This window comes from Coprococcus sp. AM97-35 (assembly GCF_027697525.1).
In the GTDB taxonomy this organism is placed as follows: domain Bacteria; phylum Bacillota; class Clostridia; order Lachnospirales; family Lachnospiraceae; genus Allocoprococcus; species Allocoprococcus comes.
The window spans coordinates 57,672-147,118 of record NZ_JAQESL010000006.1 but is presented as its reverse complement, the minus strand read 5'-3'; the positions used below and the strand labels follow the sequence as shown (position 1 = coordinate 147,118).

Annotated in this window: 77 protein-coding genes and 2 riboswitches; of the genes, 10 read left to right on the top strand and 67 right to left on the bottom strand. The window is 40.1% G+C overall.

Annotated features, from left to right (window positions below; genetic code table 11):
* On the bottom strand, nt 1-1,486 hold a 1,486-nt coding region (locus PG840_RS07405), incomplete at its 3' end, for an InlB B-repeat-containing protein (RefSeq protein WP_270613467.1).
* Nucleotides 1,487-2,443: 957 nt separating this feature from the next.
* Between PG840_RS07405 and PG840_RS07400 the strand changes: the two genes are divergently transcribed.
* Together PG840_RS07400 and PG840_RS07395 are read left to right on the top strand one after the other, a co-directional pair.
* A complete protein-coding gene (locus tag PG840_RS07400) occupies nt 2,444-2,743 on the top strand; it encodes a helix-turn-helix domain-containing protein (RefSeq protein ID WP_270613466.1) in 300 nt (99 codons plus the stop codon).
* 118 nt (nt 2,744-2,861) lie between these two features.
* Nucleotides 2,862-3,224, top strand: a complete 363-nt coding sequence (locus tag PG840_RS07395) for a helix-turn-helix domain-containing protein (RefSeq protein WP_022220639.1) — start codon at nt 2,862-2,864, stop codon at nt 3,222-3,224.
* An 18-nt stretch (nt 3,225-3,242) separates the two neighbouring features.
* On the opposite strand, the gene PG840_RS07390 is transcribed toward PG840_RS07395, so the two are convergent.
* The gene (locus PG840_RS07390) at nt 3,243-5,063 is read right to left on the bottom strand and encodes a DUF6320 domain-containing protein (protein ID WP_270205333.1); all 1,821 of its coding nucleotides are present in this window, start codon (nt 5,061-5,063) and stop codon (nt 3,243-3,245) included.
* A gap of 3 nt (nt 5,064-5,066) precedes the next feature.
* The gene (locus PG840_RS07385) at nt 5,067-5,993 is read right to left on the bottom strand and encodes an alpha/beta hydrolase (RefSeq protein ID WP_008371960.1); all 927 of its coding nucleotides are present in this window, start codon (nt 5,991-5,993) and stop codon (nt 5,067-5,069) included.
* Between the two features lie 200 nt (nt 5,994-6,193).
* On the opposite strand from PG840_RS07385, the gene PG840_RS07380 reads away from it, so the two are divergent.
* On the top strand, nt 6,194-6,964 hold the full coding sequence (locus PG840_RS07380; RefSeq protein ID WP_117834450.1) for a hypothetical protein: 771 nt from the start codon (nt 6,194-6,196) through the stop codon (nt 6,962-6,964).
* 137 nt (nt 6,965-7,101) lie between these two features.
* Here the strand turns inward: PG840_RS07380 and PG840_RS07375 are convergent, their stop codons facing one another.
* The 3 genes from PG840_RS07375 to PG840_RS07365 form a co-directional block, all read right to left on the bottom strand.
* A complete protein-coding gene (locus PG840_RS07375) occupies nt 7,102-8,121 on the bottom strand; it encodes an Rpn family recombination-promoting nuclease/putative transposase (RefSeq protein ID WP_270205332.1) in 1,020 nt (339 codons plus the stop codon).
* A 390-nt stretch (nt 8,122-8,511) separates the two neighbouring features.
* On the bottom strand, nt 8,512-9,849 hold the full coding sequence (locus PG840_RS07370) for a CitMHS family transporter (protein WP_055157528.1): 1,338 nt from the start codon (nt 9,847-9,849) through the stop codon (nt 8,512-8,514).
* Between the two features lie 182 nt (nt 9,850-10,031).
* A complete protein-coding gene (locus tag PG840_RS07365) occupies nt 10,032-12,179 on the bottom strand; it encodes an ATP-binding protein (RefSeq protein WP_270205331.1) in 2,148 nt (715 codons plus the stop codon).
* 113 nt (nt 12,180-12,292) lie between these two features.
* On the opposite strand from PG840_RS07365, the gene PG840_RS07360 reads away from it, so the two are divergent.
* Complete coding sequence (locus tag PG840_RS07360; protein WP_008371972.1) at nt 12,293-12,979, top strand: response regulator transcription factor; 687 nt, start codon at nt 12,293-12,295, stop codon at nt 12,977-12,979.
* 167 nt (nt 12,980-13,146) lie between these two features.
* On the opposite strand, the gene citG is transcribed toward PG840_RS07360, so the two are convergent.
* The 9 genes from citG to PG840_RS07315 form a co-directional block, all read right to left on the bottom strand.
* The gene (citG, locus tag PG840_RS07355; protein ID WP_270205330.1) at nt 13,147-14,073 is read right to left on the bottom strand and encodes a triphosphoribosyl-dephospho-CoA synthase CitG; all 927 of its coding nucleotides are present in this window, start codon (nt 14,071-14,073) and stop codon (nt 13,147-13,149) included.
* Nucleotides 14,074-14,128: 55 nt separating this feature from the next.
* On the bottom strand, nt 14,129-15,688 hold the full coding sequence (gene citF / locus PG840_RS07350; RefSeq protein ID WP_008371975.1) for a citrate lyase subunit alpha: 1,560 nt from the start codon (nt 15,686-15,688) through the stop codon (nt 14,129-14,131).
* Nucleotide 15,689: 1 nt separating this feature from the next.
* Nucleotides 15,690-16,589 (bottom strand): aldolase/citrate lyase family protein, encoded by a 900-nt coding sequence (locus tag PG840_RS07345; protein ID WP_117822794.1) that lies wholly within the window; start codon nt 16,587-16,589, stop codon nt 15,690-15,692.
* Complete coding sequence (gene citD, locus PG840_RS07340) at nt 16,589-16,888, bottom strand: citrate lyase acyl carrier protein (RefSeq protein WP_044998939.1); 300 nt, start codon at nt 16,886-16,888, stop codon at nt 16,589-16,591. Before citD ends, PG840_RS07345 begins: the two co-directional genes overlap by 1 nt.
* A gap of 102 nt (nt 16,889-16,990) precedes the next feature.
* The gene (locus PG840_RS07335; protein ID WP_270205329.1) at nt 16,991-18,430 is read right to left on the bottom strand and encodes a serine hydrolase domain-containing protein; all 1,440 of its coding nucleotides are present in this window, start codon (nt 18,428-18,430) and stop codon (nt 16,991-16,993) included.
* 86 nt (nt 18,431-18,516) lie between these two features.
* Nucleotides 18,517-19,812: an SLC13 family permease gene (locus PG840_RS07330; RefSeq protein ID WP_118217565.1), complete on the bottom strand. Its 1,296-nt coding sequence runs from the start codon at nt 19,810-19,812 to the stop codon at nt 18,517-18,519.
* 170 nt (nt 19,813-19,982) lie between these two features.
* Nucleotides 19,983-20,912: a LysR family transcriptional regulator gene (locus PG840_RS07325; RefSeq protein WP_173686736.1), complete on the bottom strand. Its 930-nt coding sequence runs from the start codon at nt 20,910-20,912 to the stop codon at nt 19,983-19,985.
* Nucleotides 20,913-21,248: 336 nt separating this feature from the next.
* Nucleotides 21,249-21,788, bottom strand: coding sequence for a beta-class carbonic anhydrase (locus PG840_RS07320; RefSeq protein WP_270205328.1), 540 nt, complete (start codon nt 21,786-21,788; stop codon nt 21,249-21,251).
* Between the two features lie 93 nt (nt 21,789-21,881).
* Nucleotides 21,882-22,745 (bottom strand): LysR family transcriptional regulator, encoded by an 864-nt coding sequence (locus PG840_RS07315; RefSeq protein WP_270205327.1) that lies wholly within the window; start codon nt 22,743-22,745, stop codon nt 21,882-21,884.
* A 208-nt stretch (nt 22,746-22,953) separates the two neighbouring features.
* Here PG840_RS07315 and PG840_RS07310 point away from each other — a divergent pair, with 208 nt between their 5' ends.
* The gene (locus tag PG840_RS07310; RefSeq protein WP_270205326.1) at nt 22,954-23,643 is read left to right on the top strand and encodes a DUF6198 family protein; all 690 of its coding nucleotides are present in this window, start codon (nt 22,954-22,956) and stop codon (nt 23,641-23,643) included.
* A 283-nt stretch (nt 23,644-23,926) separates the two neighbouring features.
* Complete coding sequence (locus PG840_RS07305) at nt 23,927-25,186, top strand: dihydroorotase (RefSeq protein WP_270205325.1); 1,260 nt, start codon at nt 23,927-23,929, stop codon at nt 25,184-25,186.
* Nucleotides 25,187-25,237: 51 nt separating this feature from the next.
* Here PG840_RS07305 and PG840_RS07300 read toward each other — a convergent pair whose 3' ends face one another.
* From PG840_RS07300 to PG840_RS07290, 3 genes are all read right to left on the bottom strand, one after another.
* Nucleotides 25,238-26,926 (bottom strand): Na/Pi cotransporter family protein, encoded by a 1,689-nt coding sequence (locus PG840_RS07300; RefSeq protein WP_270205324.1) that lies wholly within the window; start codon nt 26,924-26,926, stop codon nt 25,238-25,240.
* 345 nt (nt 26,927-27,271) lie between these two features.
* Nucleotides 27,272-27,817, bottom strand: a complete 546-nt coding sequence (locus PG840_RS07295) for a chromate transporter (protein WP_195368209.1) — start codon at nt 27,815-27,817, stop codon at nt 27,272-27,274.
* Complete coding sequence (locus tag PG840_RS07290) at nt 27,814-28,413, bottom strand: chromate transporter (protein ID WP_270205323.1); 600 nt, start codon at nt 28,411-28,413, stop codon at nt 27,814-27,816. The genes PG840_RS07295 and PG840_RS07290 overlap by 4 nt, the downstream gene beginning before the upstream one ends.
* On the opposite strand from PG840_RS07290, the gene PG840_RS17020 reads away from it, so the two are divergent.
* Nucleotides 28,295-28,789: a LysR family transcriptional regulator substrate-binding protein gene (locus PG840_RS17020; RefSeq protein ID WP_442872504.1), complete on the top strand. Its 495-nt coding sequence runs from the start codon at nt 28,295-28,297 to the stop codon at nt 28,787-28,789. The two genes, PG840_RS07290 and PG840_RS17020, sit on opposite strands and share 119 nt — an antisense overlap.
* Nucleotides 28,790-28,829: 40 nt before the next feature.
* Here the strand turns inward: PG840_RS17020 and PG840_RS07285 are convergent, their stop codons facing one another.
* Together PG840_RS07285 and PG840_RS07280 are read right to left on the bottom strand one after the other, a co-directional pair.
* Entirely contained in the window at nt 28,830-31,148 is a 2,319-nt protein-coding gene (locus PG840_RS07285) for an ABC transporter permease (RefSeq protein WP_270205321.1), read from the bottom strand.
* 14 nt (nt 31,149-31,162) lie between these two features.
* Nucleotides 31,163-31,861 (bottom strand): ABC transporter ATP-binding protein, encoded by a 699-nt coding sequence (locus tag PG840_RS07280; protein WP_117822769.1) that lies wholly within the window; start codon nt 31,859-31,861, stop codon nt 31,163-31,165.
* Between the two features lie 329 nt (nt 31,862-32,190).
* Between PG840_RS07280 and PG840_RS07275 the strand changes: the two genes are divergently transcribed.
* The gene (locus tag PG840_RS07275) at nt 32,191-33,519 is read left to right on the top strand and encodes an MATE family efflux transporter (protein ID WP_270205320.1); all 1,329 of its coding nucleotides are present in this window, start codon (nt 32,191-32,193) and stop codon (nt 33,517-33,519) included.
* Nucleotides 33,520-33,675: 156 nt separating this feature from the next.
* On the opposite strand, the gene PG840_RS07270 is transcribed toward PG840_RS07275, so the two are convergent.
* From PG840_RS07270 to PG840_RS07110, 33 genes are all read right to left on the bottom strand, one after another.
* Nucleotides 33,676-35,049: an NAD(P)/FAD-dependent oxidoreductase gene (locus tag PG840_RS07270; RefSeq protein ID WP_270205319.1), complete on the bottom strand. Its 1,374-nt coding sequence runs from the start codon at nt 35,047-35,049 to the stop codon at nt 33,676-33,678.
* A gap of 372 nt (nt 35,050-35,421) precedes the next feature.
* A complete protein-coding gene (locus PG840_RS07265; protein ID WP_270205318.1) occupies nt 35,422-35,955 on the bottom strand; it encodes a prolyl-tRNA synthetase associated domain-containing protein in 534 nt (177 codons plus the stop codon).
* A gap of 159 nt (nt 35,956-36,114) precedes the next feature.
* Nucleotides 36,115-36,906 carry a hypothetical protein gene (locus PG840_RS07260; protein WP_270205317.1) on the bottom strand — a complete coding sequence of 264 codons (792 nt, stop codon included), beginning with the start codon at nt 36,904-36,906 and terminating at the stop codon, nt 36,115-36,117.
* A gap of 575 nt (nt 36,907-37,481) precedes the next feature.
* Nucleotides 37,482-40,118: a pyruvate, phosphate dikinase gene (gene ppdK, locus PG840_RS07255; protein WP_117822757.1), complete on the bottom strand. Its 2,637-nt coding sequence runs from the start codon at nt 40,116-40,118 to the stop codon at nt 37,482-37,484.
* 345 nt (nt 40,119-40,463) lie between these two features.
* Entirely contained in the window at nt 40,464-41,864 is a 1,401-nt protein-coding gene (locus tag PG840_RS07250; RefSeq protein ID WP_270613465.1) for an aminopeptidase, read from the bottom strand.
* A gap of 71 nt (nt 41,865-41,935) precedes the next feature.
* On the bottom strand, nt 41,936-42,757 hold the full coding sequence (folK, locus tag PG840_RS07245) for a 2-amino-4-hydroxy-6-hydroxymethyldihydropteridine diphosphokinase (RefSeq protein ID WP_008372039.1): 822 nt from the start codon (nt 42,755-42,757) through the stop codon (nt 41,936-41,938).
* Nucleotides 42,758-42,770: 13 nt separating this feature from the next.
* The gene (folP, locus tag PG840_RS07240) at nt 42,771-43,580 is read right to left on the bottom strand and encodes a dihydropteroate synthase (RefSeq protein WP_270613464.1); all 810 of its coding nucleotides are present in this window, start codon (nt 43,578-43,580) and stop codon (nt 42,771-42,773) included.
* A 16-nt stretch (nt 43,581-43,596) separates the two neighbouring features.
* A complete protein-coding gene (locus PG840_RS07235) occupies nt 43,597-44,133 on the bottom strand; it encodes an HD domain-containing protein (protein ID WP_270613463.1) in 537 nt (178 codons plus the stop codon).
* A gap of 4 nt (nt 44,134-44,137) precedes the next feature.
* Complete coding sequence (gene folE, locus PG840_RS07230) at nt 44,138-44,692, bottom strand: GTP cyclohydrolase I FolE (protein WP_008372045.1); 555 nt, start codon at nt 44,690-44,692, stop codon at nt 44,138-44,140.
* Complete coding sequence (locus PG840_RS07225) at nt 44,686-46,011, bottom strand: bifunctional folylpolyglutamate synthase/dihydrofolate synthase (RefSeq protein ID WP_173692492.1); 1,326 nt, start codon at nt 46,009-46,011, stop codon at nt 44,686-44,688. Before PG840_RS07225 ends, folE begins: the two co-directional genes overlap by 7 nt.
* Nucleotides 46,012-46,091: 80 nt before the next feature.
* On the bottom strand, nt 46,092-47,495 hold the full coding sequence (gene lpdA / locus PG840_RS07220; RefSeq protein WP_195251385.1) for a dihydrolipoyl dehydrogenase: 1,404 nt from the start codon (nt 47,493-47,495) through the stop codon (nt 46,092-46,094).
* Between the two features lie 14 nt (nt 47,496-47,509).
* Nucleotides 47,510-48,508 (bottom strand): lipoate--protein ligase, encoded by a 999-nt coding sequence (locus PG840_RS07215; RefSeq protein ID WP_118198825.1) that lies wholly within the window; start codon nt 48,506-48,508, stop codon nt 47,510-47,512.
* Nucleotides 48,509-48,538: 30 nt separating this feature from the next.
* Nucleotides 48,539-49,969 (bottom strand): aminomethyl-transferring glycine dehydrogenase subunit GcvPB, encoded by a 1,431-nt coding sequence (gene gcvPB, locus PG840_RS07210; RefSeq protein WP_270613462.1) that lies wholly within the window; start codon nt 49,967-49,969, stop codon nt 48,539-48,541.
* Nucleotides 49,969-51,282, bottom strand: a complete 1,314-nt coding sequence (gene gcvPA, locus PG840_RS07205) for an aminomethyl-transferring glycine dehydrogenase subunit GcvPA (RefSeq protein WP_270246017.1) — start codon at nt 51,280-51,282, stop codon at nt 49,969-49,971. The genes gcvPB and gcvPA overlap by 1 nt, the downstream gene beginning before the upstream one ends.
* Nucleotides 51,283-51,306: 24 nt before the next feature.
* Nucleotides 51,307-51,684, bottom strand: a complete 378-nt coding sequence (gene gcvH, locus PG840_RS07200; RefSeq protein ID WP_117555635.1) for a glycine cleavage system protein GcvH — start codon at nt 51,682-51,684, stop codon at nt 51,307-51,309.
* Between the two features lie 105 nt (nt 51,685-51,789).
* Nucleotides 51,790-52,878: a glycine cleavage system aminomethyltransferase GcvT gene (gene gcvT / locus PG840_RS07195; protein ID WP_117555633.1), complete on the bottom strand. Its 1,089-nt coding sequence runs from the start codon at nt 52,876-52,878 to the stop codon at nt 51,790-51,792.
* Between the two features lie 15 nt (nt 52,879-52,893).
* Nucleotides 52,894-54,141, bottom strand: a complete 1,248-nt coding sequence (gene glyA, locus PG840_RS07190) for a serine hydroxymethyltransferase (RefSeq protein ID WP_117555631.1) — start codon at nt 54,139-54,141, stop codon at nt 52,894-52,896.
* A 264-nt stretch (nt 54,142-54,405) separates the two neighbouring features.
* Nucleotides 54,406-54,518: riboswitch (glycine riboswitch) on the bottom strand.
* A 533-nt stretch (nt 54,519-55,051) separates the two neighbouring features.
* On the bottom strand, nt 55,052-56,443 hold the full coding sequence (locus PG840_RS07185) for a glycine--tRNA ligase (protein ID WP_117555629.1): 1,392 nt from the start codon (nt 56,441-56,443) through the stop codon (nt 55,052-55,054).
* Between the two features lie 178 nt (nt 56,444-56,621).
* Nucleotides 56,622-57,374 (bottom strand): DNA repair protein RecO, encoded by a 753-nt coding sequence (gene recO / locus PG840_RS07180; protein WP_270205312.1) that lies wholly within the window; start codon nt 57,372-57,374, stop codon nt 56,622-56,624.
* Nucleotides 57,319-57,489: a hypothetical protein gene (locus tag PG840_RS07175; protein ID WP_270613461.1), complete on the bottom strand. Its 171-nt coding sequence runs from the start codon at nt 57,487-57,489 to the stop codon at nt 57,319-57,321. The genes recO and PG840_RS07175 overlap by 56 nt, the downstream gene beginning before the upstream one ends.
* Nucleotides 57,490-57,605: 116 nt before the next feature.
* Nucleotides 57,606-58,502 (bottom strand): GTPase Era, encoded by an 897-nt coding sequence (gene era, locus PG840_RS07170; RefSeq protein ID WP_117555625.1) that lies wholly within the window; start codon nt 58,500-58,502, stop codon nt 57,606-57,608.
* Between the two features lie 11 nt (nt 58,503-58,513).
* Nucleotides 58,514-61,438: an insulinase family protein gene (locus PG840_RS07165; protein ID WP_270613460.1), complete on the bottom strand. Its 2,925-nt coding sequence runs from the start codon at nt 61,436-61,438 to the stop codon at nt 58,514-58,516.
* A gap of 274 nt (nt 61,439-61,712) precedes the next feature.
* A complete protein-coding gene (locus tag PG840_RS07160; RefSeq protein ID WP_442872450.1) occupies nt 61,713-63,311 on the bottom strand; it encodes a Na+/H+ antiporter NhaC family protein in 1,599 nt (532 codons plus the stop codon).
* 139 nt (nt 63,312-63,450) lie between these two features.
* Nucleotides 63,451-63,618: riboswitch (Lysine riboswitch) on the bottom strand.
* Between the two features lie 62 nt (nt 63,619-63,680).
* Nucleotides 63,681-63,995 carry a hypothetical protein gene (locus PG840_RS16835; RefSeq protein WP_117835537.1) on the bottom strand — a complete coding sequence of 105 codons (315 nt, stop codon included), beginning with the start codon at nt 63,993-63,995 and terminating at the stop codon, nt 63,681-63,683.
* Complete coding sequence (nifJ, locus tag PG840_RS07150) at nt 63,949-67,488, bottom strand: pyruvate:ferredoxin (flavodoxin) oxidoreductase (protein WP_117822717.1); 3,540 nt, start codon at nt 67,486-67,488, stop codon at nt 63,949-63,951. Before nifJ ends, PG840_RS16835 begins: the two co-directional genes overlap by 47 nt.
* 264 nt (nt 67,489-67,752) lie before the next feature.
* Complete coding sequence (gene ychF / locus PG840_RS07145; protein ID WP_022220674.1) at nt 67,753-68,853, bottom strand: redox-regulated ATPase YchF; 1,101 nt, start codon at nt 68,851-68,853, stop codon at nt 67,753-67,755.
* Between the two features lie 107 nt (nt 68,854-68,960).
* On the bottom strand, nt 68,961-70,091 hold the full coding sequence (locus PG840_RS07140; protein WP_055246393.1) for a tyrosine-type recombinase/integrase: 1,131 nt from the start codon (nt 70,089-70,091) through the stop codon (nt 68,961-68,963).
* Between the two features lie 93 nt (nt 70,092-70,184).
* Nucleotides 70,185-70,382 (bottom strand): excisionase, encoded by a 198-nt coding sequence (locus PG840_RS07135; RefSeq protein WP_156337618.1) that lies wholly within the window; start codon nt 70,380-70,382, stop codon nt 70,185-70,187.
* 15 nt (nt 70,383-70,397) lie between these two features.
* Nucleotides 70,398-71,411: a replication protein gene (locus PG840_RS07130; protein WP_156337617.1), complete on the bottom strand. Its 1,014-nt coding sequence runs from the start codon at nt 71,409-71,411 to the stop codon at nt 70,398-70,400.
* A 154-nt stretch (nt 71,412-71,565) separates the two neighbouring features.
* The gene (locus PG840_RS07125; RefSeq protein ID WP_055246389.1) at nt 71,566-72,291 is read right to left on the bottom strand and encodes a hypothetical protein; all 726 of its coding nucleotides are present in this window, start codon (nt 72,289-72,291) and stop codon (nt 71,566-71,568) included.
* Nucleotides 72,288-72,899: a hypothetical protein gene (locus PG840_RS07120; RefSeq protein ID WP_055246388.1), complete on the bottom strand. Its 612-nt coding sequence runs from the start codon at nt 72,897-72,899 to the stop codon at nt 72,288-72,290. The genes PG840_RS07125 and PG840_RS07120 overlap by 4 nt, the downstream gene beginning before the upstream one ends.
* Nucleotides 72,900-72,975: 76 nt before the next feature.
* The gene (locus PG840_RS07115; RefSeq protein ID WP_055246386.1) at nt 72,976-73,326 is read right to left on the bottom strand and encodes a hypothetical protein; all 351 of its coding nucleotides are present in this window, start codon (nt 73,324-73,326) and stop codon (nt 72,976-72,978) included.
* An 88-nt stretch (nt 73,327-73,414) separates the two neighbouring features.
* Nucleotides 73,415-73,936, bottom strand: a complete 522-nt coding sequence (locus PG840_RS07110) for a hypothetical protein (protein ID WP_270613459.1) — start codon at nt 73,934-73,936, stop codon at nt 73,415-73,417.
* Between the two features lie 98 nt (nt 73,937-74,034).
* On the opposite strand from PG840_RS07110, the gene PG840_RS07105 reads away from it, so the two are divergent.
* Nucleotides 74,035-74,985, top strand: a complete 951-nt coding sequence (locus PG840_RS07105; protein ID WP_055246382.1) for a helix-turn-helix transcriptional regulator — start codon at nt 74,035-74,037, stop codon at nt 74,983-74,985.
* A gap of 211 nt (nt 74,986-75,196) precedes the next feature.
* Here the strand turns inward: PG840_RS07105 and PG840_RS07100 are convergent, their stop codons facing one another.
* Together PG840_RS07100 and PG840_RS07095 are read right to left on the bottom strand one after the other, a co-directional pair.
* On the bottom strand, nt 75,197-76,864 hold the full coding sequence (locus tag PG840_RS07100) for a hypothetical protein (RefSeq protein ID WP_055246380.1): 1,668 nt from the start codon (nt 76,862-76,864) through the stop codon (nt 75,197-75,199).
* Nucleotides 76,865-76,910: 46 nt separating this feature from the next.
* Complete coding sequence (locus PG840_RS07095; RefSeq protein ID WP_270613458.1) at nt 76,911-78,044, bottom strand: hypothetical protein; 1,134 nt, start codon at nt 78,042-78,044, stop codon at nt 76,911-76,913.
* Between the two features lie 129 nt (nt 78,045-78,173).
* Between PG840_RS07095 and PG840_RS07090 the strand changes: the two genes are divergently transcribed.
* Nucleotides 78,174-78,437, top strand: a complete 264-nt coding sequence (locus PG840_RS07090; protein ID WP_055246376.1) for a helix-turn-helix domain-containing protein — start codon at nt 78,174-78,176, stop codon at nt 78,435-78,437.
* A 94-nt stretch (nt 78,438-78,531) separates the two neighbouring features.
* Here the strand turns inward: PG840_RS07090 and PG840_RS07085 are convergent, their stop codons facing one another.
* From PG840_RS07085 to PG840_RS07030, 12 genes are all read right to left on the bottom strand, one after another.
* Complete coding sequence (locus PG840_RS07085) at nt 78,532-79,356, bottom strand: hypothetical protein (RefSeq protein ID WP_055246374.1); 825 nt, start codon at nt 79,354-79,356, stop codon at nt 78,532-78,534.
* A 17-nt stretch (nt 79,357-79,373) separates the two neighbouring features.
* Nucleotides 79,374-79,874: a hypothetical protein gene (locus PG840_RS07080; protein ID WP_055246372.1), complete on the bottom strand. Its 501-nt coding sequence runs from the start codon at nt 79,872-79,874 to the stop codon at nt 79,374-79,376.
* Between the two features lie 416 nt (nt 79,875-80,290).
* A complete protein-coding gene (locus PG840_RS07075; protein ID WP_195196425.1) occupies nt 80,291-80,443 on the bottom strand; it encodes a hypothetical protein in 153 nt (50 codons plus the stop codon).
* 271 nt (nt 80,444-80,714) lie between these two features.
* Nucleotides 80,715-83,000, bottom strand: coding sequence for an FtsX-like permease family protein (locus PG840_RS07070; protein ID WP_270613457.1), 2,286 nt, complete (start codon nt 82,998-83,000; stop codon nt 80,715-80,717).
* Nucleotides 83,001-83,467: 467 nt separating this feature from the next.
* Entirely contained in the window at nt 83,468-84,151 is a 684-nt protein-coding gene (locus PG840_RS07065; protein ID WP_270205309.1) for an ABC transporter ATP-binding protein, read from the bottom strand.
* Between the two features lie 100 nt (nt 84,152-84,251).
* Nucleotides 84,252-85,172: a sensor histidine kinase gene (locus PG840_RS07060; protein WP_270205308.1), complete on the bottom strand. Its 921-nt coding sequence runs from the start codon at nt 85,170-85,172 to the stop codon at nt 84,252-84,254.
* A gap of 1 nt (nt 85,173) precedes the next feature.
* The gene (locus PG840_RS07055) at nt 85,174-85,827 is read right to left on the bottom strand and encodes a response regulator transcription factor (RefSeq protein WP_270203273.1); all 654 of its coding nucleotides are present in this window, start codon (nt 85,825-85,827) and stop codon (nt 85,174-85,176) included.
* Nucleotides 85,828-86,021: 194 nt separating this feature from the next.
* Nucleotides 86,022-86,210, bottom strand: coding sequence for a hypothetical protein (locus PG840_RS07050; RefSeq protein WP_270205307.1), 189 nt, complete (start codon nt 86,208-86,210; stop codon nt 86,022-86,024).
* A 190-nt stretch (nt 86,211-86,400) separates the two neighbouring features.
* Nucleotides 86,401-86,526, bottom strand: a complete 126-nt coding sequence (locus PG840_RS07045; RefSeq protein WP_270205306.1) for a hypothetical protein — start codon at nt 86,524-86,526, stop codon at nt 86,401-86,403.
* Nucleotides 86,527-86,623: 97 nt separating this feature from the next.
* Complete coding sequence (locus tag PG840_RS07040; RefSeq protein WP_270205305.1) at nt 86,624-87,238, bottom strand: TetR/AcrR family transcriptional regulator; 615 nt, start codon at nt 87,236-87,238, stop codon at nt 86,624-86,626.
* Nucleotides 87,239-87,378: 140 nt separating this feature from the next.
* Nucleotides 87,379-88,281, bottom strand: coding sequence for an ABC transporter permease (locus tag PG840_RS07035; protein ID WP_270205304.1), 903 nt, complete (start codon nt 88,279-88,281; stop codon nt 87,379-87,381).
* Nucleotides 88,281-89,192: an ABC transporter ATP-binding protein gene (locus PG840_RS07030; RefSeq protein ID WP_270205303.1), complete on the bottom strand. Its 912-nt coding sequence runs from the start codon at nt 89,190-89,192 to the stop codon at nt 88,281-88,283. The genes PG840_RS07035 and PG840_RS07030 overlap by 1 nt, the downstream gene beginning before the upstream one ends.
* Nucleotides 89,193-89,447 lie beyond the last annotated feature (255 nt).

The following is an 89,447-nucleotide window of genomic DNA, read 5'->3' as shown; positions in this document are numbered from 1 at the left end:
TTGCTACTACTGTCGGAAGGAATTCAAGGTTGTATTTGCTATCCTGAAGGTTTTCGTTATCAAGTTGTGTTGCTCCTTCATATCCTTCGAATGATCCTTCTGTTGAATCAATTACAACATATGCATTTGCTACTGCTACAGCCGGTGTTTCTTCAACTTTTTCAAATTCAGGTGTAATTGTTACATAACCAACATTAGATCCTTCTGGGAAATGTGCAAGTCCTGTCACACCAAATGTTTTAGCATCTGCATCCCAATTCTGTGTTTCAGCGCCTTCAACTTTCCATCCAGTAAACTTGTATCCATCATTTGCTTTTACTGCCGGAATTTCAAACTGCTGGTCTGTGTCTGCAGCAATACCTTTGAAAGAAACAACTGTTGATGGTGCATAATCCGGGAATGATCCTTTTTCTGAATCAATAATATTGAAATAAACTTCTACTGTTTTTTCTTCAGCTTTATTCTCTTCAAAAGTAGCTTCTACAGTATAATTTTGAGATTTTGTACAATCAAACATAAGTTCAAAAGTATCTGTTGTAATGTTAGAGTATACAACATTACCTCCTTCATCTTTTACTTTCCAACCTGTCCATGTATAACCATCTTTTGCTACTACTTTTGGAAGATAGCCCAGTTTGCAACCATCATCCTGAAGATTCTCATTTGTAGTCTCATAAGGTTCTTTGTCTCCGTACACTTCAAAGTAACCTTTGTTAGGATCAACTTTGACCGTTGCGTTAACAACTACTTTTTTAGATTCCTCTTTTTTAGATACAACAGGGACTACGGTTGCAAACCCTTCAACTTTTTCTCCATTATCAGAATATGCTGCATTAACATCACTTAATGTAAAAGTTGTCTTATCTTTTGACCAAGTAGTTGTCTCTGAACCTGTTACTGTCCATCCAGTTATTTCATATCCATCTTTTACATTATATTTAGGAATATCATATACTGCTGAATCCTTATTCCAAAATGTAAACTGATCTGCTGGATTTCCTGAAACAAGTGTTGCATTTCCATCAAAACTATTATTAAAGGTTACTAAAGTAGTAGTTTCCTTTTCTGCCGGAGCATCCTTTTTAAATGTAGCTACTACTTTAAATTCTCCGTCCTTTGGAGCAACCATGCATGACTTAGCGCCAACAAACTCAGTATTTAAGTGATTTACAACACCGTCTGGTTCTGTAATATCCCATCCTGTCCATGTATAGCCATCCTTTGGAATAACAGTCGGGAAATAACTAATTGCATAGTTACTATCTTCCAAATGTCCAGCATTATTGGTATTAGTGCCATCTTCAAAAGATCCTTTTTCGGAATCAACTGTAATAATAGCCCAAGCTTTTCCCTTCCATGTCTCATCTGCATTAGTATATGCAGCAGGAGCATTATCAGCTGCAACAACTGGTACAGCATTTACTCCAACGAGCATTACTGCGACAGAGAACGCACATGCCTGATGAAGTACTCTTCTCTTTTTCATCTCTAATTTCCTCTCTTTCTGATTTTAAAAAGTGATATGCTTTTTTGCATACGTATCCTATCTTGGTTATTATAAGTCTTAATTTTTAAGAAGTCAATATCATTCTTACCTTTTCTAAGACTTCTACATCTTTTTAACGTATTTTTTAAGATTTTGTTTTTCCTTTTCTTCCCCCTCCCGAAAAAATATCGTTTTATTAACAGTTCCGCTAATTTTGCGATTTTTAATGTTATAATCCATATTTTTCAGTCTTTTAATAATAGGTTTTAATATTTAATAATAGGTAATTCCTTGATACATAATTCGATAAAAAACCACAGTTTTCAAAATTGCGTCTTCTTATCTTTGTGCTTTATAATAAGAAAGGAGTAAATTTGAAAGGAAACCGTTTTCATGAAAGACATTGGCAAGATTCTGAAATATGCCCGTGAGAATAAAAAATATACCCAAAACAAGTAATGGAATTAACCGGCATCCACAGGAAATCGCTTTCTGGTTAAGAGAACAACGTTGCCGAGCCAAATCTATCAACCTTTGCGACTCTTGCCAATCTCTATGGTATTTCTGCCGATGAAGTATTAGATATTGGTGGAAAAGCTTCTTCCGACTCTCTGCCTCAATGTGAATTCCAGGTTCTTTCTTTGAACTTGACCCCAAACATCAGGAAGAACTCCTGATTCAAATCACCGCACTTGTCAGATTTTTGCATACAAAAAATATGGCGCCGCAAGTCTCACAATTCCTATTTCGTTAGAGATCATAGGCGGAAAAATTAAAGTTTAGAGATTAAAGTTTGAATATGATAGCACATGTGTATCTTTAATTTTAAGACTTTTTGATTTATTAGTACTTTTTCTAAGAATTCTACTCTTTTTAACGTCTATTTCTTATATAATAGCAATAGTACATACCACTTCACTTATATTATATATGAAATCTTCGAAAGGACGATCGCCCATGGAACATATAGGAGAAATTCTCCGGACAGCACGTGAAGATAATTTTTATACTCAGAAGAAAGTAATAGAACTGACCGGTATCAACCGCAAGACTCTGTCCGGCTATGAGAACAGTGTAGCAGAACCAGATCTTGACACATTTGCCAGATTACTCCGCTTATATCAACTTTCTGCGGATGAAGTATTAGGAATTAAGACTTCTACCCCCCCCCCTCGCATTTTTCCCTTTCGCGCTGCGAATGAAAAATGCTTACTCTTTTCCAAAAATTTGACACCAGCCACCAGGAAGAGCTTTTGATTCAGTTTCAATCTCTCGCAGACTATCTCGATAAAAAATCAAAATAAATTGTCATTGCTTTTTCCTGCTCTGACCATTTATAATGAACTTATACTATGTTTGAAGGGGGAACATTTTCATGAAAGATATTGGTAAAATTCTGAAAAACGCCCGTGAGAATAAAGAATATACCCAGAAACAAGTGATGGAATTGACCGGTATCCACAGAAAATCTCTGTCCGGTTATGAGAATAACGTTGCCGAGCCGGATCTCTCCACTTTCGCAACCCTTGCCAATCTGTATGGCATCTCTGCAGATGAAGCTTTGGAAATTGGTGAACCGGATCCTTCTGTTTCTTTGCTTCGTTTTGAATTCCAAGTTCTTTCTTTATTTAAAGAACTCGATGCAAAGCATCAGGAAGAACTTCTGATCCAGATCACCGCACTCGTCAGATATTTAAATGCAAAAAATATGGTGCCGCAAAATCATCAATCCAGATAATTTTGCGGCACCACCGATTTATACATGTAAATTCTTTTCCATTTCCTGACGCATTTCTTTTCCCTTGAAAAGCACCAGTCCGATCAGCATCAGCACGCCCATCCCAATTGAAATCACAGACGGAAATACAATTCGTACCTTACCAGTCAGCAAAAAGATAAATGGTAAGATCATTCCGTAAAGCGCCGCCATCACAAAGTACACCAGATAGTCCTTCGCCTGACGGTAATACACCCTCGATATGATCAGCATCGAAATCATAATCAAGCCACTGACTCCCGGAAGCACAAAGTCAATCGACCAGCCATGCCAGCCGGTCAGCCAGTCCCAGATAATACAGCCGACTGTCACAATGATCAGCTGCCACATGGCATTCTTCAGCAGATTGTACCGCTTGAAGAAACCGACTGCGAGCGCCAACCACATACTGAACGCACCGCCGCACACAAACAGTGACAGATGGAAATTCGTATCAATGCTATAATCCACTCCCAGTGCCGCCACAATCGCGATCATGCAAAGAAATGTAAATATTTTGAAAATCTGCATTCCTTTCGCTTCTGTCATCACACTTTCCGGATACTCCACTTCAAGGATCTCAGGCTTTACTTCCTGCTCTTTCAGAATCTGGAAAAAGTTGTCCTTGATCGCATCACAGTCATATCTGGACGTAAATCCCAGATAAATCTTATCCCGGAAGGAACACATACAAAGCTCTACTTTCGGCGTACTTGTATAAACACCAAAATACCTGATATACGTCTCATAGCTTTCCGGCATCCGGATGATTCCCATGTTGGAAAAAATAGCGGTCACATCACTTTCTGCCGTCCTCGCCCCGATATTGATACAGACATTTTTCAGTTCCAGCGGCGCAAATTTCAGGATTGGATGCACCTGCAAGGCGAAGTAATCGTTCATCCGCTTCTCCATCTTTTCCGTTGTCAGTTCTTCTTTAAAGCATGCATTTACTTTTTGCACAACATCTGTGAACTCTTCTTTTTCACCCTGAAAATGATATCCCGGTTCGATCCAGTTGAAGAAATTGAGCATTGTATTGGTCGGAAAGAAATTACGCAGATTTACCGGAACCATCAGTACAACCGGCTTGCTTTCCTGCCGTCTTGTCATTGTCCGGTGAATCGCACACAGATATACCGCAGTCAGAAATACCGTCATCGATACACCATAAGTCTTTGCCTGATGCCTCAGTTCTTCGACCGGAATTTCTGCCTCTGTCGTCTGCAGGCTTCCAAGCTCGCGCCGGTTTCCGCGAAGCTGATGCGCTGCCGGTTTTTTCTCCTTTTTGCGGTCTGCCTGGTGGGAATAATATCTTTCAAATCCATCTGCTTCCTGATCGAAAAGGCTCTCCGAATACTCTGACAGAACCACATCCTCCAGTCCATCCTCATGATGTGCCAGATACAGATAATTTTTCACCAGCTCCCGTACAAATTCACTGGCACCGGTTCCGTCCGTCAGCACATGAAAGACCTCAAAATTGATTCTCTTTTTGTAATAAGTCACTTCAAAAAGCAGATCTCTCTTATCACGGATATAAAGGCTGCTGCACGGCTCCTTATACTCTTCTCTTACAACCGGTCTTTTATTACTCTGTTCCAGATAATGCCAGAACAGTCCCTTTCGCAGCACGGACAGAAAGATCGGATATTTTTCCAGTGTCCTGTCTACCGCCTTCTGCAGGATCTCCTGCTGTATATCCTCTTTCAATTCACAGTAGAACCGGAATACACGGGTATCCCTTTTACTGCTCGCCGCCGGAAAAAGCTTCGCTGCATTGTCCAGCCTTCTCCAGTGCTTTACATTTGTCTGCGGCATTTTCTATTCCCCCTCCAGAAAATGATTGATATATTCAAAACTTTCCTGTACATGCAGACTCCGGATTCCCAGTGCAAAATATCCGTGAAGTGCATCCTTGATCCGGTGTACTTCCACCCGGTTACCTGCCTCTGCAAGACGTCTTCCATACGCTTCTCCCTCATCCCGGAGCGGATCAAATTCTGACGTCAGGATCAGTGTATCCGGCTGTCCTGACAGATCTTTCTCCAGAATCGGTGCAAAATATGGATTTAACTTGTCCTCTTCCGAACCTGCATAAAGATTAATATAATCTTTTAATTTGCCTGCCGTCAGAAGATAATCCTGCCCGTTCTCCCTTACAGAAGAGAACAGACTCTTCTCTGAATAATCATTATTGACTGCCGGATAGATCAGAATCTGTCTCTTTGGCATAAATTCGCCACGGTCCCGTGCCATAATGGACAATGCAGCTGCCAGATTGCCACCTGCACTGTCTCCAATCAGAGTAATATCCTCCGGCTTTGTATCCGGATGCGTATACAATGCTCTTGCCACGGCATAACAGTCCATAAGCCCGGTCGGGAACTTGTGCTCCGGCGCCAGGCGATATTCTACTGCTGCTACAGTCTGCCCCGTCGCCTGTGCCATCCGGGAACATACTCTCTCATAATTTTCCACATGCTCAGTCGCCCATCCTCCTCCGTGAAGGAAAAGCATGATCTTTCGTCCCTTGATCTGATCTTTTTCCAGACACGATGCTTCATCCGGGAAAAATACCCGGATCGGAACTTCATAATCGCCGTTATATACCTGCAGATCCATTTTTTTATAAAAAATTTTCATCGGATCCAGTCTTTTCAGATCCGCAAGCTGCCTTGATACTTCTACATCAATCCCTCCAAAAGACAGGATTTTCAGGATTGCTTTTGTTGCTATATTGATTGCCATATTTTTCTGTCCTCATTTATTTTTTCATACAGATTTATTCTACCATAGAATGATGTCCCCTACCACTCTTTCTCTTTCCATCTTTGCTACATTAACCCATTTTCAATTTTTCAGATTTCACAATCATCTCATTATTTATTTGACACAGACTGTCAAAACAGTTACCATACACTTATGCACAAGGAGGGTGTATTTGTTTTATGAATAATAAAAAAAATATAGACGACTATTTTGATGACAACTTTGAAGTAACTTATACAGGCGATCTCCCGTCGATCCCTGTGGGGCAGGATGATTATGACGACCGTTATGACGACACAGACTACCTTAACGATTATGAAACTGACGACTACTACGATGAAACAGACAGGCTTGCTCCTGATTATGACGATGATTATGAAGAAGAGGATTCTTATTATGACCGCCAAAGACCAGCCAGACGGACAGAACGGAGAAATTCCCGCAGACGTCCCGATTCCTCTTCCGAAGAACTGGCTGCTCCAATCCGGAATATTGCCCGCACCGGAAGTACTGCCGCTGAGAAACTGACCACTTTCATCCTTCGCCCGGCACCGGTTCTGATGTCCGCCATCATCCTGGCGATTACCTTTTTTTCATTCTGGAATCAGCTGTCTGATTATGGAGATATCAATACACTGACATCCAATCCAGATCTTACTCTGATTGCTTATCTGACTGTCGGAGCGGTTATGCTGATCTGGATGCTGTCTACGTTCTTTTTCACATTAAGTGGCATCCGACACGGAACCGGACGCGGACTTACTTATTTTGTCCTAGTATATGTTCTGTCCTACCTCTTCAGTCTAGCCGCAGCTGCAATTCCTGCTGATGTTCAGTTGCTGACCGGTATCAGAGGCGGTATCCTGGTATTTGGTTCCCTTTACCCGGCATATTTTCCATTCTGCGTGGTGGGAATTATTACTTGTATTTTGCGGAAAATTTTGAAGTAAAACATTCCTCGTACTAAGGCATATGCCTTAGGGCATCCTCATATGGTGTTTTTACTTTATAAGTGAACAACAACTAATTACATGCGAAAAAAGAGTAAGTCAAATCACTCATCTATCTGATTTGACTTACTCTTTTCTTACTTTTGTTTCATTCCCGATGTGTTTCCCAACTTTTGTACTATTTTTTCTATATCATATTCCGGTGCATAGGTATTGGCAATATCATAGATTCTCTGTATCGTCAAGACATCCTCTTCCAGAAAATCTGCAATTTCCTCTGCTGACATCCCTTTTTGCAATTTTTTTATAACAATTGAAACTAATGCTTCCCTGTACCCTTCTTTACGCCCTTCTTTACGCCCTTCTTTACGTCCTTCTTTACGTCCTTCCTCACGTCCTTCTTCACGACCTTCTCGCATCCCAATTATTTTTGCACTTTTCATAAACGAATTATGATCCCACAAAATTTTTTGTCTTTCTTCGTATTCTCTTCTTTTTCTTTCATCTGCACTCATCTTCTCCAGACATTCATAAGCTTCTTTAATATATTCATTTTGCTCTGCCATCTTTGCAAAATCCTTTCTGTTCTTTCCGCTCATAAATCGCATCCACTGGATGATCCCAGTTTCATTCTGACTTTCCGGTGGCAACTTTTTCAATTCCAGAATATGAATCTGCAGCAAGTCCGTCAGCACTTCTCCAGTCTCTTTATCACAGAACATTCCCGCATGATAACATCTGGTATCATTTTCAAAGAAATTAAAGTCCAAAATTCCAACATGAATGCACGGTTTAATTCTATCATAAGTATCCCCTGTTTTCATTTGATCCGTTACCATCTTTGACAGATAATAAAAGCTCCTCTGAAACCAGAATTCAAATGGCACCACCTGCATTTCCAAATCCATCTGCTCTCCATTTTTCAAGAGAACTCTTACATCCAGAATCCCGTATTTATCTTCCGGATATTCTTTCCTTAAAATTGTTGGCATCAACTTTGTTTTCTGAATTTCTTCTGGATCTTTCTTTAGAATTGCCGCAATCAATCCCTGTCTTACTTTTGCATTCTCCATTAATTCTTTGAAGCAGAAATCTACCGTTGGATGCATTATAAAGCTATCCTGATTTTCTGTTAATTGTTTCTTTTCTTCTGTCATATGATTCCCCTTTCTGCATTGTAAAAATATAGAAAGGAAAATCTGACTTTTCTACTATAAATATTTTAACATACTGTCATCCTTTGTAAAGGCAAACTCCCATACTTCTATATTTTCTTTTGCTTTGTTCATTGTCGGGAGTTTACTCGAAAATTGAGCACCGAAAATGAGATACCTTCTGATTATGGTTAATTAGATACTTTTTCGATTTTAGAACTAAATCGAAGTAAAATAACTCTATCACATTTTCCTGAAATCTTATACCCTGCATAACATTTTCGAGCACTTTCGTTGCATTTCAATCATCAGACCATTTTATATGCATATCCAAAAAAATCCCGTACTCCATGTACAAATCACATGAAATACAGGATCTTTTTATTTATCTAACTAGAATTTGATAACTCCAAGAATTATACCTGAGATCAGACAGATAATACTTACACCCCAGATCCAGAAGAAACTGTTCTTGATGTGATCTTTGATCTCCACACCGGCAAGTCCGGTTCCAAGGAAAGTAGCAGGAACAACCGGGCTGATGAAAGTTGCACAGTTACGGCAAACAACCATTGCAATGGCAATATGTGCCGGATTTACACCGAATTCGTTTCCGATTCCGATCAGTACCGGAAGCATTCCGAAGAAGAAGGAATCGGTATCAAACATCAGTGTAAGCGGTACAGATACCAGACCTACGATAAGCGGTAAAAATCTTCCCATAGACTGTGGAACTACGTTTGCAAGTACGTTAGCCATATGAGTCATGATCTCTGTTTGCTGCATCACTCCAAGGAATACACCTGCACAAAGAATCGTAGATGCCATGGTAAGTGCCGGACCTGCATGGGATTTAATGATCTTACCCTGCATTTTTGCACCCGGGTAGTTTACAAAAAGTGCTACTGCACATCCTACCATAAAGATATAGTAAGACGGTACCTTTGCAAGAACCAGGTTTACGATCACTACCAGTGTTACGATTACATTGAATACAAAGAGTTTCGGTCTTGCAAGCTCATTCTTTTCATCATCTGTTACGGCTTCATCTTCAATTCCGCCATACTCGATCTTTTCTGCTGAAGAAGTGCCTGCACCTCTCTTCTTTTCGATATTTCCCCAGATAAATGCTGTTCCAAGTGCAATAAAAATACCTACAACCTGCATTGGAATGATCTGTTTCCACAGTGCATTTGGTTCAATTCCAAGGACAGTAGCCGCACGCATTGTCGGTCCGCCCCATGGCAGAAGGTTCATAACACCCATTGCAGATACACAGATGAGCATCAGAGTTGTCGGTCTCATATTCAGACGTTTGTAAACCGGGAGCATTGCCGGAATTGTGATCAGGAATGTAGAGGCACCGCCTCCATCCAGATGTCCGATCATAGCAATGATACAGGTCATCATGGCAACACCGACTACATTACTTCCGACTTTCTTCATCAATGCATTGATGATCTTGTCGAACATTCCTACATCTGTCATAATTCCAAAGAAAAGTACAGAGAAGATAAACAGCGCTGCAGTACCATGTACTCCTGCTACACCGGCTGTTACAAATTCCCCCATTTCTTCAATCGTAAATGTTCCGGTTGCTACAAGGATCGCACCTGTTACAGTTGATACACTGACAAATGCAAGAGCCGGTACCGTTACATTTCTTAAGAGCAACGCAATCACAATAATGATGGTTGCAAATCCCAATAAGGCAAGCATTGCTTCACTCATGGCATTTTCTCCTTCCTTTTGTACGGGTACTTTTTCGTACCATTTATTTGATGATTCCATTATAAAAACCCAACCTTACACTCTTACAGATTCCTCCTTACATTTTGTTAAGGTAAATCTTTAAAAGTATTAAGGTTGGGTTTGTCTTATCTTACACCTTACAGATATCTGCGTCTTTTTTCTTATACCGGCTGGCTGGCACGATTCCGAATTGCCTCGAGAATTGCGGTATCCGATACCGGTTTTTCTACATATCCGTCAATGATTCCTTTCTGCCGGGCCTCTGCCACCTCACGGCTGACTCCATCAATAATAATAAGCTTCAGCATGTCCGGATATCTGCCTGCAAGCGACATACAGAAATCCACTCCACTGCAATCCTCCATCGTTTCGTCTACTACCAGCACATCTGCCTCCTGCTGTTCCAGACATTTTTGCAGTTCTTCTCTTTTCATACAGGTCTGAATCTGGATCCCGATCTTCTCAAAATTCTTTTTCAGCAGCTGCAATACCTTTGCATTGTCATCTGCCACCACGATCCGATAATCCTTTCTGGGAATATTCTGCACAATCTGTGGCATATGCTCTGTATCCAGTACCGGAAGGTAGATATGAAAGGTACTTCCTTCTCCTTTTTTGCTCTCTGCATAAATATATCCCTTATGTGAAGTAATAATCTGCTCCGCAAGTGCCAGTCCAAGTCCGGTACCCTCTCCCCCTTTTTTCGTTGTGAAAAATGGATCAAAAATCTGACGCAGCGTCTCTTTATCCATTCCACACCCATTATCTTTCACCTGGATATGGATATACTTTTTCCATACATCCGAAAGCTTTTCAATCACTCCCTGAGCCAGTTTTTCTTTTTCTTCTGAATGGCAGGATATTTTGATATTTCCTTGATTTTTTCCAATCGCATGCACCGCATTAACGCAGACATTTAAAAGCACCTGGTTCAGCTGTGTCGCATTTCCAAGGATCATTTCATCATCTACCCGAAACTCACTTTCCATATGGATTAGAGACGTACAGACAGATTCCATCATCCTTTCTGCACGCGTCATGAATTTCTTTATCGAAATATTTTTATAAACGGTCTCTACATTCTTTCGACTCAGGGACGAAATCTGGCGCACTACATCCTTTGCTTTTTCCGAAGCCTCATAAATTTCTTTTGCACTGTCCTGTTCTTCTGATCCTTCCGGAAGTTCCATCATCAGAAGCTCTGCATATCCCATGATCGGAGTCAGAAAATTATTGAATTCATGTGCGATACCACCTGTCATAGTTCCCATGATCTGAAGTCTTTGCTGATGCGCGATACTCTGCTCACTCCGATGCATTTTTTCCAACTGCTCATTCAATTCTTTCAGATCATTGATCTCCCGCACAGCTCTTCTCATATCACGCATCACTCTGCCAAATAAGACAACCGCAATACCGGCAGCCAACAAAATACCAACAAAAATACATACCATTTTCAAGAAACCTTCAGCTATCGGTTCGTACAGATCATCGTAGTCGATCACCGCACTGACTACCCAGAAGCTGTCTCCGATCTGAACCGGAGAATATGCACTGATTTTCTGTACTCTCGGACGTTCTTCATTTGTCCACCAATACGAATAATAATGAGAAATACCTTCTTTTCTCTTCTTCTGATCCTCAATCATCTTCTCCAGACTGGAGTAATCCAGATCCGGATACATTTTCTTCCTTCCTGCAATAACCGGAATTCCCCATTGTTCTTTCTTCGGATGCATGATGATCGTTCCTTCTGCATCTTTGACAACAATGTATCCATTCGTTCCGATGTGAATTCCCGAAATCAGTTTCTGATAATATTTTTCCGCATCGATCATCAGACAGATCTTTCTCCCATCCTTCAAAACACGCTTATATACATTATAGATTTTCCCACCTGTATCTTTTTCCATATAAATGCTATTCTTTGCCGAGCTTTGAGTGAGCAGCTGTGAACTTACAATCTGTACATCCTTGACACTCTCTGAAAGCTTTCCCTGTTCGTCTTCCAGGTACAGATTCGTGATAAAACTGGTCTGTGTGTCTATAAATTCCCGATATAGTTGTTTTGCCTCATCCTGCGGTCTGTTCTCTGCTGTTTTTGCAAGAAAGCTTAAACTTTCCTCATATTCCTCTGTGGACATCGCCATATTTTCACTCAGGATTCTGGTTGTCAGGAGCATCTGTTCCTCCTGGTTCTGCATCAAAGTATCTCTGTACTTTTTCCAGACACCAAATCCTGCAAATACAAGAATTACGATTAAAAAAAGTGGAATCGCAGCAATCAGTGTCTTTTTGTTTTTCTTCATATATTCTCGTCCCCGGTTTGTTATCAATTGACTTGTTCTCTTTCTAATATTATAATGTTTTTTATAAGTTGTATAGAATTTATTGAAATTTTTACTTTTGGGAGGTTGCCTCAATGGCTGACAAAATACTGATCGTAGATGATGATCCGGCAATCTGTAAGCTGCTGGAAAAAGTAATGCACAGCAATGAGCTGGAAACAACAACAGTAAACTGTGGCATGGATGCGCTGTCCATCCTGAAAAATCATACATTTGACCTGATCCTTATGGATATCATGCTGGGAGATATGGAAGGGTTTGAAGTTATCAAAAGGCTTCGCAATCAGGGGATCAGTACTCCGGTTATGATCGTCAGCGGACGTAATGAAGACTATGATTCTCTGTACGGGCTTTCACTTGGAGCGGATGATTATATCACCAAGCCGTTCCGACCGCTTGTACTTGGTGCTAAAGTAAAAGCACTGATCCGCCGCAACAAGAATCTGGTACTCGACAATTCCGATACTCTGGAATGCGGTCCATTCAGCTATGATACCACAACCATGCGTTTTTACAAAAATGGCGAAGAACTTATCCTTTCTTCCAAGGAGTCTGCACTTCTTCTGCTCTTTATGAAGCATCCGCAGCAGGTTTTCACCAAGGACATGATCTATGAGCATGTCTGGGGCAATACTGTTGCCGTTGATGACAATGCAATCATGGTCTACATCAACCGGCTTCGTGGTAAGATCGAGGACGACAGACAGAATCCGGCGTATATCCTGACGATCCGCGGACTGGGATACCGTTTTGTTCCGTAAACGACCTTTTCATCAAGAAGAGGCTCCATCCTGAATCTTCTCCTAATGAAAAAGATGACTTTTCACCCACTCATTTGTGAAAAGTCATCTTTTTTATTCCTCACCAGTCTGGTGCAGTCCATATTCATGGCAGAAAATTTGATTCCCGTTCTCAGTTATTATACGCTCTATTTTACAACTGGAAAGAGGTTCAGGATTGCCCCGTTCTCGTTTGGAATTTTATTGCACAGCATCGCAAGAAACAGTGAGGTGGCAAGTAGATCGGCACACCCACCCGCGCTGATACCACGCTTTATATAATCCGCATCCATGCGGATCAGTTTGTCTAACGCATCTTCTGAGTAGGCTCCGCCTTCCTCCAGAAACTGCATTGCTTCCATCTGTACCTGATAGAGTACTGACGGATTCTTTCTCGATAAAATGTTGGAATCCTGCACCCGGCTCATCAGTGCAAAAAGGATCTGTAATTTGATTCGGTTCCACTCCATTCCCCGCAAAAGTCCATCCTCCAGTACCGGAAGCGCAATATGAAAAACAGATGGGTATCCGGCAAGCGCTTCCCCGCGAATCCCTGTAGTCCCGTATTGTACGAGATTTTTCTCACCGTTACTTTTCGCAGGTTCCTTTCCCAACATCTCAATTTCGGCTCTTAAGATCCTGGCAGTCATCTTCTGCTCCATCCGAAGGATAGATTGTAAAGTAACCGTTTCGTCTTCCTGGATACATCTTCCCGCTGCCGCACTGAATATTCCAAGGGTAAAGATCATCCCTTTATGTGTATTCACATGTCCGGTTGCCCGATACATGGCTTCCTCCGCAAGCATTCCGGTCTTACGGATTTCACGGAAAAGATCTTCCGGCGTACAGGTCAGCTGATATCCCTGATATGCCATTCTAACAAACCACGGATACAACGCCTCTGCACTTCTTTCAAAGGTCTGCACATCCATATCAGTGTGGGCACCACAGGAATACGGATCTACAAGCCCCGGTTTGGGAACCGTATAGACTTCCTCAAGCAGCGCCTGATACGCCATCCGGCCAATCGATTCTGCAAAGTATTCTGCTTTCTCTACTGCCTGATTCTTTCCCATACGGTTCTCCTTTTATATCCAATTGCCAATAACCTGTAAGTTTTCCGATCAGAATTTAATCATCAAATTCAAACGGCTTGATCTGACGGACAACATCCATGATGGTACCGTCACGGCTTTCAATGACACCGACAACACGATCTCCAAACTGTACCTTCTGTGGTTCCCCCGCGATAGAGTAAGCGATATCACGTAATTCTTCGATGGTCTTAAACGGAAGGTCTACATCTTTCATTGCTTCGATCAGATCCTGTCTCTTCGGATTGATTGCAATACCATAATCTGTGATGACAACGTCTACACTTTCTCCCGGTGTTGTGACGGTTGTTACGTCTGTACAGATTGCCGGTGTTCTTCCCTGAAGAAGCGGTGCGATAACGATGGCACATTTTGCTCCGGCTGCTGTATCCGGATGTCCACCCTGCGCTCCTGTGATCATACCATTAGAATCTACAACAACGTTACAGTTGAAGTGTACGTCAACTTCCAGAGCTGCAAGAATTACGAAGTCCAATTTATTGACAACTGCCCCCTTGTTGAACGGGTTCGCATACTCACCTGCACTGATCCGGAAATGATGCAGATCTTTTACAGATTCTACGGCTGCAAGGTCAAAGTCCTGTGTATCCAGAAGTGCATCTACCTGACCGTTGATCAGAAGGTCACACATCGGCTTTGTAAGACCACCCACACCAAAACGCATGCGGATATTTCTTTCTTTCATTACCTTTGCAAGTGAAATAGTAGATGCGATAGAAGCTCCGCCGACACCTGTCTGATAAGAGAATCCATCTTTGAAATACGGTGTATTTACAACGAACTGTGTACAGTAATCAGCCATCATCAGCTTTCTCATATCTGTGGTCGGTTTTGCTGCACCTGTTGCGATCTTCTTCGGATCACCGATCTGGTCTACTTCTACAACATAGTCTACCTTTGTCATTGAAATATGTGCCGGAAAATTCGGAAACGGAACCATGCAGTCTGTGATTGCTACGACTTTGTTTGCATGGAAAGCGTCTGACATTGCGTAGGAAAGTACACCACAGTCAGATTTTCCACCGATACCACGGCAGTTACCGTACTCATCACAGGTCGGAGTTCCGATAAATGCGATATCGATCTGTGTCTCACCTGTTACCAGGGCACGTACACGTCCGCCGTGGGAACGCATGATCGCAAGACCTTTTAATTTACCATTGGAAATAGCTTCTCCGATCTTTCCACGCACACCGGATGACTGGATATTTGTAATGGTTCCGTCTTCAATATACTCTACCAGAGGATCATGTGCTTTTCCAAGGGAACTTGCGCAAATCGTAATGTCTTTGATCCCCATATCATGGATCTCTTTCATTACCATATTTACAACGTAATCCCCTTCACGGAAATGGTGATGGAAGCTGACTGTCATACCGTCTTTGATTCCACATTTTACAAGGACATCATGGATGCTGTCTACCATCTTGCTTCCGTTGGAATTGATCACACATTCGACTTCCGGTCCATGTTTTTTATAAACATGTCCGTCAAAATGATGAACACCCTGAAATACTTCTTTACCAGTTGCTTTTAAAATCTCTTCCGGGATATCTCTACCTACTGCGTTAATCATCTTATAAATCCCCCTTATACACACCTGAAGCTTTTGCAAGCTCGATTGTTCTCTTTGCTCCGTCATAGAAAGCGATATCGATCATCTTACCGTCTACTGTAAATACACCGATTCCCTGTGCTTTCTTTGTATCAATTTCACGGACAACTTTTTCTGCGAAAATGATGTCTTTCTGTTTTGGTGTAAAGATTTCATGAACAATGTTGATCTGTCTTGGGTTGATGATTGATTTTCCGTCGAATCCCATCAGGTGGATATTTTCAACATCCTGACGGAAGCCATCCATATCATCCAGATCTGTGTATACTGTATCAAAGCACTGTACACCAGCTGCTCTTGCTGCGATCACCATGTTCTGTCTTGCTCCCATGAGCTCGATTCCGGTTCCGGTGATGTGTGTCTGAAGGTCTTTGGTGTAATCTCCACCGGAAAGGGCGATACCAAAAAGTCTTTCTGAAGATTCGCAGATATCAAGCGCACGCATTACACCACGTGCAGACTCGATCGCTGCCATGATCAGGACACTTCCTTCTTCGCGTCCAAAATCTTTTTCAGCCTGGATAACTTCAGCTTCTACAATTTTTACATCCTGTGCGGATTCTGTCTTCGGAATACGGATTGCATCGCATCCACCTGCAACTGCACAGCGGATATCTTCTTTCCAGTAAGGTGTATCCAGTCCGTTGATTCTGACTACCCGTTCGCATCCTCTATAGTTAATGGTCTTAAGTGCATGATAAAGAGAAAATCTGGCTGCGTCTTTCTGGTTCTCTGCAACAGCATCTTCCAGGTCAAGCATGATGGAATCCGGTTTGTAAATATAAGGATCCTTGATCAGTCCCGGTTTCTGTGCATTTAAAAACATCATGGTTCTTCTAAGTCTTTTTTTATTCGGATTCATTATCTGATCGCACCTCCCCACGGTAAATCTTCGATCTGTCCTACCGAACGGTAAACAGCTGCTTCGATTCTTGCTTTGATCGTACAGTCAAGGGCTCCTTTATCTACGATTGTAAGCTTTACATTATCGATTCCCAGATTTTCCAGTGTTTCATAAGCTACTTTCTTAATCTGGTTTCCATACTGATTGATCACTGCGCTTTCCAGTGAAAAATCAACTTTTCCTTCCCCGGCTTCTACTGTTACCTGGCAGTCACTGGATTCTAATGTTCCTGCAATTGCAGGTTTCTTGATTTCCATTCGTGCTTCCTCCTTAACATCCTTTTGCATTTGTATTTGCTTCGTTGTGTTTATCATAGGGCTTTTACCTTACAGGAACACCTATGGTTTTCTTAATAATTATTAAGATTTGCATATTTTTGCTGTTACAACCGGTCTTTCCAGTGCCTGTGAATTCATATTTACCCAGCGTTTCATATATACCCTGTCTTCTTTCCATTCAAAAGACACATGATCAAAAAAAGCCATCTCCGGATAGCGCCATTCCATCATCAGCACATTTTCTGACTTCCAGTAAGCGCATGCGGCAATTTTCATTTTATCCATCTCATACTGATGGTGCAGATATCCTCCTGTCATAGATGTTTCCCCATGTATCCAACAGTCGAGTCCTGCTCTTACAAAATGTGTCCCTCTGTGATCTGTCATCCAGAATCTTACTTCATCTTCTGAAAATTCCAGACATATCATTTCAATCCTGTCCTCATTCTCAACCGTATCCATTTCCATTTTCCGGTTTTCTGAAATCAGTCTGTTACTGACGGATCTGTTTTTATTTTCCAGAGACATTCTAAGTCCTTTATTTTTTAATACATTCCACATCTTTTCAGAGAGATTTCTTTCTTCTTTCATCGGATTCAGAATTTCTTTTTGAATCAGTTCCGTCTCCAGGTAATTACTGTCTGCCGCAGTGATAGCGATTACCATATTTTGTTCCGGAACAATCGCACAGGTCTGTCCAAACATTCCATCTGCACACCAGATATCACCCGTATGTGTCCAGTGAAAATTATAGTCTTTTTCTCCTGCTTTCCTTGGTTGTGGATCCTTTTTACCGAGTGCAAGATCCACCCAATCAGCACTTAATAATTGTTTCTCTCCCCATTTCCCCTGATTCAGATAAAGTAACCCAAGTCTGGCCATTCCTTCCACTGTAATACTCACACCATTTCCACCTGAACAGATTCCTTCCGGACTTTCTCCCCAGCTAAACTTCTCCAGGCCAATGTACGGTGCCAGTTCTTCTTCGATCAACTGATGGCATGTTTTTCCTGTAATACGCTGTACAATCGCTGACGTAATATAGGAATTCCCACTTGAATACATAAATTCACTTCCCGGCTCCTTTACAAACGGTACTTTAAAATATGCATCCAGCCAGCTGGTCTTTAATGGTCTCCATTCATTTCCACCTATACTTCTTTCCTGACCACTGCGCATCGTAAGTAAATTCCGTATTGTAAGCTTCTGAAGATACTCATTTGCTCCCTCCCGGTATTCCGGAAAATAATCAAGCACCTTATCCTCCAGCTTTATAAGTCCTTTTGTATAAGCGATTCCTGCCGCTGTATTTGTAAAACATTTTGTAAAAGAATGTACAATATGCGGGATTTCTTTCCGGTACGGTTCGTTATATGCTTCAAATATAACTTTATTGTTTTTCAAGATCATGATCCCATGGATCTCTGCTTCTCTTTTTTCCATCTCATTCAGGAAATTAATAATATATTCTGATGATACGCCTTCATCTTCCGGAGTTGAATAAGTTAATTCTGTGTTCATGCTGCCACCTCATCTATCTTTATTTTAAACTGGAAACGGGGGACAAAATTTTGCCCCCTTTGTTATACATAACTCTTTTCTGTCTTTTAAAAGAACGGGAATACCAATGGAAGAATTCCTACACAGCATATAAAGCTGATAATAACCAATGGCCATCCAAATTTTGCAAAGTCAGTAAATTTTAAGTTTGTAAAGATCATTAATGTCTGATTTGTTCCTGATGCGATTGGTGTCAGGAAAGAGCATCCCGCTCCGATTGCAATTGCAAGAACAATTGCCTGTGGGTTTGCTCCCATTGATTCTGCAATGGAAATCCCAATCGGGGCAAGCACTCCTGCTGTTGCCATATTGTTCATAAACTGTGTTGCAATTGCCGATCCAAGGAACAGTACAGCTGTGATCAGATACAGATTATGTGTATCTCCAAGAATGCTCAACACGATGGATCCAAACACCTCTCCAAGTCCGCTGTTCTTCATAACTGCAATGATCAAATTGATACCTGCACAGAAAAGTACCATATCTACCCCGAATGAAGTAATGACTTCTTTTGGTTTTACAACGGTTGTAAGTACAGAAACTGCAATCAATGCATATCCGATAAAATTCGGGTTCACTGTAATATCTGTAAGTGAATCCAAAATCAGAGCAAGTACAAACAGAAGGAAACTGATTCCTACAACCATCTGTTTCTTTTTCATCTCAGGTGTAATTTCTGTAGCTGCCTCTATCTCTGAATTACTTGGCACTGTTTCCTCATAAGACGGACACCAGCGGTTCATCACAATCATATAAATTCCACCCAGAATAAAAATCGGGATGCCTACCCAGGCAAAATCAAACATACCAAAAAGAGAAAGTCCGGCTTCTTCAAGTGCTGTATTTGCATAAATATTTGTCGGTGTTCCAATCAGTGTACAAGCTCCACCTAAAGTACTTGCATAGATTACGAATAAAATCATTTTTGAATGACTGATCTTATTTTTCTTGGCAATACTGAAAATCACCGGTAAAAATGCCATTGCAACATAACTGTTCTGCAGAACAAATGATACCAGTCCTGATGCCAGATAAAGAATTGCAAAAATTAACATTTCTTTTTTCTTTCCACTTACATTACCGGTTAATTTATCTAAAGCATTTCCCATTACAATATCAAGTCCTGTTGCAGCAATCATTCCAGAAAACATACATATAATTGCCATCAGATGAAAACTTGAACTGCTTAACACGGCATATACACCATCTGCATCCATTGTTCCTGTAAATACAACGATCGGTGCCATGATCAAAAAACAAAACCAGTTTGGTAATTTTGGCGTTGCAAGAACTGCAACGAAAACTATTAATGTCAGGATCGCTCCTATTGTAGCCATACTCATCTTTCTTTTCCTCCGTATACAATAAGCTTTTCGGAATGCGCTTTTCCCAAAACTCTCATTCTTCTCTTGTATGATGTTTACCGGTTCATCACGTTAACCTTATTATAATCATCCGGTACTCTTTTCACCAATGCCAAAGAAAAATAGGGGCATAGCTTCATGCTATGCCCCTACATTTCTCCCTCTTTGATTTTTTCTTTCAAAACAGCTATACAATACTTTTCCTGTCTGGAAAGAATTTTATTTTTCAAATACATAATTCCTGTTTTTGTTTTTTTAATCTTGTTTTTCCCAATACAAAAAAGATCAATATTTTCTGTATTCGTTAAATACGGAAGAAACACTTCTGAAATAAAACAGCATCCCATTCCCCGCTCAAGTGTCTGCATCGCAAGCATCGAACTGTTTACGATCATTTTTGGTTTTAATTCTTTGCCCTGTTCTTCAAATATCTGATCAATCTCCTGTCTGACATGACAGGATTCATCCTGTATGATAAACTCGTCCGGCATTCTTGAAATATCCATCCATAGATATTTTTCGCCTTCTCTTTTTTCTGCTTTCTGAAGCATCTTATACTTTTTGGGAACTGCAAGCAACATATAATCTTCTACAATAAGATCAAATACGATTGACGAATCTTTTTCACTTATATCAGGTCCAAGTGCAAGATCGTATGTCCTGTTTTTTAAACCTGTTATAATTTCCTTTGCCATGACATTTGAAAATGTTGCCTTACAACCGGTATATTTTTTACTGATCTTATCCTGAACTTCCATTGCTAACAAAAGACTGGCACTTAGAGACATACATACATGTATTTCCTGTTCTTCGGATAGTTGAAGCTCCTTTAGTTTATGTTCCATTGTGCTGTTCAAACGTTTGATTTCTTTTCCATACTCAACATAGATTTCTCCAGCCTCAGTCAGACTGATTCCATTCGATTTCCGCTCGAAAAGTAAAATTCCCAGTTCCTGTTCCAGACTGGATATAAATCTGCTGAGTGATGGTTGTGAAATATATAAAAGTTCGGCAGCTTTTGAAATGCTTTTGCACTCTGCAACCGCTAAAACATAGGTAAATGATTTTAAATCATCCATTTTTATCCTTATCCTCCTGTGATCTCACTAAACAGATTATAGACTTTTTTATTTCAAAAGTGCAAGACTTTTTAATAGTTGTTAAGGTTGGGATTTATGAAAATCTGACGATAGACTTTGGATTGATGAAATTTTAAGATCTTACAAGTTTCAATAATCTGAATCTATCTCCTAAATGCGCTATATTAAATGAAAAGAAGGGAAACCGCAAGCGGCTCCCCTATATAGTAACAGCTATTTATATGACAGCCGTCAACTATTGCAGTAGTTGGCGGCTATTTCCGTTTACCCTTGAAAATCTCATATCAAAGACCTACAAGGACAACTTTGTTTTCCTTACACTTCCGTAAGCTCCCCGGTTTCCGAATCCATAATGAATCCCTTGATCTCAATATCCTTCGGCATCAACGGATGTGCCTTCAGTGTATGCACAGTCTCTTCTACCGACTTCTCTACAGATTCAAATCCACCCAGCCATTTTTCCAGATCAATTCCACTGTGTCTCACGATATCGATATGTTCTTTGTCGATTCCGCGTTCTACCAGTTCTTCTAACAGCTCATTTCCATCCATTCCCTGCACGCCGCAGTCAGTGTGTCCGATGACCATAACCTGCTCCACACCAAGCTCCAGAATCGCAACCAGAAGGCTTCTGACCACACTTCCGTATGGATGGGTAATAACTCCGCCTGCATTCTTGATAATCTTTGCATCTCCGTTTTTCAGCCCCAACGCTGCCGGAAGGAGCTCCGTCAGACGGGTATCCATACAGGTCAGCACGGCAAGCTTCTTGTTCGGGTACTTGCTGGTCAGGTACGGCTCATAGCCTTTATTTTCCACGAATTTCTTATTATACTCTACAATCTGTTCTATCATCCTGTGTAACCTCCCATTTGATTTTCGCAACAATATTTCTAAAACAGATTATAGACTTTTTTTCTCTGTAAGCGCAAGGATTCTTAATGAATTTTAATGATGTTCTTTCTTCCAATACCGGAAAAATGCATCCTCCTGCTCTGAACGGATTCCATACTTTCTTCTCGCAATGTAAAATTTAGAATTCCACCCTGAAGTCTTCACCGGAATCGTCACCACATTGTGCAACCGCACGATATCCATATACGGCAATACGGAAATCCCGAACCCATTCTCCACAAGTCCTGTGATAACTTCAATCTCTTCTGCAGCACACACCGGCTTTACCTTAATTCCTTCTTCTGCAAAAATCTGCTCCTGCAAAGTACGAAAACCGCTGGTCTTGGAAAACATGATCTGAGGGTATCCGGCTGTCTCTTTCAGACTGATCTGTTCTCTATTTTCAAGCGGATGCCCCTTCGGAACCACTACCGCGATATACGAATCCCGAATCGGATAATACTCGATTTCATCCGATTTCAGAAGATCCGAACAGAAGCCGATATCATATTTTCCATCCAAAAGTCCTTCTGCGATCTCCGGTGTCATCCGGTTGTAAATGATAAACGGAAATGTTGCCCCAAACTCTTTCAGCATATGTGGGATCGTCCCCGGTGCCAGAGGATACACACTGCCGATCCGCACCGTTTTCTCTTCCGTCCGAAGTCCTGCCGCCCGCTCTTCCAGACGAAGATATGCTCCCAGGATTTCATCCACATCCTTCATCAGTTCTTTGCCGTAGCGGCTGAGACTCACATTCCGCCCTTCCTTCTGAAAAAGCGGGACTCCATACTCTTCTTCTAACGATTTGATTGCATGGCTGAGCCCCGGCTGTGAAATATTCAGCGCCTTTGCCGCCTTTCCGTAATGCTGGATTTTTGCCAGCTCTGAAAAATATTTTAAATATTCGATATTCATATATTCCCTCTTTTATCTTCCGCAGTCACCTTATTTTTCAAAATCAACTCTTTACTCTCCATTACCTTAACATATTTCATTCTATTTTAGAATCAGTTTATTCAAAATAATCATTTGTTTTTATCGATTTTCTTCATTATAATGAGAAACAGCTTAAATATAAAATTTTTGTAAATTATTATTTATCAGGAAAGAAGGATTTGTACCTATGAATAAGAAAAAATTTCATCTGGCCGGAGAAGTCGCTCTGCTCATCGTCCTGCTGATCAATTCACTCGGCGTGGATCTGATGTCGAAAAGCGGATTCGGGATCTCAACGATCTCCTCAGTGCCCCTTGTATTTAGCATCGCCTTCCCACTATTTAGTTTCGGAACATGGAATTATATTTTCCAGACACTGCTTGTTATTACACTGATGATTCTTAAGCGTTCATTCTGTCCCGGCTACCTCTTTTCTTTCGTAGTCGGAATCGGATTTGGAAAAATGATCGACGTACATAACTCATGGATACAGGCTCTGCCGAACTCCCTGCCTCTTCACATCGTTTATTTCCTGGCAGGATTCTTACTGATGTGCTTCGGTATCTGCCTTGCCAACAACTGTATGCTACCGATCATTCCAACGGATATTTTTCCGCGTGATCTGTCCGAGATTGTAAAAAAGAACTATAAAATCGTTAAGACAACCTTTGATCTTACCTGTCTGACAACCACCGTGATCCTCTCCATTGCAATCCTCCATGGATTCTACGGAATCGGAATCGGCACTGTCTTCTGCGCATTTCTGACCGGAAAAACAGTATCTGTCATCCAGAGATTCATTGGAAACCACGTGGAATTTTACCGTGCAACCGGGAAAAAGAAAATTTCTCTTGAAAAGAATATGAGACATGCATAAAAGAAAATAGATTTCAATTTTGATACATACCAGATCGGATATATCAAAACTGAAATCTCTTCTTTATTCTACTTTCCCTTCTGATTTCCTTCTTCTTTTGTTTTCCCCAATTTAAATACGATGACTTATCTTTAACATACCTTATTTCCATCATTTCGGCAAACACTCTTTTGGATTCTGTAGCCAGTCTTATTTTCTCAACTTCTCCTGTCGCATTGACAAACCTTTTTCCCATCCCGTATACTAGAAGCAGACTAATATCCTGCAAGGAGGCTTAACTACTATGATTATCAAAAACGGACTTGTCATCGATCCTGCTTCCGGACTTTCCGAAAAAATGGATCTTCTGATTGAAAATGGCATCATCAAAGAAATGGCATCCCTGATTACAAAAGAAGGAGAGGAAGTCCTTGACGCAGCCGGGCTTGTGGTTGCACCGGGACTGATTGACACCCACGTTCATTTCCGTGATCCGGGATTTACTTATAAAGAAACCATCCACACCGGCGCACTTGCCTCTGCAAAAGGCGGTTTTACTTCCGTGATCTGCATGGCAAATACTTCCCCGACTGTGGACTCTGTTCCGGTTCTCAAAGACAACCTTTCGCGTGCTTCCAAAGAAAAGATCCGTATCTTCCAGGCTGCTTCGATTTCCTGCAACCTGAAAGGGCAGGAAGAAACCGATATGGACGCCTTAAAAGAAGCAGGCGCATGTGGATTTACCGATGACGGGATCCCGCTTCTAAACGCAGAATTCTGCTTCCACGCAATGGAAAAGGCGGCAAAGCTTAACGTACCGGTCAGCCTTCACGAAGAAGATCCTTCTTTCATCCGCAACAACGGAATCAGTCACGGAAAGGTATCCGATGCGCTTGGCATCTACGGTTCTCCTTCCATTGCAGAAGAATCTCTGGTTGCAAGAGACTGCATGCTGGCACTGAAATCCGGTGCCGATGTTGTGATCCAGCATATCAGCTCCGGTATCTCTGTCGATCTGGTTCGTACTTATAAGAAAATGGGTGCAAAACTTCACGCCGAAGCCACACCGCATCATTTTACACTGACGGAAGACGCAGTCCTTGAGCATGGAACACTTGCGAAAATGAATCCGCCGCTCCGTACCGAAAAGGACCGTCAGGCGATTATTCAGGGACTTGCAGATGGAACCATCGACTTGATTGCCACCGACCATGCACCGCACAGCAAAGAAGAAAAAGCAAAACCAATCACCGAAGCTCCAAGCGGAATCATCGGTCTGGAGACTTCCCTTGCCCTTGGCATCACAAGCCTTGTAAGACCGGGACATTTATCTCTTCTTCAGCTGCTTGAAAAAATGACGATTAATCCTGCAAAGCTTTACCACCTTCCATACGGACAGCTCGCCGAAGGAAAGGCAGCTGACCTTGTGATCTTCGATGAAAACGAATGTTGGACTCCGACCGAATATGCATCCCTTTCATCCAACTCACCATTTACCGGAACTCCTTTGTATGGCAAAGTGAAATATACAATCTGTGATGGAAAAATCGTTTATCATGATTAAAAAAATCCACGGACTTTGAATCTTCTAAAGTCCGTGGATTTTTCCATCTTCTTATTTTTCTTCCAGCATAAAGTATTTCATACTTGTTCCGCTTTCCGCCACATCCGCAAGGTTGATACAACTGTTTCCCATACGGTCGATCAGATGCAGGATATTGGTAAACGGAGCAGTAAGACTCGCCTTACATTTTCCTTTATTGACACGCTCAATATGCGCTTTCCGCATCTTGATATCCAGATCCAGAAGCTTATCCTTTCGCTTCATCATCTTGCCTGGTTCGATACCATCATCTCCCTGCAGTGCCTTCAGAGAATCACAGAACATCTTATTCAGTACTTTCAAACTCTTCTGCAGCTCATCCATCGCTTCCGGTGTATATTTATACTTCCGGTCTGATCTTTCCAACATACATTCTGCCATTTCCACACTTAAGGTTCCCATACGTTCCACATCGCTGAGTACACACATGAGGCTCGCCGTCTGCGCTGCCTGCTGCTCGGTCAATGAACCCGAAGAAAACAAAGCTGCAAGATATTCGGTAATACACTTTCCAAGGCGTTCAACCTGTTCTCCGTTTTCTTTCAGACCGTCAATAGATTTCACTTCTTCATTTTTCACAAGCTCAATCGTTTTCTTCAGAATATCTCTTACCTGGTCACTCATACGGAAAATCTCTTTTGCTACAAGCTGCAGCGCTGCTGCCGGCTGACTGATGATATTTTCATCCAGATAAATCGGGCTGCCTGGATCTTCGACACCTTTTTTGCCATCCGGGATCAGTGTCATGACAATCTTCACCATCAGTTTAATCAGGCATACCCAGATCAGTGTCATTGTAATGTTAAATACAGTATGTGCATTTGCAATCTGTCTGGAAATCACTTCAATCTCCGGACCTTTCGGTGAAATGCTCTGGATCAGTGCCGCAAATGGTTTTACGAACCAGATAAACAAAAAGCAGCCGGAAATATTAAAAATACAATGCGCCACAGCGGTTCTCTTCGCATCTTTTGACTGTCCGATACTGGCAAGGAGTGCTGTGATCGTTGTACCGATATTATCACCTAAAAGAATCGGGATTGCTCCTGCAAGCCCAAGTATACTCGTAACCCCGTCCGGTCCCGGCTGGGAAGCGAAGTTCTGCAAGACTGCGATCGTTGCACTACTGCTCTGTACGACCAGCGTCATAAGTGTACCAACTGCCACACCAAGTACCGGAATATGTGCAACCCGTCCGATCAGGTCTGTGAATACCGGACTGGATGCCAATGGCTTCATGACATCTCCCATTGTCTCAATTCCAAGGAACAGAAGACCAAAGGCAAAAATCGTCTGGCCGATACTTTTTACTTTTTCTGATTTTGTTACAAATGAAATCAGAAATCCTATAAAAATAATCACATAAATATAGTCACTGATCTTAAACGCAATAATCTGTGCTGTCATGGTTGTACCAATATTTGCACCAAAAATGATGGAAATTGCCTGTGGTAGGTTCATCAGTCCCGCACTTACAAAACCAATCGCCATAACTGTCGTCGCACTGCTGCTCTGGAGTACCGCGGTTGTGAGCGCACCGGCAAGCACTCCCAGAAGCGGATTCTTCGTCAGAAGTGCAAGAATGCTTTTCATCTTATCGCCCGCCGCCTTTTGCAGACATTCACTCATCATGTTCATTCCATAGATAAAAACTGCCAGACCGCCAAGCAGTCCGAAAATGATCTGAATTTTCTCGTTCATGTTAATTCCTCTCTCAATTTACCCTGTGTTTGTTAACATCTTTTAAACTTACTTCTTACAATGATGTCTTCCCTTTCAGCTCATTTTCCATTTTATCTGTGGTCTATGCAATTCCAATCAAATCTATGTTAAGTTTAGGTTAAATTTTCTTTCTTCTATCATTTTTTCTTTCCCATGATCATAGTTATGTAAAATCGCATTAAAAAAGATTGTGCCTCTCCGGCACGCAGTGCCTTTTGTTTCATAGGAAGTTTCTTCGGAATTTCCTATGAAACAAAAAGAGAGTTACCCTCTTACAAATCTTCAAATTTGCAAAAGAATAACTCTCCTGTTCTATCTATAAATCTATCCAATCCCAAGCACACCATATCCAACTATTCCAAACACCGCCGCAAGAATGATCACCTTCGGTACTGACCAGTTCTTCTTCAATATCAGATAGAACATCACCACTCCGATCCCGCACCCAAACCAGTCAATCCTCGCATCCGGAAAATAATTTTCCTGCATCAGATCCAGAATCACCGCAAGGATCATTGCGATGCAGATTGGCTTGATCACATTTAACATACAGCTCATAATATCATTGCCACGGAACTTTGCGAAGCACACCGCTACGCCAAGCGTCAGCGTATAAGCTGGCATCAGCACGCCCATAACCGCTGCAATCCCACCCAGAACACCTGCCGTCTGCATCCCGGCAAAAGTCGCACAGTTAATCCCAAGCGGTCCCGGTGTCATTTCTGCGATAGCGATCAAGTTAGTCAGATCCTCCGCCGTCATCCACTGATTGACCTTCATCTCCTGCATAATAACCGGGATCATCGACATTCCGCCAAAGCTGGTAAATCCGATTTTCATAAACGCTGTAAAAAGTCTGAGATAGATCATGCCGTCTGTCCTCCTCTTGTCTGTTTCACCGCTCTTATAGAAAGCGCCAGTATCACTCCCGCTACGATCATCACCACATTACTGATATCCGTAAATACACAGAGCGTCAGTGCTAACGCACAGATCGGGATTGCTGATTTTCTGCGGAACGCTTCTTTCCCCAGTGAAAGTGCCGCACTTCCCATAATCGGAACTACCGCACAGCGGATTCCGCGAAGTGCCGCATAGCACCAGACATTACTTTTCAGCACCTTATAAAATGCAGTAACAAACGACAGGATCAGAACCGCCGGACAGGTCATTCCGAGTACTGCACAGACACCTCCGAACCAGCCACCTACATAATAGCCAAACAGCATACTGATATTGGTGATCATAATTCCGGGAACTGACTTTCCAACCGCAACCATATCCAGCAGTTCCTCTTTTGTGATCAGCTTTCGTTTATCTACAAACTCCTGCTCCATCTGCGCCAGAATACTCCATCCGCCTCCAAATGTAAAACATCCTATCTTAAAGAAAAAGGAAAGTTTTGTCCTGGCAATCCCTGACTCTCTGTGTCCTTTTTCCGATCCATCACAAAAAGAGGAGGGCATCTCTGCCACTCCTCAAATTCATTTGCCTGCGTTATCTGCAGTTCCTTTTATTCTGCTTTCAGAAGATCACGATCTCGGAAAGATCAGCCGGAAGATCTGCGATACTGCTGCTTTCCATCCAAATATCCGCTGCATCTGCACCAGCAGTAATACTGCCTTTTCTCTTGCAAGACGAGGGATGGGGATTGCCTTTCTTCCTGAAATTTATGCACGGACTACTTCCTTTCCGGACATTCATTTCTTTACCCCGGATCACTTTCATGACACCAGGGACATTTGTGCTGTCTATCGGAAAAATATTTATCATCACGCACAGTTTCAGGCGCTTCTTGCTCTCCTCCGCGAGATTGTCCCGGCAATCTACAGGGCAGCTTAGTCTGCCCTGATCCGTACCTTAATTCTCTTCTTTTACTCCCTTACTCTACATTTTTCAGTGCCTCATCCATCGGCACATGTTTAATCCTTCGATATTCTAACATTGCCACAACTGCATAGGTTCCGATCCCGATCAGGAACATTTCTACATAGATCTTCGGATCGATCCAAAGCGCGATCCAGCCGGAAATACTAGTCAGCATCATTTCCCGGAACAGCACATTCATAACTGCTTTCTCAATCGGCAGGCTGAGAAGCAGACAGATGATCACCACGATCGTCGTTGACCAGATATAAAGCCTGCTGATCTCTCCATTGGTATATCCCAGGATCTTCGTCATGGAAATAGCCTGTGCATTTTTCTCAACAATGATCTTGGACAACAGATAGATCACAACCATATAAATACCGATTGCAAAAGCGTTGACCATCCCCATCATATTTCCCATAGATACATCCAGCTGTCTCGAAATCTTTGTCAGTGCTTCCAGATCAAGCACCGAACCGATGTATTTCCCGTCAATATCCTTGATCTTCGAATCGGAAAAATATCCACTGAAATAATCGTTTCCCAGATCAAAGGTATCATTTAACTGCTCCTGTGGCATAAAGACACAGATTCCGCCGTTGTATTTGTAGATTCCTTTAACCTTGAATGTATACTTTGTCTTTTCATATTTTTCTTTCAACGTGATCGAGTCGCCCGGCTTCAACAGAAACTTCTCTGCATAGGCACTGGAAATATAAACACCGTCACCGTCCTCCAGATCTGCATCGATATATTTACTGTCCGGTTTGATTCCGTACAGGATCACTTCATCTGTCTTATATTTGCTTGGCAATGTTTCCAATGAGTAAGCGCTGAACGCTTCCGCATCTTCATTTTCCGTCTTTGTTCCATAAGAGAACTGTAAAAGTTCCAGCATACTGTCCAGTTTATTTCCGCTCATCGCACTTACCGGAACCTCCAGCATATACTGGTATTTTGCAAGCATATTGCTCTGGATATCCTGCTGATAGTGCGAAAGTACTGACGGCAGCAAAAGTCCAAAGAACAAAAGCAGATTCGCAAATATGATTCCAATAAAAAGTACGATGTAATTGCTCATATTCTGGAAGATCACACGCAGTCGGAACCGATGGAAGATTCCAAGCTTCGGACTTAACCGAACTGCTCTTTTCCGCCTGCTTCCAGAAAGATCTCTTCTCAGGAATTTCAGCGGTGAAAGCCTCAGCTTGTAACGGAGGATTCCATAGTTGACTACCAGCATGATCAGCACCGGAACCACTGTTGTCATCCAAAAAGCATCTGCATTCCACACCGTCACATAGGTCGGCAGACTATAGCTTCCATAATACATCCCCGCACATACATTTTTCAGTGCTGTATAACCCAGAATATTTCCGACCACCGCACCGATCAGCGTAACGATCACCGGAAGTGCCATGTAATGTCCGATCAGTTCTTTTCTTGTATACCCGGAAGCCCGCAGAGTTCCGATCACACCTGCTTCTTTCCGGATCGTATTGCTAATCGTGATTCCAAATACAAACGCAATGATCACAATGATCATATAAAGGAGCATTGTGATCATTGCACGGTCACTCCCCATATCATCACCGGTAAATGTAATTGCCTGGTTCAGATACTGTGGCACAAAAGACTCCAGAGTGACTTCTTCCCCCAGTGCTTCCATCAGATCTTCCGACATCTTTTTTTCCTGTTTTTCATTTTTCGGTTCTTTGTCATACACCCAGGAATAACTGTACTGAATCTTATCCTGATTCAGAGATTCAAACTCTTCCGGTGTTACAACCGATACCCCGAATTTGATTGCATCAAACATGCTGTCATTATTGTTCTGGAACAGGCAGCTATAGTCAGACAGTGCCACAAATCCTGTGACTTTCCACTTTTGTGAACCACTTTTCAGTGTATCTCCGACAGAAATCTTATTATTGTCCGCATACATACGGTCAATTGCCATTTCTCCTGCTTTTTCAGGAAGCTTTCCTTCCATCAGGCACACCAGGTTGATCTCTTCCCTGTTTTTGAAAATACGCATGGTACTTCCATTATCCAGTGCCTCTTCCAGATAAAAGTTTTCATACAGTGTCACACCATTTTTCTCGATGTTTTCCTGTTGTGCTTTGGTAATTTTTTTCTTTACCCGGAAATTTCCATCTTCAATCTTGTATTTCTCAAAGCCTTCATTATATGCTTTTATCATGCTTCCGTCAGCAACCAGAAAGCCGGATACAAACCCAATCGTTGCAATCATAAGGATCAGAACCACCAGGTATTTTCCAATTTCTCCCTTCAGTTCTCTCGGAAGCCGTTTTCTCAACGGACTCTTCATAACACGCGTCCTCCTTACCATTCCAGCTCACTTGCAGAAAGTTTATGCTCATTACAGTAATTTTTGCGGATCATTCCATCACGAAGTTTTACCACCCGGTCTGCCATATCCTTGATTGCATCGTTATGGGTAACCATAATAATGGTATTCCCATATTTCTGATTGACTGTTTCGATCAGCTTCAGGATTTCCTTGGATGTCTTATAATCCAGCGCACCGGTTGGCTCATCACAGAGCAGGATGTCCGGATTTTTGACAATTGCACGTCCAATCGCGGTTCTCTGCTGCTGTCCTCCGGAAAGCTGGTTCGGCAGCTTGTTCTGATGTTCATAAATACCCAGCGTTTGCATCAGCTCATCCACATCCAGCGGACGATTACTTAAATAAGCACCAATTTCAATATTTTCTCTAAGTGTCAGGTTTGGAATCAAATTGTACATCTGGAATATATAACCCAGATGCTTTCTCCGATACAGGGACAGCTTCTTCTCTGTCATATCCTCCAGCTGTTCTCCATCAATCGTAATACTTCCTTCATCTGCCCCGTCAATACCGCCTATAATATTCAGAAGAGTCGATTTTCCGGAACCGGATGGTCCCAGAAGCACACAAAACTCTCCTCTTTCAATTTCCAGATCAAATCCTTTCAGAACATTTACCCGGCTGTCGCCTGTTCCAAACGATTTTTTGATCCCCTTAATCTCTAAAAACATTCCTCTACTCCTTCCTTTAGTTACTCATATCGTAGTAATGTTATATTTCATACACTTATGTTAGTTTAGGCTTACTTTTTTGTCAATATTTTAATTGTTATTTTTAAAAAAAGATATTGACAAATGGAAGGAAAATTTTTAAAATAACTATCTGTGTAATTTTATACCAAAATCTTTGTGGATTTTTCTGGATATCAAAATAGATATCTACTTTTCGCCACATAACTTGTTGCATACAGCGACAGTTATGTGGCTTTTTATATATCGGGCTTCTGCCCTTTTTTACAGATTTTGTACCTTATGCTTTACATTTATCAGGAGGAATGTTTATGAACCAGACTTACATGAAAGAAAAACCAATTCTGCCACTTCTGATTTCCATGGCTCTGCCAATGGTGATTTCAATGATGGTCAACTCTCTTTATAATATTGTTGACAGCTATTTCGTTGCACGAATCAGTGAAGAAGCAATGACTGCTCTGTCTTTAGTCTACCCGATCCAAAATTTTATCACCTCAGTCGGTGTCGGCTTTGGAATCGGAATCAATGCCGCCATCTCCTTTTTCCTTGGCGCCCAGGATCAGAAAAAAGCAGATGCAGCTGCCACACAGGGACTTTTTCTCTCTGTCATCCACGGTATTGTTCTTACCGTAGTCACAATTGCCGTAATGCCGCTATTTTTACAGATTTTTACAAAAGACATGACCGTTATTCAGATGGGAAATGCCTACTCCCGGATCGCATTTGGATTTTCCATTGTAATCTCTCTTGAAATTACCTGGGAAAAAATTTTCCAGGCAGTCGGACGGATGCGCGTGTCCATGATCTGCATGATGAGCGGATGTATTTTCAATATCGTACTGGATCCACTTCTGATCTTCGGAATCGGACCGTTCCCGAAAATGGGAATTGAAGGAGCCGCACTTGCAACCGGTCTTGGTCAGGTTGTCACACTGGTACTGTACCTTGCCTTTTATTTTACCAGACCGCTTCCGGTGAAGATTCATAAAAGCTGCCACGTAGACCGTGCCATGGCCGGACGGCTTTATGCGGTTGGAATCCCTGCCACTTTGAATATGGCACTTCCATCCCTGCTTATCACCGCACTAAATGGGATTCTCTCCGCCTACTCCCAGGTTTACGTGGTGGTGCTCGGAATCTATTACAAGCTTCAGACCTTCCTGTATCTTCCGGCAAATGGAATCATCCAGGGAATGCGTCCGCTGATCGGATACAACTACGGTGCCGGTGAGACAAAGCGTGTCCACAGACTGTTTGCCGATACCCTTTATCTGAGTCTTGGGATCATGCTCTTTGGTACCGTTTACTGCCAGCTCTTCCCGGATTCACTGATCGCACTGTTCAGTTCTAATCCGGAAACCATTCAGGCAGGAGGAATGGCACTTCGGATTATCAGCCTCGGATTTTTAGTTTCTTCCGTGTCCATCACCAGCTCTGGTGCACTCGAAGGACTTGGAAAGGGAACACCGTCCCTGCTCATCTCACTGTGCAGATATACGATCATCATTATTCCGGCCGCATTTATCTTAAGCCGGATCTTCGGGGCTTCCGGAATCTGGTACGCATTCGGAATTACCGAATTTGCAACTGCTGTGATCGCCTATATGACTTACCGGCAGGCAACCATAAAAAACTAGACATATCTGCATCAAAAAGTTCTACTACTTTTTCGATACAACAAAAAACCGTAAATCCGGATTTGCTCTTTACAATACTGCAAATCTCCGGATTTACGGTTTTTAATTTTCTCTTTATTTTACTTTTCCATCCCAGTCCGACTTTTTATTTGCAGACTATTCTTCTTCGCTGATAATATGTCTCGCAACATAAACACCACTTGCAGATGCATGGGACAGAGAATGTGTAACACCACTTCCGTCACCGATCACATACAGTCCCTTATGGCAGCTTTCCAGATTCTTATCGATCTCTACTTCCATATTGTAGAATTTTACTTCCACACCATAGAGAAGGGTATCGTCATTTGCTGTACCAGGTGCTACCTTATCCAGGGCATAGATCATCTCAATGATTCCATCCATGATTCGCTTTGGAAGAACCAGACTCAGATCACCAGGCGTTGCTGATAAGGTTGGTGTTACCAGACCTTCTTCAATACGCTTTTCTGTACTTCTTCTTCCACGTACCAGATCACCAAAACGCTGTACGATCACACCACCGCCTAGCATATTGGAAAGTCTTGCGATACTTTCACCATATCCGTTACTGTCCTTAAATGGCTCAGAGAAATGCTTTGCAACCAGAAGGGCAAAGTTGGTATTGTCCGTCTTTTTTTCATTTCCTTCATAGCTGTGTCCGTTTACTGTGATGATACCGTTTGTATTTTCATTTACCACAATACCGTTCGGATTCATACAGAAAGTACGCACATTGTCCTCGAATTTTTCTGTACGGTATACGATCTTGCTCTCGTAAAGTTCATCTGTCAGGTGTGCGAAGATCACTGCCGGAAGCTCTACACGGACACCAATATCCACACGGTTTGATTTGGTCGGGATTGCAAGATCCTTGCAGACCTTTTCCATCCATTTGCTTCCGCTTCGTCCGACAGAAACCACACATTTCTTACATTCATAAGCGCCATTTTCACATACAATGCGGTATCCGCCATCAGTAATCTCGATTGTCTCAACCGGTGCATCAAAGAAGAAGTCCATTTTATCCTTCATCTGATCATAAAGATTCTGAAGAACGACGTAATTGATATCTGTTCCCAGATGACGTACAGATGCATCCAGAAGATTCAGCTTGTTCTGAAGACAAAGCTTTTTAAATTTTGTTCCGGCTGTGGAGTACAGTTTTGTCCCTTCTCCACCATTTTCCATATTGATCTCATCGACGTACTTCATCAGCTCAACAGCCTGTTTTTTACCGATATACTCAAATAAAGTTCCGCCGAAATCATTGGTGATATTGTATTTTCCATCTGAAAATGCTCCGGCTCCGCCAAATCCGCACATGATCGAGCAGCGTTTGCAGTTGATACAGCTCTTTACTTTTTTGCCATCAATCGGACATTTTCTCTTTTCCAGCGGATAACCTTCTTCAAATACTGCGATCTTGCAGTCTGGTTTCTTTTTCATCAATTCATAAGCAGCAAAAATTCCCCCCGGTCCGGCACCGATAATAATTACATCATACTTCATCCGTATATCTCTCCTTTTATTTGCATGATAAAATATAATTTTCACTAAATTGCCTGTGTCATAAATATAGACTGTAATATATGTGCAATTCTATACTATGTCACATAATAAAACTGCCGCATATCTGTCTGTATCCAGATGATTCTGCACGGCAGTTGTTCTTCTTTTGCACAACCTTTCATATTTTAAGAGAAATCTTTCTTTTCGTCAAGGTGTTTCTTTCTTTTTTTATATGAATTTTGCATGAATTTATTTTGTTTTTTATATAGATTTTGTAATATTTTTCATTATCCAGTTTTTATATTTGCACTGTCAAAAATCTTTCTGTTTCTATATTGCTGTTTCTGCTACCCTTTTCGTTTTCTGGCGGATTTACAGCTTCACGATGGTCGGCTCATGTTCCATTGCCGGAATAATCTTCTCTACCAGATCTTTTGTCCTAAGTCTGAGACTCGATGTATTGATGCATGGATGACATCCGATATATTCTCCTGTAAGCACATCTTCATCGATCAGAAGCCGTACCATCCTGTCCTTATCATTCATCAGTCCAAGCACACTTAAAGATCCCGGCGTGATGTCCAGATATTGTTCCATATACTCCTCTTTTGCAAAAGAAAGTCTGGACGAACCAATCTGCGCTGACAGATTCTTTGTTTTAAACACCTTATCCCCCGGAAGCATCAGTAAATAAAACTGTGTCTCCTGTCGGTTGCATAAAAGCAGATTCTTGCAGATCGTCGCCTCCAGCGTCCGGTCGATTTCCTCGCATGCCTCCATTGTCATTGCGGCTTCATGGTCGATTCTCTGGTAGCTGACTCCTAGCGAATCCAGGAAATCATATACGCGGATTTCCTTATCCAATCTGCCTTGTGTGTCTGTTGGTCTTCCGTTTACTAATTCCATGTATTTCTCCTCCGTCCTAGACTTTATTCTTTTTAAACATTTCATTCTCTGCATACTTGTATAGCAAATGTTCATCGCGGTGTAAGATTTTTCCAAACAGCTCTATCTCTCCATCAGAGTATCCTTCTCCCCAACAAGCTAATTATATCATAAGTCCTTTTATATCAAATATTTTTCTATCAGATTCTCTATTATCTTTGAATTTAATATATTTTGTTCTGTTTCGAAAGTTATGATCAACCGCTCCCCAGGATATATATGATTTATTTGATAGGATTCAATTTTACGCACTGCTGCTCTTGCATAATCCTGTTTATCCATCATTCCTTCATGTTCCCAATATATTTCCCGGTAAGTCTTTCTTGACAAAAATGTAAAATCCGGATACACGGTACCATACCCTTTCAGATAAAGTGGCTTTTCATATTTGTAAAGAATATTCTTTCTATAAAAATAATCTGCTAATATCTTCTCTGACTTTGATCTGACACGTTCTCCCTTCTCAGTAAGAATTAATGGTGTTCCCTCCTTAAACTCTTTCCCATGATATTCTTCTTCATACCATTTTGTAAGCAGCTGATCCCATGTTGGTTCTATCGGTGTTACCAGTAATTGTCTTGCTTTATTCATAGACGTATAAATTTTTTCAATCTCATCATCCGAATAATTTTTTGTTATTCTCTTTATTTGTTTAAGCCTTGCTTCTCCCTTTTTTACCACTGCCTTATTATAACCTTTTTGCGCCAGGCGCTTTGGCAATTCTTTATTATCTCTTGGAATGTAGACTCCTTTGTTATCATCTATACATTGATAATAGCGCGGCTTATTTTTATCTATTGAAATTCTGAGGTGTCCTTCTGGTACTGTTGTATTCAAATCAGCTTTAGCTTGCGTAACAACTTTCTCCAAATGTTCCTGCATCTGAAGAAGCATGTTTTCTAATTCATACATATATATAAACATTTCTCCTTTGCTTTTCTATTTTTCAAATCCTAATCAATTCATTTCGAGAATTTTCTTGATTTATTTCGAATTTTGAAAATTATAATCAACTTATTCCTATAATCTTCTTGATTTATTTCGAGTTTTGTCAATTACAATCAACTCATTTCTGTAATCTTCTTGATTTTCTTTGAGTTTTTGAGAATACAATCAATTTATTTCCATCATCTTCTTGATTTATTTTCATTTTTCCGGTATGCAATCAATCCATTTCTGGAAACTTCTTGATTTATTTTCGTTTTTTGGAATTATAATCAACCTATTTAATTAGACTGTCTTGATTTGTTTTAGCTTGTAATAATTTGCAATCAATTTACTCTTTGCAAAAATGATTTGATAAAAGATTTTTTGATTTGGTGGATTCAGTGTATCATATATATTCTGAAAAGAACAGTAAAATTTTCATTTTAATCATAATTTAATATTTCTAATCTATAACTAGATAAAATAAGAGAGCGTGTGAAAAAACGAAAGTTTTTTTCACACGCCCTCTTATTATTTATTTCTTGCTATACGCAATATGCTTATTTTGCATTCTTCTGAGCGATTGCAGCCTGAGCAGCAGCCAGACGAGCGATCGGTACACGGAATGGTGAGCAAGATACATAATCAAGACCAATGCTGTTGCAGAATTCTACAGAGCTTGGATCTCCACCATGTTCTCCACAGATACCAACGTGAAGTTTCGGATTAACCGGTTTTCCGAGTTCGATAGCCATCTTCATAAGCTTACCAACACCTGTCTGGTCAAGTTTAGCAAATGGATCGTTCTCGAAGATCTTAGCGTCATAGTAAGCGTCAAGGAACTTACCAGCATCATCACGTGAGAATCCGTATGTCATCTGTGTAAGGTCGTTTGTACCGAAGCAGAAGAAGTCAGCTTCTTTTGCGATGTCATCAGCTGTAAGAGCAGCTCTAGGAATTTCGATCATTGTACCAACTTCGTACTCAAGGTCGCTTCCTGCAGCAGCGATTTCAGCGTCAGCTGTTTCTACTACAAACTTCTTAACATATTTAAGCTCTTTGATATCGCCAACCAGCGGGATCATGATTTCCGGTTTAACATTCCAATCCGGATGAGCTTTCTTAACATTGATAGCAGCACGGATAACTGCGCTTGTCTGCATCTTAGCGATTTCCGGATAAGTTACAGCAAGACGGCATCCACGATGTCCCATCATTGGGTTGAATTCGTGCAGAGAGCTGATGATTGCTTTGATCTGGTCAACAGATTTGCCCTGTGCATCAGCAAGTTTCTTGATATCTTCTTCTTCTGTTGGAACGAATTCATGAAGCGGTGGATCAAGGAAACGGATAGTAACCGGATTTCCTTCCAGTGCTTCATAAAGTTTTTCGAAGTCTCCCTGCTGTTCCGGAAGGATCTTAGCAAGTGCAGCTTCTCTTTCTTCTACTGTTTCAGAGCAGATCATTTCACGGAATGCATCAATTCTGTTGCCTTCGAAGAACATATGCTCTGTACGGCAAAGTCCGATACCTTCAGCACCAAGTTCGCGGGCTTTCTTAGCATCAGCTGGTGTATCAGCATTTGTACGAACTTTCATAGTTCTGTACTTGTCAGCCCATCCCATGATTCTTCCGAATTCACCTGCGATAGTAGCGTCTACAGTCGGGATGATTCCGTCATAAATGTTACCTGTAGATCCATCAAGAGAGATTGCATCTCCTTCATGGTATTCTTTTCCACCAAGTGTGAATTTCTTGTTTTCTTCATCCATGTTGATGTCACCACAACCAGATACACAGCATGTTCCCATACCACGTGCAACAACGGCTGCGTGTGATGTCATACCACCACGAACTGTCAGGATACCCTGAGCAGACTTCATACCTGTGATATCTTCCGGTGATGTTTCAAGACGTACAAGAACAACTTTTTCTCCTCTTGCAGCCCATTCTACAGCATCATCAGCTGTGAAGACGATCTTACCACAAGCAGCTCCTGGAGATGCTCCAAGTGCTTTAGCCATCGGTACAGCAGCTTTCAGTGCAGCTGCATCGAACTGTGGATGAAGCAGTGTATCAAGGTTACGAGGATCGATCATAGCAACTGCTTCTTCTTCGGTTCTCATTCCTTCATCAACGAGATCGCAAGCAATCTTAAGAGCAGCCTGAGCTGTTCTCTTACCATTACGTGTCTGAAGCATGTACAGTTTACCATGTTCTACAGTAAACTCCATATCCTGCATATCTCTGTAATGTGTTTCCAGAGTCTTGCATACTTCTTTGAACTGTTTGAATGCTTCCGGGAATTTCTGTTCCATTTCTGAAATGTGCATTGGTGTACGAACACCTGCAACTACGTCTTCTCCCTGAGCATTTGTAAGGAATTCTCCGAACAGTCCGTTATTTCCTGTAGCTGGGTCACGTGTAAATGCAACACCTGTACCACAGTCATCACCCATGTTACCAAATGCCATCATCTGTACGTTAACAGCAGTTCCCCATGAATACGGGATATCGTTGTCACGACGGTATACATTTGCTCTCGGGTTGTCCCATGAACGGAATACGGCTTTGATAGCTCCCATTAACTGTTCCTTTGGATCTGTCGGGAATTCAGCACCGATTTTTTCTTTATATTCTGCCTTGAACTGGTTAGCTAATTCGTGAAGATCTTCTGCTGTAAGTTCAACGTCCTGTTTAACGCCTCTTTCAGTTTTCATCTTGTCGATCAGTTCTTCGAAGTATTTTTTACCTACTTCCATAACTACGTCAGAGTACATCTGAATAAATCTTCTGTAGCAGTCCCAAGCCCAACGTGGGTTGCCTGATTTTTCAGCAAGTACATTGACAACGTCTTCGTTAAGACCAAGGTTCAGGATTGTATCCATCATACCAGGCATAGATGCTCTTGCACCAGAACGAACGGAAACAAGAAGTGGATTCTCTTTATCACCGAATTTCTTTCCTGTGATTCCTTCCATCTTTGTAATAGCTTCCATGATCTGAGCCATGATTTCTTCATTGATCTGTCTTCCGTCCTCATAATACTGAGTACAAGCTTCTGTTGTGATTGTGAAGCCCTGTGGCACTGGAAGACCTAAGTTTGTCATTTCAGCAAGGTTAGCGCCTTTTCCACCAAGCAGGTTTCTCATATCGGCATTACCTTCTGTAAACATGTAAACCCATTTTGTTGCCATTTTACAATTCCTCCTCGTTATTGGTAATTGATATATATAAAACTTGAAAATCACAGTCAGACTGGTAACTGTCTGCTCTTTTCATATCTTATATCGCCCTTAAAAAACGGATTTTACCGCACTAATATTGTAAATGTTTTAACTGTGATAGTCAACCCTTATGCACTTTTTTTCGTACAAAAAAAGTGAATTTATCGAAGAGTTCAATTTCTTCAAGTGATTTCTTCTATAAAAAAAATCTCCGTAATTAAATTTCTTTTATATACTATAAATTTTGTTATTATCAGAAAAAACTCAGGCAAAACCGGACTGTATCCATTGTTTTGCCTGAGTTCTTTTCATCTCTTACATATTCAGAAGGAATGCTCTGTATCCCTTTACTGCTTCATACACATCAGCTTTGCTGCTGACTTCATAAGGTGCATGCATGGAAAGTACAGCAACACCGCTGTCGATCACTTCCATACCATAATTTGCCATAATATATGCGATGGTTCCGCCGCCGCCTACATCGACTTTACCAAGTTCTGCGAACTGGTAAGTAACGCCTGCATCGTCCATCACCTTGCGCAGTCTTGCAAGATATTCTGCATTTGCATCATTGGATCCGCTCTTTCCGCGGCTTCCTGTAAACTTGTTGAATGCAAGTCCCTTTGTAAAGAAAGCGGCACTTCTCTTTTCAAATGCTTCTGCAAACATCGGATCATAAGCAGCACTTACGTCAGAAGAAAGCATTCTTGAATTAGCAAGTGCACGGCGTACCTTCAGTTCAGATTCACCTTCTGTAAGTGCAACAAGCTCTGCAACTGTATTTTCAAAGAAACGAGAATGCATTCCAGTTGCTCCGACGCTTCCGATCTCTTCTTTATCTACTAACAGACAGCATCCTGTACGCTTTGCATTTTCCACATCCAGCATAGCGAACAGAGAAGTAAATGCGCAGACTCTGTCATCCTGTCCATAAGAAAGGATCATGCTGCGGTCAAATCCACAGTCTCTTGCCTTTCCGGCCGGAACAATTTCCAGCTCAGCCGATGCAAAATCCACTTCTTCGATTCCATAGTTCTCTTTTAAAATATGAAGTACGTTAGCCTTGATCGTTTCTTTTTCTTCTTCATCAAGTCCCTCCGCTTTATCAAGCGGACTGTTTCCAATCAGAAGATCCAGCTTTTCTCCTTCGATCACTTCACTTGCTTTCTTTGACATCTGGTTTGCTGCAAGATGAACAAGAAGGTCTGTAATAACAAATACCGGATCAGACTCTTTTTCCCCAATGCTGATCTCTTCTACGCTTCCATCTTTTTTCGCAACAACACCATGAAGTGCCATCGGTCCTGTTACCCACTGGTATTTTTTGATTCCACCATAGTAATGTGTATCCAGATAAGCCATTCCTTCACTTTCATATAATGGATTCTGTTTCACATCAATACGTGGTGAATCGATATGAGCTCCAAGGATATTCATACCGTTTGAAAGCGGTTCTTCGCCCATACGGAACATGGCAAGCATTTTTTCCATGCATACCGCATATACTTTATCTCCTGCTTTCAGGCTCTTTCCTTCTTTCAGAACATCTTTGATATCCTGATATCCTGCTTCTTTCGCCATCTCAACCGCAAGCTTTACGCATTCACGCTCTGTCTTTCCGGCATCCAGGCAGGCTTTGTACTTTTCATTGATTTCATGAAGTTCTTTTTTGGCAGCTTCATCATAAGAGCTCCAGAGATTCTTTTTTTCTTCCATTTCTATACCTCTCTTCAATTCAGTTGGGATTCCCCACAATGCTTTCAGTATAATCCTCTCCCGATAAGAAGTCAATTATTACCCTTTAACTTTACAAGCATTTCCGTCATCGTTTCCTTCAAAACCGGATGCCGTTTATGCGGTGCGATCTCACACATTGGTCCAAGCACAAATTCCCTGTTCTGCATATCGATATGTGGTATACATAAATCATCCTCTTCAATGATCTGATCCCCATAGAAAATGATGTCCAGATCCAGTGTTCTCGGTCCCCATCTGCGGATCCGCTTTCTTCCGGCTTCCTGCTCAATTCGGTGTAACAGCTCCAGAAGCTCATGCGGGGTAAGCAGTGTTTCCATTTTCAGTGCCCCGTTCAGGAATTCATCCTGATCCGTCACGCCATATGGCTCGGTTCCGATCAGTTTCGATACCTTCAGGACTCTGCAAAGTTTTTCATTTTTCAGCTCTTCTACCGCATTCTCAATGTATTTTTTCTTATCACCCATATTCGATCCGAGTGCGATAAACGCTTCATTCCAGCAACGTTCAATCTTCACGGAAACCGTCTCAAGCGGCAGCCCTACCGGTGCCCATGGTTTCTTTACTTCCACCATGACTTTCCGGATCTTCTCATCAAATAATAAGATCTCTTCTGCAAGCTGCTCTGCTACTGCTTCGATCAGCCTGTAATTCTTCTCTTCCATCTTTTCTTTTATCAGATGGGAAATGGTTCCGTAATTCACAGACGCTTCCAAGTCATCCGTTTTTCCCGCCTTGCGTGTATCCACATATAAAATGCAGGAAACCAGAAACTTCTGTCCCAGTCTGTTTTCTTCCGGATACACCCCATGATTTGCAAATATTTCCAGGTTTTCAATTTTTATCTGATCCATCTTTTTCTCCTGCTTACTCTCTTGCCAGAATCACTTCTGTCATCTTGATCGCTCTGCGGTTTTTCTCAGCATCATGAACGCGCACAAATCCATAATGACTCTGTACTGCCATCACGGTTGTGACAAGAGTTCCTTCTTCTCTTTCTGTTACCGGCAGATCCAGTGTCAGACCGATCATGGATTTTCTGGAAGTTCCAAGAAGCATCGGATATCCAAGTCCGTTAAAAAGATCCAGATGCTTCATCACATCCAGGTTCATCTCGTAGGTCTTTCCAAATCCAACCCCCGGATCCAGCATGATCCGGTCATCTTCAATCTCAGCCGCTTTCGCTGTATCTACACACTTCTGCAATTCTGCATACATATCCTTCAGGAAATTCTTGTACACCGCCTCATTTTTATTATGCATCAGACAGCATGCCGCATCATATTTTTTCACAAGACCTGCCATCTTTTCATCGTACTGGAATCCCCAGATATCATTTACCAGATCTGCCCCTGCCTGAAGTGCTGCCTCTGCCACATCACTCTTATAAGTATCAATCGAAACCGGCACATCAAAATTCTTTTTGACAGCCTCGATAACCGGCGCAGTTCTTGTAATTTCTTCTTCTGACGTAATCTGCTGGTGTCCTGGTCTTGTGGACTCTCCTCCGATATCCAGGATATCGGTTCCGCCTTCTAAAAGCTCTTCTGCATGACGCATTGCCGCATCATAACCGTTCCACTTTCCCCCGTCCGAAAAAGAATCCGGTGTTACATTCAGGATTCCCATAATATAAGTATGTTTTGCTGTGTCAAATTCTTTATTCCCAATTTTCATTTTGTTTCCTCGTTTTCTACCAGATGATTTTCTGATTCTTCTTTTCTCCACTCCAGTTACAGTCCTTCTCAGCCGGACACGTATAACACGCACGGGAAATCTTATCTGCATCATAAAGGATTTCTGCAAGCTGCCACTTATCCTGCTCTGCATTTTCTGTCTCTTCTGCATTGCCCCGGTGACTTAAAATTGCAAAAAGAATCCTGTCCGACTCCTCCTTTGTAAATCCAGTCTCTTCCAGAATCCTTTTTGCAATTTCAGCACTCGCTATCTCATGGGGAACTCCCGCCTTATACTGCTGCCATTTCCCAATATCATGAAGTAATGCCGTCGCATAAATCTCTTCTTTTCCAAAGGCATATCCACGCTCCATCGAAAAAATATACATCAGACGTGCCACGTCCAGAAAATGGTTCATATCATGATGGCAGAATATTCTTTCCTTTTCTGCATCTTTATTCTTTACCAGTCCTTCTATAAAAAGAGGATGCTCATATATTTTCCAGATTCTCTGCATCCTCCTCTGCTCTTCCAGTTTTCGTTTTATTTTCATCGCACTAACCTATCATACGGAAAAACATGTTCTGCAGCTTTTCATTTTCTTCAAATGCACCTCTTGTAACAACACTGACCGTCTTGCTTCCCGGCTTCTTGATTCCACGCATGGTCATACACATATGCTCTGCCTCAGCAAGTACCATTACTCCCTTTGGATGAAGATTTTCCATCAGGGCATCCGCGATCTGTGCTGTCATCTGCTCCTGCAGCTGAAGTCTTCTGGCAAATACTTCCACAGTCCGTGCAAGCTTGCTAAGTCCCACTACCTTTCCATCCGGAATATAGGCAATATGAACCTTTCCGTAAAATGGCAGCATATGATGTTCACACATGGAATAAAACGTAATATCTTTTTCCACAACCATCTCATTGTTTTCTGCTGTAAATGTCTTTTTCAGGTGTTCCGCTGCATCCTCATTCATTCCGCCACAGATTTCTTCATACATTCTTGCAATCCGGTCCGGTGTCTCAGCCAGTCCTTCCCTATCCGGATCTTCACCGATTCCTTCCAGTAAAAGACGGATTGCCTGTTCTACTTTTTTATGATCTACCATAATGTTCTCTCTTCCTTTTTTCTTTCAAACACGTTTGTTTCCCGTTCAAGTCTTATCACTTCTCCCAGATAAGATAAGGAACCAAACACCAGAACAACATCTTCTTTCCCACATTCTGCTTTTGCTTTTTCAAGCGCATCTGCAATGTTCTCTGCCGGTTCTGACTGTACGTTCTTGGCCTTTAATACTTCACATAATCTCTCTTTTCCCAGATTTCTCTCCCCATTTGGAAGATCGATCGTATACACCTTTGAAAGATACGGAGCCATGATCTCTGCGATTTGTTCATATTCTTTATCTTTAAAAACCCCCATCACACCGACAATCTTTCTGTCCGTCAGATAGGTTCTCACATTTTCCGCAAGTCTTCTTGCGGCATCCCTGTTATGCGCTCCGTCGGCGATCACGGTCGGTTCTTTTTCAAGTACCTGAAACCGTCCAGGCCATGTCACTTTCACAAATCCCTTTCTTACAGCGTCTTCCGGAATCGGGACACCGCTCCTTCTTAACGCATCCACAGCTTCCAATACTGTCGCCGCATTGTCAATCTGATATCTGCCAGCCAGGCGAAGACGGATATCTTTATATTCTCCATAAGAAAAAATCTGTCCATCCATCGTTTCTTCAGAAATCACAGCCTTTTCCGGATGCGAAACCACAAACCGGCATCCGCACTCTCCGGCCTTTTTCTGGAGGATATCGGTCACAGACATCTGCTGTGGAGACGTGACAACTGCCAGACATGATGGTTTTATAATTCCGGCTTTATTTTCTGCTATCTCTTCTAATGTGTTTCCCAGTACTCCGATATGATCCATACTGATCGATGCAAAAATACTCAAAACAGTTGTATCTATTACATTTGTCGCATCAAGAAGCCCACCCATTCCGGCTTCCAGAACGACATAATCACACTGTTTTTCTCTGAAATAGAGAAATGCGATCGCTGTTTCTATCTCGAAAACAGTTACGGTAAGATCCGTTTTTTCTTCTACTTTTTCTGCTGCCTCTTTCACCTGAGATACAAAAGGGGCGAGCTCGTCCTCCGCCATCCATTGGCCATCAACCTGAAATCGTTCCATATATCCCATCACGGTCGGAGAACAGTATCTTCCGGTCCGGTATCCAGCCTGCTGCAGGATACCGGAGAGTCCGGCGAGAATCGATCCTTTTCCATTAGTCCCGGCTATATGTATAAATTTCAAATCTTTCTGCGGATTTCCAAGCTCACCCAATAAGCTCTTTATACTATCTAAGCCAAGTACACTTCCGTATTTCGATACATGATCCAAATATACCCTTGCTTCTTCGTATAACATGATTTAATTTTCCTTTTTGTACTTTTCAGCATATGCTGATATCTGAATATTTTATCATATTCCCTTACTGCTGTACAGTTCTATTTCTTTTTCTTTGGTACAACGTGGATCGCTCCACCCTCTGCTTCTTCCAGGGCTTCTCCGATTCCTTCGTTATACGTCGGATGTGCACGCATTCCCTTCAAAAGCTGTGCAACCGTCATTTTATTTGCAATCGCAGTTACAAATTCACCGATCATGTCAGTGGCTCTTGCACACATCATCTGTGCTCCGAGAATCACATCTGTCTCTTCATCTGCCACGATCTTGATAAATCCTCTTTCTTCTTTTGTAATAAGAGATTTACCATTGGCACTCATGATAAATTTGCCAGTCTTCACTTTGATTCCCTGTTCTTTGGCTGCATCTTCGGTAATACCTGCTGATGCGATTTCCGGATCTGTATAAACACATCCCGGAACCACATCCAGATTCACAGAAGGTTCTTTTCCCGCCAGCTGTTCTGCAACAACGATTCCCTGTGCACTTGCTGCATGGGCAAGCTGTGCACCAAAGATCAGATCACCGATCGCATAGACTCCCGGAATACTGCTTTCGAATTTATCATTTACAAGAACACGTCCTCTTTCCATATCCGGAGCAGCACCTTCTGCAAATAATCCGTCGGTATTCGGGCATCTTCCGACTGCACACAGAACATATTCTGCTTCTACAGTCTGTTCTTTTTCTTTTTCAACGAAGGTACATACACAGGTATTCCCTTCCATATGCACACCCTGTACTGCTGCTGATGTATGGCTTTCTACGCCACGTTTCTTCAGGATCAGTTTCAGGTTCTGTGCAATCTCTTTATCCATATTTGGAACCAGACGCGGCATTGCTTCAAGAATGGTAACCTTAGATCCAAGTGCGGAATATACGGTAGCAAATTCTACACTGATCACACCGCCACCGATGATAACCAGACTCTTTGGAACTTCTCTCATCTTGAAGAGTTCATCACTTGTCAGAACTCTCGGAAGATCCATTCCCGGGATTGGAAGAATCAGTGGTTTGGAACCAGAAGCCAGAATGACATTCTCTGCTTCAATAGACTGTTCTTCATTCCCTGTAATCTTAACTTTTTTCCCCTCAAAAAGTGTGCCCTTTCCATGATATCTTGTTACGCCGTTTGCCTGCAGGAGCTGTTCTACTCCCTGAACAAGCTGTCCGGTTGTCTGCTCCTTATATTCCAGAATTTTTTCAAAATCATAAGTAACATCTGATGCTGAAATTCCGAAGCGGTCCGCTTCTTTGATTTCACGATATAATGTCGATGCATGAATCATTGCTTTTGCCGGAATACATCCTCTGTTCAGGCATGTTCCCCCGACTTCTCTCTCTTCGATCACTGCGGTCTTCATTCCAAGCTTCGCAGATTTGATTGCTGCCACATATCCTCCCGGACCGGCTCCAATTACTACTACATCAAACTTCTCGCTCATTTTATTTCATCCTCCTACAGTTCCTCGCCCTGAATCCATTCGATAATGTCTTTCATCATCTCTTCTTCCTGTGGATCATCTGACCAGAACAGCCCCAATTCCGTACAGATACTTTCCTTTCTGTACTTCAGTCCTTTCAGATACTTCGGAAGTGTATGTATGAAATCCGGATTCAGTGCATCCGACCATGCAATTGCATCCTTGATCTTTCCTGATTCTACTGCAAACTGAAGTGTAATTCCTCCCCATCCAAAACGGTGGGAAAGCTCATACTGAAAATCAATTTTTCTGCCATAGAGCCAGTTCCATGAAGAGAAAAATTTCTCTCTTTCTGCAATTACTCCGGTATCAAGGTCTTCTATTTTTTTATCACGTACCTTTAATCCGTATACCTTTTCAAATGACTGCTTAAGTGCCACCTTCAGTTCTTCCATTGTAAGCTCCGGAAGATAATCTCTTAAATTTGTCACTCTGGATTTTACCGAATCAACCCCCTTTGATTTCAGTTTATCCTTTGATACAGTCAGATATCTGGATAAGGTTTCCATGTTTACTCCTACCATGATCGTGCCATGGTGATAGCAATGTTTTTCCTGCTCATAAAACGCATTTCCCGAGAATTTCTTTCCATCGATCAGGATATCGTTACGCCCGGATTTTTCAGCCTTCAATCCAAGGATCTCCATCGCTCCTATGATTACCTGCAGTTGCCGGTCCAGATCATATTCTTCTTTACTGATCAGAAATGTGAAGTTCATATTTCCCAGATCATGATACACAGCTCCACCACCTGACAGACGCCTGGCAAGATGACCACCTTCTTCTTCCAGCTTTGTTGTTCTACATTCTTTCCAAGCATTTTGATTCCGTCCGATAACAACTGTATTCTGATTCTGCCACAAATAAAGAATACATTCTTTATCCTCGCAGTGGAGGAGCAAATACTCCTCCACTGCAAGATTTCTATATGGACTGAACTGATTGCTTTCAATATAAGTAATCTTTTCAATCATAGTTTTTCCCTCGCTTTAAGCTATAACTTATTAGTCCTGCCATTCGTATCGCAGATATGGATGTCTTGCTGCTCCAACCTCATCCATTCTTGTAACCGGTGTTGTAACAGGCGCCTGATGAAGCTGTTCAGCATCTGTTTCTGCAATTTCATACAGTTTGCGTAATACTTCTACTGCTTCATCCAGAGTTTCTTTGGACTCTGTCTCTGTCGGCTCTACCATCAGTGCTTCCTCAACGATCAGCGGGAAGTACATTGTCGGTGGATGTATACCGTTATCAAGAAGTCCTTTTGCAATATCCATTGCAGAAATTCCTGTTTTCTTTTTCAGATCTGCAAGACTCATTACGAATTCATGCATACATACCTCGTCATACGCCATTGTATAAAGGTCTTTCAGTTTGTTCATCATGTAATTTGCATTCAGAACCGCATTCTGGCTCGCTTCCGGAATACCTTCGCGTCCCAGTGTCTTCACATAGGTAAGTGCTTTTACGATGACTGTAAAGTTTCCATAGAAGCTCTTCATCTCACCGATGCTCTGTGGTTCTTTTACAAATTTCAATTCTTCTTCTCCATCTACTACATAAGACGGAAGAAACGGAACCAGCATGCTCTTGCATCCAACAGGTCCGCTTCCAGGACCACCGCCACCGTGCGGAGTTGAGAAGGTTTTGTGAAGATTCAGATGGATCACATCAAATCCCATATCTCCAGGGCGAACAGCTCCCATAACTGCATTTAAGTTTGCTCCGTCATAGTAGCAAAGTCCGCCACAGTTATGAACGATCTCCGTGATCTTCAGAATATTCTTATCAAAAAGTCCTACCGTATTTGGATTGGTAAGCATAAGTCCTGCTGTATCCTCTCCGCATACTTCCTGTAATTTTTCAAGATCAACACCACCATCCGGTGCAGATTCAATGCTGACTACCTGGAATCCTGCCATTGCCGCACTTGCCGGGTTGGTTCCATGTGCAGAGTCCGGAACGATGATTTTCTTTCTCTTTTCGTCTCCACGGCTCTTATGATATGCTTTGATCAAAAGGAGCCCTGTAAACTCTCCGTGAGCACCAGCTGCCGGCTGGAATGTCATACGATCCATACCTGTGATCTCGCAAAGCAGCTTTTCAGATTCCTTGATGACTTCCAGGCATCCCTGTACCGTATGTGCCGGCTGCAGTGGATGGATCTCTGTGAATCCCGGAAGTGCTGCCATATCTTCATTGATCTTCGGATTGTATTTCATTGTACAAGATCCGAGTGGATAGAAACCATCATTCACACCATGTGATTTCTTTGCAAGCTCTGTATAATGTCTGCTCAGTTCAATCTCAGAAAGCTCTGGCAGATGAAGTTTTTTCTCTCTTTTATCTTTTTCCTGTGGAAGTGTTACTTCTACATCGCATTCTGGCAGTAAATCGCAACCTCTTCCAGGTCTGCTTTTTTCAAATATTAACATTACTGCACCTCCTTCAGAATCTGAACAACTGCGTCCATCTCTTCTTTGGTATTCACTTCTGTACAGCACCACAGAATTCTGTGTTCGTCAAGCGGAAATCCTCCAAGGATTCCTTTTTCCTCAAGTGCTGCAAGTGCTTTTGCGGCCGGAACATCTGATACAGTTACGAATTCATGGAAAAATTCTCCTTTGTTCTCGGTCTGGTATCCAACTTTTGCAAGTTCTGCTGAAAGATAATGTGCTTTTGAGGTTGAAAGTGTTGCTGCTTTCTTAATCCCTTCATTGCCCATTGTTGCCAGATAAACGCCTACTGCAAGTGCGCAGAGTGCCTGGTTTGAGCAGATATTGCTGGATGCTTTTTCACGACGGATATGCTGTTCTCTTGCCTGAAGAGTAAGTACATAACCTTTCTTTCCATTGTGGTCTTCTGTCTGTCCGACGATACGTCCCGGAAGATTTCTCATCATCTTCTGTGTTGCAGCCATAAATCCAAGATATGGTCCGCCGAATGCAATAGAAAGTCCAAGTGGCTGTCCTTCGCCAACTGCCACATCAGCTCCATATTCTGCCGGTGTCTTTACTACACCGAGAGAAATCGGATTGACATTCATCACATATTTCGCACCGGCTCCATGTGTGATCTCACCAATCTCGGCTGCTTCTTCCAGATTACCGTAATAGTTCGGATGCTGGATCAGTACACATGCTGTCTGTGCATCTACATGTTCCTTCAGATATTCAATATCTGTAAGTCCATCTTTTTCCGGAATTACTTCTACTTCCATTTCATTTCCGAAGCAGTATGTTTTGATCGTCTCAAGAACATATGGATTCACGGTAGCTGAAACAAGTGCTTTACTGCGTTTTCTGTCACGGCACATTGCCACACCTTCTGCGGATGCTTCTGCGCCATCGTATACGCAGGCATTGGAAATATCCATTCCTGTCAGATCACAGATCATGGTCTGATATTCAAAGATCGACTGCAGGATTCCCTGGCTGATCTCTGCCTGATAAGGAGTATATGCAGTTAACAAATTTTCTTTTGAAATCACGCTCTTTACTGTTGCCGGAATAAAATGCCGGTAAGCGCCTGCGCCGCGGAAAATCGTCTTAAAGACCTGATTCTTTGCAGCAATATTTTCCATATCACGACGTACTTCTAATTCTGTTTTTCCTTCCGGAATATTAAGACCGCCCTGGATCTTTACTTCTGCCGGAATATGTGCGAACAGATCATCAATTGTCTGAAAACCGATTTCTTTCAGCATTTCCTGACGCTGTTCTTTTGTATTCGGTACATAGCTTCCCATGAATGGTTCACCGCCTTTCCCTGATTATTCTTCGCTTGCTACAAATGCCTCATATTCTTCTGCTGAAAGAAGTTCCTCTGTTCCGGATACATCTTTTACTTTGATAAACCATGCATCATACGGAGCGCTATTGATCGTTTCTGGTGCGTCAAGAAGTTCTTCGTTGATTTCTTCAACTTCTCCAGTTACCGGTGAATATACATCTGATACCGCTTTTACAGATTCAACATCTCCAAATACTTCTCCTGCCTCTACACTGTCTCCGGCTTCCGGAAGATTTACAAATACGAGATCGCCGAGTGCTGACTGTGCATAATCCGTAAGACCAATTGTCCAGACTCCGCCTTCTTCTTTTACCCATTCGTGTGATTTTGTATATTTTAATTCTGCTCTAACTTCCATGATTTTAATCTCCTTTTCTTTTCAACTGCCGGTCGCCTTTTCCAAACACTCTCTATCGCTTTTTCTGCGACCGACCTGTTAATCTATTTTCGTTATTATTTTCTTTTATTTTGCTCTCTTATAGAACGGAAGCTGCACAACTTCTGCTTCCACTCTTCTTCCACGTACATCTGCTTCTACCTTGTCGCCAATTGCTACGCTTCCGGCATCAACAAGTGCCATAGCAATCGGATATCCAAGATAAGGACAATGTGTTCCGGATGTTGTATGTCCGATCTTCTGATCTCCAACATACAGATCCTGATGTTCACGGATGATTCCTCTTCCTGTTACTTTAAGACCAATTCTTTCGATCTTTGGTGTTCCTCTGTCTTCCATGGCTTTCTTTCCGATGAATTCGTCTTTCTTCATCTTAACACCGAAGTTCAGACCTGTTTCAAGAGGTGATACTTCATCATCCATCTCATGTCCGTAAAGAGGCATTGCTGCTTCCATACGAAGTGTATCACGTGCACCAAGTCCACAAGGAATCAGTCCCTCTTCTTTTCCAGCTTCAAGAAGTGTCTCCCACATCTTTTCTGCAAGATCACTTGCCAGGTAGATCTCTACTCCATCTTCGCCGGTATATCCTGTCTTGGATACGATGCAAGGCATTCCGGCAACTTCTGCACCAAATACTGCATGATAATATTTCTTTGGAATACTTTCTTCTGTTGTAAGTTTTCTTAAAATTTCCATCGCCTTCGGTCCCTGAAGAGCGATCTGTCCATACTGGTCGGATACGTCTGTAAATGTAACTTCTCCTGACTGATGTGCGAGCATCCACTGATAATCCTTATCCTTGTTTGCTGCATTTACTACGATAAAATAGTGATCATCTGCTCTTTTGTATACGATCAAGTCATCTACAGTTCCACCGTTCTCGTTACACATCGGACTGTATCTTGCCTGTCCGTCTACCATATTTGTAAAATCGTTTGTAAGGATGTGCTGCAGATTGGCAAGAGCATCTTTTCCTTCACAAAGGATTTCACCCATATGAGATACATCAAAAAGTCCGGCCTGAGTACGTACTGCCATATGCTCTTTGATCACGCCTGTCTCATACTGAACCGGAAGAAGGTACCCGGCAAATGGCACGATCTTTCCACCTGCTTTTACATGAGCGTCATAAAGGGGTGTTTTTAATTCCATCATTTTTTCCTCCTGTTATTCATAAAGTGGATATTTATCGCAAATCTTTGTAACTTCGGCACGGATTTCATCTGCTTTGGTATCAAAGTCTGTAATCGTCATCTTGATCAGTTTTGCGATGGTCTTCATATCTTCTTCTTTCAGACCTCTTGTTGTAACAGCCGGTGTTCCGATACGAACTCCACTAGTTACAAACGGGCTTGCCGGATCATTCGGAACTGCATTCTTATTAACTGTGATGTAAACTTCATCCAGTCTGTTCTGAAGTTCTTTTCCTGTGATGTTCATGTTCTGAAGATCTACCAAAATCAGATGATTGTCTGTTCCACCGCTGACAAGGTTGAATCCTTCTTCAACCATAGCTTCTGCAAGTGCTTTTGCATTCTTGACAACCTGTTCCTGATAGGTTTTAAATTCCGGTTTTAATGCTTCTCCAAAGCATACGGCTTTTGCTGCGATAATGTGCATCAGAGGTCCGCCCTGTGTTCCCGGGAAGATTGCTTTGTTGATTGCTTTTGCATATTCTTCTTTGCACATGATCATTCCACCACGAGGTCCTCGGAGTGTTTTATGTGTTGTTGTTGTAACTACATCAGCATAAGGAACCGGGCTCTGGTGAAGTCCTGCTGCAACAAGACCTGCAATGTGTGCCATATCTACGAAAAGATAAGCTCCAACTTCTTTTGCAATATCTGCAAAAATATCAAAACGGATCTCTCTCGGATAAGCCGAAGCTCCTGCTACGATCATCTTCGGTTTGCATTCATGTGCAAGCTTTCTGATCTCATCGTAATCCAGAACACCGTCATCATTGACATTGTAAGGTACGAAATTGTAAAGGATACCGGAAAGGTTTACCGGTGAACCATGTGTAAGATGTCCGCCGTGTGCCAGGTTCAGTCCCATAACTGTATCGCCTGGTTTGATCAGCGCCTGATATACAGCTGTATTCGCATTTGCTCCTGAATGTGGCTGTACACATACATGGTCACATCCAAATAATTTCTTTGCACGTTCGATTGCAAGATTTTCAAGAATATCTACATCCTCGCATCCGCCATAATAACGTTTTCCCGGATAACCTTCTGCATACTTGTTTGTCGGTACAGTTCCCATCGCAAGCATAACTGCCGGACTTACGATATTCTCTGATGCGATCAGTTCAAGGTTTCTGCGCTGACGGCCAAGTTCTAACTGCAGCGCTTTTCCTACTTCTTCATCACATTCAGTAATGTAATTTGTTACATCTTCAATTCTGTTCATTCTCTTTTACCTCCTTAGAACCAACTACCTTGTCTTTTTTGCTCCCTTTTCGGTGTGTTAAATTCAGAATTTTATCATTTATATCTATGTTTTTCTGAATATTCTGCTTTTTAGGGTACAAAAAAAACAGGCAAAAAAGTTTTCGTCATTGAAATCTTTTTTGTCTGCCTCTGTCCGTTCACCTGAAAGATCACCTGGGCTTTTGCGCTATACAGTCCAGACTACTTCTTCGGTACAATACGTATATATTGTTCTCCAGAGTGTTGTCCGAATATGTTCCTTTTGCCTGAGAGTTTCTGCCTGCCCCTTCGGCTCATGCTGCACATTAAATAACGGTGCGCGCCGTCTGTACAACAAGTATCTCACATATTCATCTTCCAACCTTAACGTTAATCCCATTATATAATTGTCGTTACAATTAGTCAAGCGTTAAATAATTTTCTTTATTGTTTATTATTTGTCAGAATATTTAATAGTTTTTCCCTATAGGCATTGTTTTTATTGACTATTTTTTTAACTATATCATCGATTTTCTTTGTCTATTTTTACAAATCAAATTTTTTCTCAAAATCCACACATTCTAGCCAACCTATCACGATTACACTCCCTAGTCTCTGCCATTTTTATTCCAAAATCCCAATTTTTCTTCATCAATATTACTTATTCGAAAAATCTATCTTTCATTACTTCACCACATCAACCTGTTATACTACTTTTTTCTATCCACCCAAAAATTATGGAAGCCTCTGCTGACATAATTTTCGCTTTCAGAGGCTCCTCAGAATGGTTGGCACAACGGAATTTGAACACTTATATTTGTCCCGTTTGTCTCACAACTTCCCCAACAAACTTTTTTGCACAAAAAGATCCGGACTTCCCAAACATGGGAAATCCGGATCTTTTCAAATCTCTACCACTCAAATTTCTTCTCAAAGTATGCTTTGAGATCTTCAATTTTAATTCTTTCCTGCTGCATTGTATCACGGTCACGAACAGTAACTGCTCCGTCTTCTTCTGAATCAAAGTCATAAGTTACGCAGAACGGTGTTCCGATCTCATCCTGACGACGATATCTCTTACCGATATTTCCTCTGTCATCAAATTCGCAGTTGTAGTATTTGCTAAGCATAGCATAAACCTTCTCAGCGCCCTCGTTCAGCTTCTTGGAGAGCGGAAGCACACCGATCTTAACCGGTGCAAGTTCCGGATGGAAATGCATCACAGTACGTGTAGAACCGTCTTCCAGTTCTTCCTCATCATATGCTGCGCAAAGGAACGCAAGTACCACACGGTCAGCTCCAAGTGATGGTTCGATTACGTATGGGATATATTTTTCATTTGTCTCATCATCAAAGTAAGTCAGATCCTGTCCTGATACATTCTGATGCTGTGTCAGGTCATAATCGGTTCTGTCTGCGATTCCCCACAGCTCGCCCCATCCGAATGGGAAGAGGAATTCTACGTCTGTTGTAGCCTTGCTGTAGAAAGAAAGCTCTTCTTTATCGTGATCTCTGTAGCGGACTTCATCTTCCTTCAGACCAAGTGAATACAGCCAATTCAGGCAGAAGTTCTTCCAGTAAGTAAACCATTCAAGGTCTGTATCCGGTTTGCAGAAGAATTCAAGTTCCATCTGTTCGAACTCACGGGTACGGAATGTAAAGTTACCCGGTGTGATCTCGTTACGGAATGATTTACCGATCTGACCAATACCAAATGGAAGTTTCTTTCTTGAAGTTCTCTGTACATTCTTAAAGTTTACGAAGATTCCCTGTGCAGTCTCAGGACGAAGGTAAACAACATTCTTTGCATCTTCTGTTACACCCTGGAAAGTTTTGAACATCAGGTTAAATTCACGGATCTCTGTGAAATTATGTTTTCCACAAGTCGGGCACGGAACTTCATGTTCTTTAATAAATCCTTCCATCTCTTCATGTGACCATCCGTCAATGCTGTCCGGAATATCAATTCCATGCTCATGTGCATAATCTTCAATGATCTTATCTGCACGGAAACGTTCGTGACATTCCTTACAGTCCATCAGCGGATCACTGAATCCTCCCAGATGTCCGGAAGCGATCCATGTCTGCGGATTCATCAGGATCGCACAGTCAACACCTACATTGTACGGGTTCTCCTGTACAAATTTCTTCCACCATGCTCTCTTTACGTTGTTCTTAAGTTCAACACCCAGGTTACCATAATCCCATGTATTTGCAAGCCCACCGTAGATTTCAGACCCCGGATATACAAAGCCTCTTGATTTTGCCAAAGCTACAATTTTGTCCATTGTCTTTTCTACCATAACACTAATCCTCGCATTCTTTTTATTTTTCGTTAGAAGAACAAAGCTACTTATCGCGATAACATTTATTCTTCTCTGATTCACCTATTATACCTATTGCATATAGGTTTTGCAAGCTTATCCTGCTAATTTTCGCCAGATTTGTCTTTATTTTCTAATCTAATATACAATTTTCCGGTTATTTCAGCCCTGTGAGCTGCTTCAGAATCTCAAGCGACTTGAATCTGTGATCCACGTATACATCTAGATAACGCTCCATTACTTTTCCCAGTTCCTGTAAAACTTCATCGCTTAAGGTAAAGGTATAGAGCTTTTCCACCGGTGTCCCGACAATGAACTGCATGGCATAAAGGGTAGACGTATTCAGCCGCATTCCGTCATAGACATTCTGACCGCATTCACTGCAGACCAGACCGCCCTCCTTCACACTGAACACACAGGGACGTTCCCTGTTCCCGCATCTGACACACTGAAATACCTGCGGTCCTTCCCCGCTGACACTGAGTGCCTTCAGTTCAAATATGTAGCGTACCAGCTCAAATGGAATGATCTTTTTCGTCAGCACGCGCATCGTCTGATAAAGAAGCTTCAGCATTTCCCGCTCGTCATTGGCTTCCCTTGTATAAAAATCTGCAAATTCGAGAAAATAAAATGCATAATATGCCGCTTCCACATCCGTTCGGAGCTCTGCAAAATAATTTTCGATCTCTGCCGACTGGAGAGTATTGGAATTTCTTCCTTCATACAGCATGAATTTTCCGAAATTACAAGGTGTACAAGCCCCTGCAAGCGGACTGTTCGGTCGTCTCGCCCCTTTTGCAAACGCTGATATTTTCCCTTTTTCTTTTGTCAGGATCACGACTCTTTTATCATATTCACCGATCGGTGCTACCGACAAAATCATCCCTGTCATTGTTGTTAACTGATTCACTGCATTTGTCCCCGTATTTCTCCGTTTTCGCTTTACAGACTTCCTTTTCCCGGTAGGAGAGATAATCCTCCACCCGTCCTGTCCTTGCAAACTGATCCCAGTATTCCTGATTCATCCTTCGGTCACCTCATCTTTTTCTTATGCCTTTTAAGATTAGGTTCTCCCATATTTTCAGATGCTATACTGCGTAATATCTGCCAGCTGTTTTTCAGAGAAACACCTTGACATTTTTTACTCGTCTTCTCGGTATCCAAAGTTTTTGATCAGGAAATCGCTGTCTCTCCAGTCTTTCTTTACTTTTACCCAAAGCTGGAGATTTACCTTACATCCGAGCATCTGCTCGATCTCATATCGCGCCGTACTGCCGATCTTTTTCAGCATGGATCCCTGCTTGCCAATGATGATTCCTTTATGTGAATCACGTTCACAGATGATCGTTGCCTCAATATCCATCACTTTTTTGCGTGCTTTCATCTTCTCGATTGATACCGCAATTCCATGTGGAATCTCCTCATTCAGACAGTGCAGTGCTTTCTCACGGATCAGCTCTGCCACGATCTGCCTTTCCGGCTGGTCGGTAATGGTATCTTCATCATAAAACTGCGGTCCATACGGAAGATATTTCATGATGACCTTTAAAAGCTCGTCTGTATTTTCACCGGTTCTTGCAGATACCGGAACGATATCTGCAAACTGGTATACTTCGTTGTATTTTGCAATACACGGAAGAATGTCTTCCTTCTTCACAGTATCTGCCTTGTTAATGACCAGCACGACCGGTGTCGTCACCTTCCCAAGCTGCTGCACAATGTGCTGCTCTCCGGCTCCGATAAAGGTACTTGGTTCAACCAGCCACAGTACCACATCCACTTCATTTAAGGTGCGCTCTGCCACATTTACCATGTAGGTCCCAAGCTTGTTTTTCGCCTTATGGATTCCCGGTGTATCAACAAATACAATCTGTCCTTCATCGGTCGTAAGTACCGTCTGGATCCGGTTTCTGGTGGTCTGTGGTTTATTCGATGTAATAGCAATCTTCTGACCGATCAGATAGTTCATAAGTGTGGATTTCCCCACATTCGGCCTGCCGATCAGCGTTACAAATCCTGATTTAAAATCTGCTCTCATGCATTCTCCTTCTAAAATAAATTCTCAACTGTCATAAACAGTTCTTTTTCTTCTTCTATCTTTGCTTCGTTTCCGATCACACAGATCTGATCATTTGCAAGCACCGCACGTGCCACACCTGCAAGTGCACGGATATCCTCCTGGTTGGCCGTAAGGATCTGTTCTCTTTCTTTTCTGATCATCTCTGCACTGACATGATTCATATAAAGATTCATAGAACGGTCTCCCTTGGTTGCCGGTGTCATCGGCTGATCAATGTTGCTGATCGTTCCGATAATATATTTTGTCATATCACGCTCACTAACCGTGAAGTTCTCCAGATATTCCGGAACTCCGTCATAGATTTCCAGAGTTCTTCCCAGGTTCGGATCACGGTAAGATACAAAATAGCCCTCACCAATGCGGTTAAAGTTGCTCATGCATCCATAAGCTCCTCCTTTTACACGGATATTGATCCAGAGATACTCATAACTCATGATCACTTTCAGGATCTGCAGTGCCCCGTTATATTCTTCTCCTGCATCAATAAAGTTGCCTGCCTTTGCCGCAAACTGTACTTTTGAAGAAGTCTTAAAGCCTTCATTCTTCTTCTCACAGTGCAGGATGCACCGGCTCTGTGGCATCCTCTCCGGATAAAGGACTTCTTTTAAGCTTCCGATCTCCTCTTCTAAAACGGCAAACCCTTCTCTTGTGGCTGTATAACTGATCATCATATTGCCTTTTCTAAAAAGCAGTTCAGATAAAGCTTTTAATCCATTTGTAATCTCTTCCTTCTTCTCCTCGAAATGTTCTTCCATCTCACGGATGTTCTGGTAATATTCTATTCCATTCGTCGTATCTTTGAATTTTGAAATCGGTGACTTATAAGACATTGCCCGGAGTGCTGCTGCGGAATGTCCTGCAGACAGGAAACGATCCTGCAATCTGGTCTTTGTCATAGAAAGAATCTCTTTCAGACGTTTTTCATCATCCAGTTTCGATGCTGTCAGAATCTCTTTCATCATACGGATGGCAAATGGAATCTGTCCATAAAGTGCTTTCCCTTTGATTTCAAAAGTTGCCTTGAATTCTTTTTCTTTTACTTTCGTCACATCCGGGTAAAGCTCCAGAGAAGTTCCGATTCCTCCGGTGTGTCTGTTGATTTCATTGAAAAGTTCTCCATATTCATAATGCTCGGTGTCAATGATTCCGAGAACTGCCTGCAGAAGCCCCACCATCGGGAGATTCTTTTCCGGCACATCCGAAAGGTCAAACATCAGATCCAGATAACCGATCCCGTTCGTTTCAATCTCATGGAAGACAGTCGGGATATCTGCAATCTTCATCTCTTCATTGTAAATCGGTGCGATCTCTCTGGAAATATCCTCCCTTGTCAGCATCGGGATCTTCTCCAAATCCTCCTGACTTGACGGTTCTTCCTGATACTCCTGTAAATGCTTCGTATCTGTAACCAGCTTTTCGATTTCTTCCCTGCTAAGGCTTTCTTTGTATGCCTGCAGTTTTTCTTTTAATTCTGCATCCAGTCTGGCTGTACGTCCCGGTTCCGGCACGATCGTAACCAGTGCTCCATGCTGATTATCCAGAAGGTATGTCTGAATCAGCTTTTCAAAATACCCGGTACTGATCTGCTCTTTTAAGAATGCAAAGGTGCCCAGCGCCTCCACATGGATAAACGGCTTTGTTTCATCATAAAGCCAGCTGTCAAATATCTGCAGACCGTACATCAGTCCCTTCGGATAGCCTCCGAAGTCTGCTTCACGGTAACGGAATTCATGGTAATTGATTCCCGCTTCCAGTGCCTTTTTGTCCATTCCGTTTTCTACGATAGCCTTCAATGTATCTTCGATCACTTTTACAAATTCTGCTTTCTGCTCTTCATTGGCATTCTTTGCCACAATGGAGAAGATCGGCTGATAGGTGCTGCTGTCATACGACCCACTGATATCTTTTCCAATTCCTGCTTCCAGAAGTGCTTTTGTAATTGGTGCTCCCGGTGCAGAAAGCAGTGCATAATCCAGGATCTGGAATGCCAGATACAGCTTTTCATCCAGAGAAGTCCCAATGACCTTATTGTAGGAAAGATAGGTGTTATCTTCTGTCGATTCATTACTTGCGATCGAATACGGCTTTGTGATATCATGCATTTGCTCAAACGGCTTCTGCAGATGGATCTCAGAATCTACTTCTTTTTTATCGTAAGCAGACAGATATTCCTGATCCAGCCAATTTAATTTCTCTTCCATATCCATATTTCCATAGAGGTAAATATAACTGTTGGACGGATGATAATAGGTTCTGTGGAAATTCAGATATTCTTCATAAGTCAGTTCCGGGATCACATCCGGATCTCCGCCGGACTCATTTGCATAGGTCGTATCCGGGAAAAGAGAATTCAGGATCATACGGTCCAGAACACCATCCGGTGAAGAAAAAGCTCCCTTCATCTCATTATAAACAACTCCGTTATAAGAAAGCTCCCCATCTGCTTCCTCCAGGTGATAATTCCAGCCCTCCTGCCGGAAGATTTCTTCGTGTTTATAAATATTCGGATGCAGGACTGCGTCCATATACACGTCCATCAGATTCTGAAAATCCTTTTCATTACAGCTTGCAACCGGATATACCGTCTTGTCCGGATAAGTCATCGCATTCAAAAAGGTGTTCAAAGATCCTTTTACCAGTTCCACAAACGGATCCTTGGTCGGAAACTTTTCCGAGCCACACAGAACAGTATGTTCCATGATATGTGGCACTCCGGTACTGTTCGTGGTCGGTGTGCGGAATCCGATATTAAATACTTTATTTTCATCATCATTGGAGATCAGAAGCACCCTCGCACCACTCTTTTTATGTCTTAAAAGCGCTCCTTCCGATTTCAGATCCGGAAGAGGTCTGTGCTCAATGATCTCATATGCTGTAAGCTTTGTTAAATCCATATATGATTTCCTCCAAGTTCTGTAGTTAGTCTCATAAATAACATTGTACACATTTCTTTGATTTGATACAAGGTCTTGGTGGGAAATGTTTTCCATAATCCGATGTACCTTCCCAGTTCTTTATGATTTTTCCGTCAACTATTAGAAACACGCTCCGCGAGTTTCTCAAGTTATCGCGTCAGTCGCCAAGGTCTCGTGCAAGCACGGACTTTGATTCGTTGCTCGCGTAAATAAAATAAGGAACAGCTACGAAAGCCATTCCTCATTTTCTCTGTTATGCTTCTTTCTTCTGTGAAAAAGCTGTTGTCTGCTCTTTCTGTGAAAATTTCATGAATGTCACAAAGACAAGCATCATGATGATTCCTGCCGGAAGTGCGATCCATGCACTCTGTACGAATCCGGCAATAATATAAGTGATAAACGAAATCGCCGCGCAGCTTGCCGCATATGGAAGCTGTGTATTGACATGATTAATATGATTGCACTGTGCACCAGCAGATGCCATGATCGTTGTATCCGAAATCGGTGAACAGTGGTCACCACAAACTGCTCCGGCCATACATGCGGAGATAGCAATGATCATCATCGTCTCATTCTTTCCTTCAAATGCATGTACCACGATCGGGATCAGGATTCCGAATGTTCCCCAACTTGTACCGGTTGCAAATGCAAGAAAGCATCCCACAAGGAAGATGATTGCCGGAAGAAGATTTACCATACCTTCCGCACTTCCGGCTACAATGCCTGCTACATATTCTGCCGCTCCAAGACTGTCGGTCATAGATTTCAGCGTCCATGCAAAAACAAGAATCAGGATTGCCGGAACCATCGCCTTAAATCCGTCCGGGAGACATGCCATACACTCATCGAATTTCAGCACACGTCTTACCAGATACAGCACGATTGTGATCACAAAAGCAAAGAAGCTTCCATACACCAGTCCCTGGGAAGCATCACTTCCAGAAAATGCTTCTACAAAACCAACTCCGTCAAAGAACCCACCGGTGTAGATCATTCCGATCACACAGCAGATGATCAGTGAAATGATCGGGATCAGAAGATCCATTACTTTTCCTTTACAGTTATCCACTGCCTCTTCCTCCGTATTTGCATACGGTCTGTCCGGTGTGGTGTAAATATCACCTTTTTTCGCATTATCTTCATGAACCTTCATCGGACCATACTCAACCTTCATCACAACCATTGCGATCATCATCAGGATGGTAAGGATTGCATAGAAGTTATATGGAATTGCACGGATAAATATTGAAAATCCATCTTCACCTTCTACAAAACCCGTAACGGCTGCTGCCCAGGATGAAATCGGTGCAATGATACATACCGGAGCTGCTGTCGCATCGATCAGATACGCAAGCTTTGCTCTGGAAACATTCTGCGCATCCGTTACCGGACGCATCACGCTTCCGACTGTCAGACAGTTAAAATAGTCATCGATAAAGATCAGCACACCAAGAATGATTGTTGCCAGCTGTGCACCTACACGGCTCTTGATATGGGTACTTGCCCATTCACCGAATGCGGCAGATCCTCCTGCCTTGTTCATCAGGCAGACCATGGTTCCTAAGATAACCAGGAAGATCAGGATTCCCACATTATAGCTGTCAGAAAGAACAGCTACGATCCCTTCCTGAAAAATATGGGTGATGGTTCCTTCAAAGGAAAATCCAGAATAGAATATTCCACCTACTAAAATTCCTACAAATAATGAGCTGTACACTTCTTTTGTGATCAGTGCCAGTGCGATCGCAACCACCGGTGGAACCAGTGACCAGATGCTGGCGTACATCTTCGGTACATACTCCTCCGCGTCTGCTGCAAATGTGACAAGGGGACTTGCCATTACGCAGATCATTACAGCTGCGAGCAGACTGCTTAACTTTCTCATTTTTTCTCTCAATTAAAATACCTCCTGTTTTAAAACATAAAAATGCCATGAATAACGCTTGCACCGGCAAAACGCATTCATGGCATGTAAAGTCTTCCTTAAATGTTCTTCCGATAGCGCTCCACGTGTGTGACAGTACGCTGCATCTTCTGCATCGTCCCAGAAACCGGGGTTGGGGTTCCGGCTCCTTCGGCGGTATTTCCTTTCTCTTCTGTCGGCTTCCCTGCCGCATCTTTCAGAAGGTACTGATAAATCCCGCGCCTCTATCAAGCTGAATATTCATCATTTTCTTTATCAACCATACTACAAAATTTTCATTTTTGCAAGAGATAATTGCTATTTTACAATATCTACCGCTTCTTTTGTCATTTCTTTGATCTTTTCAAATTCTCCGCCATTTATCAGAGCATCCTTTACCATCCAGGTTCCGCCGCATGCGAGTACCTTGTCAAATGCAAGATAGTCTTTGACATTCTGTGGACCTACAACACATTTGCAGGCGGTGTGCAGCGCAGGTTCTTTTGCGTACGCGTCCCCTTTTGAATCCTCACAAACCAAAAAGGAGCCAGAGACTTTCGTCCCTGACTCCTCATTAAAGTCAATCTTATTCTTCAGAACCGTACAGTGTAACGAGTTTCTGCAGATATGCATATCTAGCTTTTGCTTCTTCTTCGTTCTTAGCAAACAGAACTTTAGCCTTTTCAGGATTGAATCTGGCAAGAGCGTTGTAACGAACTTCACCGTTAAGGAATTCTTCGTATCCGGCAAGATCTGGTGCCTTGCTGTCAAGAGTGAACTTAGATCCTTCTGCTTCTGGATTGAAACGGAAGTTGTTCCAGTATCCACATTCAACTGCAAGCTGTTCTTCTGTCTGAGCTTTGCTCATACCTTTCTTGATACCATGGTTGATACATGGAGCGTAAGCGATGATCAGGGACGGTCCCGGATATGCTTCAGCTTCTGCGATAGCTTTTACAGTCTGGTTGAAGTCAGCACCCATAGCGATCTGTGCAACGTATACGTAACCGTAGCTCATTGCGATAGAAGCAAGGTCTTTTTTCTTAGTTTCTTTTCCGCCTGCTGCGAACTGAGCGATAGCACCAGTCTTAGTAGACTTAGAAGACTGTCCACCTGTATTAGAGTAAACTTCTGTATCGAATACCATTACGTTGATGTCTTTTCCACTTGCAAGTACGTGGTCAACACCACCGAATCCGATATCGTAAGCCCATCCGTCACCACCGAAGATCCACTGGGATTTCTTAGCAAGGAAGTCTTTCTTTTCTACGATATCTTTGCATGTCGGGCAGTCGCATCCTTCTAATGCAGCAACAAGTTTGTCTGTAGCTGTTCCGTTAGTAGCTCCGCATCCGTATGTTTCAAGCCATTCGTTGCAAGCAGCTTTTGCTTCTTCGCTGGCTTTATCTGATGCAGCAACTTCTTCTACTTTCGCTTTCAGACCTTCTCTGATTGCTTTCTGAGCAAGTAACATACCATAACCGAACTCAGCAGCATCTTCGAACAGTGAGTTAGACCAAGCCGGTCCCTGTCCCTTAGAGTTTACTGTGTAAGGTGTAGACGGTGATGAGTTACCCCAGATAGATGAGCAACCTGTTGCATTAGCGATGTACATTCTGTCACCGAATAACTGTGTGATAAGTTTAGCGTATGGAGTCTCTCCACATCCAGCACAAGCTCCTGAGAACTCAAGCAGTGGCTGTTTGAACTGAGATCCTTTTACTGTATTTTCTTTAAATTTAGCAACAACTTCTGGTTTTACTTCGATTTCTGTACCAAAGTCAAAGTATACCTGTTCTCCTGCGTTCTCTTCCATGTTACCCATAACAAGAGCTTTTTCACCCTTCTTACCTGGGCAGACATTTGCACAAGAACCACATCCTGTACAGTCATAAGCTGATACAGTCATTGTGAACTTCATTCCCGGCATACCGATCATGTCGATTGCTTTCAGTCCTTCTGGTGCTTTTGCAAGTTCTTCTTCTGTAAGAGCTACCGGACGGATTGCAGCATGCGGACATACATATGCGCAACGGTTACACTGGATACATGTCTCTGACTGCCAGATCGGGATATCTACAGCGATACCACGTTTTTCGTATGCAGCTGTTCCTGACGGTGTAGATCCATCTACATAATCTTTGAATGCAGATACAGGCAATGTATTACCTTCCTGAGCATTAACCTTAGCCTGAATATTCTTAACGAATGCTACTGCATCTTCTCTTCCACCCTTAACTTCTGGTGTGAACAGACCTTCGTCTTCGCAGTTCTTCCAGCTTTCCGGTACTTCAACAGCGTTAACCTGTTTAGCTCCGGCATCGATAGCATCGTAGTTCATTTGTACGATCTTATCACCCTTCTTGCCGTATGTAGCTTTTGCAGCTTTCTTCATAAGGTCGATAGCTTCTTCTTCCGGAATGATGTTAGCCAGTTTGAAGAATGCAGACTGAAGAACTGTATTGATACGTCCGCCAAGTCCGATTTCTTTACCGATCTTGATACCATCGATTGTGTAGAATTTGATGTCATGGTTAGCGATGAATGCTTTTACCTGTCCTGGAAGATGTTTGTCCAGTTCTTCTACTGTCCATGGGCAGTTAAGAAGGAATGTACCACCATCTACAAGTTCCTGAACCATGTTGTATTTGTTGATATATGACGGGTTATGGCATGCAACAAAGTTTGCTTTGTGAATCAGGTAAGTAGATTTAATTGGTTTCTTACCGAAACGGAGGTGAGACATTGTAACACCACCGGATTTCTTTGAGTCATAATCAAAGTAAGCCTGTGCATACATATCTGTGTTATCACCGATGATCTTGATAGAGTTCTTGTTAGCTCCGACTGTTCCGTCAGCTCCAAGTCCCCAGAACTTACAGTTGATTGTTCCTTCCGGTGTTGTAACCAGTGGAGCACCTACTTCAAGAGAAAGTCCTGTTACATCATCAACGATACCGATTGTAAATTTAGCTTTTGCTTCATTTTCAAATACAGCAACAACCTGAGCCGGTGTTGTATCTTTAGAACCAAGTCCGTAACGTCCTGAGTTGATCTTAACAGCATCGAATTTTGTTCCTTTAAGAGCTGCAACAACGTCAAGGTACAGAGGTTCTCCAAGAGATCCTGGTTCTTTTGTTCTGTCAAGAACGTTAATGTACTTAACGGAATCCGGAATTGCATCTACAAGTGCCTGTGCGCAGAATGGTCTGTAAAGGCGAACTTTAACAACACCAACCTTCTTGCCCTGAGCAAGTAAGTAATCGATTGTTTCATCGATTGTGTCGCAAACAGATCCCATAGCGATGATTACGCTTTCAGCGTCCTCTGCACCATGGTAGTTGAACAGTTTGTAGTTTGTTCCGATCTTAGCGTTAACTTTGTCCATGTATTCCTGTACGATTGCCGGCATAGCATCGTAGTATGGGTTACATGCTTCACGAGCCTGGAAGAATGTATCCGGGTTCTGAGCTGATCCTCTTTCACATGGATGGTTCGGGTTCAGTGCATGTGCACGGAATTCCTTGATTGCATCCTTGTCTACGAGATCTTCCAGATCTTCGTAATCCCATGTTTCGATCTTCTGGATTTCGTGTGATGTACGGAAACCATCGAAGAAGTTAATGAATGGAATCTTACCTTTCAGTGCTGCACAGTGTGCAACCGGTGTCAGGTCCATAACTTCCTGTACGCTGGATTCACAGAGCATTGCGCATCCAGTCTGACGACAGGCGTAAACATCTGAATGATCACCAAAAATATTAAGAGCGTGTGAAGCTACTGCACGGGCAGATACGTTGAATACACCCGGAAGCTGTTCACCAGCAATTTTATATAAGTTAGGAATCATAAGAAGTAAGCCCTGGGAAGCTGTGTAAGTAGTAGTAAGCGCACCTGCTGACAGTGAGCCGTGTACAGTACCTGCTGCACCTGCTTCAGACTGCATTTCTGTTACCTGAACAGTCTGACCAAAAATATTCTTTCTTCCTTGTGTTGCCCATTCGTCTGTGGCTTCAGCCATTACAGATGAAGGTGTGATCGGGTAAATAGCAGCAACTTCTGTATAAGCATAAGAAGCATGAGCAGCTGCATGGTTACCATCCATGGTCTTCATTGATCTTGCCATTTTCTTTGTTCCTCCTTAGATTGTGTCAAAACTTTTACTTGTGTTAAAATTTTTCTACACTTTCGTTCGATATTATTATAGCTGTTCATATATGAAAAGTCCAGTCATTTTACTGTTCTGATTGTTCCTTTTGACGTACAACCCCTGCATTTCAAGAGGTTGTTTTATGCAAACTATAGTAAGCTTATACTATCTTATATCATAAAAGAGACGGACATCTGTCCGTCTCTCACCATACATTATCAATTACTTTTTTAACAAATATTATACGTTGAATCTAAACAGGATAATATCTCCGTCCTGTACAACATAATCCTTACCTTCCAGTCTTACCAGACCTTTTTCTTTTGCAGCGTTATAAGTGCCACATGCCATCAAGTCATCATAGGATACGATTTCAGCGCGGATGAATCCTCTTTCAAAATCAGAATGGATCTTTCCTGCTGCCTGTGGTGCTTTCGTTCCTTTTTTGATTGTCCATGCACGGACTTCCGGTTCTCCTGCTGTCAGGTAACTGATCAGTCCAAGAAGGCTGTAGCTTGCCTTGATCAGCTTTTCAAGACCAGATTCCTTAAGTCCCAGTTCTTCCAGGAACATGCTCTTTTCATCATCATCAAGTTCCGCGATCTCCTGCTCAATCTCTGCACAGACAACGAATACTTCGCAGTCCTCTCTTTTTGCATACTCACGGACTGCCTGTACTCCCGCATTACTTGCACCATCATCTGCAAGATCATCTTCTGCCACATTTGCAGCAAAAATGACCGGCTTGTAGGTCAGAAGATTGTAGCTTTCCAGCCACTGCTGTTCATCTTCGTCATTGATATCATCAAAGCTCTTTGCCATCTTTCCATCTTCCAGATGTGCTTTAATTCTTTCCATCAGTGCCAGCTCTTTTGCGATCGTCTTGTCATTTCTTGCTGCTCTGACTGCTTTGGAAATTCTTCTTTCCAGGATCTCAAGGTCTGAAAAGATCAGCTCCAGGTTGATCGTCTCAATGTCACGCAGCGGATCAATACTTCCGTCTACATGGACAATATTGCTGTCCTCGAAACAACGTACTACATGAACAATTGCATCAACCTCACGGATATTTGCAAGAAACTGGTTTCCAAGACCTTCTCCTTTGGATGCACCTTTTACAAGACCTGCGATATCTACAAACTCAATCGCTGCCGGGATGATCTTTTTGGTGTGATACATCTCACCAAGCACATTCAGACGTTCATCCGGTACAGTAACAACACCCACATTTGGATCAATGGTACAGAATGGGTAGTTGGCTGATTCTGCTCCTGCTTTTGTCAGTGAATTAAATAAAGTACTTTTTCCCACATTAGGTAATCCTACGATTCCAAGTTTCATTTTTTATATTCCTCCTTAAAAATCCCTTTATTTTACGGTGTTTGCGTCTTCCTTTATTGAATCGAGTGCCACAGCGAGTGCCACTAACTATCTATACATATGTATCTTTATCCTACATTTAATACGCAAGACACCTTGTCAATTTCCTTTTGTTTTTCGTCTTCTGTGATATGAACATATAGATTCATAGTTATACCAATATTCGAATGCCCCAATATTTTCTGTAATGTCTTTGGCATCATTCCACCTTCAATGCACCTTGTAGCAAAAGTGTGCCTTAGTACATGCATAGAAAATCTGTTAATTTTTGCTTTATCACATATCTTAAACAGAGCTGCATCATATGCACTATTCTTTACTGGTTCTCCCTTACGACTTAAAAAAATAAAATCAGACCATTCTTCTTGTATTTTTTTTATGTTCTTATTTTTTTCTTTTTGTTCTGTTAGTATTCTAATAGCCTCATCGGTTAATGGAATTGTACGATATCCTGCTTTACTTTTAGGCTCTCCTATTCTCCATTCACCAACACTATATCGATATTCCATTGAACGTTGAATCCTTATTGCTTTCTTTGAAAAATCAATATCTTCCCATTTCAAGCCCACTAATTCACCAGTACGAAGCCCTGTTTGTAATATAAATCTAAACTGATTTTCATAACTTTGCCCTTTTGCATATTCTATAAATTTCTTTTGAACATCTATTGTAAGTGCTTCTTTCTTCTGTGAAGGTTTTCCCATATCGCTTTTCACTGATTTCTTACAAGGATTGCTTAAAATCACTTCATTTTCTTTTGCAAATTCGAGCATGTTAAAGAGCGCAATTCTTGTTTGATATATTGTAGATGTTTTGTATCCTTCCTCTGCCATATCAGTAAAAATTTTTTGACAATGAATAGATTTTACTTCTGTTAAAATTTTTCTCCCGATTATCTTCTGAATGTTTTTATTATAACGTTCTGTATAATTTCTAACAGTATTCGGACGTACCGTCTTTTTCTTTACATCAATCCAATATTCAAACCAAGCATCTACCATCATATTCGTAGCTTGTTCTATATCACTATGTTCGTTTATATAAGTTGCATCTGCAAGCCACTGTCTTACTTCTTGCAACTTTTTAGAGCGTTTTGATTTTCTCTTTCCAAATCTATCAATAAACCTTGCACAATATGTTCCATTAGCTTGTTGATAAATTCCCTCTCCAAGCTCCTTCCCTTTTAGGTTTCTACCCATTATTTTAGCTCCTTTCCATAAAAAGAAGCTCCAATATAGCAACTTATAGATTACCACACCGGAGCTTCAAATTCAATGCAAATCAGCCATTTCTTATAATTCAATACTCTCTTTTAAAAACTTTTCAAATTCTTTTCTTTTGACTAATTTCTTTTTTCCAACATATAACACAAACGGGCATCTTGGCATCTTTAATAGTGCTGATATTTTGTTCTGTCCAATATTAGAAAATTCAGCTGCTTCTTCAATTGTAAGATTCGCTTTTTCCCATAACGGTATTTTTTCAATCACTTACCTCACCTCTTATCATTCAAATGGATTTTCTTCATTCTCTTCTATCGTTCTAAACTCACTTTTTCTTTCTAAATACGCCTGAACTGTTGGATATTCGATTATTTCATTCATATCCTTATAATAGATAACTTTATGTATTCGTCTTAAAAATGCTTGCCATGATTCTTTATCTTCTCTCTGCAATTCAGAATATTGTTTCTCAAGCTCCCAGTTAGAAACAATGTATACTTTGTTGTAACATGCAAATTTATTAGAATATCGACTTGGCAACTCTATCGGATATATATCACAATAAAGTAACATTTCTTTTAATTTTAATGATGACCTAAATTCGTCAAAACAAATTGCTGGTTGCGCTGTATATGAATCAAACGGGTGATTATAATCGGTTACTCGATATACATTTACATATCCATTTTCTTCCAAAACTCTCCGTGTTTTCCCCGTCCCTGTTTTGCCAAAAATATAAATTACTTCCAAATTTAATCTTACTGTTTCCTTAAACCTTTCCATCAAAATAGTGGTACGAACCTTATCGAGCCGGTCTATTTGCATTATATAATCTTGATTTACAGCGAGGATCTCTGCATTGGTCATATTATTTTGAATCATTTGATAAAGTTCCGACATATCACTTCTTTTTCCTTTACTATCAGGAGGCTGTGTACCATATTCTTCAAATGTTCCTTCTATTTTTGATTCTCTTTTTGATTCATCCAACTGCCATTTTCCACTCTTTTTAATATACGACAAATTTTGGCTGACCGTCCCCCTGCATTTTTCAATATGCGCAGCCGTCCCAAAATACCTTTTAAGCATCGAAAATCTTACTCTAGAACTAAATACAACAAACACATGTGTATGATGCGTATGCGCACTTCCATATTCATCTGCCATGGCAATATACGATAGCGTTTTGAAATTATTTCGCAAAATATCAATTATTATTTGATGAGAATATCCCTTCTCTAAAGGATTATTTATCGTAAGCTGATACATAAAAGATTGTGTATCTATATCTTCCACCTCCTGTGCATTTTGTTCATTTCTCCGCACAATAACTTTATATAGTATTATACGTTTTTATAGATATTTAAAAATATTTATGTGTTTTGTTTGCATTTGGGGTAATACTACCCCAAATGCAAACAACTAATAACAAGCTATATCCTTTATACCATCACCTTTTTGCCATCTCCTGAAGCAGTTTTTTTAGTCGTTCTTTATCACTTATAAAAGGAATCTGAATCGGTTGAATTTCTTGTCCATCTATTAGTATCAATCCCTGTCCAGTCTTCGGATGATACCGTTCCTCATATTCTCTATCTTCTAAATGTTCTCCTGAAAATAGAGATTTCCTACTTTCAACCGATAATCTTCCCATCCCTATACATATCTGAAAATTATCGATAGCACCAATTCCTGTTGGAAATAGGCTTGCTGAAATTCTCTGCTGAACACACCATACAAAACAGTGGCGAGATCTTCCCATCATAAGTACATTACTTATTTTTTCTTTTATTACTTTAGCTTTACGATTATCTTTTTGAGTAAGCCAAATTATATATCCTGCATATTCATCAATCAGAAGAATTTTTATTGTTGCACTATTTTCTTTTGTCTTTTCAAATTCTTCATAATATTGTTCTATCAGCTCTGTTATTTCATCAAATTCGGCATAATTTTTCGCTATTCCCTTAAAATCTCCGGACTTTTTGAAATCACAAATAAATAATTCCATTTTACAATTTTCTTTTTTCCCGTACTTTAAGATATTATACAGTATATACAATACAAAAATTGATTTTCCCGATCCAGTTCCTCCGACACAGCACAACTGCCCCGTAGCAAATATATCTACTTTTATCGGTTTTTCAGTTATTTTGTTATATCCTAATTGAATCATTCAACTTCTCTCATTTCTTTGTCAAGTATTTCATCATGATATTCTTCTTTTTCGGGTTTAATAAAGCCTTCTCTTGTTTTCATAATTGTCACACGTGAGTTATTATTATCTATAACAAATTTTACTGTTTCAAAATGTTCATCGAATATCTTTAATATTTTTAAATAAACACCTTTATCATTCCATTCATCTGGAACTATATGACTATAAATTCTTCGTTCAATATTCCCCTTTGTTTTCCGTTTATATATCAAATGTATAATTTCCCTGTTTTCTCTTTTCCCTTCAAAAGCCTCTCTAAACACTTTAGTTTCTGCATTGTTAAGATTTCTCCCAATTGATACTATAACAACCATAAGTAACACAAAAAACAAGCTTAAAAGTAATATATTTATAAACAAATCATATTTTGGGGTTATTGCGTCAGGTATAAACGGCAATTTTAAATTTCCACTAAAATGTACTCCTATTACATAAATCACAACCGGAATTATAAAAAAACATAACTTCAAGGGAGTATTTATACATTCCATTATTCCTAATATCACATTTAGCAATATATAATTTTTCGAGTGTTCCATATAACTATTAAATATAAATTTTTTCACGCTATTCCTCCTCATGTACTTCCCCACTCTCATTATCTAAAAGTGAGGAAGTTATCTACGTTATTCTTTTTTTGCCTTATCCATTTAACTGAACTTTTCTTCTAACTTCAACTGGTTTAATTCCCTTTGCTACCACAGACATTTTAACTGTCCCCTTATTACTCCAATCCTGCCATAATTTACCACTAATTTCTTCAAATACTACTGGTATTGGTGTATTGTTAAATTCAAATGGTAATGACATCATTCCTGGAATTTTAATATCTATTTTTTCATACCCTGCTTTTTCGGATAAGCACGTAAGTTTAATTCCATCTTGCTCTCCTTTTACGCCTCCTGCATAACTAAACGAAGGTCGCCATTCGAGTAATAAAGTTTTTTCTCCTATTGTTTCTCTGACATCTACTACGATTTTACTAATATCCATAATTTTCCTCTTTCTGCTTTATTTTGCTTTTATTGATAGCCAGCCCCTCATTATTTCTGACTATCATTTTCTACTGGTATCCTTCGACTTAATGTATAGTTTTTTTAGCAATATCCTCAAAATTAAGAATCCTAACTTTGCTTCCTAGTTGAAGTTGATATAAAAGATACATATCTTTATAATAGTTAATCGTTTGCACCACCTCTCTCTGTGTCTCAATTGCTTTTTTATTTAGTTTTTTTAGCTCAAGATAATAATCTTGTGTTGCATAAGATTCATTTTTAGTCACCTCTAAAAAACTTTTCACCGTATTTGTATAAGGTTTAAAAGCTTTTTTAACTTGCTTACGAAAAATAACTAATGTCGCTTCGCTAAGATTATATTTCTCTGCATCTGCATATTGTTCACTGTTAATACAGTCTTCAAAACATTTGAATTCTTTTTCAATATATTCCACCCCCTCTCTTATTTGTTTCTCTACCTTTGGGTATGTTTCCACAAAATCAAGACAAGCTCGTTTAATTTGCTCTTCTGTTAATTCACTAAGATATACGCTAGACATATCTACTTCTCCCTTCGTTTTTGTCGTTATTATGTGACTTTTTGTCATTAGGCCTCTTGACATTTATTACTATATCATATATTCTGTCATTATTCAGTACCATATTTGTGCGTATTAAATTTATTTTAAGGAGGTATTTGTCACTCATGAATGACAAAAAAGAACTGACATACTATGAAAAATTATTTATATTCAAATTTAAGTTACTCCGAAAATGGAGATATCAACTTTATTTAAACCATCAAAGTGAATCTCCCAATCCTTATGAAAGATTTTCCTGTTGTCATACACAAGACACATTTGCAGAAAAAATAAATGTTGAACGACGAACAATTGGACGATGGGAAAAAGGCAAAACATTTCCTTCACTCGATAAAATCATTGCCATTTGCCAAGCACTCGACTGTGATATTAATTTTTTATTAACGTATGAAATAACAGAAAAAAACAGCAATGCTTTTGATAATTATATAAACTTTTATGATGAGGATATTGATAAAATTGACATTAAAAAAATTGATATTTCCGATTGGAAGACTGGATTTGATCCTTCGATGTTAGCGTATAAATATTCCGGTATTTCGCCAGATATTATCACTTATGCAATAAATAATGACGATTATTTAAAATGCCTAAACTTCTTCATGCACCCAGACAATTGTTCAACATTATTTAATGATATTATGCTAACTTCTTGGAAAAACTTCTTATCAACCAATGGACATTTAGATGATCTCTCAGAAACATTAAAGTCCATTATTATAAATATTTTCCACAGATATCAAGCTGTTACACCACTAGGAAGTTTTAACAAAGAATCCTACAAAGCTTGGATTAAAGAAGAACTTCCTCCAAACAAATTATCATTTTCATCACACATGATTGCAGACCGCATATGCCTAGCTAAATGCTTATCATCTGAACGTTTCACGGAACTCGGATTATCTGATGAGAATTCTAAAAGTTATGATATATTTCTTGAATATATTGCAACCTATAGTTTCAACGTACTAACCGATAATTTAATATTAAATATACAAAAAGATACCCTTGGAAAATCATTTGTTCAGCTGTTTGAAAAATTTTTATCCGAATAACAAAAAGGACTTTGAAAGTACAATTTCAAAGTCCTTTTTTATTAAAATGATAAATTTAACTGTGCCAATCAGCAAAACAAATTTACATACTTTACTTGACAAACTCAACTAAGTTTGAAAATATTTCACTAAGTTTTTATGCTAGGTTAAACTCTAGTCACATCTCTCTAAAATACTCTTTATTTCTACTCATTCTGATTAGTTTCTTGTTTTACTTTAAAGTAATCGTCGCCCCTCCATCATGAAAGAATCCTGCCGCAACCTCCATTTTGAAAACATCATTAGATCCAAAAGATGTAACCCCAACTTCTTCGCAGTAATCCGGAAGCATTCTATTATAATGTCCCATAGGACGACTTGTGTCACTCATATCAATAACATATACATCCGATGCGCCTCCATTATCTGGTCCTTCTGGATTATATGTAAAATGATAAACAGTACTTTTAATACCATTATTAGTATTATCTTCTTCTATTACCGACCAATAACCCTCCCAACTTTCTGGCACTTCAACTTCAAAATATTCATTAGAATACGACGTTTTAACTTGCTCTTTTGCTTCTTCTATTTCATCCGCTTCAGTCCATTCCAAATCGTCTTTCCAGTTTGCACTTGATTCCCAATGTTTTGACCATAAAGAGTTTAACTTCACTTCAAACAGTGGCTGTTTCAGAAGATTCTTATCCACGACTGGCGTATCCACAACCAGTGTCCCTTGTATTTCCGGATCGATCGATAAATCCAGACTTCCTGCATAACCATCTAATTCTTTTTTCGTAGATACCTTAGCTTCACCTTTTACTTTTCCCAAAATTCCAACGGACATATCCAGTCCGGATGATCCGTATAATTTAGTAATTAAATGCACTGATGGACCTATTGATGCATCTCCCGAAACTGAAATTGTGTTCCATTGTAAACCATCTGAATCAAAATCAATTTTCTTTATTTCTTTTACTTTCCCAGTCTTACTATTATATTGGAACCCCAATGTAGTTTCTGATGTCATTTCATATGAAGCTCCTATATTTCCCTCTAAATTCATTTCTGATCCAATGGCAATTTCCAAATTATTTGTCACAACAATTGGAATACCCGCCACAGAAAATTCATAATTTGGGAGTTTCTTTTCCAACAATTTCTTTTCTAACTCTTTTGAAGAACTTTCAGAGCATTCCATTGCGGTTTTTGCACCTTCTTTTGATTTTGCAGCAATTCCACATTTTATATTACCATGATTTATATCTATGTCTATCTCTACCCAAATACTAATTCCCGCTTCACCAGAAACAGTAACCGGCTCATCCTTTTCTTCAAACTTTTTTCCAATCACATAATCTGTACCATTATCATTTTCATCAATAACCTTATCTTCTTTTTCTTCCTTTTTTTCTTTCTCATCTTTACATACTTCAATATTAAATGCTTCTCTTTTTTTCTCTCCTTTCATGCTTTCAGTCTTATAACTTACTGATTGACTTCCATCTTCTGTCAATTCTATTTTTTTATAAATATGAGCCTTTTCAAACACATCGGTTAAGACAGCAGGTTCGGTTTTTACAATGTACAGATTATTTTTTTTATCTACTTTTAAAACTCTTCTTATGTACCCTTCTAATGAGTTCTCAGTAATTCCGGAAACAATCACATCTCCCTTTTTATATTCTGGCTTTTCTCCAAACACAAGATAATCTTCCCTTACATCTATGGGTATATTGTCTGTCTCTGACGTAATAACCTTTACATTTTCTTTTACAATAATATCACCTTCCGGCTGTTTGTCATTATACAATTTATTATATCCGAACAATATTATAGATACACTCGCAACTAATAACACCGCAGTTACAATTATTCTCCGAACCCACTTCTTCACCTTTTAATCTCCTTTGTATTTTCCTTTAGTATGCAATATCTTCAAATCAATCCCATGAAGAAATCTTCCATACATCTCCAGCTTTTGTACAGTACACATTTAATATCATATGATCTCCCCTTACCGAATCTCTTGATCCGCCAAACACTATAGCATCCTTATCTTTATATGACATATCACATTGATAACTAACTGCTACAGATAATTTCAATTGATTTTTATCAATATATTTTACTTGGTTTATAGAAGAATCTAAAATTTGTTTAAATACTATATCATATTCCTCTTTCAACCCCGCTCTATTGGTTCCATTTAGATCAGGATTACTTGTCACAAATTCTTCAGCATTGTTATTCAAAAAATATTTATTTAATGTATTTATATCTCCCTCTTCCAAAACAGTCTTCACAATTTCACCACAGCCTTCACAAATATCCGTATTTAATTCTTCTTCATATTCTTCCTTCAAACCATCTTCTGCAATATCTGTTAAATCTATCATATTATCATCAAATCCCATTTTTTGATCTTGCCATATAGGATGTTTCACATATTCCAAACTTTCCTCATTTAAAATCACTTCTCCATCATCAAAAACAGGATGTGTAACCGTAATATCATATTCAGCATCCGGCAAGACTGTAATTGTATAAATCTCCACTTGGTTTTCATCATCTTCTTTTCTTTCCGGTTTACCAGTTACTTTCTTCCCATCTATAGATACCTTGGAATCTTTAAAAACTTTTATATATCTCTCTGCATATAAATCATCTAACACAATTTTTCCATCTTTTTTTCGTACTTCAATATCTCTAGTCTCATCTCCATTGTCCGTTGTTATAATTAACTTATATGAAATTATATCCTTTGTTTCATCTATTTTGTCATATGTACAATCTTTAACGCCTTCATTTTCTTCCACCATTTTATCTATAAAACCAGATTTTGAATCTTTAATTTTTTCACTTGTAATATAATCACTTTTTGGAAAATACGCCAAATCTAATATATCCGCATATTTCTTTTTAACAAGACTATTGCAGTATGTTTCTATTGTTTTTTCCGGACTTGCCTTACCCACATTTACTTTTTTTGTACCATCTTTTTTACAACCAGTAATCATAACCCCTACGATTAAAACAGCCACCGCTGTTCCTCTTATTATTAGTCCTTTCTTCATTTTCATTTCCTCCTTTTTCATTTCATATTTATTCTTTTTGGCATTCAGTAGATGTCATATTTTGTTTCATTTTAGCATATACTGTCAAAAATGACAATCAGTGAATGTCATTCTGGAGGTCTACCATTTATGTATAAAAACAAATCATCTAACGGATCTAACAATATTTGTGGCGGAAAAATCAAAGAACTAAGGCTACAACTTCCTGAAAAAACTTCTCAAAGAAAATTTGCTGATATGCTTCAAATTCAAGGTCTCGATGTCGACAAAAATGCTATTCAACGGATTGAATCTGGCGCACGTTTTGTTACCGATATTGAACTTAAAGCAATTGCGCAGATACTTAATGTAAGTTGTGATACTTTACTTGGAATTGATATGCCTATTAAATAATTTTTTAACTATATTTTTTAAAGAAAAAACGGTAAAGAAAACCTCTACCGTTTTATCCACACATTTTTACTTATACAAATTTAATTATTATATTTTATTTACTTTTTTCAATGATCCAGTCAAAAATTTTAAGTTTTACTTTATATATTCTTTTGAACACAATCAAATTGATTATAAAAATTACAGCTAAAAATACAAAATACCACAAAACACTACTCAAACAGCATCCAGCAATTCCAAAAAAGCCGTATATTAGCTTTTGAATTATATTTTCACCAATAAACAACGTAGATCTATTTATGTATAACTGCCAAATAAACAACGGCATTGCCTTAACCAGAATACTCACTACTACATTTAGTATATCATATAAAATTTTACTTTTTCTTTGCAGTCGTAGCAAAGTTATAGCAATAATTTGAAGGTGATAATTTCGTTTTCTTGTCTCGTCTTTTTCTTCTAAATAATGTAAATAACCTAAATCCCAATACTTCTCAAGAACTCTATCGTGTGCTTTACAATATTCTTCTTCATAATCTTTAAATCTTTCTTTTCTTGTAACGTATTCTTCTATCGTAGGATATTCATTTATATCCATCCTATAATATTTTAAGACATCTAAACCATCCAAGAAGCATCTACGCAGATATTTTCTATCACTCTTTAATCTTAAAACTTTCTGTATATAATCATCTATAGCAATATTTGACTTATCCCAAAAGATTCCTCCTTTTAAAATAAAATGTTTTTCCAGTTCATTGTATATCACAAAAAAGCCAAAATAATTATATATCTCTGTGCTTCCTCTAATCATAAACTCTTTTTCTAGTTGTAAATATTTTTTTACCGTAATTCCCTTTTCTAATAACTCAATATTTTTTCTTAATATTGCATTTTCTCTTTCATTAACATTTTCCATAATTACCGTACTCTTTATTATAAATATTTTTCAACCAATTTCATAGTATAATTTTTATATCTTATATAAGCTTCATGAAATTTACTTTTTTCTATCAACTCACAGCATGGCAAAACTAACTCATTATACATTTTTTCAAACACCTTAACATTATCTTCTGATTTTTCCACTTTTTCTACAATCTCTGGCGCAATTTTATAATATGTAGCAATATCTTCCGGATAGTTTTCTTTTACATATGAATCTCGAAATCCTCTTAAAAGACTAAGTTCATAACAATCATCTGAAAATTCGTCTCCTTTTGCACTCATACATGCTGATGTCAAATAACATCCTCCACTATTATTTTTTCCTGTCGCATCTTTATACAACGGACAATTATGATAATCATCTGACATTACATTAGCACCACAATAATTTGCATATCGTCTTTGTATTGGTGCTCCATCTCCGTCACCACTTGCTTGACATTTATTACCACTCCATACAGATTCTTTAAAAAAAGGACAAATTCCCATACTCTTCCTTCCTCTCTCTCCTTTTTATTTTTGACATTCAGTAGATGTCATTTTTATTCTAGCACAGAATAATTATATTGACAATTAGTGAATGTCAAATAAAAAACGGTAAAGGAATCATCCTCTACCGTGTAATTACTATATGGAGCTTCTATCATCATCAATTATTTTTCGAGTGCCACATCGAGTGCCAATTTAACTCAAAATACATAAAAATATACTAATTTATATTGTCCTACAAAATATATGTATCCTACAGTTTATCGCCATTTATCAAGCTTTTAAAGGAAATGAATGAATATATGAAACAAGCAAACATATTTCGATACCAAGTTTCATTTTCTCTATTTCCTCCTATAAATCCTTTAATTTCAAGGGATCTCAGCATACTTATTTTTGCAAGTGGGTCAGTAACATCAATTCTTCCCATTCTGTTGAAATTTCTGAAATCCTCTTATTCTTTTCTTTACTTCTGCGAATCTGAATTCTACAAATCTGGCTGAGTATAATCCCGTACTTTCTTGGGATATTTCCTTGCCAGGTTCTTTGCCTTTAAAATCTTTTCCCATATTTCAGCTTCTCTCATAAAAAGCCCTAATACAGTACCTTGTATTATACCATAGCATCTTATTTTTGTGAATATTCATTTTCATCTCATCTCCTGTTTGTTCACAAAATCCTTTCCTTATGGTTTAACGTGCGTAGCATACACTTCTATCCGCAATACACACGCTCATTCTTTGTATCAAGTCTGCTACTCGTAAGTAATACAAAATTGTCAAAATGACAATACTGTATTCCAAGACCTGTCATAGTTCATAAATAGTCACCGTGTCACTTTTATCTCTTCTTGTATATAAAATGTGTAACCATAACATTAATAAGTACTAAAGAAAACATTACGCCTACCGTAACATAAATCGGCCAATGAAATGTAAAATATGATAATTTATTTTCCATATAAATCTTTACTCCAGCCAAAGTGGCCATTCCTGCAGTAAACAACATTCCCATCACACACATAAAATAATAACTTCCTTCTGCAAAGAGCATTAATTTCATTTGCTTATCAGTCATCCCGATACTTTTCATAATATCAAATTCTTTTCTCCGGGCGTACATCCCTGTAAATATAACATTACAATAATTGGTCAATCCCGCAATGAATAATATGATACTTACAGCACCTAAGAGGATTCGATTTCCTCTCATATATGTTTCTTTTTGTTGCATCAGATCTGATTTACAGATGACAAAAACTCCTGCTTCGCCGGTTCCTTCATCCATTGATACTTCTGTCATTTCGGATCGTTTCTTATTTTCCTCGGATATCAGCTCGTTGATCTGTGTTTTCACATAAGGTTCTTTTTTCGGATCAGCAGTTAATTCCATTGTTAATATCTTTTTCTCAGTCGGTATCTTTTGAAAACCTTTCTCACTGATAAAATAATATAAGCTGCCTTCTCCATGCCAGGATTGATGTATTTCCGGGAAATTATCGCTTTGCTGGTCTAAATAGCCACATAGGGTAAATGTTTCAGATTCTTTTTGAGGAAATTCGTCTTTCTGTTGTTCCTCTTCACTCTCTGAATTGCTTTGTTCTTTTCTACGAATCGCATCTTCCCTTGAAATCAAAGTTTTAAAATATACCGGTTCACCAATTGCTTTGTCTGCCAGTTTTTGCTGTTCCGGAGTCAGCATATGATCATGTATGATCAGCACGCCATTTCCCTCTTCCAAAGATTCCATATCAATATTGAGTTGATTATCCTGCACGTATTTCTTAAGTAACAAGATTTGATTTTCATCTATAACTTGTACAGTATCCCAGCTAAATCCTTCCACCATATTGTCATTTGTAAGATTCGAGAGTCCCTCGTCATAGGGACGAATTCCATTCTTAGAGATAACCGTAGTTACATAAGCTCCTTCAATCAGATTGGAGTTCTCCCAATCGATACCATCTATCTCATGTAGTTTTTTCACTAATTCTTGAGAAATTGGTGCAAATTCATCATAATCATTGTCATACAACAGTTCCACACCGTCTCCCTGTGTTAACAAAGGATCCGCATCGATTTCTCTGGTTTTATATTCTTCCCCACATCCCTGGCTTTTCCCAAATTCGCTAAACTCTCCTGCCAGCAAAAAATCAGGACGTTTCTCAAGAAGATGCTTATAATCGCATCCATTTGTAAGTACATTCATTAGAATAAAAGACAGAACTCCTAAAAAGATGGAAAGACTTGTAATTATAAATCGTGCTTTATGCCGCGTTATATTTTCCCATGCAATATAAAACATTTCTCCTGTTTCAGAGCGTTTCAACACCGATTTCCCAGGATGTTTTATTTTTCTGTCGCCCATATTTCCATCATAAGTTGCACTCTCAATACAAGATAACTTCGTTATTTTTCTAACAATTCCTTCTGATGCCATCCACAAAATTCCATTTACAAATACAACAGAAAGCAAAAGAATCCACGGTCTGAAAAAGGAAAGTATTGTGTTTCCTCCCATTTCCTGATAAAAATGAACCCCTAATATTTCCGGTATCATTAAGACTAAAATCACTACAGAGAGCAAGCTTCCCAAGACAGAACCTTTTAACATAAGTGACCTCATTTGCTTCCGGTAAATTTTCGTGATTTGTCTTTCTGTAGCTCCAATTGTGTGAAGCAGTCCGAGATTTTGAATATCTTCACTCATGGATATCCAAAGAACATTACGCACAAGAAAATATATTCCACACAAAATACCTAGCGTTCCCAATATCACCAGCTCATATCCACCTGATAATTTAGAAACAGCAGTATATTGTGCTGTATCAGAAACGTATATCTTCTGTTCTGCGCTCTTCATCGGTAATGTCTGATATAATTTTTCTTCTATTTTGCTTCTGCTTAAATGATTGCTCTGACTGAAAAGTAAAGTATAGGAACCCTTTTCCAGGTTTAACTCATTAATTTTGTCATGTGAAATATATCCGGTTGCCAGTTCATTTCCAGAGTCCGTATACCAGCCACATAGTTTGAATGTTTCTTTCGAATGTTCGAACACACCTTTGTATACATCTAAGTTTATTTCCATTCCCTGGTCTGGTTCAAAAATACCAAGTTTTTTCAATGCCCGCTCCGACAATAGAATTTCATCCTTTTTCTGTGGGTAGCTTCCAATCACATTGGTATATGCAGGCTTCAAAAAATTGTTCCAGCTTTCTGAGTCAGCCCATACTACGTTGCATATCGTTTTTGCATTATCCTCTGAAATGTCTGTAGCTTCACCTACAAAAATGCTTTTCCCAACCTGTTTTATATAATCCAGTTGTTTTAATTTTGCATATTGTTCTTCTGTTCCATCTTCTATTCTGCCCGAAGAAGCAGTTCCATTTTCTCTGGTTAATCTTATTTCTTCTGCCTGTATTTTCCCAAAGGAGATTCCGAAGACCATGGTTATAGCAACAATACCGATTACTACTGAGCAAAATAAAATCGTATTTCTTATCTTTTTTGTGCCTGCAAAATTTTTAGCCAGGAATCGGATTATGTCTTTATTGTTATTTGGAATGTTCTTATGAAACATAGTGATACCTCCTAACAATCGTTACAATCTCTTGTATAGATTTTTCCATCGGACATACGTATTACTCTGTCTGCCATCTGTGCTACTTCCTCTTGATGAGTCACGATCAATGTCGTCTGATGGAATCTGGCGGCACAGGATTTCAATAATTCTACGACTTCCATACTTGTAACAGAATCCAGATTTCCGGTCGGTTCATCCGCCAGGACAATTGCCGGTTTCGTTAATAATGCCCGTGCTATAGAAACTCGCTGTTGCTGCCCGCCGGACAGGGTTGATGGAAAACGTTCTAATTTATCTTTTAGTCCTAGTATTTCTATAATCTCATTGAAAAAATCCACATCGATTCCCTTGCCATCCAGTCGCATTGGGAGGACAATATTTTCACGTATACTAAGAGAGGGTATCAAATTATATTGCTGAAATACAAATCCGATATTTCTTCTTCTGAATATCGTTCTTTCTTCCTTGTTAAGATCTTTTAAACTTGTATTTCTAATCCAGACACCTCCAAAATCCGGAGTATCAAGACCTCCTAAGATGTTCATAAGTGTTGTCTTTCCGCATCCGGATGTACCGACAACTGCTATAAATTCACCATCTTCCACAGTCAACGACACACCATCTAAAGCACGCACTTCATATGTATCGGATGTATAATATTTTTTTAGATTCACGGCTTTGATCATATCCATTTTTCTATAAACTCCTTTCGCAGATGCTACCTCTAAATCAGCCATAATCTATTTTACATGGTACATCTTACAAACTTCTTACAGACTGCATATGAAATATCTATACCGGAAGATTCACTTCTATGAGCAACCCGGGCTTCATTTGTGTTGCTTTCATAATCCCTTTTTGTAATAGAACAATCTCTCTGGAAAGATACAAACCAATTCCGCATCCTTCCTGACCTCTTGCCTGTTCACCTCGATAAAATCTTTGAAAAATTTTATTTTCTTCTCCGTCTTTTATCCCGATTCCATAATCTCTTATTTGGATCTTATAAAACATTTCCGTTTGTTTCATTGTGATATCGATCGTACTGTTGCTTTTGCTATATTTGACTGCATTATCAAACACATTATAAAATGCCTCACACATCCAGTTTTTATCATGTTCGCAGATAATTTTCTCTGGCAATTTTACTTGAAAAAAGATATCTTTATCTTCTGCCTTCTTTTGTATTTGCCCTAACGCATTTAAAATAGCCTCAACAAGATTTCCTTTTTGCATATGAACTTGCATGATTCCTTGTTCTAATCGAGCAGTTTTTATAAAGCTTTCCACCAAAAAGCATAACTGTTCTTCACTCGTTCGCAGATCTTTCATATATTCTATATTCAATATTTCCTGCGTTTCATTTAATGACTCTTGCAGCAATTCTGTATAATTTTTTATATTCGACAGCGGTGTCCGTAATTGATGTGCAATCTCAGAAATTAATTTCTGGATCTCATATTGGCTTTTTTCAGCCTCTTTTCTTCTCCCATCCAGCATTTCCTGCAAACGAATTAATTGATTGGCCGTTTTTGAATATAATGTTTCTTTTCCTATATCAAAATCATCTAATTCATTGCCATTTATTAAAGATTCGGCTAGTTTATATATTTTTTTCATTTCATTTGTTCTAAAATGATTTTCAAATAAATATACAACACTTCCACCAAGTATTATCCCCACCAAAAGTACTGTAAATATTACTACCGCCATGCTATTCTCCCATTCTATATCCCATTCCAAATACATTACTAATAACATCGGACGAATCATTTAATTTCTTTTTCAATCTGCTGATCATAACACTAATTGTATTTGGGTCAATGAATTCACTATCTATTCCCCAAATGTTTTCCATTATCATATCTTTTGTAAGAACCTGATTTTGATTCATAATAAAATATTCCAAAAGCTGATATTCTTTGACTGTCAAAAATATTTCCGTTTCTCCAACAAAAACCTGTTTTCTATCAGAATACAAGGTGACTTGTCCGCACATAAAAGTATTTTCATTTGACTTTCTCTTTAAAACAACTTCAATACGTTTTAACAATACTTTTATTGAAAATGGTTTCACCACATAATCATCTGCTCCTGTATCAAATGCTTTTAACATATCTTTTTCATCATCTTTTGCAGTTAAAAAAATTGCTGGGATTCTTCCATTTTTTTGAAGCTCTTGATATAGACTTATTCCATCTCCATCCGGTAATCCAATATCTACGATCAACAAATCTACAGATCTATCTATATTTTTAATTGCTTCTTTTCTTGAACCAGCAAGAATCGTTGTATAACCTTGATTTTGCAAAGATGTATCCAAAGCTTTTCTCAACAAATTGTCATCTTCTATAATTCCTATTACCATACACACCTCCTGATTTTTCTAGAATATAATACAAAAAAAGCCCATTACAATATACATAACACCTCTGCATATTGTAACGGACTTTTTTCAAACCCAGACTTGGTGCAAGCACCATTTCTGATAAAAACCTCGAAAGTTTTTATTCTATGTGCATATATTACCCAATTTCATTCACAAAGTCAATATGTTTTCTACTAAATTTTCAAGTACCTTTTATGTTTTGGATTATTATTTTGCTTCTTAATATATTGTATTACTCCACTAATGAATCTATACGCTTCAGCAATAACCTGATTTTTTTCAAAATACTCTTTGTACTTCAAAACTCTTCCATCTTTTTCACAGAAAAAATGGTACAATTCATCCATTGTTTTATCACGCATATTACGGTTAGCAGCCTCCTTTAAAAGGTCATTATAAACAAATAGAAGTGCTACAAAATCATGAAATGCCGGATAAGCCATATATCTACTACGAGCATGTAAACTAATTTCCTTTTGAGCCTGAGATAATGCATTTTCATACTTAAAGGATAAAGATACATTTTTTCAGTCTCTACTCTCATAAAAACTCCTAAAACATCTGTGTAATTCTTGCGATCTCCATAACTACAATCTTTAGCATCACTCCACCAGACATCACATGAAACCATATCTCACGCATATGCTGTGACTTTGCTATTGGTGCAATAAGTTTCATCCTTTTTTCCTCCTCCATATAAACGACGCAGTGCAAAACTGTAACGCTACAATCCATTCCTGATGCTCTGATTCATCATTCAAATCGTTTCACCCTTTCAACTTATCTGCATTTCCTGTAAGAAATGATCCATATGCTCTTCCAGTAACTTTATCACTTGACTTTTGTCTTCTGCTCCATCATATATGCTATAAAGCAAAAAAATAGATCCATAAAAATCAAGTGCTGTCTGTCTGGCTTTTCCTTCATCGCCCAGCATTCCTGAAAACAAAGCTTCCATATAAGTTAATGGTCCGCTTGCAAGATAATTCTGATATAGCTGTGCCATCTGTGGCTCCCTGTACTGTTCCAATGTCAACATCTTACGGAAACAGCATGAGAACTCTTCCTCTGTCCAATGAAGAAACTGCACCTTTGTGAACTGCTTAATCTTATCAAATGCCGTTTCTTTATACTCGGCTGTAACCTTTTCCGGATCACCCTCCGGCATTTCATACTGCTTTACTCTCTCAATATCCAATTCATTCATTTTTTCAATAATACTGTCCAATATCTCCTGCTTGCTTTTATAATGCTTATACAATGCAGCCTTGGTTACTCCAAGTTTTGAAGCAATATCATTCATGGATGTTCCCATATATCCACTCTGTGCAAATAACTTCAAAGCTTCTTCCAATATTTTTTCCTTTGTGTTCTTTTCTTTGCTTTCCATGTCTATCTCCTAATTTAAATCTGTTATTAAGTTACCTTTTGGTAACTTGTCAAGTAAATTATAAATTAGTGTTTTCTTTTTCCATATCAACGATTGGTGAAATGAAAAAGGCTTTGTCTATCTGCCGAAAATAATATTTTCTATCGTCCGCCTTCACCATCTGGCAGCAATGTAACAAAATAATAAATAATTCCGAATACAGCTATACTTCCCATCATAATACCGATCATCTGATTTACACCTACCACATTTTCATGAAATACCGGATTGCAATCAAGAGTGGCTCTTATCGCTTCAACCATTTCATCCGGATAATGTTTTCTCTCCATCTCCATGAATACTCCGTGAAGCATATGATTCTTAATCAATGAAGTGGCATATGTACTCGGGAGATAAGACAGTGCCTTCTGAAGACCTGATCCAAAATTTGAAATCGGCATATAAGCACCACATATAAAACCATATCCTGCGCTGACAATTGTACCTACAGCCGAAAGCTGTCCCTGTGTTGTCAACGGAAAGCTAATGATACTTGAAAGCGTACTTCCAAACAGGACGAGCAATATCATATCAAATAAAACCCATAATACATCTACTGCATTCAGATACCATCCCATTTTAAGCAGATATCCCAGACATAATACAAACGCAAGTGTATTGACCATCAATGAATTAGCTACTGTTGACAGAAAATATCCCAAATATATTTTTCCCTTGCTGACAGGCGAAACATTAAAATCCTTCCATGTTCCATTTGCCTTGTCCTGCACCATAGTCAGATTCACACAAAATGTTACAGTGATACAGCTCACTGCCATAAGTGATGCTGTCAGTTGTGCTGCCACGGTTCCATTAATGAGCTTATCCGAAATCGTGATCATATCCGGAATCGCTGCTGTAAAAGAATCTCTGAAAACTTTTGCAAGAAACGTAGCATACAGAACAATCAGAATGACGGGGGTGATCATTGATGTAAACAACATACCTTTATCTTTAAAAAACAGTTTCCTGTTCCTGTTCATTAATGCCAATACTGTTCTCATCAATGCTCACCTCCTAGCTTTTTCCCTGTGACTGCAAGAAATACATCATCCATTCCGCCTTTTACTACTTCATAATCCCTGAATAGGTCCTGATGTTCTACAATAAGCTCCGTAGCTTCCTTCGTATTTCTTACTTTTATCTGATATCCGTCACGTATTTTTTTATATTCTCTGTTCAATGACTTTATTTCATCTTCGGAAACACCATAAACAGATACTATATCCTGTACATAATCATTTTTAAGTTCAAACGGTGTACCTTCCGCTGCGATACTTCCTTTGTCGAGAATCACAACATACCCGGCATTAGCAGCCTCTTCCATATAATGGGTGGTTAGAAATACTGTCATATTTTCATTTTTCTGAAGCTTCTCGATAACATTCCAGATTAATTGCCTTGTCTGTGGATCAAGCCCTGTTGTAGGCTCGTCAAGAATCAAAATTTCCGGTCTGTGCAATAATGCACGGGCAATATCAATTCTTCTTCTCTGACCTCCCGACAGCTTACCTACAGGTCTGTTTAAAAACTCGTCAAAATCCAGAATTTCGACCAGCTCCTGTAATCTCTTATCAAAGGCATTTCCTGTAATGCCGTACAAAGCAGCTCTGCTCTTTAGGTTTTCTTTCACCGTTAGCGGTTTATCAAGTACGCTATCCTGAAATACAACACCAAGCATCCTTTTTATCTGTGCGCCGGCTTTGTCAGTTTCTATTCCGTTTACCTGAACCGTTCCACTGTCTTTTTTCAGCAGTCCACAAAGAATAGAAATGGTTGTACTTTTCCCTGCACCGTTTACTCCTAGAAATGCAAACAATTCTCCTTTTTTCACACGAAAGCTCAAATCATTGACCGCTTTTACTTCGCCAAAGCTTTTATTCAAGTGGCTGATTTTAATGATATCTGATTCCATATCTTCTCCTTATATTTTCATTTTTCCTTAAATGCTGCAGCATATGTTGGATTTATCTTTTCTGTTAAAATCCATATATTAAAAAGTAATATGAATGCAAAAATTGTCCACGCCCCTTGGCAGTTACCATTCGGTTACTTATATTGTAGTAACCAATTGGTAACTTGTCAATCTTTTTCTAATCTTCTATCACTTCTATCGGATGAGCATCCGAAACATAAATCATCGGATCATATGAATAAAAAATATATTTTT

Coding starts and splice junctions, on each gene's coding strand:
- PG840_RS07035 (WP_270205304.1), bottom strand. CDS start 88,281: ATGAGAACAGTATTGGCATTAATGAACAGGAACAGGAAACTGTTTTTT.
- PG840_RS07315 (WP_270205327.1), bottom strand. CDS start 22,745: ATGAATATCGAATATTTAAAATATTTTTCAGAGCTGGCAAAAATCCAG.
- PG840_RS07060 (WP_270205308.1), bottom strand. CDS start 85,172: ATGGCGGTAGTAATATTTACAGTACTTTTGGTGGGGATAATACTTGGT.
- PG840_RS07400 (WP_270613466.1), top strand. CDS start 2,444: ATGGAACATATAGGAGAAATTCTCCGGACAGCACGTGAAGATAATTTT.
- PG840_RS07280 (WP_117822769.1), bottom strand. CDS start 31,861: ATGTTTTTAGAGATTAAGGGGATCAAAAAATCGTTTGGAACAGGCGAC.
- PG840_RS07325 (WP_173686736.1), bottom strand. CDS start 20,912: ATGGATGATTTAAAATCATTTACCTATGTTTTAGCGGTTGCAGAGTGC.
- gcvPB (WP_270613462.1), bottom strand. CDS start 49,969: ATGTTAATATTTGAAAAAAGCAGACCTGGAAGAGGTTGCGATTTACTG.
- PG840_RS07310 (WP_270205326.1), top strand. CDS start 22,954: ATGAATAAGAAAAAATTTCATCTGGCCGGAGAAGTCGCTCTGCTCATC.
- PG840_RS07260 (WP_270205317.1), bottom strand. CDS start 36,906: ATGTATGAATTAGAAAACATGCTTCTTCAGATGCAGGAACATTTGGAG.
- PG840_RS07335 (WP_270205329.1), bottom strand. CDS start 18,430: ATGAACACAGAATTAACTTATTCAACTCCGGAAGATGAAGGCGTATCA.
- PG840_RS07115 (WP_055246386.1), bottom strand. CDS start 73,326: ATGGATATTAGTAAAATCGTAGTAGATGTCAGAGAAACAATAGGAGAA.
- PG840_RS07235 (WP_270613463.1), bottom strand. CDS start 44,133: ATGAAAATAAAACGAAAACTGGAAGAGCAGAGGAGGATGCAGAGAATC.
- PG840_RS07125 (WP_055246389.1), bottom strand. CDS start 72,291: ATGATTCAATTAGGATATAACAAAATAACTGAAAAACCGATAAAAGTA.
- PG840_RS07225 (WP_173692492.1), bottom strand. CDS start 46,011: ATGTTATACGAAGAAGCAAGGGTATATTTGGATCATGTATCGAAATAC.
- PG840_RS07275 (WP_270205320.1), top strand. CDS start 32,191: ATGAACCAGACTTACATGAAAGAAAAACCAATTCTGCCACTTCTGATT.
- PG840_RS07110 (WP_270613459.1), bottom strand. CDS start 73,936: ATGACAAAAAGTCACATAATAACGACAAAAACGAAGGGAGAAGTAGAT.
- folP (WP_270613464.1), bottom strand. CDS start 43,580: ATGAAAATTGGGAATAAAGAATTTGACACAGCAAAACATACTTATATT.
- PG840_RS07045 (WP_270205306.1), bottom strand. CDS start 86,526: ATGAAACTTATTGCACCAATAGCAAAGTCACAGCATATGCGTGAGATA.
- PG840_RS07030 (WP_270205303.1), bottom strand. CDS start 89,192: ATGGAATCAGATATCATTAAAATCAGCCACTTGAATAAAAGCTTTGGC.
- nifJ (WP_117822717.1), bottom strand. CDS start 67,488: ATGGCAAGATCAATGAAGACCATGGATGGTAACCATGCAGCTGCTCAT.
- era (WP_117555625.1), bottom strand. CDS start 58,502: ATGAGAGCAGATTTTAAATCAGGATTTGTAACGCTGATCGGCAGGCCG.
- PG840_RS16835 (WP_117835537.1), bottom strand. CDS start 63,995: ATGCATATCTGCAGAAACTCGTTACACTGTACGGTTCTGAAGAATAAG.
- PG840_RS07375 (WP_270205332.1), bottom strand. CDS start 8,121: ATGACAGAAGAAAAGAAACAATTAACAGAAAATCAGGATAGCTTTATA.
- PG840_RS07370 (WP_055157528.1), bottom strand. CDS start 9,849: ATGAGTGAAGCAATGCTTGCCTTATTGGGATTTGCAACCATCATTATT.
- PG840_RS07055 (WP_270203273.1), bottom strand. CDS start 85,827: ATGGTAATAGGAATTATAGAAGATGACAATTTGTTGAGAAAAGCTTTG.
- folK (WP_008372039.1), bottom strand. CDS start 42,757: ATGGATCAGATAAAAATTGAAAACCTGGAAATATTTGCAAATCATGGG.
- ychF (WP_022220674.1), bottom strand. CDS start 68,853: ATGAAACTTGGAATCGTAGGATTACCTAATGTGGGAAAAAGTACTTTA.
- gcvPA (WP_270246017.1), bottom strand. CDS start 51,282: ATGGGAAGCTATGTACCGAATACAAAAGAACAGCGTCAGGAAATGCTG.
- PG840_RS07380 (WP_117834450.1), top strand. CDS start 6,194: ATGAATAATAAAAAAAATATAGACGACTATTTTGATGACAACTTTGAA.
- PG840_RS07140 (WP_055246393.1), bottom strand. CDS start 70,091: ATGGGTAGAAACCTAAAAGGGAAGGAGCTTGGAGAGGGAATTTATCAA.
- PG840_RS07175 (WP_270613461.1), bottom strand. CDS start 57,489: ATGAATCAGGAATACTGGGATCAGTTTGCAAGGACAGGACGGGTGGAG.
- PG840_RS07285 (WP_270205321.1), bottom strand. CDS start 31,148: ATGAAGAGTCCGTTGAGAAAACGGCTTCCGAGAGAACTGAAGGGAGAA.
- PG840_RS07040 (WP_270205305.1), bottom strand. CDS start 87,238: ATGGAAAGCAAAGAAAAGAACACAAAGGAAAAAATATTGGAAGAAGCT.
- PG840_RS07360 (WP_008371972.1), top strand. CDS start 12,293: ATGGCTGACAAAATACTGATCGTAGATGATGATCCGGCAATCTGTAAG.
- ppdK (WP_117822757.1), bottom strand. CDS start 40,118: ATGGCAACAAAATGGGTTTACATGTTTACAGAAGGTAATGCCGATATG.
- PG840_RS07345 (WP_117822794.1), bottom strand. CDS start 16,589: ATGAATCCGAATAAAAAAAGACTTAGAAGAACCATGATGTTTTTAAAT.
- PG840_RS07305 (WP_270205325.1), top strand. CDS start 23,927: ATGATTATCAAAAACGGACTTGTCATCGATCCTGCTTCCGGACTTTCC.
- PG840_RS07390 (WP_270205333.1), bottom strand. CDS start 5,063: ATGCCGCAGACAAATGTAAAGCACTGGAGAAGGCTGGACAATGCAGCG.
- PG840_RS07065 (WP_270205309.1), bottom strand. CDS start 84,151: ATGGATATGATCAAAGCCGTGAATCTAAAAAAATATTATACATCCGAT.
- PG840_RS07395 (WP_022220639.1), top strand. CDS start 2,862: ATGAAAGATATTGGTAAAATTCTGAAAAACGCCCGTGAGAATAAAGAA.
- PG840_RS07330 (WP_118217565.1), bottom strand. CDS start 19,812: ATGAGTATGGCTACAATAGGAGCGATCCTGACATTAATAGTTTTCGTT.
- PG840_RS07085 (WP_055246374.1), bottom strand. CDS start 79,356: ATGGAAAATGTTAATGAAAGAGAAAATGCAATATTAAGAAAAAATATT.
- PG840_RS07290 (WP_270205323.1), bottom strand. CDS start 28,413: ATGCCCTCCTCTTTTTGTGATGGATCGGAAAAAGGACACAGAGAGTCA.
- PG840_RS07250 (WP_270613465.1), bottom strand. CDS start 41,864: ATGGAAGAAAAAAAGAATCTCTGGAGCTCTTATGATGAAGCTGCCAAA.
- PG840_RS07165 (WP_270613460.1), bottom strand. CDS start 61,438: ATGGATTTAACAAAGCTTACAGCATATGAGATCATTGAGCACAGACCT.
- gcvH (WP_117555635.1), bottom strand. CDS start 51,684: ATGGAAGTTAGAGCAGAATTAAAATATACAAAATCACACGAATGGGTA.
- PG840_RS07265 (WP_270205318.1), bottom strand. CDS start 35,955: ATGGAATTAGTAAACGGAAGACCAACAGACACACAAGGCAGATTGGAT.
- PG840_RS07295 (WP_195368209.1), bottom strand. CDS start 27,817: ATGATCTATCTCAGACTTTTTACAGCGTTTATGAAAATCGGATTTACC.
- PG840_RS07075 (WP_195196425.1), bottom strand. CDS start 80,443: ATGGGAAAAGATTTTAAAGGCAAAGAACCTGGCAAGGAAATATCCCAA.
- PG840_RS07365 (WP_270205331.1), bottom strand. CDS start 12,179: ATGAAGAAAAACAAAAAGACACTGATTGCTGCGATTCCACTTTTTTTA.
- PG840_RS07300 (WP_270205324.1), bottom strand. CDS start 26,926: ATGAACGAGAAAATTCAGATCATTTTCGGACTGCTTGGCGGTCTGGCA.
- PG840_RS07105 (WP_055246382.1), top strand. CDS start 74,035: ATGAATGACAAAAAAGAACTGACATACTATGAAAAATTATTTATATTC.
- citG (WP_270205330.1), bottom strand. CDS start 14,073: ATGGGAAAGAATCAGGCAGTAGAGAAAGCAGAATACTTTGCAGAATCG.
- PG840_RS07090 (WP_055246376.1), top strand. CDS start 78,174: ATGTATAAAAACAAATCATCTAACGGATCTAACAATATTTGTGGCGGA.
- PG840_RS07270 (WP_270205319.1), bottom strand. CDS start 35,049: ATGAAGTATGATGTAATTATTATCGGTGCCGGACCGGGGGGAATTTTT.
- PG840_RS07080 (WP_055246372.1), bottom strand. CDS start 79,874: ATGGGAATTTGTCCTTTTTTTAAAGAATCTGTATGGAGTGGTAATAAA.
- folE (WP_008372045.1), bottom strand. CDS start 44,692: ATGGTAGATCATAAAAAAGTAGAACAGGCAATCCGTCTTTTACTGGAA.
- glyA (WP_117555631.1), bottom strand. CDS start 54,141: ATGAACAGAATTGAAGATGTAACAAATTACATTACTGAATGTGATGAA.
- citD (WP_044998939.1), bottom strand. CDS start 16,888: ATGGAAATCAAGAAACCTGCAATTGCAGGAACATTAGAATCCAGTGAC.
- PG840_RS07320 (WP_270205328.1), bottom strand. CDS start 21,788: ATGATAGAACAGATTGTAGAGTATAATAAGAAATTCGTGGAAAATAAA.
- PG840_RS07095 (WP_270613458.1), bottom strand. CDS start 78,044: ATGAAGAAAGGACTAATAATAAGAGGAACAGCGGTGGCTGTTTTAATC.
- citF (WP_008371975.1), bottom strand. CDS start 15,688: ATGATTAACGCAGTAGGTAGAGATATCCCGGAAGAGATTTTAAAAGCA.
- gcvT (WP_117555633.1), bottom strand. CDS start 52,878: ATGGAATTAAAAACACCCCTTTATGACGCTCATGTAAAAGCAGGTGGA.
- PG840_RS07385 (WP_008371960.1), bottom strand. CDS start 5,993: ATGGCAATCAATATAGCAACAAAAGCAATCCTGAAAATCCTGTCTTTT.
- lpdA (WP_195251385.1), bottom strand. CDS start 47,495: ATGAGCGAGAAGTTTGATGTAGTAGTAATTGGAGCCGGTCCGGGAGGA.
- PG840_RS07050 (WP_270205307.1), bottom strand. CDS start 86,210: ATGCGTGATAAAACAATGGATGAATTGTACCATTTTTTCTGTGAAAAA.
- PG840_RS07185 (WP_117555629.1), bottom strand. CDS start 56,443: ATGGTAGAAAAGACAATGGACAAAATTGTAGCTTTGGCAAAATCAAGA.
- PG840_RS07160 (WP_442872450.1), bottom strand. CDS start 63,311: ATGATCTGCGTAATGGCAAGTCCCCTTGTCACATTTGCAGCAGACGCG.
- PG840_RS07215 (WP_118198825.1), bottom strand. CDS start 48,508: ATGATTGAAAAGATTACTTATATTGAAAGCAATCAGTTCAGTCCATAT.